109 protein-coding genes and 1 riboswitch (2 of these 110 cut by a window edge) are annotated in these 110,398 nt (G+C 70.5%); of the genes, 41 read left to right on the forward strand and 68 right to left on the reverse strand.

Translation table 11 applies throughout. The annotated features are described in order from the left end of the window. Positions 1-278, reverse strand: partial view of an outer membrane lipoprotein carrier protein LolA gene (locus ACIQ6Y_RS30860; RefSeq protein ID WP_404043813.1) — the 5' end (the start) only. The gene continues 928 nt to the left of window position 1, outside the view; only the first 278 of its 1,206 coding nucleotides appear in the window; its start codon is at positions 276-278; the stop codon falls past the left edge of the window. Positions 279-536: 258 nt separating this feature from the next. Then, a complete protein-coding gene (locus ACIQ6Y_RS30865) occupies positions 537-1,547 on the reverse strand; it encodes a polyprenyl synthetase family protein (RefSeq protein ID WP_404043815.1) in 1,011 nt (336 codons plus the stop codon). A gap of 229 nt (positions 1,548-1,776) precedes the next feature. Here ACIQ6Y_RS30865 and ACIQ6Y_RS30870 point away from each other — a divergent pair, with 229 nt between their 5' ends. Further along, the gene (locus tag ACIQ6Y_RS30870; protein WP_404043817.1) at positions 1,777-3,738 is read left to right on the forward strand and encodes a CocE/NonD family hydrolase; all 1,962 of its coding nucleotides are present in this window, start codon (positions 1,777-1,779) and stop codon (positions 3,736-3,738) included. Between the two features lie 269 nt (positions 3,739-4,007). Further along, positions 4,008-4,188, forward strand: a riboswitch (cyclic di-AMP (ydaO/yuaA leader). Positions 4,189-4,193: 5 nt separating this feature from the next. Continuing rightward, positions 4,194-4,664 carry a transglycosylase SLT domain-containing protein gene (locus ACIQ6Y_RS30875; RefSeq protein ID WP_404043819.1) on the forward strand — a complete coding sequence of 157 codons (471 nt, stop codon included), beginning with the start codon at positions 4,194-4,196 and terminating at the stop codon, positions 4,662-4,664. A 15-nt stretch (positions 4,665-4,679) separates the two neighbouring features. Here the strand turns inward: ACIQ6Y_RS30875 and ACIQ6Y_RS30880 are convergent, their stop codons facing one another. Next, positions 4,680-5,504, reverse strand: coding sequence for an HAD family hydrolase (locus ACIQ6Y_RS30880; protein ID WP_404043821.1), 825 nt, complete (start codon positions 5,502-5,504; stop codon positions 4,680-4,682). A 322-nt stretch (positions 5,505-5,826) separates the two neighbouring features. Here ACIQ6Y_RS30880 and fahA point away from each other — a divergent pair, with 322 nt between their 5' ends. Next, positions 5,827-7,047, forward strand: coding sequence for a fumarylacetoacetase (fahA, locus tag ACIQ6Y_RS30885; RefSeq protein ID WP_404043823.1), 1,221 nt, complete (start codon positions 5,827-5,829; stop codon positions 7,045-7,047). A 538-nt stretch (positions 7,048-7,585) separates the two neighbouring features. Next, positions 7,586-8,524, forward strand: a complete 939-nt coding sequence (locus ACIQ6Y_RS30890) for a M56 family metallopeptidase (RefSeq protein ID WP_404043825.1) — start codon at positions 7,586-7,588, stop codon at positions 8,522-8,524. Positions 8,525-8,572: 48 nt separating this feature from the next. Here the strand turns inward: ACIQ6Y_RS30890 and recQ are convergent, their stop codons facing one another. Beyond that, complete coding sequence (recQ, locus tag ACIQ6Y_RS30895) at positions 8,573-10,564, reverse strand: DNA helicase RecQ (protein WP_404044182.1); 1,992 nt, start codon at positions 10,562-10,564, stop codon at positions 8,573-8,575. 240 nt (positions 10,565-10,804) lie between these two features. Here recQ and ACIQ6Y_RS30900 point away from each other — a divergent pair, with 240 nt between their 5' ends. Further along, positions 10,805-11,290, forward strand: a complete 486-nt coding sequence (locus ACIQ6Y_RS30900; protein WP_404043827.1) for a hypothetical protein — start codon at positions 10,805-10,807, stop codon at positions 11,288-11,290. 65 nt (positions 11,291-11,355) lie between these two features. Here ACIQ6Y_RS30900 and nuoN read toward each other — a convergent pair whose 3' ends face one another. Genes nuoN through ACIQ6Y_RS30970 form a run of 14 tightly spaced genes read right to left on the reverse strand, consistent with a single transcriptional unit; the run spans position 11,356 to position 27,408 of the window. Beyond that, entirely contained in the window at positions 11,356-13,005 is a 1,650-nt protein-coding gene (gene nuoN, locus ACIQ6Y_RS30905) for an NADH-quinone oxidoreductase subunit NuoN (RefSeq protein WP_404043829.1), read from the reverse strand. After that, a complete protein-coding gene (locus ACIQ6Y_RS30910; protein WP_404043831.1) occupies positions 13,002-14,573 on the reverse strand; it encodes an NADH-quinone oxidoreductase subunit M in 1,572 nt (523 codons plus the stop codon). Before ACIQ6Y_RS30910 ends, nuoN begins: the two co-directional genes overlap by 4 nt. Positions 14,574-14,578: 5 nt before the next feature. Next, positions 14,579-16,543: an NADH-quinone oxidoreductase subunit L gene (nuoL, locus tag ACIQ6Y_RS30915; RefSeq protein ID WP_404043833.1), complete on the reverse strand. Its 1,965-nt coding sequence runs from the start codon at positions 16,541-16,543 to the stop codon at positions 14,579-14,581. A 12-nt stretch (positions 16,544-16,555) separates the two neighbouring features. Next, a complete protein-coding gene (gene nuoK, locus ACIQ6Y_RS30920; protein ID WP_053760538.1) occupies positions 16,556-16,855 on the reverse strand; it encodes an NADH-quinone oxidoreductase subunit NuoK in 300 nt (99 codons plus the stop codon). Further along, positions 16,852-17,694: an NADH-quinone oxidoreductase subunit J gene (locus ACIQ6Y_RS30925; RefSeq protein ID WP_404043835.1), complete on the reverse strand. Its 843-nt coding sequence runs from the start codon at positions 17,692-17,694 to the stop codon at positions 16,852-16,854. The genes nuoK and ACIQ6Y_RS30925 overlap by 4 nt, the downstream gene beginning before the upstream one ends. Beyond that, positions 17,691-18,341: an NADH-quinone oxidoreductase subunit NuoI gene (gene nuoI / locus ACIQ6Y_RS30930; RefSeq protein WP_404043837.1), complete on the reverse strand. Its 651-nt coding sequence runs from the start codon at positions 18,339-18,341 to the stop codon at positions 17,691-17,693. The genes ACIQ6Y_RS30925 and nuoI overlap by 4 nt, the downstream gene beginning before the upstream one ends. Next, the gene (gene nuoH, locus ACIQ6Y_RS30935) at positions 18,334-19,698 is read right to left on the reverse strand and encodes an NADH-quinone oxidoreductase subunit NuoH (protein ID WP_404043839.1); all 1,365 of its coding nucleotides are present in this window, start codon (positions 19,696-19,698) and stop codon (positions 18,334-18,336) included. The genes nuoI and nuoH overlap by 8 nt, the downstream gene beginning before the upstream one ends. After that, positions 19,695-22,199 carry an NADH-quinone oxidoreductase subunit G gene (locus ACIQ6Y_RS30940; protein WP_404043841.1) on the reverse strand — a complete coding sequence of 835 codons (2,505 nt, stop codon included), beginning with the start codon at positions 22,197-22,199 and terminating at the stop codon, positions 19,695-19,697. Before ACIQ6Y_RS30940 ends, nuoH begins: the two co-directional genes overlap by 4 nt. Then, entirely contained in the window at positions 22,196-23,542 is a 1,347-nt protein-coding gene (gene nuoF / locus ACIQ6Y_RS30945; RefSeq protein ID WP_404043843.1) for an NADH-quinone oxidoreductase subunit NuoF, read from the reverse strand. The genes ACIQ6Y_RS30940 and nuoF overlap by 4 nt, the downstream gene beginning before the upstream one ends. Beyond that, positions 23,542-24,420 (reverse strand): NADH-quinone oxidoreductase subunit NuoE, encoded by an 879-nt coding sequence (nuoE, locus tag ACIQ6Y_RS30950; protein WP_404043845.1) that lies wholly within the window; start codon positions 24,418-24,420, stop codon positions 23,542-23,544. The genes nuoF and nuoE overlap by 1 nt, the downstream gene beginning before the upstream one ends. Continuing rightward, positions 24,417-25,739 carry an NADH-quinone oxidoreductase subunit D gene (locus ACIQ6Y_RS30955; RefSeq protein WP_404043847.1) on the reverse strand — a complete coding sequence of 441 codons (1,323 nt, stop codon included), beginning with the start codon at positions 25,737-25,739 and terminating at the stop codon, positions 24,417-24,419. Before ACIQ6Y_RS30955 ends, nuoE begins: the two co-directional genes overlap by 4 nt. After that, the gene (locus ACIQ6Y_RS30960; RefSeq protein ID WP_404043849.1) at positions 25,736-26,482 is read right to left on the reverse strand and encodes an NADH-quinone oxidoreductase subunit C; all 747 of its coding nucleotides are present in this window, start codon (positions 26,480-26,482) and stop codon (positions 25,736-25,738) included. Before ACIQ6Y_RS30960 ends, ACIQ6Y_RS30955 begins: the two co-directional genes overlap by 4 nt. Then, a complete protein-coding gene (locus ACIQ6Y_RS30965) occupies positions 26,479-27,033 on the reverse strand; it encodes an NADH-quinone oxidoreductase subunit B family protein (protein ID WP_007383964.1) in 555 nt (184 codons plus the stop codon). The genes ACIQ6Y_RS30960 and ACIQ6Y_RS30965 overlap by 4 nt, the downstream gene beginning before the upstream one ends. Positions 27,034-27,048: 15 nt before the next feature. Beyond that, positions 27,049-27,408, reverse strand: a complete 360-nt coding sequence (locus ACIQ6Y_RS30970) for an NADH-quinone oxidoreductase subunit A (protein WP_007383963.1) — start codon at positions 27,406-27,408, stop codon at positions 27,049-27,051. A gap of 718 nt (positions 27,409-28,126) precedes the next feature. Between ACIQ6Y_RS30970 and ACIQ6Y_RS30975 the strand changes: the two genes are divergently transcribed. Then, the gene (locus ACIQ6Y_RS30975; protein WP_404043851.1) at positions 28,127-28,990 is read left to right on the forward strand and encodes a C40 family peptidase; all 864 of its coding nucleotides are present in this window, start codon (positions 28,127-28,129) and stop codon (positions 28,988-28,990) included. Positions 28,991-29,188: 198 nt separating this feature from the next. Here ACIQ6Y_RS30975 and ACIQ6Y_RS30980 read toward each other — a convergent pair whose 3' ends face one another. Further along, positions 29,189-30,490 (reverse strand): geranylgeranyl reductase family protein, encoded by a 1,302-nt coding sequence (locus ACIQ6Y_RS30980; protein ID WP_404043853.1) that lies wholly within the window; start codon positions 30,488-30,490, stop codon positions 29,189-29,191. A gap of 98 nt (positions 30,491-30,588) precedes the next feature. Here ACIQ6Y_RS30980 and ACIQ6Y_RS30985 point away from each other — a divergent pair, with 98 nt between their 5' ends. Both ACIQ6Y_RS30985 and ACIQ6Y_RS30990 read left to right on the forward strand, forming a co-directional pair. Then, positions 30,589-31,095 (forward strand): GNAT family N-acetyltransferase, encoded by a 507-nt coding sequence (locus ACIQ6Y_RS30985; protein WP_404043855.1) that lies wholly within the window; start codon positions 30,589-30,591, stop codon positions 31,093-31,095. A gap of 119 nt (positions 31,096-31,214) precedes the next feature. Beyond that, complete coding sequence (locus tag ACIQ6Y_RS30990; protein ID WP_404043857.1) at positions 31,215-31,520, forward strand: PASTA domain-containing protein; 306 nt, start codon at positions 31,215-31,217, stop codon at positions 31,518-31,520. Positions 31,521-31,704: 184 nt separating this feature from the next. Here ACIQ6Y_RS30990 and ACIQ6Y_RS30995 read toward each other — a convergent pair whose 3' ends face one another. The 9 genes from ACIQ6Y_RS30995 to ACIQ6Y_RS31035 form a co-directional block, all read right to left on the reverse strand. After that, complete coding sequence (locus ACIQ6Y_RS30995; protein ID WP_404043859.1) at positions 31,705-32,400, reverse strand: demethylmenaquinone methyltransferase; 696 nt, start codon at positions 32,398-32,400, stop codon at positions 31,705-31,707. 48 nt (positions 32,401-32,448) lie between these two features. After that, positions 32,449-33,048, reverse strand: coding sequence for an imidazolonepropionase-like domain-containing protein (locus ACIQ6Y_RS31000; RefSeq protein ID WP_404043861.1), 600 nt, complete (start codon positions 33,046-33,048; stop codon positions 32,449-32,451). A gap of 7 nt (positions 33,049-33,055) precedes the next feature. Beyond that, on the reverse strand, positions 33,056-34,252 hold the full coding sequence (mqnC, locus tag ACIQ6Y_RS31005) for a cyclic dehypoxanthinyl futalosine synthase (protein WP_404043863.1): 1,197 nt from the start codon (positions 34,250-34,252) through the stop codon (positions 33,056-33,058). Positions 34,253-34,323: 71 nt separating this feature from the next. After that, entirely contained in the window at positions 34,324-35,331 is a 1,008-nt protein-coding gene (locus ACIQ6Y_RS31010) for a prepilin peptidase (protein WP_404043865.1), read from the reverse strand. Beyond that, the gene (locus ACIQ6Y_RS31015) at positions 35,328-38,339 is read right to left on the reverse strand and encodes a BTAD domain-containing putative transcriptional regulator (protein WP_404043867.1); all 3,012 of its coding nucleotides are present in this window, start codon (positions 38,337-38,339) and stop codon (positions 35,328-35,330) included. The genes ACIQ6Y_RS31010 and ACIQ6Y_RS31015 overlap by 4 nt, the downstream gene beginning before the upstream one ends. 157 nt (positions 38,340-38,496) lie before the next feature. Then, positions 38,497-39,036, reverse strand: a complete 540-nt coding sequence (locus tag ACIQ6Y_RS31020; protein ID WP_404043869.1) for a barstar family protein — start codon at positions 39,034-39,036, stop codon at positions 38,497-38,499. Continuing rightward, a complete protein-coding gene (locus tag ACIQ6Y_RS31025; protein ID WP_404043871.1) occupies positions 39,033-39,500 on the reverse strand; it encodes a hypothetical protein in 468 nt (155 codons plus the stop codon). The genes ACIQ6Y_RS31020 and ACIQ6Y_RS31025 overlap by 4 nt, the downstream gene beginning before the upstream one ends. Beyond that, a complete protein-coding gene (locus tag ACIQ6Y_RS31030) occupies positions 39,497-40,165 on the reverse strand; it encodes a hypothetical protein (protein ID WP_404043873.1) in 669 nt (222 codons plus the stop codon). The genes ACIQ6Y_RS31025 and ACIQ6Y_RS31030 overlap by 4 nt, the downstream gene beginning before the upstream one ends. Next, on the reverse strand, positions 40,158-40,625 hold the full coding sequence (locus ACIQ6Y_RS31035) for a hypothetical protein (RefSeq protein ID WP_404043875.1): 468 nt from the start codon (positions 40,623-40,625) through the stop codon (positions 40,158-40,160). The genes ACIQ6Y_RS31030 and ACIQ6Y_RS31035 overlap by 8 nt, the downstream gene beginning before the upstream one ends. Positions 40,626-40,861: 236 nt before the next feature. Here ACIQ6Y_RS31035 and ACIQ6Y_RS31040 point away from each other — a divergent pair, with 236 nt between their 5' ends. Further along, entirely contained in the window at positions 40,862-41,314 is a 453-nt protein-coding gene (locus tag ACIQ6Y_RS31040) for a hypothetical protein (RefSeq protein WP_404043877.1), read from the forward strand. Between the two features lie 8 nt (positions 41,315-41,322). Here ACIQ6Y_RS31040 and ACIQ6Y_RS31045 read toward each other — a convergent pair whose 3' ends face one another. Beyond that, the gene (locus ACIQ6Y_RS31045) at positions 41,323-41,820 is read right to left on the reverse strand and encodes a hypothetical protein (RefSeq protein ID WP_404043879.1); all 498 of its coding nucleotides are present in this window, start codon (positions 41,818-41,820) and stop codon (positions 41,323-41,325) included. A 282-nt stretch (positions 41,821-42,102) separates the two neighbouring features. Between ACIQ6Y_RS31045 and ACIQ6Y_RS31050 the strand changes: the two genes are divergently transcribed. Genes ACIQ6Y_RS31050 through ACIQ6Y_RS31060 form a run of 3 tightly spaced genes read left to right on the forward strand, consistent with a single transcriptional unit; the run spans position 42,103 to position 45,072 of the window. Next, positions 42,103-43,689 carry a putative T7SS-secreted protein gene (locus tag ACIQ6Y_RS31050; protein ID WP_404043881.1) on the forward strand — a complete coding sequence of 529 codons (1,587 nt, stop codon included), beginning with the start codon at positions 42,103-42,105 and terminating at the stop codon, positions 43,687-43,689. 58 nt (positions 43,690-43,747) lie between these two features. Continuing rightward, a complete protein-coding gene (locus ACIQ6Y_RS31055; protein WP_404043883.1) occupies positions 43,748-44,440 on the forward strand; it encodes a hypothetical protein in 693 nt (230 codons plus the stop codon). A gap of 2 nt (positions 44,441-44,442) precedes the next feature. Continuing rightward, a complete protein-coding gene (locus ACIQ6Y_RS31060; RefSeq protein WP_404043885.1) occupies positions 44,443-45,072 on the forward strand; it encodes a hypothetical protein in 630 nt (209 codons plus the stop codon). 44 nt (positions 45,073-45,116) lie between these two features. On the opposite strand, the gene ACIQ6Y_RS31065 is transcribed toward ACIQ6Y_RS31060, so the two are convergent. Further along, on the reverse strand, positions 45,117-45,764 hold the full coding sequence (locus ACIQ6Y_RS31065) for a hypothetical protein (protein ID WP_404043887.1): 648 nt from the start codon (positions 45,762-45,764) through the stop codon (positions 45,117-45,119). A 106-nt stretch (positions 45,765-45,870) separates the two neighbouring features. Between ACIQ6Y_RS31065 and ACIQ6Y_RS31070 the strand changes: the two genes are divergently transcribed. Beyond that, entirely contained in the window at positions 45,871-46,227 is a 357-nt protein-coding gene (locus ACIQ6Y_RS31070) for a hypothetical protein (protein WP_404043889.1), read from the forward strand. After that, positions 46,224-46,634 carry a hypothetical protein gene (locus tag ACIQ6Y_RS31075; protein ID WP_404043891.1) on the forward strand — a complete coding sequence of 137 codons (411 nt, stop codon included), beginning with the start codon at positions 46,224-46,226 and terminating at the stop codon, positions 46,632-46,634. The genes ACIQ6Y_RS31070 and ACIQ6Y_RS31075 overlap by 4 nt, the downstream gene beginning before the upstream one ends. A gap of 111 nt (positions 46,635-46,745) precedes the next feature. On the opposite strand, the gene ACIQ6Y_RS31080 is transcribed toward ACIQ6Y_RS31075, so the two are convergent. From ACIQ6Y_RS31080 to ACIQ6Y_RS31130, 11 genes are all read right to left on the reverse strand, one after another. Continuing rightward, entirely contained in the window at positions 46,746-47,804 is a 1,059-nt protein-coding gene (locus ACIQ6Y_RS31080; RefSeq protein WP_404043893.1) for a hypothetical protein, read from the reverse strand. Next, on the reverse strand, positions 47,804-48,457 hold the full coding sequence (locus ACIQ6Y_RS31085; protein ID WP_404043895.1) for a hypothetical protein: 654 nt from the start codon (positions 48,455-48,457) through the stop codon (positions 47,804-47,806). Before ACIQ6Y_RS31085 ends, ACIQ6Y_RS31080 begins: the two co-directional genes overlap by 1 nt. 63 nt (positions 48,458-48,520) lie before the next feature. Then, positions 48,521-48,940, reverse strand: coding sequence for a pilus assembly protein TadG-related protein (locus ACIQ6Y_RS31090; RefSeq protein ID WP_404044184.1), 420 nt, complete (start codon positions 48,938-48,940; stop codon positions 48,521-48,523). Positions 48,941-48,966: 26 nt separating this feature from the next. Further along, positions 48,967-49,365: a TadE/TadG family type IV pilus assembly protein gene (locus tag ACIQ6Y_RS31095; protein WP_404043897.1), complete on the reverse strand. Its 399-nt coding sequence runs from the start codon at positions 49,363-49,365 to the stop codon at positions 48,967-48,969. A gap of 2 nt (positions 49,366-49,367) precedes the next feature. Next, positions 49,368-49,748, reverse strand: coding sequence for a TadE family protein (locus ACIQ6Y_RS31100; RefSeq protein WP_404044186.1), 381 nt, complete (start codon positions 49,746-49,748; stop codon positions 49,368-49,370). 90 nt (positions 49,749-49,838) lie between these two features. Then, positions 49,839-50,093: a hypothetical protein gene (locus ACIQ6Y_RS31105; protein WP_404043899.1), complete on the reverse strand. Its 255-nt coding sequence runs from the start codon at positions 50,091-50,093 to the stop codon at positions 49,839-49,841. A 50-nt stretch (positions 50,094-50,143) separates the two neighbouring features. Beyond that, entirely contained in the window at positions 50,144-51,064 is a 921-nt protein-coding gene (locus ACIQ6Y_RS31110) for a type II secretion system F family protein (RefSeq protein ID WP_404043901.1), read from the reverse strand. A 28-nt stretch (positions 51,065-51,092) separates the two neighbouring features. After that, positions 51,093-52,019 (reverse strand): type II secretion system F family protein, encoded by a 927-nt coding sequence (locus ACIQ6Y_RS31115; RefSeq protein WP_404044188.1) that lies wholly within the window; start codon positions 52,017-52,019, stop codon positions 51,093-51,095. Between the two features lie 47 nt (positions 52,020-52,066). Continuing rightward, entirely contained in the window at positions 52,067-53,374 is a 1,308-nt protein-coding gene (locus ACIQ6Y_RS31120; RefSeq protein WP_404043903.1) for a CpaF family protein, read from the reverse strand. Continuing rightward, on the reverse strand, positions 53,371-54,207 hold the full coding sequence (locus ACIQ6Y_RS31125) for a hypothetical protein (protein ID WP_404043905.1): 837 nt from the start codon (positions 54,205-54,207) through the stop codon (positions 53,371-53,373). The genes ACIQ6Y_RS31120 and ACIQ6Y_RS31125 overlap by 4 nt, the downstream gene beginning before the upstream one ends. A gap of 16 nt (positions 54,208-54,223) precedes the next feature. Continuing rightward, complete coding sequence (locus tag ACIQ6Y_RS31130) at positions 54,224-54,934, reverse strand: hypothetical protein (RefSeq protein WP_404043907.1); 711 nt, start codon at positions 54,932-54,934, stop codon at positions 54,224-54,226. 426 nt (positions 54,935-55,360) lie between these two features. On the opposite strand from ACIQ6Y_RS31130, the gene ACIQ6Y_RS31135 reads away from it, so the two are divergent. Both ACIQ6Y_RS31135 and ACIQ6Y_RS31140 read left to right on the forward strand, forming a co-directional pair. Next, positions 55,361-56,275, forward strand: a complete 915-nt coding sequence (locus ACIQ6Y_RS31135; protein ID WP_404043909.1) for a hypothetical protein — start codon at positions 55,361-55,363, stop codon at positions 56,273-56,275. Positions 56,276-56,349: 74 nt separating this feature from the next. Next, complete coding sequence (locus tag ACIQ6Y_RS31140) at positions 56,350-57,069, forward strand: hypothetical protein (RefSeq protein ID WP_404043911.1); 720 nt, start codon at positions 56,350-56,352, stop codon at positions 57,067-57,069. Between the two features lie 15 nt (positions 57,070-57,084). Here ACIQ6Y_RS31140 and ACIQ6Y_RS31145 read toward each other — a convergent pair whose 3' ends face one another. After that, positions 57,085-57,705, reverse strand: a complete 621-nt coding sequence (locus ACIQ6Y_RS31145; RefSeq protein ID WP_404043913.1) for a hypothetical protein — start codon at positions 57,703-57,705, stop codon at positions 57,085-57,087. A 196-nt stretch (positions 57,706-57,901) separates the two neighbouring features. On the opposite strand from ACIQ6Y_RS31145, the gene ACIQ6Y_RS31150 reads away from it, so the two are divergent. The 7 genes from ACIQ6Y_RS31150 (at position 57,902) to ACIQ6Y_RS31180 (ending at position 63,737) form a co-directional block, all read left to right on the forward strand. Then, complete coding sequence (locus ACIQ6Y_RS31150) at positions 57,902-58,573, forward strand: hypothetical protein (protein ID WP_404043915.1); 672 nt, start codon at positions 57,902-57,904, stop codon at positions 58,571-58,573. A gap of 53 nt (positions 58,574-58,626) precedes the next feature. After that, positions 58,627-59,655, forward strand: a complete 1,029-nt coding sequence (locus ACIQ6Y_RS31155; protein ID WP_404043917.1) for a hypothetical protein — start codon at positions 58,627-58,629, stop codon at positions 59,653-59,655. Positions 59,656-59,698: 43 nt separating this feature from the next. After that, entirely contained in the window at positions 59,699-59,998 is a 300-nt protein-coding gene (locus ACIQ6Y_RS31160; RefSeq protein WP_404043919.1) for a hypothetical protein, read from the forward strand. A gap of 1 nt (position 59,999) precedes the next feature. Continuing rightward, positions 60,000-61,223: an enoyl-CoA hydratase/isomerase family protein gene (locus tag ACIQ6Y_RS31165; protein WP_404043921.1), complete on the forward strand. Its 1,224-nt coding sequence runs from the start codon at positions 60,000-60,002 to the stop codon at positions 61,221-61,223. 95 nt (positions 61,224-61,318) lie between these two features. Next, positions 61,319-62,239: a hypothetical protein gene (locus ACIQ6Y_RS31170; RefSeq protein WP_404043923.1), complete on the forward strand. Its 921-nt coding sequence runs from the start codon at positions 61,319-61,321 to the stop codon at positions 62,237-62,239. Further along, a complete protein-coding gene (locus tag ACIQ6Y_RS31175; protein WP_404043925.1) occupies positions 62,236-62,961 on the forward strand; it encodes a hypothetical protein in 726 nt (241 codons plus the stop codon). Before ACIQ6Y_RS31170 ends, ACIQ6Y_RS31175 begins: the two co-directional genes overlap by 4 nt. Before the next feature lie 92 nt (positions 62,962-63,053). Further along, positions 63,054-63,737: a hypothetical protein gene (locus ACIQ6Y_RS31180; protein WP_404043927.1), complete on the forward strand. Its 684-nt coding sequence runs from the start codon at positions 63,054-63,056 to the stop codon at positions 63,735-63,737. Between the two features lie 97 nt (positions 63,738-63,834). On the opposite strand, the gene ACIQ6Y_RS31185 is transcribed toward ACIQ6Y_RS31180, so the two are convergent. The 5 genes from ACIQ6Y_RS31185 to ACIQ6Y_RS31205 all read right to left on the reverse strand — a co-directional run bounded on the left by ACIQ6Y_RS31185 (position 63,835) and on the right by ACIQ6Y_RS31205 (position 67,275). After that, a complete protein-coding gene (locus ACIQ6Y_RS31185; RefSeq protein ID WP_404043929.1) occupies positions 63,835-64,449 on the reverse strand; it encodes a hypothetical protein in 615 nt (204 codons plus the stop codon). Positions 64,450-64,460: 11 nt separating this feature from the next. After that, on the reverse strand, positions 64,461-65,087 hold the full coding sequence (locus ACIQ6Y_RS31190) for a hypothetical protein (protein WP_404043931.1): 627 nt from the start codon (positions 65,085-65,087) through the stop codon (positions 64,461-64,463). A 41-nt stretch (positions 65,088-65,128) separates the two neighbouring features. Continuing rightward, on the reverse strand, positions 65,129-66,514 hold the full coding sequence (locus ACIQ6Y_RS31195) for a hypothetical protein (RefSeq protein WP_404043933.1): 1,386 nt from the start codon (positions 66,512-66,514) through the stop codon (positions 65,129-65,131). 30 nt (positions 66,515-66,544) lie between these two features. Beyond that, positions 66,545-66,871 (reverse strand): hypothetical protein, encoded by a 327-nt coding sequence (locus tag ACIQ6Y_RS31200; protein WP_404043935.1) that lies wholly within the window; start codon positions 66,869-66,871, stop codon positions 66,545-66,547. Between the two features lie 101 nt (positions 66,872-66,972). Continuing rightward, a complete protein-coding gene (locus ACIQ6Y_RS31205) occupies positions 66,973-67,275 on the reverse strand; it encodes a WXG100 family type VII secretion target (protein WP_404043937.1) in 303 nt (100 codons plus the stop codon). A gap of 323 nt (positions 67,276-67,598) precedes the next feature. Between ACIQ6Y_RS31205 and ACIQ6Y_RS31210 the strand changes: the two genes are divergently transcribed. Further along, on the forward strand, positions 67,599-72,149 hold the full coding sequence (locus tag ACIQ6Y_RS31210) for an FtsK/SpoIIIE domain-containing protein (protein WP_404043939.1): 4,551 nt from the start codon (positions 67,599-67,601) through the stop codon (positions 72,147-72,149). Between the two features lie 8 nt (positions 72,150-72,157). After that, positions 72,158-72,760 (forward strand): hypothetical protein, encoded by a 603-nt coding sequence (locus ACIQ6Y_RS31215; RefSeq protein ID WP_404043941.1) that lies wholly within the window; start codon positions 72,158-72,160, stop codon positions 72,758-72,760. Positions 72,761-72,766: 6 nt separating this feature from the next. Here ACIQ6Y_RS31215 and ACIQ6Y_RS31220 read toward each other — a convergent pair whose 3' ends face one another. After that, a complete protein-coding gene (locus ACIQ6Y_RS31220) occupies positions 72,767-73,615 on the reverse strand; it encodes a menaquinone biosynthetic enzyme MqnA/MqnD family protein (protein WP_404043943.1) in 849 nt (282 codons plus the stop codon). A gap of 287 nt (positions 73,616-73,902) precedes the next feature. On the opposite strand from ACIQ6Y_RS31220, the gene ACIQ6Y_RS31225 reads away from it, so the two are divergent. After that, on the forward strand, positions 73,903-74,106 hold the full coding sequence (locus ACIQ6Y_RS31225) for a cold-shock protein (RefSeq protein WP_003992177.1): 204 nt from the start codon (positions 73,903-73,905) through the stop codon (positions 74,104-74,106). Between the two features lie 119 nt (positions 74,107-74,225). Here the strand turns inward: ACIQ6Y_RS31225 and ACIQ6Y_RS31230 are convergent, their stop codons facing one another. Beyond that, positions 74,226-74,792, reverse strand: coding sequence for a helix-turn-helix domain-containing protein (locus tag ACIQ6Y_RS31230; protein ID WP_404043945.1), 567 nt, complete (start codon positions 74,790-74,792; stop codon positions 74,226-74,228). Positions 74,793-74,862: 70 nt separating this feature from the next. Here ACIQ6Y_RS31230 and ACIQ6Y_RS31235 point away from each other — a divergent pair, with 70 nt between their 5' ends. The 3 genes from ACIQ6Y_RS31235 to ACIQ6Y_RS31245 all read left to right on the forward strand — a co-directional run bounded on the left by ACIQ6Y_RS31235 (position 74,863) and on the right by ACIQ6Y_RS31245 (position 76,582). Then, the gene (locus ACIQ6Y_RS31235; protein WP_404043947.1) at positions 74,863-75,549 is read left to right on the forward strand and encodes an AzlC family ABC transporter permease; all 687 of its coding nucleotides are present in this window, start codon (positions 74,863-74,865) and stop codon (positions 75,547-75,549) included. Beyond that, entirely contained in the window at positions 75,546-75,860 is a 315-nt protein-coding gene (locus ACIQ6Y_RS31240) for an AzlD domain-containing protein (protein WP_404043949.1), read from the forward strand. The genes ACIQ6Y_RS31235 and ACIQ6Y_RS31240 overlap by 4 nt, the downstream gene beginning before the upstream one ends. A gap of 68 nt (positions 75,861-75,928) precedes the next feature. Continuing rightward, entirely contained in the window at positions 75,929-76,582 is a 654-nt protein-coding gene (locus tag ACIQ6Y_RS31245; protein WP_404043951.1) for a class I SAM-dependent DNA methyltransferase, read from the forward strand. Here the strand turns inward: ACIQ6Y_RS31245 and ACIQ6Y_RS31250 are convergent. Next, positions 76,579-77,115, reverse strand: coding sequence for a DUF6817 domain-containing protein (locus ACIQ6Y_RS31250; RefSeq protein ID WP_404043953.1), 537 nt, complete (start codon positions 77,113-77,115; stop codon positions 76,579-76,581). The genes ACIQ6Y_RS31245 and ACIQ6Y_RS31250 overlap by 4 nt on opposite strands. 196 nt (positions 77,116-77,311) lie before the next feature. On the opposite strand from ACIQ6Y_RS31250, the gene ACIQ6Y_RS31255 reads away from it, so the two are divergent. Continuing rightward, positions 77,312-78,214 (forward strand): LysR family transcriptional regulator, encoded by a 903-nt coding sequence (locus ACIQ6Y_RS31255; protein WP_404043955.1) that lies wholly within the window; start codon positions 77,312-77,314, stop codon positions 78,212-78,214. 112 nt (positions 78,215-78,326) lie between these two features. On the opposite strand, the gene ACIQ6Y_RS31260 is transcribed toward ACIQ6Y_RS31255, so the two are convergent. Both ACIQ6Y_RS31260 and ACIQ6Y_RS31265 read right to left on the reverse strand, forming a co-directional pair. Then, positions 78,327-78,665, reverse strand: coding sequence for a DoxX family protein (locus tag ACIQ6Y_RS31260; RefSeq protein ID WP_404043957.1), 339 nt, complete (start codon positions 78,663-78,665; stop codon positions 78,327-78,329). Positions 78,666-78,763: 98 nt separating this feature from the next. Continuing rightward, entirely contained in the window at positions 78,764-80,716 is a 1,953-nt protein-coding gene (locus tag ACIQ6Y_RS31265; RefSeq protein ID WP_404043959.1) for an AMP-dependent synthetase/ligase, read from the reverse strand. A 281-nt stretch (positions 80,717-80,997) separates the two neighbouring features. Between ACIQ6Y_RS31265 and ACIQ6Y_RS31270 the strand changes: the two genes are divergently transcribed. Beyond that, the gene (locus tag ACIQ6Y_RS31270) at positions 80,998-81,822 is read left to right on the forward strand and encodes a MaoC/PaaZ C-terminal domain-containing protein (protein WP_404044189.1); all 825 of its coding nucleotides are present in this window, start codon (positions 80,998-81,000) and stop codon (positions 81,820-81,822) included. Between the two features lie 55 nt (positions 81,823-81,877). On the opposite strand, the gene ACIQ6Y_RS31275 is transcribed toward ACIQ6Y_RS31270, so the two are convergent. The 9 genes from ACIQ6Y_RS31275 to ACIQ6Y_RS31315 all read right to left on the reverse strand — a co-directional run bounded on the left by ACIQ6Y_RS31275 (position 81,878) and on the right by ACIQ6Y_RS31315 (position 89,025). Beyond that, positions 81,878-82,519, reverse strand: coding sequence for a TetR/AcrR family transcriptional regulator (locus ACIQ6Y_RS31275; protein ID WP_404043961.1), 642 nt, complete (start codon positions 82,517-82,519; stop codon positions 81,878-81,880). Positions 82,520-82,533: 14 nt separating this feature from the next. Then, positions 82,534-82,833, reverse strand: coding sequence for a DUF4229 domain-containing protein (locus ACIQ6Y_RS31280; RefSeq protein ID WP_404043963.1), 300 nt, complete (start codon positions 82,831-82,833; stop codon positions 82,534-82,536). Positions 82,834-82,918: 85 nt separating this feature from the next. Continuing rightward, positions 82,919-83,443 (reverse strand): GNAT family N-acetyltransferase, encoded by a 525-nt coding sequence (locus ACIQ6Y_RS31285; protein WP_404043964.1) that lies wholly within the window; start codon positions 83,441-83,443, stop codon positions 82,919-82,921. A gap of 16 nt (positions 83,444-83,459) precedes the next feature. Further along, the gene (locus ACIQ6Y_RS31290; RefSeq protein ID WP_404043966.1) at positions 83,460-84,101 is read right to left on the reverse strand and encodes a UdgX family uracil-DNA binding protein; all 642 of its coding nucleotides are present in this window, start codon (positions 84,099-84,101) and stop codon (positions 83,460-83,462) included. A 117-nt stretch (positions 84,102-84,218) separates the two neighbouring features. Further along, on the reverse strand, positions 84,219-85,382 hold the full coding sequence (gene mqnE / locus ACIQ6Y_RS31295; RefSeq protein ID WP_404043968.1) for an aminofutalosine synthase MqnE: 1,164 nt from the start codon (positions 85,380-85,382) through the stop codon (positions 84,219-84,221). A 49-nt stretch (positions 85,383-85,431) separates the two neighbouring features. Beyond that, a complete protein-coding gene (locus tag ACIQ6Y_RS31300; protein WP_404043970.1) occupies positions 85,432-85,887 on the reverse strand; it encodes an Lrp/AsnC family transcriptional regulator in 456 nt (151 codons plus the stop codon). Between the two features lie 54 nt (positions 85,888-85,941). Then, positions 85,942-86,613, reverse strand: coding sequence for a UbiX family flavin prenyltransferase (locus ACIQ6Y_RS31305; protein ID WP_404043972.1), 672 nt, complete (start codon positions 86,611-86,613; stop codon positions 85,942-85,944). Between the two features lie 61 nt (positions 86,614-86,674). Then, positions 86,675-87,577 (reverse strand): menaquinone biosynthesis prenyltransferase MqnP, encoded by a 903-nt coding sequence (gene mqnP, locus ACIQ6Y_RS31310; RefSeq protein ID WP_404043974.1) that lies wholly within the window; start codon positions 87,575-87,577, stop codon positions 86,675-86,677. Next, positions 87,574-89,025, reverse strand: a complete 1,452-nt coding sequence (locus tag ACIQ6Y_RS31315; protein WP_404043976.1) for a menaquinone biosynthesis decarboxylase — start codon at positions 89,023-89,025, stop codon at positions 87,574-87,576. The genes mqnP and ACIQ6Y_RS31315 overlap by 4 nt, the downstream gene beginning before the upstream one ends. Positions 89,026-89,109: 84 nt before the next feature. Between ACIQ6Y_RS31315 and ACIQ6Y_RS31320 the strand changes: the two genes are divergently transcribed. Together ACIQ6Y_RS31320 and ACIQ6Y_RS31325 are read left to right on the forward strand one after the other, a co-directional pair. Continuing rightward, entirely contained in the window at positions 89,110-89,427 is a 318-nt protein-coding gene (locus ACIQ6Y_RS31320) for a PLD nuclease N-terminal domain-containing protein (protein ID WP_404043978.1), read from the forward strand. Position 89,428: 1 nt separating this feature from the next. Next, positions 89,429-90,304: a LysR family transcriptional regulator gene (locus ACIQ6Y_RS31325; protein ID WP_404043980.1), complete on the forward strand. Its 876-nt coding sequence runs from the start codon at positions 89,429-89,431 to the stop codon at positions 90,302-90,304. On the opposite strand, the gene ACIQ6Y_RS31330 is transcribed toward ACIQ6Y_RS31325, so the two are convergent. The 3 genes from ACIQ6Y_RS31330 to ACIQ6Y_RS31340 form a co-directional block, all read right to left on the reverse strand. Then, positions 90,201-91,178 (reverse strand): DMT family transporter, encoded by a 978-nt coding sequence (locus ACIQ6Y_RS31330; RefSeq protein ID WP_404043982.1) that lies wholly within the window; start codon positions 91,176-91,178, stop codon positions 90,201-90,203. The two genes, ACIQ6Y_RS31325 and ACIQ6Y_RS31330, sit on opposite strands and share 104 nt — an antisense overlap. A gap of 92 nt (positions 91,179-91,270) precedes the next feature. Beyond that, positions 91,271-91,882 (reverse strand): hypothetical protein, encoded by a 612-nt coding sequence (locus tag ACIQ6Y_RS31335; RefSeq protein ID WP_404043983.1) that lies wholly within the window; start codon positions 91,880-91,882, stop codon positions 91,271-91,273. A 79-nt stretch (positions 91,883-91,961) separates the two neighbouring features. Then, entirely contained in the window at positions 91,962-92,564 is a 603-nt protein-coding gene (locus ACIQ6Y_RS31340) for a TetR/AcrR family transcriptional regulator (RefSeq protein WP_404043985.1), read from the reverse strand. A gap of 89 nt (positions 92,565-92,653) precedes the next feature. Here ACIQ6Y_RS31340 and ACIQ6Y_RS31345 point away from each other — a divergent pair, with 89 nt between their 5' ends. Both ACIQ6Y_RS31345 and ACIQ6Y_RS31350 read left to right on the forward strand, forming a co-directional pair. Beyond that, positions 92,654-93,232 (forward strand): hypothetical protein, encoded by a 579-nt coding sequence (locus ACIQ6Y_RS31345; protein ID WP_404043987.1) that lies wholly within the window; start codon positions 92,654-92,656, stop codon positions 93,230-93,232. Then, positions 93,229-95,121 carry a protein kinase gene (locus ACIQ6Y_RS31350; protein WP_404043989.1) on the forward strand — a complete coding sequence of 631 codons (1,893 nt, stop codon included), beginning with the start codon at positions 93,229-93,231 and terminating at the stop codon, positions 95,119-95,121. Before ACIQ6Y_RS31345 ends, ACIQ6Y_RS31350 begins: the two co-directional genes overlap by 4 nt. Before the next feature lie 9 nt (positions 95,122-95,130). On the opposite strand, the gene ACIQ6Y_RS31355 is transcribed toward ACIQ6Y_RS31350, so the two are convergent. Continuing rightward, on the reverse strand, positions 95,131-96,126 hold the full coding sequence (locus ACIQ6Y_RS31355; protein ID WP_404043991.1) for a zinc-binding alcohol dehydrogenase family protein: 996 nt from the start codon (positions 96,124-96,126) through the stop codon (positions 95,131-95,133). 118 nt (positions 96,127-96,244) lie between these two features. On the opposite strand from ACIQ6Y_RS31355, the gene ACIQ6Y_RS31360 reads away from it, so the two are divergent. Beyond that, positions 96,245-96,568 (forward strand): ArsR/SmtB family transcription factor, encoded by a 324-nt coding sequence (locus tag ACIQ6Y_RS31360; protein ID WP_404043993.1) that lies wholly within the window; start codon positions 96,245-96,247, stop codon positions 96,566-96,568. Here ACIQ6Y_RS31360 and ACIQ6Y_RS31365 read toward each other — a convergent pair. Together ACIQ6Y_RS31365 and ACIQ6Y_RS31370 are read right to left on the reverse strand one after the other, a co-directional pair. Then, positions 96,548-96,682, reverse strand: a complete 135-nt coding sequence (locus ACIQ6Y_RS31365; RefSeq protein ID WP_404043995.1) for a DUF397 domain-containing protein — start codon at positions 96,680-96,682, stop codon at positions 96,548-96,550. The genes ACIQ6Y_RS31360 and ACIQ6Y_RS31365 overlap by 21 nt on opposite strands. Beyond that, complete coding sequence (locus tag ACIQ6Y_RS31370; protein WP_404043997.1) at positions 96,639-97,556, reverse strand: Scr1 family TA system antitoxin-like transcriptional regulator; 918 nt, start codon at positions 97,554-97,556, stop codon at positions 96,639-96,641. The genes ACIQ6Y_RS31365 and ACIQ6Y_RS31370 overlap by 44 nt, the downstream gene beginning before the upstream one ends. Before the next feature lie 114 nt (positions 97,557-97,670). On the opposite strand from ACIQ6Y_RS31370, the gene ACIQ6Y_RS31375 reads away from it, so the two are divergent. From ACIQ6Y_RS31375 to ACIQ6Y_RS31395, 5 genes are all read left to right on the forward strand, one after another. Next, entirely contained in the window at positions 97,671-98,117 is a 447-nt protein-coding gene (locus tag ACIQ6Y_RS31375; RefSeq protein WP_404043999.1) for a hypothetical protein, read from the forward strand. 146 nt (positions 98,118-98,263) lie between these two features. Continuing rightward, complete coding sequence (locus ACIQ6Y_RS31380; protein ID WP_404044001.1) at positions 98,264-102,556, forward strand: LamG-like jellyroll fold domain-containing protein; 4,293 nt, start codon at positions 98,264-98,266, stop codon at positions 102,554-102,556. Positions 102,557-102,698: 142 nt separating this feature from the next. Further along, complete coding sequence (locus ACIQ6Y_RS31385) at positions 102,699-109,397, forward strand: polymorphic toxin-type HINT domain-containing protein (RefSeq protein WP_404044003.1); 6,699 nt, start codon at positions 102,699-102,701, stop codon at positions 109,395-109,397. A 21-nt stretch (positions 109,398-109,418) separates the two neighbouring features. Further along, the gene (locus ACIQ6Y_RS31390; RefSeq protein WP_404044005.1) at positions 109,419-109,760 is read left to right on the forward strand and encodes a hypothetical protein; all 342 of its coding nucleotides are present in this window, start codon (positions 109,419-109,421) and stop codon (positions 109,758-109,760) included. A gap of 88 nt (positions 109,761-109,848) precedes the next feature. Further along, a complete protein-coding gene (locus ACIQ6Y_RS31395) occupies positions 109,849-110,322 on the forward strand; it encodes a nucleoside deaminase (RefSeq protein WP_404044007.1) in 474 nt (157 codons plus the stop codon). Here the strand turns inward: ACIQ6Y_RS31395 and ACIQ6Y_RS31400 are convergent. Further along, positions 110,319-110,398, reverse strand: the 3' portion of a protein-coding gene (locus ACIQ6Y_RS31400) for an SRPBCC domain-containing protein (protein WP_404044009.1). It continues 328 nt past the right edge of the window; the window shows 80 of its 408 coding nt (coding positions 329-408); its start codon lies beyond the right edge, outside the window; it ends in the stop codon at positions 110,319-110,321. The genes ACIQ6Y_RS31395 and ACIQ6Y_RS31400 overlap by 4 nt on opposite strands.

Raw genomic sequence — 110,398 nt, forward strand, 5'->3', positions numbered from 1 at the left:
CCGCCGAGGTCGGGCAGGCCGAGGTCGGTGTTGATGCGGACCGTGCCGGACAGCCGCTCGGTGTCCGACTCGGCGATGTTCTGGACGAGTTGCTCGGCGCTGATCTTCGGCAGGTCGGGGCTGCCGGAGTCGGCCAGTGCCGGGACGAGCCCGATGGTCGCCACCGCGACGCCGGTCACCGCGACCGGGACGACGTACCGCGCGGCCCTGCGTCGGCCCGCGCGCAGGTCGTCGGACTCCGCGGCGGTGGTGCTCTCGTCGGATTCGTACGGTGCCATGTGTGCCCTACCTCCGTGTCGGCGGCGGCCGTTCAGCTCGATGCGCACTGTTCACCCTGAGCCGCCATTCTCACCCGAATCGGTGAGGAGTGGTGTTTTCCGTCTGGTCTCCATCTGACCAAACGCACGCCGCCGGGGCGTCACTCCGCGGAGCCAACTCCGTGTACTACTGCGGTATGACACGTAAGGGCGGCGCCTCCCCCGACCCGTAGGGGTCGAGGGTGCGCCGCCCTCATGCGGAACGCGGTGGACGGGGCGTCAGCCGGCCCGGTGCACCACCGCGTCGCACAGCTCCATCAGCGCCGCCTTCGCGTCGCACTCCTTCAGCGGCACGAGCGCCGCGCGGGCCTCCTCCGCGAAGCGGACGGTGTCCCGGCGGGCCTGCTCCAGGGCGGGGTGCGCCCGCATGGCGGCGAGCGCCTCGGCGTGCCGGGTGTCGTCGGTGAGGTCGGAGTCGAGCAGCTCGCACAGTGCGAGGTCCTCGGCGAGCCCGAGCCGGGCCGCGCGCTCGCGCAGCCGCAGCACCGGCATCGTCGCGATGCCCTCGCGCAGATCGGTGCCGGGCGTCTTGCCGGACTCGTGGGAGTCGGAGGCGATGTCCAGGACGTCGTCCGCGAGCTGGAAGGCGACGCCGAGCCGCTCGCCGTACTGGGTGAGGACGTCGACGACCGTCTCGTCGGCGCCGGACATCATGGCGCCGAAGCGGCAGGAGACCGCCACCAGCGAGCCCGTCTTGCCGCCGAGCACGTCCAGGTAGTGGTCTACCGGGTCACGGCCGTCGGCCGGTCCCGCGGTCTCCAGGATCTGCCCGGTCACCAGGCGCTCGAACGCCTCGGCCTGCACCCGCACCGCCTCCGGGCCGAGGTCGGCCAGGATGTGCGAGGCGCGGGCGAAGAGGAAGTCGCCGGTGAGGACGGCCACCGAGTTGCCCCAGCGGGTGTTGGCGCTGGGCACGCCGCGGCGCACGGACGCCTCATCCATGACGTCGTCGTGGTACAGCGTGGCGAGGTGGGTCAGCTCGACCACCACCGCGGAGGGCACGACGCCCGGCGCGTAGGGGTCTCCGAACTGGGCGGCGAGCATCACGAGCAGCGGCCGAAACCGCTTGCCGCCCGCCCGCACCAGATGCTGGGCTGCCTCGGTGATGAAGGGCACCTCGCTCTTGGTGGCCTCGAGCAGCCCTTCCTCGACAGCCGCCAATCCGGCCTGGACATCGGCTTCCAGAGCCTGGTCCCGCACGCTCAGCCCGAACGGCCCGACGACGGTCACGAGGGGTCTCCTGTCTGCTGGTGTCTACTGGCGATTACGCGGTATGTCGATAGGTCGCTGCCATCACTCAAGTCAGCGTATCCGGTCACGTTTCGATCACTGCCGCCACCCACCCCGCAGGCCGGGCGGTATTGCGGCACGGCCGGTATGTTGCTGATCAATCGATAAGAACGGACATTTATCGACTTAACGGAACGTTGAGCCCAGGTACCCCCCGAGGGATCACGCCATGCGCATCCGTACGTCCTTTCCCCACGACACGGCCCACGAGGACCTGCGTGTCCCGCTCGCTGACGGAACGCTCCTGCACGCGCGCGTATGGCGGCCCCTGACGGACGAGCCCGTCCCGGTGATCCTGGAATACGCGCCGGACCGGCTGACCGACTCGACTGCGGCCCGTGACGCCCAGCGCCACCCCTGGTACGCCGGGCACGGCTATGCCTCCGTCCGGGTCGACGCCCGCGGGTACGGCAACAGCGAGGGGCTGCCCGCGGACGGCCGCTCGGCCCTGGAGACGGCCGACGGGGTGGATGTGGTGCTCTGGCTGGCGGGCCGGCCCTGGTGCGACGGCAGGGTCGGCATGTTCGGCATCGGCCGCGGCGGCCTCAGCTCCCTCCGTGTCGCGGCTCTCGCGCCCGAGCCGCTCAGGGCGGTCGTCGCGGTCTGCTGCGCGGACGACCATCCGGACAACGAACCGCACTCCGCCTCGGGTTCCGTCCGGGCGGAAGAGGTGCAGACCCGCTCCGCCGCGGCCCTCGCCCGGGTCTGCCTCCCGCCCGACCCGTCGTACGCCGGTCAGGACTGGCGTGATCTGTGGCTGAAGCGTCTGGAGGCCGTCTCGCCGGTGGTGCACGCCTGGCTGGACCAGCAGCCCGGGGACGCCCCCTGGCCGCAGGGCGGCGGCAGTGTCGACCCCGACGCGATCCGTGCGGCCGTGCTCGCGGTGAGCGGCTGGCACGACCCGTACCGCGACACCGTGCTCCACCTGCTGGAGCGCCTGCCCGCCGACCGGGTCCGTGGCCTGCTCGGCCCCTGGCCCCACCGCTACCCCGACCGCGACCGGCCGCCCGGCCCGGCGATCGGCTTCCTCCAGGAGACGCTGCGCTGGTGGGACCACTGGCTCAAGGGCGCGGACACCGGCGTCCTGCGCGAGCCCCTGCTGCGCTCCTACGTCACCGACGCGCACCGACCGGCCACGGCGCACCCCTCGCTGCCCGGCCGCTGGACCGGCGAGCCCGCCTGGCCGTCGCCGCTGGTGACGCCGGTGGCGTACGCCCTCCAGGGCGCCCCCGTCGTCGTACGGTCGCCGATGCACACCGGTGTGGACGCCGGCCGCTTCCGCCCGCTCGGTCACGACGCCGATCTGCCGCCCGACCAGCGCGAGGAGGACGCACGGTCGGTGTGTTTCGAGTTCGAGGTGGGCGAGGAGACCTGGGTGCTGGGGCGGCCCCGGGTGCGGCTGCGGCTGAGCTGCGCGACGCCGCGCGGGCAGGTGGCCGCCCGGCTGTGCGACGTGGCCCCGGACGGGTCCTCGACGCTGGTCACGCGCGGGATGCTCGACCTCGCGGCCGAGGGGTCGTCGCAGACGGCGGACTTCTCGCTGAGCGCCGTCGGGTACGCCTTTCCGGCCGGGCATCGCATCCGGCTCGCCGTCTCCTCGGCGTACTGGCCGTGGGTGTGGCCCGAGCCGGAGTCGGCGGCCGGTTTCACGCTGGACCCGGCGGGCAGCACGCTGGAGCTGCCGGTGCGCTCGCGCCGGGCGGGCGCGGAGGTCGCCTTCGAGGAGCCCGAGCAGGCCGGGCCGCTGGGGGTGAGCCTGCCGGCCACCTTGGACGAGCCGCGGCCGGAGCGGGTGGTGGTGCGCGAGGTCGCCGAGGGCGTGTGGCGTCTGGAGGTCCTTCCGGTTCGGGGCGGCACGCGCGCGTACCCGGACGGTCTCGAGCTCACCGAGGAGGCGCTGGAGACGTACACGATCCGCGCCGACGACCCGCTGTCGGCCCGCGCCCGCACGGAGTGGTCGATCGGGCTGCACCGGCCCGAGCTGCCCTGGGCCGCCACCGTCCGCACCCGCTCGGAGATCGGCTGTGACGCGGAGCACTTCGTCACCTCCGACGAGGTGGTGTGCACGGAGGGCGGCGAGGTCGTGTTCCACCGCACCTGGGAGAGGCGCATTCCACGGACCGCCGATTGAGGGCGAGTTGGGGGTGATGCCCCAATTGCCGCTCTTGTGACTGCCGGTGAGATGGCTCACTGCGGGGCCGGGTGTGCGGTGATCGACTCTCACGGCACGCGCCAGGCCCCGCCGCTTGGTTGAGCGGAAATCGCCATAAAGGATCAAGTGCCGCAAACGCACTGATCATGCCCGACCGGTGCTTTGTGTGAATCCGGTACTTGTTTCGCCCATGTGCTCTCGCATACGTTCCCGGCCTGCCGGGCGGAACGCCGAATCCTGCCGCCGCCCATTGGCATCCACCGACCACGCAGCGGCAGGAGCGGGGGACCCAGGTAAGTCGCCGTACCGGACGTCGTACCAGCTACGACACCCGGCACGGCTTGGGGTCAAGCCATGCCTCTTCGGGCCTGGCCGGGCACCTTTCCGCCCGAACCCGACAGCTCACCTCGCAGGCGCCGGAGAGGACGTTCCCCATGCCTGCGCACACGCATGCAAACCGCCGCCCCCGTCTCGTCCGTGCCCTCACCGCCGCCGGTGTGGCCGCCGCCGCGCTCGCCCTGCCGTTCGCCGGCGCGACCGGCGCCTCGGCCGCCCCCACGGCCACGACGTCGGCGACCATCTACCCGAACACCCTCGACGGCTGGATCCGCCAGTCGCTCGACGTCATGGCCCAGAACGGCATCCCGGGCAGCTACGACGGCATCTACCGCAACATCATGCGCGAGTCGTCGGGCAACCCGCTCGCCATCAACAACTGGGACTCCAACGCGCTCGCGGGCACCCCGTCCAAGGGCCTGCTCCAGGTCATCGACCCCACCTTCGCGGCGTACCACGTGCCCGGCACCGCCTTCGACCCGTACGACCCGGTCGCGAACATCACCGCCGCCTGCAACTACGCGGCGGCCCGCTACGGCTCGATCGACAACGTCTTCGGCGCGTACTGACCGCCTCCCGGCCCCTCAGCCGTAGAGCCGTTCGAGGACGACGGCGATGCCGTCGTCCTCGTTCGAGCAGGTGATCTCGTCGGCCACCGCCTTCAGTTCCGGGTGCGCGTTGGCCATGGCCACGCCGTGCGCGGCCCAGTCGAACATCGGGATGTCGTTGGGCATGTCACCGAAGGCGAGGGTGTCCGCGGGTGTCAGGCCGAGCCGGCGGGCCGCCAGCGCCAGGCCCGTCGCCTTGGTGACGCCGCACGGCTGCAGCTCCACCGTCCCGGGCCCCGACATGGTGACCGTGGCCAGCGAACCCACCACCGCCCGCGCCACTGCCGCCAACTCGTCGTCGTTCAGGTCCGGATGGCGCAGCAGCACCTTGCTGATCGGCTCGCACCACAGGTCGTCGCGGCGGCGCACACGCACCGCGGGCAGGGTCGGGTGCGGCATCGTGTAGCCGGGCTCGATGAGGGTGAGCCCGTCGACGCCGTCCTGGTCCACGGCCGCGTACACCTGCCCCACCTCGGCCTCGATCTTGCCGAGCGCGGTCTCAGCGAGCTCCCGGTCCAGGGTGACGGACCACAGCAGCCGGTCGGCGCCCACGTCGTAGAGCTGCGCGCCCTGCCCGCACACCGCGAGGCCGGTACAGCCCAGGTCCTCGAGGAGGGGGCGCACCCGGGGCGCGGGCCGGCCGGTCACCACCAGATGTCGGGCGCCGGCGTGTGCCACCAGCGCCAGAGCGGCCCGCGACCGATCGGAGAAGGTGTCGTCGCCGCGAAGCAGCGTGCCGTCCAGATCGGTGGCGATGAGTGAGTACGTGGTGCGCTCGGCATATGCGGTGGGTGCGGCCATGATCAGAGAATACGGACATCGCGCGCCCCCACCCCGGCGCGAACCGACCCGCGCAAGGCGCCTCCTCCCAGCCCACGCGCCCCTTCAACTCCCTTTTGCGCTCCGGTAATTCACCCCCAGGTGTCGCCTCCCGGGCCGACGACCTCCGTGCCCGGCGCCCTCCTTGCCCCGTCCCGGCGGCGGGACCTCGCCGAGGCCTGGGGCACTGCCCAAGACGGCCACCTCGGCCGTAACGTGTGGCCCAGCCACCCACCTGTGCCCCGCACCGGTGGGCGGCCGCACGGCACCGCACACGGCACGCACGAGAGCGAGGCACAACCGCATGCCCCCCTTCGATGTCCCCGAGGGCGACCCCTTCGGCCCGCACAACCTTCCGTACGGTGTGTTCTCCACCGGAGACCCGGACGAGCGGACCGTCGGCGTCCGGCTCGGTGACCACGTCCTCGACGCGGGCGCGGCGGCCCGGGCCCTCGGCTCCCCCTACGCCACCCTGCTCGCCCAGCCCTCCCTGGACCGGCTGCTGGCCGCGGGCCGCACGGCCTGGTCGGACGTCCGGCGTGCGCTGACGGCGTGGGTGACGGTGCCCTCGTACCGCGAGACCATCGAGCCGCTCATGCACCCGCTCGACTCGGTGACCCTGCACCTGCCGTTCACGGTCGCGGACTACGTCGACTTCTACGCCTCCGAGAACCACGCCCGTAACGTCGGCCAGATGTTCCGGCCCGACGCCGAGGACTCCCTCACCCCGAACTGGAAGCACCTGCCGATCGGCTATCACGGCCGCTCCGGCACGGTCGTGGTCTCCGGCACCGACGTGCTCCGCCCCGCCGGCCAGCGCAAGGCGCCCACCGACCCGGCCCCGGTGTTCGGCCCGTCCATCCGCCTGGACATCGAGGCCGAGGTCGGCTTCCTCGTCGGCACGCCGTCCCCCATGGGCAGCCCGGTGCCGCTCGCCGGCTTCCGCGACCACGTCTTCGGCCTGTGCCTCCTCAACGACTGGTCCGCGCGCGATCTCCAGGCCTGGGAGTACGTCCCCCTCGGCCCCTTCCTCGGCAAGTCCTTCGCCACCTCCGTGTCGGCGTGGATCACCCCGCTGGAGGCGCTGGAGGAGGCCCGCGTCGCCCCGCCGGAGCGCACCCACCCGCTGCTGCCCTACCTCGACGACACCGACGAGGAGCCCCACGGCTACGACCTGCGCCTCTCCGTCGCGATCAACGGCCATGTCGTCTCCGAACCTCCCTTCTCCACCATGTACTGGACCGCCGCCCAGCAACTCGCCCACATGACGGTCAACGGCGCCTCCCTGCGCACCGGCGACCTCTACGGCTCCGGCACCATCAGCGGCCCCACCGAGGCCCAGCGCGGCTCCCTCCTCGAACTAACCTGGAACGGCCGCGACCCCCTCGAACTCCCCGACGGCAAGCGCACCTTCCTGGAGGACGGCGACGTCGTCACCCTGACCGCCTGGGCCCCCGGGCCGGGCGGGACCCGAGTGGGCCTCGGCGAGGTCACGGGCCGGATCGCCCCGGCACGGACGGCCTGAGCCGGCCGCTCCACGGCTGAGCCGACCGGCTCGGCAGGTGGGCACGGGATATGGCCCGGGCCGCCAGGGCAACCGCGGCCGAGTCGCCCTGCGGCCGGGTCGCCGGACGGGAGACGGCCCGGGGCGCCGGGGCGAGTGCGGCCGAGGACCCCGGCAGGATCGGGATACGGCCCGGGGCGCCGGGGCGAGTGCGGCCGAGGACCCCGACAGGACCGGGATACGGCCCGGGCCGCCGGACCGAGTGCGCCCGAGGACCCCGACAGGATCGGGATACGGCCCGGGCCGCCGGGGCGAGTGCGCCCGAGTCGCCGGACGGCATCGGATGCGGCCGGGGTCACCGTGCGGGTGCACCGGGGTGCTCGTTCCGCGGAGCGGTCGTGCTGGATTTCTTACGTCGCTCGCCCGTCGCCGTCATACTGGCGGCGGGCGATCGCCGGTCCGGTCCGTCGGCCGGAGGGTGAGGTGCCCGGCGTTCCACCGTGCACCGCCCGCCTGCCCCGCAGCCGACCCCTCCCGATCAGGATCCGGAGCCCGTGGCATGACTGTCTGCATGCTCCTGCTGAGCGTCGTCGCCGTGACGGCCGCTGTGCCGGTCCCCCGTGCCCTCACCCGGGCCGTGTGGCCCGAACGGGAGCCCGTGGTCGCACTGTGGGTGTGGCAATGCCTGGTCGCGACCGTCCTGCTGAGCTGTCTCACCGCCCTCCTGCTGAGTGCCGCCGCCGTCTTCGAGACCGTCCGGGCCCGGGTCTTCGCTCCGGCCCCGTCGGCCGTCACCGCCGCCTACGACCTCTCCGCGGCGCCGCCCTGGCTCACCGTCCTCACCCTTCTTCTGGCCTGCGGGGCCGCCTGGACCACCGCGATGCTCGCCCGCGAGCTGGTGGAGGCCCGCCGCCGTCGGGGCGTGGCCCGGGCGCACCTGCGGGAACGCGCCCCCGACTTGCCCGTCGGCCTCCCGGCCGCCCGCGGCCCCCTGCTGGTGCTGGAGGACGAATACCCCGACGCCTGGTGGATGCCGGGCCACCCGCCCCAGTTGGTCGTCACCACCGGCGCCCTGCACCGCCTCACCGACCGTCAGCTGGACGCCGTGCTCACCCATGAGCGGGGCCACGCCCGCGCGCACCACGACTGGCTGCTGCACCTGTCGACGGCCCTGGCGACCGGCTTTCCGCGGGTGCCGCTGTTCGCCCACTTCTGCGACCAGACCCGCCGCCTGGTCGAGCTCGCCGCCGACGACACGGCCTCCCGCCGGTGCGGCCACCTCACCACCGCCCTGGCCCTGATCGAGCTGAACCAGCACCGCGGCGTCCTGTCCTGCGCCTCCAGCAACCGCCTCCTCGGCGAGCGCGTCGACCGTCTCCTCCAGCCGCCGCCCCGCCTGGAGCGCGGGCAGCGGGCCCTGACGACGACGGTGGCGGCGCTGGTGCCGTTGCTGCCGTTGCTGATCACCTTCGCACCGGGTCTGACGGCACTGAGCTGAGCTGACCCCGCTTCCGGCGCCGGTTCCTCGCCCGTGGGCCGGTTCCGGCTATATCCAGTCGTCCGGTTCCGGCTCGGCGTCCATCTCCGGCCAGTCGTCCGGCTCGGCCCCGCCCTCGGCCGGCGCACCGGAGGCGGAGCCCGGTCCGTCGCCCAGGGACGCCAGCACCGCCAGCACGCCCTCCCCGTACGTCACCAGCTTCTTCTCGCCGACCCCGCTGACGCCGCCGAGCTCACGCACCGAGGTGGGCCAGACGGTGGCGATCTCCCGCAGCGTGGCATCGTGGAAGATGACGTACGCCGGGACGCCCTGCTCGCGGGCCTGTTCCGCACGCCAGGCGCGCAGGGCCTCGAAGGCGGGCAGCAGGGCCTCGGGCAGCTCGGCCGCGACGGCCTTCGCCTTGCGCTCGCCCCGGCCGGAGGAGCCCGACCGGGACCCAGCCGGCTTCTTCGGCTCCTTGCGCAGCGGCACCTCCCGCTCGCGCCGCAGCACCGTGCCGCTCGTCTCGGTCAGCACCAGCGTGCCGTACTCGCCCTCGACGGCGAGCAGTCCCTGCGCCAGCAACTGCCGGATGACGCCGCGCCATTCGGCCTCGGTGAGGTCCTCGCCGATGCCGAACACGGACAGCTGGTCGTGGTCGAACTGTATGACCTTGCCGGTGCGCCGGCCGAGCAGGATGTCGACGATCTGCCCGGTACCGAACTTCTGCCCGCGCTCGCGCTGCAGCCGCACCACCGTCGACAGCACCTTCTGGGCCGCGACCGTGCCGTCCCAGGTCTCGGGCGGGGTCAGGCAGGTGTCGCAGTTGCCGCAGCCCGCCGGGTCGGCGTCCTGGCCGAAGTAGGTGAGGAGCTGGCCGCGCCGGCACTGGGCGCTCTCGCACAGGGCGAGCATGGCGTCCAGGTGGGCGGAGGCCCGGCGACGGAAGGCCTCGTCGCCCTCGCCGGACTGGATCAGCTTGCGCTGCTGGATGACGTCGTTGAGCCCGTAGGCCAGCCAGGCCGTCGAGGGCAGTCCGTCACGGCCGGCGCGGCCGGTCTCCTGGTAGTAGCCCTCCACCGACTTGGGCAGGTCCAGGTGGGCGACGAAGCGCACATCGGGCTTGTCGATGCCCATGCCGAAGGCGATGGTCGCCACCACGACCAGGCCGTCCTCGCGCAGGAACCGGGACTGGTGGGCGGCGCGGGTGCCCGCGTCCAGACCCGCGTGATAGGGCACGGCGGCGATGCCGTTGGCCGTGAGGAACTCGGCCGTCCGCTCGACCGAGTTGCGCGACAGGCAGTAGACGATGCCCGCGTCGCCCGCGTGCTCCTCGCGCAGGAAGCTCAGCAGCTGCTTCTTGGGCTCGGCCTTCGGCACGATCCGGTACTGGATGTTGGGCCGGTCGAAGCTGGCCACGAAGTGGCGGGCCGTCGGCATGTGCAACCGCTCGGTGATCTCGCGGTGCGTTGCCCGGGTGGCCGTCGCCGTGAGCGCGATGCGCGGCACGTCCGGCCAGCGCTCCCCGAGCAGGGACAGAGCGAGATAGTCGGGGCGGAAGTCATGGCCCCACTGGGACACGCAGTGCGCCTCGTCGATCGCGAAGACCGAGATCTTGCCGCGGGAGAGCAGGTCGAGCGTGGCGTCCAGGCGCAGCCGCTCCGGCGCCAGGTAGAGCAGGTCCAGCTCGCCCGCCAGGAACTCGGCCTCCACCATCCGGCGCTCGTCGAAGTCCTGCGTGGAGTTCATGAACCCGGCCCGCACGCCCAGCGCACGCAGTGCGTCCACCTGGTCCTGCATCAGCGCGATCAGCGGGGAGACGACGACACCCGTGCCGGGTCTGACCAGGGCGGGGATCTGGTAGCACAGCGACTTGCCGCCGCCGGTCGGCATGAGGACCACGGCGTCGCCGCCGGCCACCACATGCTCGATGACCGCCTCCTGCTCACCGCGGAAGGCCTCGTAGCCGAACACGCGGTGCAGCGTGACCAGCGCCTCGCTCGCGTCCGCCGGCACTCCGGTCACCTCTGGCATCTCGATGATCCCGCCCGTCCCGCCCATCGTCGTGTCCCCCGTACGTCGTGTCTCGACCACTGCGTCCACGATAGGCGCCGGCACCGACACTCCCGGAGTTATCCACAGACCCGTTCGAGTGACAATCGCTACTCTCCGTGATCAATCTAATGGCCCTCGTCACCTGGCGACACCGATCGCGGGCGGGTCATGCTGCACGAGCGGGACGGGGAGGCCCGCCCTTCGCACGGCGCGCCAGCGCCCCTTCCGTCCCGTAGGAGTGCCCCTATGCCCTCTCGGCCCCTCAAAGCCGCCGTCGGCCTGGCCGCCGCCGGAGTCCTCACCCTCGCCGCCGCGCCCGCGCAGGCCGCGGACCCGAACCCGTTCGCCTGGGTGCAGCTGACCCCGACGTACACGGCGACCGGCCAGTACGCCTACGAGCCGTTGGCGCAGGCCGGCGGCTACCAGCGTATGAACACGTGCGTGCCCGGCCTGGGCTACCACTACGTCAACCCCGAGTTCATCGACTCGGTCGACCCGGCCGAGCCGGCGGTGCTGGTGTACGAGGACGGTCCGCGCAACACGCGCAGGCTGGTCGCGGTGGAGTGGGCCGTGGTGGACACGGGCCAGGAGACGCCGGAACTCTTCGGGCAGAAGTTCGACGAGGGCCAGCATCCCGGCTACTTCACGCTCCACGCCTGGATCTACAAGTCCAACCCCAACGGGCTGTTCAAGAGCCCCAACCCCACGGTCGTGTGCGCCACGGCGTCCTGACCGCCCACGCACGCGGGCCCCGGCTCCCACCCTGGGAACCGGGGCCCACCGTGTGAAACCGCAGATCAGCGCACGAACACCCCGGACTGGCCGGCCAGGTCGAGGAAGTACTGCGGCGCCACACCGAGCACCAGCGTGACCACCACACCCACGGCGATCGCCGTCATCGTCAGCGGCGACGGCACGGCGACCGTCGGCCCCTCCGGACGCGGCTCGCTGAAGAACATCAGCACGATCACGCGGATGTAGAAGAACGCCGCGATCGCCGACGAGATCACGCCGACCACGACCAGCGGGGCCGCGCCGCCCTCCGCCGCCGCCTTGAACACGGCGAACTTGCCCGTGAAGCCCGAGGTCAGCGGGATGCCGGCGAAGGCGAGCAGGAACACCGCGAACACGGCCGCCACCAACGGGGAGCGCCGGCCGAGACCGGCCCACTTCGACAGGTGCGTCGCCTCGCCGCCCGCGTCCCGTACGAGCGTGACGACCGCGAACGCGCCGATCGTCACGAACGAGTACGCGCCCAGGTAGAAGAGGACCGAGGACACGCCGTCCGGGGTGGTCGCGATGACACCCGCGAGGATGAAGCCCGCGTGCGCGATCGACGAGTACGCCAACAGCCGCTTGATATCGGTCTGGGTGATGGCGACGATCGCGCCGCCCAGCATGGTGACGATCGCCACCGCCCACATCACCGGCCGCCAGTCCCAGCGCAGACCCGGCAGCACGACGTACAGGATCCGCAGCAGGGCGCCGAACGCGGCCACCTTCGTCGCGGCAGCCATGAAGCCGGTCACCGGAGTCGGCGCGCCCTGGTAGACGTCCGGCGTCCACATGTGGAACGGCACCGCGCCCACCTTGAACAGCAGCCCCATCACGATCAGCGCGGCTCCGATCAGCAGCAGCGCGTCGTTGCCCATGGTGTCCGCGAGCGCGGGGGTGACGTCGGTGACCGAGCCGTCGACGACCTGCGCGATCGTGGCGTACGACATCGAACCCGAGTAGCCGTACAGCAGCGCGATGCCGAACAGGGTGAACGCGGAGGCGAACGCACCGAGCAGGAAGTACTTCACGGCCGCTTCCTGCGACATCAGCCGCTTGCGGCGGGCCAGCGCGCACAGCAGGTACAGCGGCAGCGAGAAGACCTCCAGGGCCACGAACAGCGTCAGCAGGTCGTTGGCCGAGGGGAACAGCAGCATGCCCGCGACCGCGAACAGCAGCAGCGGGAACACCTCGGTGGTGGTGAACCCGGCCTTCACCGCGGCCTGCTCGCTGTCGCTGCCGGGCACGGAGGCGGCCTGCGCGGCGAAGGAGTCGACGCGGTTGCCGTGCGTCTGCGGATCCAGTCGGCGCTCGGCGAAGGTGAACAGGCCGACCAGCGCGACCAGCAGGATCGTGCCCTGCAGGAACAGCGCCGGTCCGTCGACCGCGATCGCGCCCATCGCCGCGACGCGCGCCTTGGTGGTGCCGTACCCGTCCGCGGCGAGCGCCACCACCGCGGCGAACGCGGCGGCCAGCGCGACGACGGACACGAACAGGTGGGCGTAATAGCGGGATTTGCGCGGCACGAACGCCTCGACCAGCACCCCGATGATCGCCGCGCCCACGACGATCAGGGTGGGCGACAATTGTCCGTATTCGATCTTCGGCGCGTCGATCTTCGAGATCGGATCGGCCGCCGTTGTCCACAGGCTGTGGACGGCTGTTGCGCTCACTTGGCCGCCTCCACCTCGGGCCGGGGGTCCTGCTTCTGTACGTCGGACATGGTCTGTTTCACCGCCGGGTTGACGATGTCCGTCACGGGCTTCGGATAGACGCCCAGGAAGATCAGCAGCACGATCAGCGGTGCCACGACCACGAGTTCACGCACCCGCAGGTCGGGCATCGCGGCGACCTCGGGTTTCACCGGGCCGGTCATCGTCCGCTGGTACAGGACGAGGGTGTACAGCGCGGCGAGCACGATGCCGAAGGTGGCGATGATGCCGACCACCGGGTACTCGGCGAACGTGCCGACCAACACCAGGAACTCGCTGACGAACGGCGCGAGTCCGGGCAGCGACAGCGTCGCCAGACCGCCGATCAGGAAGGTGCCGGCGAGCACCGGGGCGACCTTCTGCACACCGCCGTAGTCGGCGATGAGCCGCGAGCCGCGCCGCGAGATCAGGAAGCCCGCGACCAGCATGAGCGCGGCCGTCGAGATGCCGTGGTTGACCATGTAGAGGGTCGCGCCGGACTGGCCCTGGCTGGTCATCGCGAAGATGCCCATGATGATGAAGCCGAAGTGCGAGATCGACGCGTACGCCACCAGGCGCTTGATGTCCCGCTGGCCGACCGCGAGCAGAGCACCGTAGACGATGCTGATGAGCGCGAGGACCAGGATCGCGGGTGTCGCCCACTTGCTCGCCTCCGGGAACAGCTGGAGGCAGAAGCGGAGCATCGCGAAGGTGCCCACCTTGTCGACGACCGCGGTGATGAGGACGGCGACCGGAGCGGTGGCCTCCCCCATCGCGTTGGGCAGCCAGGTGTGCAGCGGCCACAGGGGCGCCTTCACCGCGAAGGCGAAGAAGAAGCCCAGGAACAGCCAGCGTTCGGTGTTGGCCGCCATGTCGAGTGAGCCGTTCGCGCGGGCCTCGGCGATCTCGGTGAGGGAGAAGTTCCCGGCGACCACGTACAGGCCGATCACCGCGGCCAGCATGATCAGCCCGCCGACCAGGTTGTAGAGGAGGAACTTCACCGCGGCGTACGAGCGTTGCGTCGAGGCCGCCTCCTCGCCGTGCTCGTGGGCACGGTCCCCGAAGCCGCCGATGAGGAAGTACATCGGGATGAGCATGGCTTCGAAGAGGATGTAGAAGAGGAAGACGTCGGTGGCCTCGAAGGAGAGGATCACCATCGCCTCGACGGCGAGGATCAGGGCGAAGAAGCCCTGCGTCGGCCGCCAGCGGCGGCTTCCGGTCTCCAGCGGGTCGGCGTCGTGCCAGCCCGCGAGGACGATGAACGGGATCAGCAGGGCGGTGAGCGCGATCAGCGCCACCCCGATGCCGTCCACGCCCAGCTCGTAGCGGACCCCGAACTCCTTGATCCAGGCGTGGGATTCGGTGAGCTGGTAGCGGTCGCCGTCGGGGTCGAAGCGGACCAGGACCGCGACGGCCAGGGCGAGCGTGGCCAGCGAGACCAGCAGGGCCAGCCATTTGGCGGCGGTGCGGCGCGCGGCGGGCATGGCGGCCGTGGCCACCGCCCCCACGGCCGGGAGCACCGCCGTCGCTGTCAGCAGAGGAAAGGACATCGGTATCAGACCGCCCTCATCAGCAGGGTCGCGGCGACGATGAGTGCCGCACCGCCGAACATCGAGACCGCGTACGACCGCGCGAAGCCGTTCTGCAGTCGGCGCAGCCGTCCGGAGAGGCCGCCGACCGAGGCAGCCGTGCCGTTGACGACGCCGTCGACCAGTGTGTGGTCGACGTAGACCAGGGACCGGGTGAGGTGCTCGCCGCCGCGGACCAGGACGACGTGGTTGAAGTCGTCCTGGAGCAGGTCGCGTCGGGCGGCCCGGGTGAGCAGCGACCCGCGCGGGGCGACGGCCGGGACCGGGCGGTGGCCGTACATGGCCCAGGCGAGTGCGACGCCGATGACCATGCAGGCCACGGTGGCGCCGGTGACCACGCCCGCGCTGATCGGCGCGTCACCGTGGTCGTGCCCGGTGATCGGCTCCAGCCAGTGCAGGAAGCGGTCGCCGATGCTGAAGAACGCGCCGCCCGCGACGGAGCCGACGGCCAGGACGATCATCGGGATCGTCATGACCTTCGGCGACTCGTGCGGGTGCGGCTCGGCGTGCTCGCCGCGCGTCTCGGCGGCGGGCTCCACGCTGGGTTCGGCCGGGGACGGCGTCGGGGCGTTGCGCCAGCGCTCCTCACCGAAGAACGTCATCAGCATCACGCGCGTCATGTAGAACGCGGTGATGGCCGCGCCGAGCAGGGCCACGCCGCCCAGGATCCAGCCCTCGGTGCCGCCCTTGGCGAACGCCGCCTCGATGATCCGGTCCTTGGAGAAGAAGCCGGACAGGCCCGGGAAGCCGATGATGGCGAGGTAGCCGAGGCCGAAGGTGACGAAGGTGACCGGCATGTACTTGCGCAGGCCGCCGTAGCGGCGCATGTCGACCTCGTCGTTCATGCCGTGCATCACCGAGCCGGCGCCGAGGAACAGCCCCGCCTTGAAGAAGCCGTGGGTCACCAGGTGCATGATCGCGAAGACGTAGCCGATGGGGCCGAGGCCCGCGGCCAGCACCATGTAGCCGATCTGCGACATGGTCGAGCCGGCCAGCGCCTTCTTGATGTCGTCCTTCGCGCAACCGACGATCGCACCGAACAGCAGCGTGACCGCGCCGACGATGGTGACGACGAGTTGGGCGTCGGGCGCCGCGTCGAAGATCGCCCCGGAGCGGACGATCAGGTAGACACCCGCGGTCACCATGGTCGCGGCGTGGATCAGAGCCGAGACCGGGGTCGGGCCCTCCATCGCGTCCCCGAGCCAGGACTGCAGCGGCACCTGGGCGGACTTGCCGCAGGCGGCGAGCAGCAGCATCAGGCCGATGGCGGTGAGCTTGCCCTCACCGGTGTCGGCGACCAGGCCGGGCTCCCCGTGCGTGCCGAGGACGGGACCGAAGGCGAAGGTGCCGAAGGTGGTGAACATCAGCATGATCGCGATCGACAGGCCCATGTCGCCGACGCGGTTGACCAGGAAGGCCTTCTTCGCCGCGGTGGCGGCGCTGGGCTTGTGCTGCCAGAAGCCGATCAGCAGGTAGGAGGCGAGACCGACGCCCTCCCAGCCGACGTACAGCAGCAGGTAGTTGTCGGCGAGGACCAGCAGCAGCATCGCCGCGAGGAACAGGTTCAGGTAGCCGAAGAAGCGGCGGCGGCGCTCGTCGTGCTCCATGTACCCGACCGAGTACAGGTGGATCAGCGAGCCGACGCCCGTGATCAGCAGCACGAACGTCATCGACAGCTGGTCGAGGCGGAAGGCGACGTCCGCCTGGAAGCCCTCGACCGGAATCCAGCTGAACAGGTGCTGGGTGACGGTGCGGTCCTCGGCGCCCTTGCCGAGGAGGTCGGTGAACAGCACCAGGCCGAGCACGAAGGAGACGGCCGCCAGCACCGTGCCGATCCAGTGGCCGACGGCGTCGAGCCGCCGGCCGCCGCACAGCAGTACGGCCGCTCCGAGCAAAGGCGCCGCGATCAGCAGCGCAATCAGGTTCTCCACGTGAGCGACCCCTTACAGCTTCATCAGGCTGGCGTCGTCGACCGAGGCCGAGTGGCGGGAACGGAACAGCGACACGATGATCGCGAGCCCGACCACGACCTCCGCGGCGGCGACGACCATCGTGAAGAAGGCGATGATCTGGCCGTCGAGATTGCCGTGCATCCGGGAGAAGGCGACGAACGCGAGGTTGCAGGCATTGAGCATCAGCTCGATGCACATGAACAGCACGATCGCGTTCCGCCTGATGAGCACGCCGGTGGCGCCGATCGTGAACAACAGGGCGGCGAGATACAGGTAGTTGACCGGGTTCACTTGGACGCCTCCTCGGCCCGCTTGAAGTGCGGCGGCTCGATCGCGGTGCGCTCCAGGCGCTCCTCGGCGCGCTGCTCGATGGCCTTGAGGTCGTTCAGCGCCTCCACCGAGACGTCCCGGATCTGGCCGCGCTCGCGCAGGGTCTTGCTGACCGTGAGCTCCGACGGGGTGCCGTCGGGCAGCAGGCCGGCGATGTCGACGGCGTTGTGCCGCGCGTACACACCGGGTGCCGGCAGCGGCGGCAGGTGCTTGCCCTCGCGGACGCGCTGCTCGGCGAGCTCGCGCTGGGTGAGGGCCCGCTCGGTGCGCTCGCGGTGGGTGAGGACCATGGCGCCGACGGCGGCCGTGATCAGCAGGGCGCCGGTGATCTCGAAGGCGAAGACGTACTTGGTGAAGATCAGGGACGCCAGGCCCTCCACGTTGCCGCCCGCGTTGGCCTGGCCCAGGCCGTTGAACTCCTTCAGGGAGGCGTTGCCGATCCCGGCGGCCAGCAGGATGCCGAAGCCGAGGCCGCACAGCAGGGCCAGCCAGCGCTGGCCCTTGACGGTCTCCTTCAGGGAGTCCGCCGCGGTGACACCGACGAGCATCACCACGAACAGGAACAGCATCATGATCGCGCCGGTGTAGACGACGATCTGGACGACGCCCAGGAAGTAGGCGCCGTTGGCCAGGTAGAACACCGCCAGGATGATCATGGTGCCGGCCAGGCACAGCGCGCTGTGGACGGCCTTCTTCATCAGGACGGTGCACAGGGCGCCGATCACCGCGACCGTGCCGAGGACCCAGAACTGGACGGCCTCTCCGGTGGAGGTGGAGTAGGCGGCGAGCTGCGCGCTCATCGGCCGATCACCTCCTCGGAGGCGGGTTCGTCCGGGCCGAACGTGGACGACGCCTCCTGCGGGGCCTCGCCCTTGGAGACGGCGACCTGGCGCTCCGTGCCGGGCGCGGCCTCGGTCACCAGGCCCCGGTAGTAGTCCTGTTCGTCCATCCCCGGGTAGATGGCGTGCGGGCTGTCGACCATGCCCTCGTCCAGACCGGCGAGCAGCTGCTCCTTGGTGTAGATGAGGTTGGCACGGCTGGAGTCGGCCAGCTCGAACTCGTTGGTCATCGTCAGCGCGCGCGTGGGGCACGCCTCGATGCACAGGCCGCACAGGATGCAGCGGGCGTAGTTGATCTGGTAGACGCGGCCGTAGCGCTCACCGGGCGAGTAGCGCTCCTCGTCGGTGTTGTCCGCGCCCTCGACGTAGATCGCGTCGGCGGGGCAGGCCCAGGCGCACAGCTCGCAGCCGACGCACTTCTCCAGGCCGTCCGGATGGCGGTTGAGCTGGTGCCGTCCGTGGAAACGCGGAGCGGTGGTCTTCTGCTGCTCCGGGTACTGCTCGGTCAGCCGCTTCTTGAACATGGCCTTGAAGGTCACGCCGAAGCCGGCGACGGGGTTCTGGAAGCCGGGCTTCGCCTGCCCGGACTCCTTGGGCTCCTCAGCCATCGGACGCCTCCTTTCCATCCAGCGATCCGTCACTGTGAGTATCGGGCCCACCACTGACAATCAGCTCCCGGTCCCGGCGCGAGCGGCGACGGGGCGCCGCCGGCAGCTCCTGTCCGGGCAGCGGCGGCACGGGGAATCCGCCCGCCATCGGGTCGAACGCGGCGGGTTCGGCGGGCGCCGCCTCCGTCTGCTTGCCGCGGTCGCGGAAGAGGTCCGCGACGAAGGAGAGCAGCAGCAGGACGAGCACGCCGCCGCCGACGTACAGGGCGATGTCGGCGAAGTCGTAGTTCTCGTTGCGCAGGGCCCGCACGGTCGCGACGAGCATCAGCCAGACCAGGGAGACCGGGATCAGGACCTTCCAGCCGAGCTTCATCAGCTGGTCGTAGCGCACGCGCGGAAGCGTGCCGCGCAGCCAGATGAAGAAGAACAGCAGCAGCTGCACCTTGACGGTGAACCAGAGCATCGGCCACCAGCCGTGGTTGGCGCCCTCCCAGAAGCCGCTCACCGGCCACGGGGCGCGCCAGCCGCCGAGGAAGAGGGTCACGGACACCGCCGAGACGGTCACCATGTTGACGTACTCGGCGAGCATGAACATCGCGAACTTGATCGACGAGTACTCGGTGTTGAAGCCGCCGACCAGGTCGCCCTCGGACTCGGGCATGTCGAACGGCGCCCGGTTGGTCTCACCGACCATGGTGACGATGTAGATGACGAACGACACCGGCAGCAGCACGATGTACCAGCGGTCCGCCTGCTGCTCGACGATCGTCGACGTCGACATGGACCCCGAGTAGAGGAACACCGACGCGAAGGCGGCGCCCATGGCGATCTCGTACGAGATCATCTGCGCGCAGGAGCGCAGGCCGCCGAGCAGCGGATACGTCGACCCGGAGCTCCAGCCCGCGAGGACGATGCCGTAAATGCCGACCGAGGCGACCGCGAGGATGTAGAGCATCGCGATCGGCAGGTCGGTGAGCTGCATCGTGGTGCGCGTGCCGAGGATCGAGATCTCGTTGCCGGCCGGGCCGAAGGGGATCACCGCGATCGCCATGAAGGCCGGGATGGCCGCGACGATCGGCGCGAGGACGTAGACGACCTTGTCCGCGCGCTTGACGATGAGGTCTTCCTTCAGCATCAGCTTGATGCCGTCGGCGAGGGACTGGAGCATCCCCCAAGGGCCGTGCCGGTTGGGGCCGATGCGCAGCTGCATCCAGGCGACGACCTTGCGCTCCCAGACGATGGAGAACAGCACGGTCACCATCAGGAAGGCGAAGCAGAAGACCGCCTTGATCGCGACGAGCCACCAGGGGTCGCGGCCGAACAGGGAGAGGTCTTCGGCGGCGAGGTACCAGCTCATGACTCCACCTCCTTGGGGGCCTCGGCGGCGAGGGTCGCCGGACCGATGCGGACGAGGGAGCCGGGCTGCACCCCGGCGTCGGAGGCCACGCCCCGGCCGGTGGAGTTCAGCGGGAGCCACACCACACGGTCAGGCATCTCGGTGACCTCCAGGGGCAGTTCGACGGTGCCGGAAGGGCCGGTGACGGTCAGGACGTCGCCGTCCTTCACGCCCGCCTCGACCGCAGTGGCCGCCGACAGACGCGCGCGTGCCGCGTGCCGGGTCCCGGCGAGCGCCTCGTCGCCCTGCTGCAGGACACCCTGGTCCAGCAGCAGCCGGTGCCCGGCGAGCACGGCCTCCCCGGCGGCGGGCCGGGGCAGCACGCCCCCGGTCTCCAGCGGCTCGGTGGCCCGCGGCCCGTCCCAGGCGCCGAGCCGGTCCAGCTCCGCGCGCGTGGTGCGCAGATCCGGCAGACCCAGATGTACGTCCATGGCGTCGGCCAGCATCTGCAGCACGCGCGCGTCGGCGGGAGCCAGGCGGCGGGTCATCTGGTCGGGCTTGAGGGCGGCCTCGAAGAAGCGCACCCGGCCCTCCCAGTTGAGGAAGCTGCCGGCCTTCTCGGCGACCGCCGCGACCGGCAGCACCACGTCCGCGTGGTCGGTGACCTCGCTGGGCCGCTGTTCGAGCGACACCAGGAAGCCGACCTCGGCGAGTGCCTCACGCGCGCGTGCCGGGTCGGGCAGGTCGGCGACCTCCACGCCCGCCACCAGCAGCGCCCGCAGCTCGCCGGAGGCCGCGGCCTCGACGATCTGGCCGGTGTCACGGCCGTAGCGGTGTGGGAGTTCGGCGACGCCCCAGGCGGCCGCCACCTCCTCACGCGCGCGCGGGTCGGTGGCCGGACGGCCGCCCGGCAGCAGCGACGGCAGCGCGCCCGCCTCGATCGCGCCGCGCTCACCGGCCCGGCGCGGGATCCACACCAGCCGCGCGCCGGTCGCGGACGCGGCCCGTACGGCGGCGGTGAGCCCGCCCGCGACGGCCGCGAGGCGTTCGCCGACCAGGATCACGGCGCCCTCGGTGCGCAGCGCCTCGGCGCACAGCCCGCCGGGCTCCTCCAGTCCGACGCCGCCCGCGAGCGCGTCCAGCCACTCGGTCTCGGTGCCGGGAGCGGCCGGCAGCAGTGTGCCGCCCGCCTTCTGCAGGCCGCGGGTGGCGTGTGTGGCCAGCGCGAACACCCGCTGGCCGTGCTTGCGCCAGGCCTTGCGCAGCCGCAGGAAGACGCCGGGCGCCTCCTCCTCGGCCTCGAACCCGACCAGCAGGACGGCGGGCGCCTTCTCCAGCGAGGTGTACGTGACGCCCGTACCGTCGAGGTCACGGCCGCGGCCGGCGACCCGCGCGGCGAGGAAGTCGGTCTCCTCGCTGCTGTGCACCCGCGCGCGGAAGTCGATGTCGTTGGTGTCGAGCGCCACGCGCGTGAACTTGCTGTACGCGTACGCGTCCTCGATGGTCAGCCGGCCGCCCGTGAGCACGCCGGTGCGGCCGCGGGCTGCGAGCAGACCCTCGGCCGCGGCCTGGAGCGCCTCCGGCCAGGAGGCGGGGGCGAGTTCACCGTCGGCGCCTCGTACGAGCGGCGTCTCCAGCCGGTCGCGCAGCTGCGCGTACCGGAACGCGAAGCGGCCCTTGTCGCAGATCCACTCCTCGTTGACCTCGGGGTCCGGGGACGCCATGCGCCGCATGACCCTGCCGCGCCGGTGGTCGGTGCGTGTGGCGCAACCGCCGGAGCAGTGCTCGCACACCGAGTGCGAGGAGACGAGGTCGAAGGGGCGGGAGCGGAACCGGTAGGCCGCCGAGGTGAGCGCACCGACGGGGCAGATCTGGATGGTGTTGCCGGAGAAGTACGACTCGAAGGGGTCGCCCTCACCGGTGCCGACCTGCTGGAGCGCGCCCCGCTCGATCAGCTCGATCATCGGGTCGCCCGCGACCTGGTTGGAGAAGCGGGTGCAGCGCGCGCACAGCACGCAGCGCTCGCGGTCCAGCAGCACCTGGGTGGAGATCGGCACCGGCTTCTCGTACGTCCGCTTCTTTCCCTCGAAGCGGGACTCGGCCTGGCCGTGGGACATGGCCTGGTTCTGCAGCGGGCACTCGCCGCCCTTGTCGCAGACCGGGCAGTCCAGCGGGTGGTTGATGAGGAGCAGCTCCATCACGCCGTGCTGCGCCTTCTCGGCGACCGGGGAGGTCAGCTGAGTCTTCACGACCATCCCGTCCGTACAGGTGATCGTGCAGGACGCCATGGGCTTGCGCTGGCCCTCGACCTCGACGATGCACTGGCGGCAGGCGCCGGCGGGATCGAGGAGGGGGTGGTCGCAGAAGCGGGGGATCTCGATGCCGAGCTGTTCGGCGGCCCGGATGACCAGAGTGCCCTTGGGCACGCTGATCTCGATGCCGTCGATGGTCAGCGTGACGAGGTCTTCCGGCGGGACCGCCGCCTCGCCTCCTCCGGAGGGAGCGCTGGTGGTCACTGTCATGCGTTCACCTCCGTACGGTCGGCCCAGGCCGTCGACTTGGCCGGGTCGAAGGGGCAGCCGCGGCCCGTGATGTGCTGCTCGTACTCCTCGCGGAAGTACTTCAGCGAGGAGAAGATCGGCGAGGCGGCGCCGTCGCCGAGGGCGCAGAACGACTTGCCGTTGATGTTGTCGGCGATGTCGTTCAGCTTGTCGAGGTCGCTCATCACGCCCTTGCCGGCCTCGATGTCGCGCAGCAACTGCACGAGCCAGTACGTGCCTTCGCGGCAGGGCGTGCACTTGCCGCAGGACTCGTGGGCGTAGAACTCGGTCCAGCGGGTGACGGCCCGCACGACGCAGGTCGTCTCGTCGAAGCACTGGAGCGCCTTGGTGCCGAGCATGGAACCCGCGGCGCCGACTCCTTCGTAATCAAGAGGGACGTCGAGGTGCTCGTCGGTGAACATCGGCGTCGAGGAGCCGCCGGGCGTCCAGAACTTCAGCCGGTGCCCGGGCCTCATTCCGCCGCTCATCTCCAGCAGCTGGCGCAGGGTGATGCCGAGCGGGGCCTCGTACTGGCCGGGGCCGGCGACATGGCCGCTGAGCGAGTAGAGCGTGAAGCCCGGGGACTTCTCGCTGCCCATCGACCTGAACCATTCTTTTCCGTTTTGCAGGATCGCGGGAACCGACGCGATGGACTCGACGTTGTTCACAACAGTCGGGCAGGCGTAGAGACCTGCCACCGCAGGAAAGGGGGGACGCAGCCGCGGTTGACCGCGGCGGCCTTCGAGCGAGTCGAGGAGAGCGGTCTCCTCACCGCAGATGTACGCGCCCGCACCCGCGTGCACGGTGAGTTCCAGATTCAGACCGCTGCCCAGGATGTTCTCGCCGAGGTAGCCGGCCGCGTAGGCCTCGCGCACGGCCTCGTGCAACCGCCGCAACACAGGGACGACTTCACCACGCAGATAGATGAAGGCATGAGACGACCTGATGGCATAACACGCGATGACAATGCCCTCGATGAGGCTATGCGGGTTCGCGAAGAGGAGCGGGATGTCCTTGCAGGTTCCGGGCTCCGACTCGTCGGCGTTGACAACTAGATAGTGCGGCTTTCCATCTCCCTGAGGAATGAACTGCCATTTCATTCCGGTGGGGAATCCCGCGCCGCCGCGCCCACGCAGACCGGAGTCCTTGACGTACGCGATCACGTCGTCCGGCGACATGGCGAGCGCCTTGCGGAGTCCCTCGTATCCTTCGTGCCTTCGGTAGACGTCCAGCGTCCAGGAGCGCTCCTCGTCCCAGAAGGACGACAGCACGGGTGCGAGCAGCTTCTCGGGGCTGGTGTCTTTCAGCTCGGGTGCCAAGGTCATCACTCCCCCTCCTCGGCGGTGGGCCCTGCCGGGTGGGCGGGGTCGGATGCCGACGTGTCCTGTGGCGCATCGTGCGAGCTGAGGTGCTCGGACGGTGACGGCTCGTGCACCCTGTCCTGCGGCTCGTCGTGCGGTCCGCCGTCACGCGGGTGGACCACGCGCGCGGGTGCGGTCTCTCCCTTGGCCAGGCGGAGGCCCACCAGCGAGGCGGGTCCCGCGCTGCCGCTCGCCTCGACGGCCCCTGGCCGCTCGTCGGGGAAGCCGGCCAGGATCCGCGCGGTCTCCTTGAAGGTGCACAGCGGTGCCCCGCGCGTGGGCGAGACCGTCCGCCCGATGCGCAGGTCGTCCACGAGGCGCTTGGCGCTCTCGACGGTCTGGTTGTCGAAGAACTCCCAGTTGACCATCACGACCGGCGCGAAGTCGCAGGCCGCGTTGCACTCGATGTGCTCCAGGGTGACCTTGCCGTCGTCGGTGGTCTCGCCGTTGCCGACGCCCAGATGCTCCTGGAGGGCGTCGAAGATCGCGTCGCCGCCCATCACCGCGCACAGGGTGTTGGTGCAGACGCCCACCTGGTAGTCGCCGGAGGGCCTGCGCCGGTACATGGTGTAGAAGGTGGCGACGGCGGTGACCTCGGCCGTGGTCAGGCCGAGCATGTCGGCGCAGAACTGCATGCCGGTGCGCGTGACGTGGCCCTCCTGCGCCTGCACGAGGTGCAGCAACGGCAGGAGGGCGGAGCGGGAGTCGGGGTAGCGGGCGATGACCTCGCGCGCGTCACGCTCCAGCCTTTCGCGGACGTCGTCCGGGTAGCCGGGCGCGGGCAGCTCGGGCATGCCCAGGCTGACGCCTCGCTCGGCTCGCTCCGAGGATGAGGTGGTCACCGGTCGACGCCTCCCATCACGGGGTCGATGGACGCGACGGCGACGATGACGTCGGCGACCTGGCCGCCTTCGCACATCGCCGCCATGGCCTGCAGGTTGGTGAAGGACGGGTCACGGAAGTGGACCCGGTAGGGGCGGGTGCCGCCGTCGGAGACGGCGTGTACGCCGAGTTCGCCCTTGGGGGACTCGACGGCCGCGTACGCCTGTCCCGGCGGGACGCGGAAGCCCTCGGTGACCAGCTTGAAGTGGTGGATCAGGGCCTCCATGGAGGTGCCCATGATCTTCTTGATGTGGTCGAGGGAGTTGCCGAGGCCGTCCGGGCCCAGGGCGAGCTGGGCGGGCCAGGCGATCTTCTTGTCGGCGACCATGACCGGGCCGGGCTGGAGCCGGTCCAGGCACTGTTCGACGATCCCGAGCGACTGGCGCATCTCTTCCACGCGGATCAGGAAGCGGCCGTAGGCGTCGCAGGTGTCGGTGGTCGGGACGTCGAAGTCGTAGGTCTCGTAGTCGCAGTAGGGCTGCGTCTTGCGCAGGTCGTGCGGCAGGCCGGTGGAGCGCAGGATCGGGCCGGTGGCGCCGAGGGCCATGCAGCCGGCCAGGTCGAGATAGCCGATGTCCTGCATGCGGGCCTTGAAGATGGGGTTCCCGGTGGCGAGCTTGTCGTACTCCGGGAGGTTCTTCTTCATCTTCTTCACGAACTCGCGGATCTGGTCCACCGCGCCGGGCGGCAGGTCCTGGGCGAGTCCGCCGGGGCGGATGTACGCGTGGTTCATCCGAAGGCCGGTGATCAGCTCGTAGAGGTCCAGGATCATCTCGCGGTCCCGGAACCCGTAGATCATGATCGTGGTCGCGCCGAGCTCCATGCCGCCGGTGGCGATGCACACCAGGTGGGAGGACAGCCGGTTCAGCTCCATCAGGAGCACCCGGATGATCTTGGCTCGCTCGGTGATCTGGTCCTCGATGCCGAGGAGCTTCTCGACGGCGAGGCAGTAGGCGGTCTCGTTGAAGAAGGACGTGAGGTAGTCCATGCGCGTGACGAAGGTGGTGCCCTGCGTCCACGTGCGGTACTCGAGGTTCTTCTCGATGCCGGTATGCAGATAGCCGATGCCGCAGCGGGCCTCGGTGACCGTCTCGCCCTCGATCTCCAGGATCAGGCGCAGCACCCCGTGGGTGGAGGGGTGCTGGGGGCCCATGTTGACGACGATGCGCTCGTCGTCCGCGCGGGCCGCGCTTTGGACGACCTCGTCCCAGTCGCCGCCGGTGACCGTGTAGACGGTGCCTTCGGTGGTCTCGCGCGGAGTTGCGTGCTGCGTGCTCATGAGTACGACCTCCGCTGGTCCGGAGCCGGGATCTGGGCGCCCTTGTACTCGACGGGGATGCCGCCGAGGGGGTAGTCCTTGCGCTGCGGGTGGCCCTGCCAGTCGTCCGGCATCATGATCCGCGTCAGGGCCGGGTGACCGTCGAAGACGATTCCGAAGAAGTCGTAGGTCTCGCGCTCGTGCCAGTCGTTCGTCGGGTAGACGGCGACGAGCGAGGGGATGCGCGGGTCGGCGTCGGGGGCGCTGACCTCCAGGCGGATCAGCCGGTTGTGGGTGATCGAGCGCAGGTGGTAGACGGCGTGCAGCTCGCGGCCCTTGTCGCTCGGGTAGTGGACGCCGCTGACCCCGGTGCACAGCTCGAAGCGCAGGGCCGGGTCGTCGCGCAGGGTGCGGGCGACGCGCGGCAGATGTTCGCGCTCGATGTGGAAGGTGAGTTCGCCGCGGTCGACGACCGTCTTCTCGATCGCGTTCTCGGGGAGGAGGCCCTGCTCCTCCAGCGCGCCCTCGAGTTCGTCGGCGACCTCGTCGAACCAGCCGCCGTAGGGCCGGCTCGCCGGTCCCGGTAGGCGGACCGAGCGGACCAGGCCCCCGTAGCCGGTGGTGTCGCCGCCGTTCGCGGCGCCGAACATGCCGCGCTGGACGCGGATCTCCTCGCCGCCCTGGCCGCGCTGGCCGGGGAGGTTCTCGGCGGAGAGCGCCTTCTCGGGGTTGACGCCGTTCGCGTCCTTGGGTGCGTCGCTCACCGCAGCAGCCCCTTCATCTCGATCGTGGGCAGGGCCTTGAGCGCCGCCTCCTCCGCCTCGCGGGCCGCTTCCTCGGCGTTCACGCCGAGCTTGGAGGACTGGATCTTCTGGTGGAGCTTGAGGATCGCGTCCATCAGCATCTCCGGCCGGGGCGGGCAGCCGGGGAGGTAGATGTCGACCGGGACGATGTGGTCGACGCCCTGGACGATGGCGTAGTTGTTGAACATGCCGCCCGAGGAGGCGCAGACCCCCATGGAGATCACCCACTTGGGGTTCGGCATCTGGTCGTAGACCTGCCGGAGGACCGGCGCCATCTTCTGGCTGACCCGGCCGGCGACGATCATCAGGTCCGCCTGGCGCGGGGATCCGCGGAAGACCTCCATGCCGAAGCGCGCCAGGTCGTAGCGACCGGCGCCGGTGGTCATCATCTCGATGGCGCAGCAGGCGAGTCCGAAGGTGGCCGGGAAGACGGACGCCTTGCGCACCCAGCCCGCGGCCTGCTCGACGGTGGTCAGCAGGAATCCGCTCGGCAGCTTTTCTTCGAGTCCCATGTCTTAAAAGGCCCCTCAGTCCCATTCCAGGCCGCCGCGCCGCCACACATAGGCGTAGGCGACGAAGACGGTGAGCACGAAGAGCAGCATCTCCACGAGCCCGAACACACCCAGGGCGTCGAAGGTGACGGCCCAGGGGTAGAGGAAGACGATCTCGATGTCGAAGACGATGAAAAGCATCGCCGTCAGGTAGTACTTGATGGGGAAGCGCCCGCCGCCGGCCGGCGTCGGTGTCGGCTCGATGCCGCACTCGTAGGCCTCGAGCTTGGCGCGGTTGTACCGCTTCGGACCGATCAGCGTGGCCATGACCACGGAGAAGATCGCAAAGCCTGCCCCGAGGGCTCCCAGTACGAGGATGGGCGCATACGCGTTCACCGCTCCTCGCTCCTCTCAGTCGGCACTGACTGCTGGCGGGTTGCATCGGGCTCACAAGCGCCCCACTGCTCCCTCGAACCCCGCTTGTCCCGGGCCAAGATCGAGAACATGTGAAGCAGGTCACAAGCCCAACTGCCTCGCATCTTATGCCCGCCGCTCTGTGATCTGCGACACGGGGTCTTACACCAGCTTTGTGATCTCCACCACCTGACGAAGGATCATGAAGTCGGATGAGCGGTGATCTTCACACGCGAAGCGTCCGAGTGATCACCAGACGTGACATTTTCGCTCGTCAGGGCAGCTCAGAGGGGTCGTCTCCATATCAAGAGACTTCCGCTGCATGCAAATTGGCGCTGGACGGGACCGCTTGGTAGAGGGCGGCGTTCACACATCAGAGGGAGGTGCGGGGCGGGGTGTGGACGTGTGCACGCGTTCACGAGCGCGAGGGCCGTCGTCTGCCCGCGCGGGACGCGGCCGACACGGTGACCGTTCCGTGACCTGCGCCACATTCATGAGAGGCCGATGAGAAGCGGGCTTGGCCAACGGTCGCAACCAGTGGTAGGCCCCGGGGCAATCCGGACGTAACGACGAAAGCCCATGATCACAGGCTTGACAGGGTGCGTCCGCAATGTCCGTTACGGCGTCAATAAAGAGCGACGCGTACGGGTTTCGGGGGCCCGATTGAACAACTGTGGCGCAGGCCACGTTTCTTGAAGGTATGGAGGAGCCCCTGATACCGATTGCTCTCATGTCCCACACCGCTCACATACGCAGCCACCGGAAGCCCCGCCGCAACGCGTCCTCGACGCTCGCGATGCGCGCCGGAGTTGCCGGTGGCGTCCTCAGCATGGCGGCGGCGGGTGCGTCGGCCTCGGCGAACGCCGCCGAGCCGGTGACGCAGACGCTCGAACTGCCCACCCTGACGGCGGACCTGGCCACCCAGGTCGCCGAGTCCGCGGACGCCACGGAACTGGCCGCCGCGAACTACGAGCTCGAGGCCGAGCGTGACGCGGCCGCAGCCCAGGCCGCCAAGCAGGCCAGGGCGGACCTGGCGGTGGCCAAGAAGAAGGCCGCCGCCAAGAAGAAGGCCGAGGAGGAGGCAGCCCGCCGGGCCGCCGCCGAGGAGGCCGCCTCCCGCGCCGCGGAGCGCGAGGCCCTCGCCACCACGTCCGCGAGCGCGGACAGCACCGCCGGCTCCGCCGACACCACCGTCTCCACGCCGGCCAGCGGCTCCGTCGCGACCGTCATCGCCTTCCTCAAGGCGCAGGTGGGCGACGCCTACATCATGGGTGCCACGGGCCCCGACGCCTGGGACTGCTCCAGCCTCGTGCAGGCCGCCTTCCGTGAGGTCGGCGTGGACCTGCCGCGCGTCTCCCAGGACCAGTCGATGTTCGGCACCGAGGTCGGCACCTCCAACCTCCAGGTCGGCGACATCCTGTACTGGGGCGGTAAGGGCTCCGCGTACCACGTGGGCGTGTACATCGGCGACGGCCAGTACCTGGACGCGGCCAACCCGTCCAAGGGCGTCGTCATCCAGGATCTGTCCGGCTACCCGGCGTCGGGTGCGGTGCGCGTGCTCTGAGCCGCGCAGCGCGTACCCGCGCACGCGAAACCGGGTGAACCGGGTGAACCGGATGAAGGGCCGCAGCCGCTCGGGGGCAGCGGCCCTTCGCCGTACCCCCGAAGCGGCAGGACGGCGGCCTCAAGCCGTGGAGGCCGCCTCGTTGCCCCCGAAACCCCCGAAGGGGCCCGGCGGCCTCCCCCAAGGGGCAGGGCGGCCTCAGGCCTTGGGTGCCACCTTGCTCAGGCCGTTGATGATGCGGTCCATCGCGTCGCCGCCCGTGGGGTCGGTGAGGTTGGCCAGCAGCTTGAGGGTGAACTTCATCAGCATCGGGTGGGTCAGACCGCGCTGGGCGGCGATCTTCATGACCTTGGGGTTGCCGATGAGCTTCACGAAGGCGCGGCCGAGGGTGTAGTAGCCGCCGTAGGTCTCCTTCAGCACGCGCGGGTAGTGCTGGAGCGCCATCTCGCGGCCCGCGGGCGTGGAGCGGGCGTGTGCCTGGACGATGACGTCGGCGGCGATCTGGCCGGACTCCATGGCGTAGGCGATGCCCTCGCCGTTGAAGGGGTTCACCAGGCCGCCCGCGTCACCGACGAGCAGCAGCCCGCGCGTGTAGTGCGGCTGGCGGTTGAAGGCCATGGGCAGGGCCGCGCCGCGGATCGGGCCGGTCATGTTCTCCGGGGTGTAACCCCAGTCCTCCGGCATGGAGGCGCACCAGGCCTTGAGGACCTCGCGCCAGTCCAGCTCCTTGAAGGAGTCGGAGGTGTTCAGCACGCCGAGGCCGACGTTGGAGGTCCCGTCGCCCATGCCGAAGATCCAGCCGTAGCCGGGCAGCAGCCGGTCCTCGCCGGGGCCGCGGCGGTCCCACAGCTCCAGCCAGGACTCCAGGTAGTCGTCCTCGTGGCGGGGCGAGGTGAAGTACGTCCGTACGGCGACGCCCATCGGGCGGTCCTCGCGGCGGTGCAGGCCCATCGCGAGGGACAGCCGGGTGGAGTTGCCGTCGGCGGCGACCACCAGCGGGGCGTGGAAGGTGACTTCGCGCTTCTCACCTGAGTCGCCGAGCTTGGCGGTCACACCGATGATGCGGCCGGTGCGGTCGTCGACGATCGGGCCGGAGACGTTGCACTGCTCGTACAGCCGGGCGCCCGCCTTCTGGGCCTGGCGGGCGAGCTGCTCGTCGAAGTCGTCGCGCTTGCGGACGAGTCCGTAGTCCGGGAAAGAGGCTAGATCCGGCCAGTCGAGCTGGAGGCGGACGCCGCCGCCGATGATGCGCAGGCCCTTGTTGCGCAGCCAGCCGGCCTCCTCGGAGATGTCGATGCCCATCGACACCAGTTGCTTGACGGCCCGTGGGGTCAGGCCGTCGCCGCACACCTTCTCGCGGGGGAACTCGGTCTTCTCCAGCAGAAGGACGTCCAGGCCGGCCCTGGCAAGGTGGTACGCGGTGGTGGAGCCGGCTGGCCCCGCGCCCACGACGATCACATCAGCGGTGTTGTCGGAGAGAGGCTCAGTCACGACGGCCACGGCGGGATCTCCCCAAGGCTCGAAATCTGCGTGCCGACCGGCACTGGACATGGGCAGTCTATGCAGCAGAATTGATCACCCGGCTGAAGGGCTGCCCCGTGAACCGAGCTCTCCCCGTAGTACGGCTGCGCGTTCCCACCGACGAGGACGCCGTCGCCTGGCACCGGGCCTTCGACGACCCGGACGTCATGGAGTTCCACGGCGGCAGGTCCGCGGAGCTCTCCGTCTACGAGGAGCTGACCGCCCGCCAGCGCCGGCACGACGCCGAACTGGGCTTCTGCCTGTGGACCATGCTGGACGAGTCCGGTGAGGTCATCGGCTTCACCGGGGCCCAGCCATGGCCGCAGGACTGGGGCCCGAAGGGCGAGATCGAGATCGGCTGGCGGCTCGGCCGGGCGCACTGGGGCAAGGGATACGTCACGGCGGCCGCGCAGATGACGCTGGAGCGGGTCCGCGCGGCGGGCGTGGGCAGCGTGGTCGCGATGGTCAACGCCCGCAACACCCGCTCGATCGCGGTGACCCAGCGGCTCGGCATGCGGCTCGCGGAGACCTTCGTCAGCCCGGAGTCGAAGCAGCAGGGACGCTGCTACCAACTCGATCTGTGACACAGAGTAACGACCTGCTACAGAAAGCGACTTGACGCTTCCGGACGGCACCCCGGGCGGTTACCCTGCCAGTACCGCTGGGGGTGACATCTGTGCGTATACCTCATAAAACACCCGAAGTGCACGTGCCGAAACTCGTCGGCCTGATGGCGGTCGACGCGCGCCGCCAGGCCGAGCGGCACGGCGTGCTGCTGGCCTCGCCGGACCGGCCGGACTTCCATCTCACCGTCGTCGACTACGTCGTACGGCAGTACCCGCCGCCCGGCGTCGAGGTGCCGCGGGACGCCGTGGTCACGGTGTGGTTCGACTTCCGCGACGGCGAGGGCGGCGGAGGCGTGCGCGAGCCGCGCCTGCCGCGTCCGGGCGGCGGCGGGCTGGAGCGGGAGCTGGACGAACCGGGAGATCCGTACATGGCCCTGCGGTGACGGACATGGCCCTGCGGTGACGGACATGGCTCTGTGGTGACCGGACGTGGCCCTGCACTGGCCGGACATGGCCCTACGGTGATCCGCGCCGAGCAGGCCGCTGACGAGGCCCGCCCCAGGTCAGCCGGTCGCTGACGAAGCGCCCGGCCGCCGACGAACCGCCTGCGAAGCGACGGAAACCGGCTCAGCCCTTCTTGAACCCCCGGTGCAGCGCGACCACGCCGCCCGTCAGGTTGCGCCACGCCACGTCCGCCCAGCCGGCCTGCTGCAGCCGCGCGGCGAGGGCGGGCTGGTCGGGCCAGGCGCGGATGGACTCGGCGAGATAGACGTACGCGTCCGGGTTGGAGGAGACGGCGCGGGCGACCGGCGGCAGGGCGCGCATCAGGTACTCGGTGTAGACCGTGCGGAAGGGCGCCCAGGTCGGCTGCGAGAACTCGCAGATCACGACCCGCCCGCCGGGCCGGGTCACCCGGTGCATCTCGCGCAGGGCCGTGTCGAAGTCCTGGACGTTGCGCAGCCCGAAGGAGATCGTCACCGCGTCGAAGGTGTCGTCCTTGAAGGGCAGCCGCGTGGCGTCCCCGGCCGTGAACGGCATCCAGGCCTGGCGCCGCTTGCCGACCTGGAGCATGCCGAGGGAGAAGTCGCAGGGGACGACGAAGGCGCCGGCCTGCGCGAAGGGCCCCGAGGACGTGCCCGTGCCGGCCGCCAGGTCGAGGATCTTCTGCGCGGGGCGGGCGTCGACGGCCTTGGCGACCTCCTTGCGCCAGCCGCGCGTCTGCCCGAGGGACAGCACGTCGTTGGTGAGGTCGTACCGTTCCGCCACGTCGTCGAACATCGAGGCGACTTCGTGCGGCTGCTTGTCCAGGGATGCGCGGGTCACGCCCTCATTGTGGCAGCAGGGGCCCGGGATGCCGGGAAGCGGCCCTCGCTAGCGGGCCCGGTACACCAGCCGGCCGCCCAGCACGGTCGCCACGCAGGTGCCCGCGCCCTGCCGCACGAGCCCGGCCCGGTCCGGGACGTCGAAGACGGCGAACCGGGCGGGCCCGCCCGCGGCCAGGGCCGGGAGCAGGATCAGCGGGGACGGCGAGAGGGACGGCGGCCCCGGCAACGACGGCGGCCGCTGCCCGACGGCCAGGCCGGCACGCCGTACGGCGTCCAGCGCGGCCCGGTCGCGCAGTTCACCCGCGATGGCGACGGTGCCGTACGCGAGGAGCCGCTGCACCCCGCGGCGCGCGCTGGCGCCCCGGCGGGCGGGGTCCGCGCGGAACAGTGCCTCCGCGCGCGGCCCGCCGATCGGCTCGGTGCCGAGGGCGTCGGCCTCGCGCGGGTCCGGGTGGTACGTGCGTTCCAGCAGCTCCGGCCCGTACGGGTTGAGCAGCCCGGGCAGGAGCAGGCCGGGCCAGCGGCGCAGCCGGGCCTGCGGATGGGCCGCGGCCAGCTCGTCGTACGGGCCGACGGCGGCGATGTGCGCGCCGTCGACCAGGACGGCGGCCTCCGGCGAGGCCTCGGCGACGTGAAGGGTCAGCACACCTGGCTCAGTTCGCGGCGAGGATCTTCAGCTCGGGGTGCGCGGTGCCGCCCTCGATCGCGGTGGAGGAGATGTGCGAGACGACGCGCTCGTCGACGGGGTCGTTCGCCGGGTCGTCGTGCACGAGCAGGTGCTCGTACGTCGTGGAGCGCTGGGCGGGCACCCGGTCGGCGCCGCGGATCATCTCGATCATCTCCATCAGGTTGGAGCGGTGCTTGGCACCGGCCGCCGAGACGACGTTCTCCTCCAGCATGATCGAGCCGAGGTCGTCGGCGCCGTAGTGCAGGGTCAGCTGGCCCGCGTCCTTGCCGGTGGTGAGCCAGGAGCCCTGGATGTGGGCGACGTTGTCGAGGAAGAGCCGTGCGATCGCGATCATCCGCAGGTACTCGAAGATGGTGGCCTGGGTGCGGCCCTTCAGGTGGTTGTTCTGCGGCTGGTACAGGTACGGGATGAAGGCGCGGAAGCCGCCCGTGCGGTCCTGGACGTCACGGATCATGCGCAGGTGCTCGATGCGCTCGGCGTTGGTCTCGCCGGTGCCCATCAGCATGGTGGAGGTGGACTCGACACCGAGGTTGTGGGCGGTCTCCATGATCTCCAGCCAGCGCTCGCCGCTCTCCTTCAGCGGGGCGATCGCCTTGCGCGGCCGCTCCGGGAGCAGCTCGGCGCCGGCGCCGGCGAAGGAGTCGAGGCCGGCCGTGTGGATGCGCTGGATCGCCTCCTCGACGCTCACCTCGGAGATCCGGGCCATGTGCTCGACCTCGCTCGCCCCCAGGCTGTGGATGACGAGCTGCGGGAACTCCTTCTTGATGGCCGAGAAGTGCTTCTCGTAGTACTCGACGCCGTAGTCCGGGTGGTGGCCGCCCTGGAACATGATCTGGGTGCCGCCGAGTTCGACGGTCTCCGCGCAGCGGCGCAGGATGTCGTCCAGGTCGCGGGTCCAGCCCTTGTCGCTCTTCGGCGGGGCGTAGAAGGCGCAGAACTTGCACGCCGTGACGCACACGTTCGTGTAGTTGATGTTCCGCTCGATGATGTACGTCGCGATGTGCTCGACCCCGGCGTAACGGCGGCGGCGTACGGCGTCGGCGGCCGCGCCCAGCGCGTGCAGCGGGGCGTCCCGGTAGAGGTCGAGCGCCTCCTCGGGGGTGATGCGCCCGCCCCCGGCGGCTCGGTCGAGGACGGACTGGAGGTCGGCCTTCTCGGTCACCGGGTGTCCCTTTCGTCAAGGGTTGTGGACGGACTGATCCAGCGTACGCCAGGGGCTTTGTGCCGCCGACGTCAGGCCGCGTATGCCCCGGCCAGAAGGCCCAGGAAGGCCCCCGCGATGAGGAACGGGCCGAACGGGATCGCCGTCTTGCGGTTCGCGCGCCGCGCGACGACGAGCGCGCCGCCGTACAGCGCGCCCAGCAGGAACCCGGCGAAGGTGCCGAGCATCAGGGTCCCCCAGCCGTACCAGCCGAGCGCGGCCCCGACCCCGAGGGCGAGCTTCACATCGCCGAAGCCCATGCCGCCGGGGTTGATCAGGAACAGCACGAAGTAGCCGGCCGCGAGGGCGAGGGAGCCGAACAGCGCCGACGTCCACTCCCCCGCGTGCTCGGGCGCCGCCGCGGCGCCTCCGAGCAGGGCGAGGGCCGCCGCCGCGAGGGGCAGCGTCAGCGGGTCCGGCAGCCGCTTCACCCGGAAGTCCACCGCCGCCAGCAGTACGCCGACGGGCGCGAGCAGCAGCCAGACGCCGAGCTCGGGCCGGGTGCCGGTGGCTGCGGCGAGGGCGGCGCAGACGAGTGCGGTGACGGTCGCCAGAGGCAGGACTTTCGGGCCGTACGACGGTGAGGTGCGGGTGACCGTGGCCGGGGGCTCGACGTCGCCGGGGGCCGGGACGTCGGTGGGGCTCCCCTGGGGAGCGGTTGCCGCTGAGGGGTCGGTGGCGCCGGGGGCCGGGACGTCGGTGGGGCTCCCCTGGGGAGCGGTTGCCGCTGAGAGGTCGGGGGCGGCGGGGGCCGGTTCGTCGGCGGGGCGGCCGTGCTGGGCGGTGGCCGCCGGCGTGAGGGGTTCGGGGCTCGGGTCGGACGCGGCCCGCCCGGCCTCGCCCGCGGCCTCCGTCGTCGTACGGGCGCACTCGCCGCACCAGCCGCGGCCGAGCCAGCCCCGGACCGGGTGCCCGCCGGGGCACAGCCCCCGCCACGGCTCGCCGGAGGGGGCCGCGAAGCGGTAGACCGCGCGCGGGAGCAGGGCGCCCGCCGCCGCGCCCCACAGCGCGGCGGCGATCACGAGCACAGTGCTGTTCATCCCACGGCCGCGGCGCTGTCGCGCCAGGACGGGAGCAGCTCGTCCAGCAGGGCCTCGGTGCGCGGCGGCAGGCCGCGGGCGCCGCTGCGGCCCAGGAGGTCGGCGGCGAGGGCGGTGAGACGGGCCGTGTCGCCGGTGGCGTGGGTGGCGCGCAGGAGTTCGTTCCACAGGCGCTCGTCGGCCGGGGCCGTGCGCAGGGCGGCGTTCAGGGCCTCGATGGCCTTCTCCGCGCGGTCCTTCTCCAGGTGGAAGGCGGACAGCGCGAGCCCGATGTCGGCGACGAGCAGCGGGAGTTGGGCGTCGATGATCTCGTGGGTGAGCCAGCGGTAGCGGCCCTCGGGCCGGTCGGCGAGCAGCGGCCCGCGCACCAGCACGAGCGCGTCGGTGAGCAGCCGGCCGCGCACGGCACGGTTGTCGACGCCCCGGCCCTGCGTGGCCTCGTGGTAGAGCGAGCGCAGCACGTCGAGGTCGGAGACGACCGACTTGGCGAGGGTGAGGCGGCCGGTGGCGTCGGTGGCGAGGCGGGGCGTGCCGTCGGGGTCGGCGCCGAGCCAGTCGCGCAGCCGGTCGAGCAGCGCGTCGCGTACGTCGTCGGTGACGCCGCGCGGCCACAGCGCGGAGGCCAGCACGCGCGGGTGCACGCCCTCGCGGTGCAGGAGCAGCAGGGCGAGGGCCTCGTGCAGCAGGGCGCTGCGCTCGCCGTCGGGGGTGTCCAGGCCGATGATCTCGTACGACCCGACGAGCCGGGCGTAGACGGCGGGCCGGCCCTGTTCGCTGACGTCGACGAGGAAGGGCGGCGTGGGGGCCGGCCCCTGGGGGTTGTCGTTGTCCGGGGCGGTCTCGACGAACAGCTCGACGACCGCGCGCTGCTGCGGCACGGGCAGGAGCTGGGCGTCGAGTTCGAGGCCGAGGAGCGGGGCGAGCAGCTTGCCCTCGCCGGTGATCTCCATCTCCCAGGCGGCGCCGGGCAGATCGCCGGACTCGGTGCCGACGAGGTAGCCGATGCCGAGGCGGCCGGCGTCGGCGGCGAGTTCGGCGAGCTTGACGGCGTCCTCGGCGGAGGGCTGGGCGGCGAGCAGCACCAGGTGCGGGGCCCAGCGGGTGTGCTGGGCGGGGCCGGTGCGGCCGGTGAGCACGGAGTCCTGTCCGGCGGCGCCGAGCGCGCCGCGCCGCTGGCGGGTCTCGGCCTCCATGGTCTCGATGAGGTCGTCGATGCCGTCGAGGTGGCGCAGCCGGTTGGGGGCGAGCGGGGTGAGGTCCTCGCCGAAGCCGACGAGGGTGATGGTCATACGGTCCGACCAGCCGTTGGTGGCGAGTTCGGCGGCGACGGAGGCGAACACGGCGGCCCGGTCGGCCTCGCGGCCGCTCAGCGAGACGATGCCGGGCACGGCCTCCAGGTTGAGCAGCAGCCGCGACTCGTCCATGGTGCCGAGGCTGACCAGGCCGGGGTACGGGGCGGCGGTGTCGACGTCCTCGTAGCGCTCGGCGTCGGCGCGGGACAGCAGCCAGAACGTCTGGTCCTGGCCGGTCTGCCACGGCGCGGGCGGCTTCCCGGACGGCTGGGCGAGCTGGAGGTGCAGGTCGCCGTTGCTGAGCCAGGCCGCGTACACCACCGGCAGCGGCCGCGACTCGGCGGCGAGCGAGGCGGCGAGGCCGCGCAGCGAACGGTCCAGGAGGCGTACGGCCTCGGGGTCGGCGCCGACCAGAAGCGCGTCCTGGGCGTCCGCGGCGGCGCCGGTCGGGGTGGGCGGCTCCATGCCGCGCCGTCCGCCGACCGCACCGAGCGCCGACTGCCACAGGGCCTGGCGGCGGCGCCGGCCGAGGGCGCCGAGGAGGCCGGCGGCGAGAAGGGGCGCGCCGAGGAGGGCTTCGGGGAGGCCGAAGGAGTGGCCTGCGTCGGACTGGCCTTCGTCGGACTGTGCGGAGGCCTGGGGGGTCTCCTGGTGCTGCGGGGCCTCGGGGGCGGGGGCCGGGCGCTGCTCGGGCAGGGACACACGCGTGTCGCCGTGGTCGGCACCGGGCTGCGGCTCGGCGTGGTCGCCGCCAGGCCGCTGCTGCTCGGCGTGGTCGCCGGTCCTCGCGTAGTCGCGGATCTGCTGCTGGACCTCGGGCGAGACGCTGGGGGCCTCGTCGGGCATCTCCACGAGCTCGCCACCGCGGGCGTCGCCGGGCATCTCCATGATCCAGCCGGGCCGGATGAGGCTGGCCTCGGACAGCCGGGAGCCATCGGGCTGCACGCGGTCCTTGTTGAGCTCGTAGATCTCCTTGTAGCGGCGGCCGTCGCCGAGGTGGCGTTCGGCGACCTCCCACAGGGAGTCGTGGTGGCGGCCCTCGGGCGGCTGGATCCGGTAGTACTTCGTGTCGCCGCTGCGGGCGGTGGTGCCGCTGTCGGCGTGGTCCGCGGCGTCGGCGGCCTGCTCGGCGAGGGCGGCCGCGGCGGAGGCGGCCTGCTCCTGCTGCTGGGCGAAGAGTCCGGGCGTCTGCTGCGCCGCGGCGACCGTGGGCCGCTGGTTGCCCTCCAGGTTCTGCCCGAGCTGCGACAGCCCGGGCGTCAGGCTGGCTGCCGTCGCGCCGACCAGCAGCAGCGCCGCGACGAGCTGCCGCGCGAGCAGCTGACTGGGCCCGGCCCCGGGCACCCGCCCCGGCACGCCCACCCCGGACACGGCGGCCTTCACCTCGACCAGCACGCACGCGGTGAACTGGGCCCAGGCCAGCCACACGATCACGGTGAGGATGTTCAGGAACGTCTGCACCGAGATCTCACGCTGCAGCCAGTCCACACTCGGCGCCCCGTCGGGGAGCGGCCACCCCAGCTGCGACGCCAGCCCCAGCGGCACGCCGAAGACCAGCGCGGCCAGCGCCACGAACGCGAAGAACGCCTTCACGAAGTCACCGAACGTCCGCCGCCGTACACGTACGGGCTGCGGGGTACGGTTCCGCGGGGTGCTCCCCGGGGTGGCCGGGCTTCCCGTCGAGCTTGACGAGCTGGAACTGCGGCGTCGCGGCATGGCGGGTGTCCTGGGGTGGGTTTGATGGGGGTACTGAGCCTACCGAGATCTTATGAAGTCGCCCGGGGGTCACGGGAGGCCGGCCGACCAGCTCCGCGCCGACTTCGCACCGACCGCACGGAAAGCCCGATTTGACCTCCGAAACCCGGAGCGGTCCTCACAACCTCCTCACAATCCCCCACTCCTCGGGGTCGAGGCCTGCGGTGACGTATCCGTCCGTCCTGGTGACGACGAGGTCCGGCTGCTCCAGGAGCTGTGCGATCTCGTCGCGGTCGAAGTCCTGGAACTCGAACACGAAGTGCTGGGAGACGGGCGGCCGGTCCAGCGGAAAGCCGTCCAGGTCGACCACCGCGTTGGCACGGTCCGCCCCTTGGCACAGGACCGACACGAACAACGGGAAGTGCTCCGCCTCCAGCAGCAGATCCGCGTCACTGATGACACCGGCCATCCCGACCCCACCGGTAACCTCGCCGCACAGGTCGTCCAGGCAGTCCACAAGGGCGTCCCAGTTCCGGCCGAAGTAGCCGGGAAAGCGCAGGACGTCCGCGAACGTGTCGTAGATCCCCCGCTCGGTCAACAGGTCCCCGGCGTCGAAGTGATGGACCCGGCCGCCCCTCGCCTCCAGCTCGGCCAGCCGCCGTTGCGCCTCGGCCGTCCCCCGCGGGATGAAGACCGTGTGCGAGGCCGGCGCCTTCATGAGCGGCTCCGGCGCAGGGCCTGCCGGGCGTCCTCGGCCGCGTACGCGACGGTGAGCCGCCAGCTCTCCGCCTGGCCCCGCGCCGCCGACACGACATACCGCCACTTGAACCAGGGCGGCAGCTCCCGGAACGGCACGAACGTCAGCGTGTCGTCGACGGCGGTCTCGGCGACGCCCCTGTGCCCCGCGGCACGCAGCGCGTCGTACAGCTCCGGCGTCAGCTCCCCGTTGAGCCGGGCGGCGTGGCCCGCCGCCGTGAACGCGTACGCCCGCTGACCGGCGTCCGGCAGCCGCATCGCCCTGAGGATCCGCGGCGCCGCCTGCGCCGGCGGGCAGTTCAACGCCAGCCCGATCACCGCCGTACCGAGGTGATCCCGGCCGCACGCGTACGCCGCGTCCCACTCCTCGGGGTCGTCGAGCGACAGCAGGCCCTCGCCGCCTTCCCAGTCCCACGCGGATGTCACGAGCTCTCCTCCTGCTCGCTCCCGGCCGACGTGATCAGCTCCTCCAGCGTCCGGTCGTACGCCCGGAAGCCGGCCCTGCCGTTCTCGGGCGCGTCGGAGCCAGGGCTGAGGATGCCCGCCAGATGGGCGACCCGCCACATCCGCAGGACGACGTCCGGCGTGCTCCGGCCCGTCGGGTCGGCCAGGTCGCAGGCGGTGGCGAGGACGCCGGCGATCGTGGGCGCGCCGCGCGAGGCGGGCGTACCGGCGGCGACGGCGGTTGTGATCAACGCCTGCAGCAAGGCGGTCAGTTGCAGGTCCGCGGCCATACGGCACATGCGCCGCACGGTGGGTGGCTCTTCGAGCCGCGACAGAGGCTGGGGCACGCCGGTGACACCCGCCGACCAGAGCAGCAGGAGGGCCCCGGACACCTCGTGGTCGCGGAACCAACCCAGCTCGTCCACGACGGCCATCGCGCAGTCGCTGAAGCGGCAGACCGAGCGGATGTCGTTGAACAGGCGCTCCACATCGTCCCGTCGGTGTGCCAGGAAGTCGTGGATGGCAACGTCGGCGAGCCGCCAGGTGCCGGTGGCATTCACCGCTCCGACCTCCACGATCCCCCCGAGGGGCGCGAACACGGCGCGGGCGTAGACCTCTTCGGGGATCGGAGTGACGTGCTCAGTCATGCCGTACCTCAAGGCGCTGCCGGACGTACCACCGCCCGAACTCCGCCAGAGATGCCTCCAGGTCCCCCCGGCCGGCGTCGTCGAGCGGGAGGTGACGCAGGGTTGCCCGGGCAAACGTGTCGGCGCCCTGGTAGAGGGCGGCGGCGAGGTCCTTCTCGCTCGACCGGTCCACGAGCGCGCTCTCGTGGCGCGTCTCCAACCAACCGCCCTTCTTTCTGCTGAACTTCAGCGAGAACGAGGAGACGACGGCCGCGGACTCGTAGGTGCGCTCCCGCCCGGTCAGGAAGTGCCTCACTCCATCCAGCAGCAGGGTCACCGAGAGGTAGATCATCATCGCCTGGTCCGGCGTCCGGTCCCGCGAGTTCGCCTCTCCCTCGCTGCCGAGGACGTCCATGTGCCCGAGGTCGAAGCCGCTGGCCGGCGGCAACTCGTCGTCGGCCACGGAGAACGTGAACTTCATCGGGCAGTCGCCCTACTCCAGCAGTTCGCAGAGCGGTCCGCCCCTCCGCCCTTCCTCCCAGCTGACCGCGCACTGCGCACTGCGCACTGCGCACTGCGCACCAACACCGCCTCGGGAGTCGGAGTGGCGCCCTCAGTCATGCCCCGCCTCGGGGTGCCGTCCCTCGCGGCCGCTGCCCAGAGCCGGTTCCGTGGCGATGATGTGCAGCACCTGCCAGCGCGCCTCCTCCCAGCGGCGTGGCGGGCGGCAAGGCGCTCGTCGGTGTCGCCGGAGCACCGCTGCGCGTGCCACCGTCCGGCCTCCGCCTGGCACTTTCGGGCGACGTCGAGGCAGCGCGGCAGGCTGCTCGGCCGGTGTCCGGCCGCCTTCTCCATCATGCGCTGGGTGCCGACCCGCGCGGCGTCCAGGACGAGACCCGCGCCCGTGGCGAGCTCGTACCGGTTGCCCTGCCACCGCGCGGCGGCCTCCCAGAGCCGCTCGCGGGCCGTGAACAGTCTCGGGTGCCGCTCGCCGAGGTCGATCGCCTCATGGGCCGCCGCGATGAATTCCGGACTCGCGGCCAGGACCGGCTCGGGGAGGTCGTCGCGCGCGATGTCGCGCACGTGCTCCGCGAAGTCAAGCGCCAGATGCGCCGCGCGCGTCGGGGCGACCTGATCGAGCAGGTCGATGAGCAGCTTGGGTGCTGCTGAAGAGGACGTCATGCCCGAGGGGCCAGACGGTCGCGGTACTCCTCGAAGGCTTCCCTGAAGGCGCGTGCGCTGGAATCGTCGACGGGATTGTCCATGTTCATCAGCCCGAGGTTGATCTCGGCCGAGGAGATCTGGCTCTCGTGTGTGCTGTTCCATTCCACGACGGCCTGGAAGGAGCGGGAAGCCGCGAAATACGCGGGCGGAATGTCCGCGTAATCCGCGTGGACCGTCCAGTTTCCGTCGGAGTCCTTCGTCATGGGCCGGGTCGGCGGCACGATGACGAGGCCGGGCCAGCCGTCGTCCCGCCGGTTCTCCAGGATCTCCGCCGTGGAGAAGTTCGGTCGGCCGCCGTAGCGCCCATGGGCGAACAGGCCGGCCATGAGGACGGCGTCGACCGGTGTGTCCGACCGCAGTCCTCGTTGGCACACCGCGTCCGCGCAGCCTTCGAAGACACGCTGCCACCGGTCGCGCGTGTCGGCCTTCTGTGACGTGATGACCAGGCGCACGGCTGCTGTCCTCCTCAGGGGATGGCCATGTCGGCCGGATACGGATCCTGCGGCAGCGGACACCTGGTGGCCGCGGAACCAACGTCCCGCACCCGAAGCACGCAAGCTCGGCCGAGTCCCGCCAGGACCGCCTGCCGAGGCAGCATCCGGCGACGGTCGCAACCGCGGCCTCGCTGGTTGCGTCTGCCACGCCGGAGGCCGCCACCCGGTCGGCCTCCGTCCACAGGATAGATTCACACGTACGTTCTCTTGCGCGATCGCGGGCGTTACGGGGGTAAACGCGTGTCCCACAGGGCGACCGACTGGCATGTACTCGACCTGGAGAAGGACCCGACCCCGGGCGACCCGCAGCGCATCCGCCAACTGGCCGGCACCTTGCACGACTTCGCGGACGACGTGGCCGAGGCCCTGCGCGACCTGAAGGGCATAGCCAAGGAGGAGGAGATCCTCTCCTGGGCGGGCAAGACGGCCGAGGTCTTCGCCGAGGAGTTCGCCGACGCCCCGAAGAAGCTGCGCAAGCTGAAGAAGTCGTACGACCTCGCGGGCGACGCCCTCGCCTCCTTCTGGCCGGATCTCCAGGAAGCACAGCAGAAGGCGGACAAGGCCCTGCGGGACGGCCGTAAGGCGCGCGAGGAGCTGAGCACCGCCCAGACGTCCCTGTCCGGCGCCGAGGACTGGGTGCGGCGGGCGACCGAGAAGGCCGACTCCTACGACCCGTCGAAGAACGCCGGCAAGGAGATCCCCAAGCCCGACGAGGCCGAAGTCCGCCGCGCCACGCGCGACGCACAGCACGCCAAGTCCCGCCAGGAGCAGGCGGAGCGGGACGTGCAGACCGCGCAGAACGCCCTCGATGCGGCGAAGAAGCTCGCCGCGCAGGCACGAGGCCTGCGCGAGGAGGCCGCCCGCCGCACCGTCACCAAACTCCAGGAGGCCTCCGACGCCGGCATTCGCAACCGGCACTGGTGGGAGGAGATCGGCGACTGGGTCTCCGACCACTGGGACGAGATCGTCACCGTCTGCAAATGGGTCGTCACGATCGTCGGCATCATCGTCATGATCATCGGCGGTCCGCTGGGCTGGCTGGTGTTCGCCGCGGCGCTCGTCGTCCTCGCGGACACGGTGAGAAAAATGCTCAACGGCACAGCTGGGTGGGGGGATCTGGCCTGGGCGGTGCTGGACTGCATTCCCGCCACCAAGGGCTTCACCAGCCTGGCCAAGCTGGGCAAGCTGTGGAAGGCGGGCGGGCTGAAGGCGCTGGGCGCCGGGTTCATGAAGGGGATCGGCGGGGGCTTCGCGAAGAAGTACCAGGCGCTGCGCTCCGGCGACGCATTGCGCTCCATCTACCGCCCGTTCAAGGGGTCGACCCGATTGTTCGGCGGAACGATTCCGTACCGTGAGCTCTCCCCGAAGGCCAGACAGCTCGCGAAGGCCCTCACCACGGGCCCTGTCCGCATCTCCCCGAACGAGGTTCACATCACGCACATGGCCGAGTTGCAGAAGTTCCACGGTGTCGAGCACGCCGTGGTGCAGAACCCCCTCGGTGAAATGCGGCTCTTCCAGGGCGACCAGGTGACGACCATCGTGCCGAAGGAACTGCGCGACGAGGGCTACAAGTTCACGGTGCACACTCACCCCGAGGATCGCATACCCGGTCCACCCGACGATCTGGAAGCCGCACGCGGCATGAAGAACAGCATGAGCCGCGATCTGGAGAACAAACGCACACCTCACATGGAGGCAGTGATCAGCCGGGACGGCAATGTCCGCTTCTTCGACAACAGCGGCGTGCTGGAACTGCCGCAGGGCACATATCCGCCAGGTGGGCCGATCAGCGACCGCGGCGGGATCGTGCCCGTACCCGGCATATAGTGACCGGACCCGCCCACGTCAGGCCCAGTAGACCGATCGAAACGACAGGCGAACGGACATGCCGGATCTCAACGAGTGCCAGATCTGCGGGGCGCCCGCCCCTCTCGTCCCGGGACATTGCGACGGAGTCGCGGGCTATCGACTGATCCGGGACCCTTGGGCCGAACGTCCTGCCTTCTTCGACGGGAACGTTCATTTCTCGTGCTTGGCCCGGTCCGACAAGCACGTCGTATTCGTCGAGGAGTTCACGCACATGCTCCAGGCGGGGCACGAGGAGGTCCAGAGCCTCGACGGGTCACCGCCGCCGCTCACCAGAATGGGCCTGGGCATGGCGGAGATCTTCGCCGGAGCGGAATGCCGCGTCTATCGGAGCGGCGTCGCCGACCGATGGATGGTCGTGAGTCACAGCGGACCGTGGGTCCAGCTCGGCCCGGACGACCTCGCGCAGGTCGCCCGCGGCGGAACGCCGCTCTCTCCGGCCAATGTCTTTCCCTACCGTCTGCCGAAAGATCTCGAAGGCATCGCCTCCTACGACCTTCAAGGCCTTCTGACAGCTCTCGGCGTGGCCGACAGGTACGGGTCGCCTGAGACACTCGCTCAGATCGAGTATGAATTCGTTGACTACTACCCGCCGAAGCGCCTTCTGGAGTATGTGGTCCGAGTCCCCCTCGCCGTCCCACAGGAGGCACGTGCCTTTCTGGCGGAGTACGCGGAGCACTACACGCCGGTCAGTTTCGAGGACGAGGAGTAGAGATGGCGGCTTTGACCGGTGCGTCGCCCGTGGGTCTGTCGCTCTCAGTGCCGGACTCATGGTGGGAATTCGACATCCGCCCCGAGGGCAGGGAGTCGACCATCAGGAAGCTGGTCGACGAGCGCGTTCGTGAGGTACCCGAACTCGCCCCCTACCGTTCCGAGCTCACTGCGATGCTGCGCAAGATGGCAAAGGACGCTCACGAATCGGGAGCGGTCTACCTGGGCTGCATGGCCGAGAACTTCGACGGTGTGCCCCTCTCGGCGACCATCACCGTCTCCGTCCTCGGCGCGAAGAACAAGCAGGGCGTCGCCTTGTCCACCGACCCGAGGGCCATCGCGGAGAGCCTGCGGACCATCACGCCGCGGCGGGAGGGCGACGCGTGGCGGAAGGTGACCACGGTCGACATTCCCGGGGTGGGGGTCGCCGCCCGGACGTACGGCGTGGAGGACGTGCCAGTGGCGCAGGGCGACAGCCGAACCCTGCGGATGGCGTTGACCCAGACGTATATCCCGATCCCCGGGGCCACCGGCCAGGTCGTCCTCGTCTCCGGCGCCAGCCCTGTCCTCGACCTGGCCGAGGCCTTCCACGACATCTTCGACGCCGTGACGAGCACGTTCCGCTTCGTCTGACCGACCCTTCGGCGGGACGGCGGCGCATGGGCGAGGGCGAGTCTCTATTCCGCGAAGCGGAACGTCGACGTGATCGCGTCGAAGATGTCGAAGAAGGAATCGGCCAGATCCAGCACCTGGCTGCTCCCCGCCACCAGTGCGACCTTGCCCTCCTGGCCGGGGACCGGGATGAACGTCTGCATCAGCACGGCCCGCACGGTGCGCTTGAGCGCGTCATCGGGTACGACGATGTCCTCGATGCCGTACGTCCGGGCGGCGGGGCCCACCCCAGGGATGTCGACCGTGGTGACCTTGCGCCAGGAGTCGCCTGCCTTCCTGGCCTCCTTCACGGCGAGCCGGCTCACGATGGCGGCCGGGTCGGTGGGCAGGGGCTCGCCGGTGCTGCTGCGGCCGCCGACCAGGGAGACGGTGACCGAGCCGGTGATCGGGGTGTCACCGCCGAAGCTCTCCGCCATGCAGCCGCAGTACAGGGCGCCGGACTTCCACGCGTCGGCGGCGGCCTTGCGGAGAAAGTCGGTGTAGGTGTCGCGGTACCGGGCCAGCTCGGGGTGGCCCTCGATCCGCTCGTTCACCATCCGCCGGATCGAGTCGTCGCGCGACTCCGGGCGCACGTCGAACTCCCACCAGGACTCCGGCACATTGATCCGGAAACCACCGCGCTCGATCGTGAGCGCCTCCATGTAGCGGGCCATGACGTCGACCTTCCCCGTTCCTTCGCTCCCCGTACGGACATCACTTCGTTGTACGGTGCGATGAGCCTAGTGACGAGCCTACGAGGGACCGCGGGACGGGGGACACATGGGCAACGGCAAGAGCGACCTGTCACTGCCGCTGACCGAGCTGGAGGACTTCGGCCGCCGGCTGCGGTCCATCAAGAGCCGCATGAACGGCACCAAGAAGACCTTCGAGTCGTACGAGGACGACATCGGCGACGGCAGCGTCAACAACGCCCTCAGCGACTTCGAGGACAACTGGGAGGACGGCCGCGAGGACATCTCCCAGCAGCTCGACGCCCTCGCCAAGATGTCCGACGCGGTGGTGCGGGAGTTCAAGAAGCTCGACGACGAGCTGGCCAAGCAGGTCAATGACGCGATGAAGGTCAAGGACACGAGGGGCGACAAGGGCGGCAAAGGTGACGGAGGCGGCGGCAAGTGACCCCGCCGGTCCGCCCCGTCGGCTTCTTCGCGGAACTCCGCCCGGGGTGGGGCATGCCTCTCGACGGTTCGATCAGGGATGCCGTCAGGCCTGCGGGCGAGCCGGACGAGAGGCGGATCGCCGAGTACCTCGGGCAGGGAACGGGGCTCTGGAGCGAGATGAGTGCCGGACCCGACGTACTGGACCCCGAGGCACCCGTCCTGTCCGGCATCGGCTCCCTGCGCACGGACGGCACCTGGCTCTGGCGTGAGGACCTCCCGTACTACCTGTCGACGTACCACCTGGCCCTGCCCGCCGAGTTCCTCGGCCATGTCCGACGCCTCGGCCACACCCCTCCCCCGGTCGCCGAGACCCGGCTCGTCGAGATCGCGACGCGGGACCTGGGCATCCGTCTCGACCGAAGCTGACCCGTGGATCGCCGCCGGCCTGCTTCTTCCGGTTGACACCCCAGGATCCCGGCAGCCGGCCCTGGCCCTACCGCGGGGAGATCGACGGCACCCACGAGGGCTGTGAGGGTCTCATCGGTTGACCGACTGGATCTCTCGTACGGTCACATCCTGCGTCGCCCCGAACGTGCCGTCCGGCAGCTTCCCGCCCTCGCCCGTCGTGCTGGTCCAGGTGATCTTCCAGGTGACGGTGGCCTTCAGGGCGTAGGCGCCGTTCGTCCCCGTCGAGCGCAGGTACGTCACCCCGCAGGGCGGCGTCTGGTCCGCCTTGCCCTTCGCGTACGGCTCTCCGATGCTGCCATCGCCCTTGAAGACACACTCGCCCGAGGCCGGGTACGTCTCGGCGCCGGCCGTGCCCGGGTCGATGTGGAGGGACACCGGCTCGGCGGTCGTCGTGGCGGACAGGCCCGTGCCGGGGAGGCCGGCCGTGACCGAGATCTTCCTGAACTTGGCCTTGTCCAGCCAGATCCAGGTCGGCAGGTTGACGGTCGACTCGCCCGTCGGCGCCATCTCGATCTCCGTGCCGGGTACGGGGAGCTCGTCGTAGGCGTACTCGGCCAGGATCTTCGGGCTGACGGCGAGCGGCTCCGCGGGGGGCTTGCCCGCGTCCACCCAGAACGGCTGCTTGTCGCAGGAGTTGGCCTCCGGGTCGTCCTTGCGGTTCGGGTTCTTCACCGCCGCCCAGAACATCCCCTCGCCCTGCTTGTCGAGGTTGTAGTTCTTGTACGGGTTGCCGTCCTTGTACCGGTAGTCCAGGACGTTGCCCACCGCGTCCCCGATCCCGGTCAGGAACGGCAGGAAGTCGATGCCGCGCCACGCCTTGACCGTGGCCTCGATCTCCTTGGGCGAGAAGGAGGGCTCGTACCAGCAGGCAGGGGGTGTCCAGTTGCTGTTCGACGGCGTCAGCGTGCCGTTCTTCGACGAACCCGGGGCGCCCGAGGTCGTCACGGTGACCTTGGTCTTCGCGCGGATGACACCGTCCTGGGCGGAGCCCTTGCCACTGCCCTCGAACCCGCCGTTCTTGCCGCCGCCCTTGCCGCCACCTGCCACCGCCGTGGCCGGCAGGTTGGCCACCACCGCCAGCGCGAGTCCGGATACGGCCACAGCCCGTCGTGCGCTCCGGATCCGCATCACATGCACCTCTTCGCCGCCTCCGTCGAGCTGACACTGGTGGTCTGCCAGACACCGTCGGCGTTCTTCTCCAGACGCGTGTTGTAGAAGACGTAGTCGCTCGGTGAGCCCTCGACCGACCGGTCGACCTTCTTCGTCCTACGGTCCATCGGGTACGTCTCGGTCGCGTCCATGCAGTACGTGACAGCGGCCGCGCCGTCCTTGAGGAACGTCACCTCACGGTCGTAGTAACGGGTCTTGCCGACGAAGCTCCGTCCCTCGTCGTAGAACGACTTGATGTACGACGCCGCCGACATCAGGGCGTCGCCGTCGGAATAGAACTCCAGCGCAGGATGCTTCTCGGCGTCGACGGTGATCGCCTCGTCCACGGAGTTGATCCGCCGCTCGTTGTCCGCCAGGACCGCGTCCTTCTTCGGATCACCGGTCTCGCCGCCCTCGAAGACGTTCACCACCTCCTTGGGCAGCTTGATCTCCGGCCGGTCGACCCCGTCGGCCGTCGCCGAAGCCGAGGGCGACGCGGCCGCCGTCGTGCCCGTGTCCGCCCCGGCGATCTTGTCGTTCGCCTTGTCCTCGCCGTCCGAGCCGCCGCAGGCGGTCAGAAGGAGGGTGGCGGTCGCCAGGAAGGCCGCCGCGGCTGTGGTGCGCGTGCGCATGAGGGGTGTACCTCCAGGTGGGGGGAATGTCAGTAGGAGCAGGAGTGACAGATACCGCGCGTGTCAGCCCACCTCGTTCTCCGCCACCGCCTGACCATGGACCACCACATCCCCCCCGTAGAACATGCCGCTGAAGACCGGGGAGTACGTCAGCTGGATCTCGACCTCGACCTGAGCCGCGTCGGCTGCCACGCAGTGACTCGCGGCGATGTCGGCGCCGGTCATGTCCATCTCGCGGGCGAAGGCCTTCACGCGGGCGTCGCAGTTGGCGAAGTTGATGGGGGCCGGGCCGCCCTCGTTGTCGTAGAGGGCCTCGCGGTCGATGTCCTGGGCGGCGTAGCGGGCGGCCTGTTCCGCGATGTCGGCGGCGCGTTCGCGCTTGGAGATGGACAGGCCGCCGTCGATCACGAAGGCGGACAACGACAGGAAGACCAGGGCGAAGATGATCACCGCGCCCGCGCCCGAGCCCCTGTCGTCCAGCATCGCCCGGCGGGCGTGCAGCCACGTCCTCACGCCGTCCTCCGGAACGGGTCCAGCGGGGAGCTGAAGCTCGCCGACAACGTCGTAGGGACGTCCAGGCCCAGCATCGCCAGGCCGCGGACCTGGCAGCTGACCTCGACGGTGAAGAAGGTGTCCGGTTCGAAGCCGGGGCTGGTCTGGACGACGGAGACCGGGCCCGAGCAGACGTCCTCCAGGTCTGCCTCGGCGGCCTTCCGCGCCTCCGCGATCGCCGTCCCGTGGTCCTTCTGGATGGAGCCCGCGCGGGCGGCGTCCCGGGCCGCGCCGTCGATCGCGCCGCGGCCGTCGACCAGCTGGCCGAACGCCACCAGGACCAGGATGAAGAGGATCATCACGGGTGCGAGGATCACCACCTCGACCGTGGACAGCCCCTCGTCCCTGCGGATCATGTTCAGTTCTCCCCCTCCCGCACGAACCGCTCCACCGGGCCCGACGACTGCGCGTGCACCGTCAGGTCCAGGCCGGGGAAGACCGTGGGGACCCGCGCGGTGATCTCCACGCCGACCGTGTTCTGCTCCGGCTGGAGCATCTTCACGTCCGGCGACAGCACGAGCTGCGGGCCCAGTTGCTCGATGTAGGAGTCGACGACGGTCCGTGCCTCGCCGCGCCACGCCCCCGGCTGGGCGTCGGCCGTCGCGCGGGCCTTGCGCGCGCCCGCCTGGGCGGCCGCCTGGGCGACATGATCGGCGAAGAAGTACAGCGCGAACTGCACCGTCGCGAAGATCATGAAGAACAGCACCGGCGTGAGCAGCACGAACTCGATCGCGGTCATGCCGGAGTCGCCGCGCGCGGAGACGGCCTCCGTTCTACGGCGTACCCAGCGCACCACGCCCACCAGCAACCCCCGTCGATCCCGCGGCCGTCAGCAGGTCTTGCCCGCGTCCGCGCCCTTGATGCAGTCGCCGACCTTGTTGGCGCCCTCGCTCAGCGCGGCGTTGATGATGGCGGCCACCACGCCGACGATCGCCACGACGACCGCGGAGATGATGACCCACTCGACCGCGGAGGCACCGCGGTCCAGTTCGCCGGAGCGGGCGCGCTCGACGCGGGCGCCCAGGAAGGTGACGAGGAAGTCCACCGCGGGGATGCCGGTGCGGAAGTTCTTCGGTGCGTTCATGAGTGTTCTCTTTCCTCTCAAATCAGCTCGGGCGGTTGCGGTCGGTCACGTCACACCTGGAACACCCGCATCGCCGCCGGGAAGATCAGGAACACCAGGAAGCCGGCGCACAGCAGCAGCTGCGCGACGAGCATCGACTGCGACTTCTCGCCCGCGCTGCCCTCGATCTCGGCCATCTCGCGGTGGCGCATGGTCTCGGCGCGCGAGGCGAGGGACTCACGGACCTTCGCGCCGTCGTCCGCGACCAGGGCCAGCGAGGCCGAGAGGTCCTTCAGCTCCTCGACCCCCAGCTCCTCACCGAGCTGCCCGAGCGCCTGCCACTGGCTCAGGCCGGTGATCCGGGCGTCGGCGAGGGCGTTGCGGATGCGCTGCGTGGCCCAGCCGTCGGAGACCTCGGCGGCGGCCATCAGCGCCTCGGGCAGACCGCGCCCGCCCGCGAGGCTCATCGACACGAGGTCGAGGTACGCCCCGATGACGCGCCGCAGGTCACGGCGCTTGTCGGCCGCGTCCCGCCGTACCTCCAGGTCGGGCAGGAAGAAGAACAGCGCCGCGCACACCAGGGCCAGCCACACCGGGATGACCGGGCTGCGGCCGACTCCCAGCGTGTAGACGACGGCGAAGAGGAACGGGCCGAAGATCAGACCCGTCGTGCCCAGCAGCACCTTCGTCGCGAGGAACTTCTCCCAACTGCGGTCCAGGACGGCCAGATCGGCCCGCAGCGAGCGCTGCTCCCAGCCCTGCTGGAGGTAGAACTCGGCCACCCGGACGCCGACTTCGGCCCGCAGGGAGGCGAACCGGCCGGTGTCCTGGCTGCTGCGCGCCGACTCGTACGCCGCCCCGCGCGCCCGCATCGCGTCGATCCGGGCGACCTGCGCGATGGCGCTGCGCTTGCTCGGCATCAGGGCGCGGATCAGGGCGTAGACGCCCAGACCGAAGACGACGCCGACGACGATCGGCATGGTGAGGCTCATCGCCGTACCCCCTCATCGCTCGTGCGGCTCATCGCCGTACCCCCTCTTCGGAAACAGGCGTACGGGGCCGTACGAACTGCACCGACGACTCGTCGCGCACCAGGAAGCGCTCGGGCGTCTCGATGGTGGACAGCTTGCGCAGCCACCAGAAGCCGAGCGCGAACAGGGCGCAGACGAGGACGAGGACCAGCTGGCCGACGGCGGTGCCGTACGGCTCGACGAACTCGCGGTTGAAGACGGACAGGCCGAGGACGAACGCGACCGACACGGCGACGACGATCTGGACCGAGCGGCGCGTGGAGGCGCGCTGGGCCATCACGCGCTGACGCATGTCGACCTCCTCGCGCGCCGACTTGGCGAGCGCGCCGAGGACCTGGCGCAGACCGGGTCCGCGCAGTCGGGCGTTGAGGATGAGCGCGGCGACGATGATGTCGGCGGAGGCGTCGTCGATCTCGTCGGCGAGGAGCTGGAGCGCGTCGGGCAGCGGGGTGCGGGCGCGCAGGCGGTCGACGAGCGCGTCGAGGTGCGGACGCAGGACGGGGGCCGCGGCGCGCGCGGACGCCGGGATCGCCTGCTCCAGGCCGACCGCGCCGGCGATGGTGTCGCGCAGCGACTCCGTCCAGGAGGCGAGGGCCTCCACGCGGCGCATGGCGGAACGCTCCTCGCGGGCGCCGCCGAAGAGCCGGTCCCAGAAGAAGACGAGTACGCCGGCCGCGATGCCGGCCACCGCCCAGCGGGTGAGCAGCAGCACGGCGAGGCCGACGAGCGCGGCCAGCGAACCGCGCCGCCCGGCGAACCGGATCAGCTCGTTGACCCGCTCCGCCGCCTTCTGCTTCTCGTGCTCGGGCTTGGCGGGCAGTCCTCGTACGGCGACGAGGAGCAGGCCGAGGCCGCCGCCGACGGCGACGCCGCAGGCGATGGAGTACAGGACGGTCGTGGAGAACAGGCCGCCCATGGAACCGAGTTGGCCCACTGCCGCAAGGTTCATGGTCATTCGGTACGTCACCCCCACGCCGCGTTCGGCCGGTAGCCCTGCGCCATCAGGTCGTCGATGCAGGCGATCGGTGCGTGCGGGACGATCCGGCCGTCGGGCGCCTCGGCGAACACCTCGCTGGACAGCACGCGTCCGTCGACGCCGTTGACCTCGCGGATGGAGGTCACGCTGCGCTGGAGCCGGCCGCCGCTCTGGAAGTTGTTGCGGCGCTGGATGAACACCACGAAGTTCACCGCGCCCGCGATCAGCATCTGGCTGGCTTCGATGGGCAGCCGTTCCGAGGCCTGGAGGGCGTACGTCGAGATGCGGTTGAAGACCTCGCTGGAGCTGTTGGCGTGGATCGTGGACAGCGAGCCGTCGTTGCCCTGGGACATCGCGTTGAGCATGGTGACGATCTCGTCGCCGAGGACCTCACCGACGATGACCCGCGAGGGGTTCATACGCAGGGACCGGCGGACCAGTTCGGCCATGGAGATGGCGCCCTGGCCCTCGGAGTTGGGCAGTCGCTCCTCGAACGCCACGACATTGGGGTGGAGTTCGGGGAAGGTGTCCAGGCCGAGCTCCAGGGCGCGCTCGACGGTGATGAGGCGCTCGTGCGGCGGGATCTCGTTGGCCAGCGCCCTCAGCAGCGTGGTCTTACCGGCGTTGGTGGCTCCCGCGATCATGATGTTCTTGCGGGCGCGCACCGCGCAGGCGAGGAAGTGGCCGATCTCCGGGCTGAGCGTGCCGTTGCCGACGAGGTCGGAGATGAAGACCTTGCCCATACGGGCGCGACGGATGGACAGCGCGGGCCTGCGGGCCACATCCATCACGGCCGACAGACGCGAGCCGTCCGGCAGGCGGAGGTCGAGCTGGGGGTTGGCGGAGTCGAAGGGGCGGGAGGACAGACCGCTGTACGCGCCCAGCACCTGGATGAGCTCGATGAGCTCCTCGTCCGTCTCCGCGACCGGCTCGCCGCGCACCTCGCGCCCGTCGGCGTACCCGACGAACACCTGGTCGCAGCCGTTGATGTCGATGTTCTCGACCTCGGGGTTGTCCAGCAGCGGCTGGAGCCGGCCCACGCCGAACAGCGCGGCGTGCACGGCTGCCGCGTACGCCTCCTCCGTCTCGGCGTCCAGCGGCGTACGGCCTGCGTTGATCTCCTGGCGGGCGTGGTCCTCCAGGATCTGGGCTATGACCGCGCGGGCGTAGTGCCGCTCGTCCTCGCCGGACATCGGCGTGACACCGGCGGCCTGGTCCTGCCGCCGCTGCTCGGCGATACGGTCACCGGCGTCCTGGCGGAACCGCTTGACCAGCTGGTGGTCGACAGCGGTCATCGGCCGGCTCCCTGCGGGGCCTGCCCGGGCACGGACCAGGCGGCGCCGTACTGCTGGTACAGGTCCGCGGTGACCTTGCGGGCCGAGCGGATGAGCAGCGACTTGTCCAGCCGGCCGCGCTTGCGCCCGGCGAGCTGCTCGGCACCGGCCGGGTCGTCGGCGATGGTGCCGACCACGCGGGCGCCCGTCTGGGCGTGCACGAGCATGTCGTTGACCTGGCCCGCGAGCTTGCCGGCGTTGTTCGGGTCGGCGATGAGGACGACGCCGATGAGGGGCGTGCCAAGGCTGGCGACCCCGCGCGAGCCGCCGTGCAGCTTCGTGGACAGGGCGGCGGCCCGGTCGCGTACCCGCGCGATGGCCTCCGGCTCCGTACGCGAGATCAGCAGCACGAGCGCCGCGTGCGGGAACAGCTCGACGGCGGGCGTGTCCCCGCTGATCCGGCCGCAGTCGGCGATGACGTCGGCGGGCGCGTTGGGAGAGTCCGCGAGCGAGGCGAAGGCCCGGCCCAGCGTCGGCCACAGCCCCGCCAGACCGGCCGCCTGCTCGGCCATACCGAGCCCGACGAGGACCTCGAGACCGCCGCTCAACGGCTGTACGTGGTCCCAGAGTTGGTCGGGTACGAGGCCGCGCCGCGCGGTCGCGGCGATGGACAGCATCCCGGTGTTCGGGTTGAGCGGCCCGCCGTGCGCGGCGGCGGACCGGTACACCAGATCACCGCCGGCCGGGTCGGTCTCGGCCAGCAGGACGCGGCGCGGCCAGACCGCCGCGAGGGCGACGGCCGCGGTGGTGACGCCGGGGGAACCCTTGTCGGCGGCGAGAGCGATGAGCGCCATGGCTGTGCTGCCCGCCTTACTGCTTGTTGGGGACGTGCACGATGGCGACCGCGTTGGCGGACGCGGCCTTGGCGACGGCGGCGGCGTCGGCCTCGTCCACGAGCAGCGTGAGGGAGAGGTTGCCGGTGGAGATGGTGGCGTCGCTCTTCTCGGCCTTCTTCTGGACCTTCGCGTTGTCGACCAGCAGACCACTGGTGGATGTCGCGCCGGCGGAGTCGTCGTTGTCCGAGCCGGCGGGCGCGTCGACGTTGTAGACGGCCACGGTGTCTCCGGACTTGATGTCGGCCGGGTACTGGCCCTCCTTGAGGGCGACACCGACGGCGGCCTTGCCGGCCGGCAGGCTCTCGCCCGCGGCGAACATCTGCCCCATCACGACCGTGTCGTCGTAGATCGTGGACTTGGCCTTGAGCTTCTTGAGCGACTCCCGCTGCTCCCAGGGGATGTAGTTGATGCTGTCGTCGGCGGCGACCAGAACAGAGGTCACGTTGTCGCCGACGGACTCACCGGCCTGGATCTCGCTGGTCACCTTCACGACCTCGATCCGGTCCCCCGCCCGCAGCACCAGCATCGTCGCGCCGAGCGCGCCGACGAGGATCAGCAGCACGGCGAGCGCCGCCAGTGCCGGTTTGCGCTCGCGAGGCGGCGCGGGAAGGCGGTCACCGACCGACGGCTGAGCCGGACCGGCGGAACGCCCGGCGCCCGCCCCCGTACGCTCTTGGATCTTCACGCAACCGCTCCCCGTACACCCAAGACGTTGTCTGCCAAGTCTGCCAAATTCTCTGCAATTCCGGACACTTCACCCGTCTTCGCGCCCTGCCGTCGCGGCCCCCGCGGGTAGCCAGCGCTGGGGTGAGTGTCAAGCCAAAGCACCGTATCAGTCGCTCATAGGCCCCTCAAGGCGCGTCCGCTCCCCTGGAGCTCAGCGGGCGGACTGTTACCCGGCTGCAACGAGCGCCACCGGGCGCCCAGTTGCACAAGGGCCTGGGAGCTGTGCCTTTCTGTGCGAGCGCGAACCGCCGGCCCGCCCTCCTCGGGGCCTTCGTCACGCGTCAGCCATAAGGCCTGCACGATTCGCTCACGAGGGCGGTGAACGACCATGCCATGATCTTGACCTCATCGAAGAACAACGGGTTACGCGGGGACGATTGCGGCCATGACGGACACGACGGCGACGACCCTCCTCCCGATCGGCGGAGCCACGCTCGCGACGGACACCCGCGTACTGGACGCGGTCCGCGCGATCGGCGCCCGCTACGGGGTGGACTACACGAACGACAAGGCCGTGACCGCGCTGCTCGCGGAGCGCCGGCGGGCGGTCCGGGCGACCCAGCGTGGCTGGTTCGCGTGGATCGGCGGACTGGCGCTGACAGCCGGCGTGGTCCTGCCCATGCTGTCCACCGCACTGCCCGACCGCACGGCGAAGGCGGCCCTCCTCGCCACCGGCCCGGTCGTCGTACTGGCCGTGGCCGCCCTCACCGCCGTACACGTGCGCTGGAAGCGCGAGCTCACCCATCCCTCCCTCACCGGCTACCGCGAGGTCCTCGGCGTGGCCCGGGCCCACGGGTTGCCGCTGACGCACGTACCGGCGTGGCTGGAAGGCCGGTCGTCGACCGGCGGCGGGAAGGCGTCGGTGCCGATTCCGTCATATCCGAGCGCGGAACCCCGGCCATCGTCGGCACCACCGTCGGTGCCGACGGCGGTGCCGACGATGGCCGAGGACACACCCGCGCAGCCCGTCACCGTGCCGCCCAAGCCCGCCGCCGTCGCCCACTACGAGGAGATCGCCGACGCGGGCGGCTGGCACGACGAGACCGGCTGTCTGCTGCTCTTCGCCGCGCTGATCGGCGCGAGCTGGGCCTGGTCGCAGGACGTCCCGCTCGGCTACGGCCTCCTCGCCCTCGTCCCCGTCGCGATCGCGGTCTGGATGGCGGGCCGGCGCCAGGGCCGCGAGAAGGAGGCACTGCGCGCGGAGGCGGTGGCGTACGTCAGGACGGTGGCGGCGGCGCAGGCGGCCGGGGCGCCGGTGGCCGAACTGCCGCCTGTGTTGCGCGAGTTGCTGGAAGACTGACGCGGCCGTCCGGGAACGGCCACGCGGAGAAACGCCGCGCGGAGAAAACCATCCCCCACCCAAGGAGTCCCCCCATGAAGCGCACGGCTCTGGCCGCCGCCTCCCTCCTCTCCTTCGCCGCCGTACTGACCGCCTGCGGCGGGAGCGGGAGCGACTCGGACGCGAAGCCGGAGAGCGCGCCCTCGTCGCCGAAGGCGAAGCAGCTGACACCGGATGAGCAGTTGGCGAAGCTGATGGTGACGAAGGCCGAGTCGCCCAAGTACACGTTGGAGGAGCCCCAGACCAAGGAGGCGTTCGCGACGAGCACCGACGAGGTGACCGTCGACAAGCCCGAGTGCGCTCCACTGGTGTACGCGATGAACGACCTACCTCTCGGCGACCCCGAGGCCCGTCTCACCAGGGTCACGCATGGCGGCGCTTCGTCCTCCATGCTCACGTACGTCACGCTGAGCACATACGAGGACGGCAAGGCAGAGGCCGCGATGAAGGAACTCACCGCGGCGGCCGCGTCCTGCGGAGGCGGCTTCACCGCGACATCGAAGAGTGACGGCAGCGCGATGTACGACTCGGTGAAGACGGAGAACGCGCCCCAGGCGGGCGACGAGTCGCTGGCGACGTCCGCCACCTTCGACTTCCAGGGCCTCCCGCAGACCGTCCGCACCCAGACCTTCCGCTTCGGCGACACCGTCGCCAACTACTTCACCCTGGACAGCGGCGCCTTCATGAGCGCCCGCGCCGGGGATGCGGAGATCCCGGCGGATCTGGTGAAGGCGCAGAACGCGAAGCTGGGCTGACACCCGTCTGTGAGGTCAGCCGATGTACTCCCGGTCCCAACGGTTCTGCCGCACGCCACCCCAGGTGCCCATCGCCACGGCGGCCAGGAACAGGCCGGCGATCAGCCCGCCGTACGACGTGCTGTCCGCCCGCTCGGTCGGACCGGCGACACCTTCGGGGTCGTAGCGCACGCGAAGCCTGTCCCCCTTCGCGATCGGGCCGTCGCAGCCGTCGCCCTCCGAGAGCGAGGGCGAGACCTTGCGTCCGTCGGTCGTGCGCAGGTCGCAGCGGTTCGTCCTCGCCTCTTCCACGCGTACGACCTCGACGTCGGCCCACGTGCCGCGCGCGGCCAGGCCGGCCTGGTCACCGGCTTCCTTGCCGAGCACCCCCAGAGCCACGCCCGCGATGACGGGCACGACCAGCTGCCATGCCATCTTCCGCCGCTTCCGCGGCACCCTGCGCAGCAGCAGAAGCGGCCCCAGCAGGGAAGCGAGCGGCAGCACGATCCAGGCGAGAAGCAGGGCCACTCCCCGCAGCGGACCCGGCAACGGCACGACCGGCCCGAGCCACGCCAACCCCAGCGAACCCCCGGCGCAGACGAGGCTGAACAGCAGCCAGCGGATCACGTCCCGACGCGGCTGAAGCTGTCCTTCCACGCATCTCCCTCTTCTCGTCCGACCGCAAGCCGACTCGGCGTTCACCCGGCGCACACTTTAGGCCGCGCCATATTTCACCTATCCCCTATGTCCACAATTTCCTCTGCTCAGCAAATACTTCGCGCTGGCGAAACCAAGAACCGCACCGATACCGTCTGAGCTCTTGACTGAACTTCTGTCTCACGGGGAGTCCACTGTGAAGCGCCGCACTTTGCCCGTTGCTGTCGCGCTCGCGACGTCGGCAGCACTGCTGCTGACCGCCTGCGGGGGCGGGGACGACAAGTCCGATGCCAACGACAAGATCGCCGGAGCCGACCAGGCGACGGAGAAGCCGACGAAGTCGGCCGAGCCGTCGGGCGCCCCGGCGTCGGACAAGCCGGACGGTGTCGACGTGTCGCTGCCCAAGGACATGAACCTGGTCTTCGACTGGGAGAGGCCGGGGGACGAGAACGAGGCGGCGGCGATGGATGATGCCGCCAACTTCGTCCGTGCCATCTACCGAGGGGTGGACAAGCGCACGACCAACGATGCCGCCCTGGTCACCTACTCCACGGGCGATGGCCTGAAGTACGGGAAGACGCAGATCGACGTCAGACTCGAAGGGGGCTGGACGGCGACCGGTACGCGGCGCCACTACCAGGCCACCACCCGGTCCTCGTCGAACGGCAACTCGGTGGAGGTCGCGTTCTGCGTGGACTCGACCAAGTTCTACTCAAAAGAGGTCAAGACCGGAAAGGTCCTGAAGGGCGCGCCGAGCATCACGGACTTCGACTACTTCAAAATCATCATGGTCAAGCTCCCCACCGGAGAGGACCTTTGGCAGGCGTCCAAGGTGTACGTCGAGGCAAAGGCGGCGAAGTGCCAGTGAACAGGTCTCAGAGTACGGCTCTCAGTGCCGGCGCGGCTGCCCTGGCGCTGGTCATGGGCGTCTTCGCACTCACGGAACCGGCCTACGCGGGAGAACAGCCGGGCAACACTCAGGGCTCCAACACAGAACAGTCCGGCGGCGGCGACGGCAACGGCATCTACGCCACCGCCCGCATCACATACTCCGGCTCCGTCGCCAAGGGCGGCGGCAAGGGCAATGTCACCTCCGCGGACGTCAACTGGACGCCCCCGCCCTGCTGGTACGCCCCGTTCCTCGGTGCCAAGGACTTCAAGAAGCTGATGTCCAAGAACATCGAGGACCAGATGAACGCCCCCGGCATGGGCGGCCACGCAGGCGCGGCACTCAGCGAGCTACAGCGGCACTACGAGGACGAGTACGGCTGGACCGACACCCCCGGCTACAAGGACTACAACGTCGACAAGGACGGCGAGGGGATGTTCTGGGCCGCCGTCGAGAACCCTGACGAGCCGGATCCCCTCGAACGCGGTTCGTGCGACGAGCTGCCCTTCTGGGTGGACAACGGCGAGGCTCCGCCGCCCCGGTACGAAGAGGCCATCAGTCCCGAGATACTCGCGGCCCTCGCCTACCAGCACATGCAGCTGCCCGACACCAAGGCCTCCCTCGCGCCCGAGGGCACGACCAAGGTGAACCTGCCGACCTGGGCGTGGCTCGACCGGGCCGTGTTCGACGAGGTCCAGGCGACGGCTGCGCTCAATGTCCCCGGCTTCAACATCCAGGCCACGACCACGGCCAAGCCGGTCGCCCTCAAGCTGGAGCCCGGCACCGAGGACGCCGACACCTACCCGGCCTCCGGCGAGTGCGCCATCAACGCCGACGATTCCATCGGCGAGCCCTATGCCAAGGGCAAGGCCGACCAGACCCCGCCCTGCGGCCTCCGCTACCTCCGCTCCTCCGGCAACGGCTCCTACAAGCTCCGGGCGACCATCACCTGGGAGATCAACTGGACCGGCACCGGCGGCGCGGGCGGCGACCTTCCCGACGGCACCTTCGGCAACGAACAGGCCGTCGTCGTCCAGGAGATCCAGTCCGTCAACCGGTGAGGCAGGCGGCCCAGTCGGCCGTACCTCCGGGGAGAGACTCGACATGAGCGACCTGCGCCTCGAAGACACGATCTTCGAGCACTTGAAGAAGACCTTCTCCTCCCTCAGCGACCGCATGGAGGACGCCCGCCGCAGCCTCAAGGGCACCGATGCCTCCGCCGTCGGAGAGAGCAAGCTCATCGAGGACGTGCAGGACTTCGCCGACGACTGGGCCTACGGCATCAAGCAGCTCGGCAAGCACACGCACGGCGCGGTCAAGATGATCAACAAGATAGGTGAGACGTTCGACGGGCTCGACCTGGAGCTGGCCGAATCGCTCAAGGCCAGGAAGAAGGGCAAGTGAGGTGACCGGCCGGCGACCGTCGTTTCCGCACATCGGCTGGGATCCCACGCCGGGAAGCGTGGAGGACACCCGGGAACTCGCCAGACGCCTCGGCGCTCTGGCGAGTGAACTGGGCACGGCTGCCGAGGAGCTGGAGCGGATCGAGTGCGGCGCCTGGAAGGGCAAGACGGCGATCGCCTTCACCGAGTACATCGGCCAGGACGTCGCTCCGCTCATCCGCAAGAGCCACGAGTCCTTCGACAAGGCCTCTCGCGCCCTGCACCGGTGGGCGGGTGAACTCCAGGACTTCCAGGACGAGGCGGACCGACTGGAGAAGGCCGCCGGGGAGAAGCTCGACGACCGGACGAAGGCCGAGGCGAAGGCCGGCGGCAAAGGCAGCAAGGAGCTCGGTGAGGCCTCCAGCGCCGTCAATGACCTCATCCAGAAGGTCCACGACCTGGAGGAACGTTATCGGCGTGCCGCCGGCCACATCGGCAAGGAACTCGACAAGGCCGCCGACATCGCGCCCGACGAGCCCGGCTTCTGGGACAAGCTGGGCAACAGCATCGCGGACGCCTGGGACGCCACGGGCGACTGGTTGAAGGAGCACGCCGACCTGATCAAGTCGATCGGTGATGTGCTCAGCAACATCACAGCGGTTCTCGGACTGCTGGCCATCGTGACGCTCCCCTTCCCCCCGCTCGCGGCGATCTTCGGCACGGCCGCCCTCATCGGAGCGGGGCTCACCCTGGCAGCTCATGGCGTGGCCAAGGCCTCGGGCGCGGACGTGAGCTGGGCGACGATGGGGCTCGACGCGGTGGGACTGCTGCCGGGCATCGGGATGTTCGGCAAGGGGGCCAAGATCATCGGCGCGGGCAAGGCTGCGGCGACGGCCACAAAGCTCGGCAAGGGCTTCGAGGCGACCAAGATCGCCGGTGGATCGCGCATCGTCCTGTCCTTCGGAAAGGAATCCGCGAACATCGCCGGCGGGTTCGGGAAGGCCGGCCTGGTGGTCATCGGGGGGAAGTCGGATGACGTCTACCAGGTCGCGCATGCGAGCAGTGGCTTGATGTCCCGCATGGGAGGCCTGTCCGTGGCGGGATATCACCAGGGCCAGTTCCTCGGAACCAAGGGCGCGAATCTCATTCCTGGTGTGACCATCGACCCGTTCGGAGCCGGCGGCAGGGCCCTGGATGCCGGGCTGAAGGTCGCCCCCAAGATCCTTGAGCATGTGACAGGCGATTAGCCCGAGCAGCCGGTGTTCGCCCGCCGAGTGTCCGTCCCGCATCGGGTGGCGTGGTGCGGAACCATCGGACCGAGATGATCGCGACGGAGGGTGGTATGGACAGGAGCGTCTGGCTCCCCGGGACGGGAGAAACACTCATCGCGCGCGCCCCGGTGCGTTTCGCCACGGGTGCGGCCACGCGTGTCAAGGGCATGCGCTGGTTTCGCGACTTCGACCGCAAGGACATTCAGCACGAGCTCGACGGCTGGCCCGAGGGACCGACGTACGTTCCCCGTTCCTCCGGCGGAACTGCGGCTCGGAACACGGTCAAGGGTGCCGCTGTCGCCGTCGGCGCGGCCGTCATGGGGCTCCTGAGCTCTCAGTCGGGAAGCGTGGGTCCGGGCCGTTCGGACAAGGGCTCGGACCGGTCCGACGACCGGGCCGACGAGATCGACGACTTTCCCGTCATGTGGGCCGCGCCGGGCACTCTTGCCCGCACGCTGCCGTGGCAGCTGGATCCGGCGCGCTGCGACGAGAAGGCGTACCGCACGCATGCGGTCGTCACCGACCGCCGGCTCGTGATCGTGGGCTTTCCCCATGTCGCGGGCAACGACAAACTCGTCTGCGACGAGTTGCTCTGGGAAGTTCCCCGGTCCGCCATCGAAAGAGTCGAACTGCGGGATTTCAGGACAGGGAACGACGCAAAGATCATCTTCTCGGACGGCTCGTGGTGCCGGGTCAGCAGCACGCTCCGGGAGCGGCTCACCCGGTATCTCATCGAGCCCCTGGACTTCATCCCGCCCGCCTCGCTGACAGCGGCCCAGCTGAAAACCGCGGAGGCCTTCGCGGCGGCCCAGGCACCCGATGCCCAGCCGCCTCTGGTGAAAAGGAACCCCTGTGGCTGCTTCCGTATCGAGGTGGTGGCCCCGAGCGCCATCGGCGCATCCTTCGGTCACCCCGGTCTGAACACAGTCATGGACGCCCGCGGCAACGGACTGAAGCTCACCGAGTACCACCCTGAGGACTTCCTGACATGACGGTCGCCGCCAACCTGTACGTCAGCCCCGCGGACGAGAACCTGCCGCCCCTGTGGTTCCTCACTCCCGAGGGCTTCTTCGCACTGCCGCTCGCCGCCACCCCCGAGGAACGCGCCGAGCGCGCCCGCTCGTTCGTACGAGAGCTCTACTCCCGTGGAGACGAGGAGATCTGGCAGCCGGCCGCCCCCTATTACGAGGCGATTGCCGAACTCATGGCGGACACGGGTGTCGCCTACGCCGCCATAGGCTTGTTCTCCACCGCCGAGCCGGACGCCTCCACGCAGGAGGAGATCGTCAGACACGAGCCGTCCGAGGGCGTCGCCCACTGCGCGCTCACCGTCGCCGTCGTCGCCACGGACCAGGCAACCGCCGACACGGACGTCGTCGCCCAGGGCATCCTCGCGACGCTCTCCAACGACCCCTACAACGACGCCATCTGGCTCGACCTGCCGTGCGGCCCAGCCGTGTCGTGCATCACGATGCGCGAGTACTCACTCGGCCCGGACATCACCGCGAACGGTGAGGCGGCGAAGCTGCTGACGGGGCAGGTCCAGGTCCACGTTCCCTTCCCGACCGGTCCGTTCACCGCCGTCTTCACCCTCTACACGGCATCCCTGGACCACTGGACCGAGCTCTACCGCGCCCTTACGGCCATCCTGCAGACCGTCTCCTTCGTCGACCCGTTCGAGAACGACGTCGACGACGCCGAGCCTCTTGACTGAATCGCCGTGCTCTGCCGGTCGCCGACGCGCTCACGGCAGCCGCCGGCCGCCTGGCCACCGCCTCCACCACGAGCTGCAGAGAGGGACTGAACGTGACACGAAGGCCCAAGCATCGCGTGACCGCGGAGCGGCTCGGTGTTCGCGCCGAGGCCGGTGACTGGTGCACGATCGACAGGATCCCGCAGCCCCCGGCGGAGGTACTCGCGGCTGCGGGAGACCCCCGCCTGCGCCCCGCCAGGATGCCGCCCCTCGGCATGGTCGGCGCGGCGCTCGGGGCGCCCTTCATACCCCTCGTCATGTTCTTCGAACTCCTGGCGAAGGGCGAAGAGGCGTTCATGCGATTCCTCGATCCCAAGGTCGAGAAGGACCGGCTGCGTGCCAAGCGGCGGGACGAGAAAGCGCGCCGTGAGGTCATCGTCGCCCAGCAAGGGCTGGACAAGGTCTTCGACGGGGACTGGCACGGCCAGGCCGGACAGTTCCTCCTGCGGTGGTACACCCACTCCACCCACCACCAGCGCCTGCTACTGGCCACCCCGCAAGGAATCGTCCTGGCGGCACCACCACAACGCGTCAGCGTGGGACGCGAGAAGCACCTCCAGGTCGTGGCACGGATCCCGGCCGCCGAGGCACATCTCTACGACCCCTTCCTCGGCGAGTTCGAGACACGCATGCTGCTGATCCGTTTCCAGGACGGGTCCTGGCTGCGGGTCGAAACCGAAGAACCGCGCAGCGAACTCCACATGCACGCGCTACGACAGTCCGCTCCCTGCCGCTGACGGGCGGCGGCAGCGTCCGCCGCCGCCCTCCCCGCCTCAGCCCAGACCTGCGCCCCGGCACCGCTTCGGGCAAGGCCAAGCCGTCCTCGCCCAGACGTCAGGACCAGTGCAACGTCCCTGCCACGGTGTCGAACAACTCCACCATCGGGTCCGCCAGCGGGTCGACCGGGGTGGAGAAGCTCAGCATGAGCCAGCGCTCGGTGGCCGGGATCGGGACGTAGTAGGTGACCGTGGTGGTGGGGACGGTGTTGCCCATCTGTGTCTCGGGGTCGGGAGCCGCACGACGGCGGACACGTACCGCCCTGCCCGCCGCCTCCAGCGTCCTCACCTCCACCTCACCCTGCCGCCCATGACCGCTGCGCTCGGCGAGGTGCTCAGCCAGCTCCTCCGGATCCGAGCAGGCGGGCCATTCGTCGGCGGCCGGGACGCTGATGAGCAGCGAGGAGGACAAGGGCACAGGGCCGACGGTGAGCAACGACAGGTAGAGCTCCGTGCCACCGATCCCGTACGCGCTCTTGGCCTTCTTCTGCAGATCCCGCATCAGCTCCTGCTTCAGGTGCGGAGCGTTGTCGATACCGCGGAACTGCAGGTCGGCCAGGGCCATGATGCTCCGGTCCCTCTCGTGCGGGTCGAGCGAGATCTGGAACCAGCCGTCCGGCACCAGGAGGTGGTAGTCGGCGGGAGGCGAGGCAAAGGCATCAGCGTTCTTCATGAGCATACCGTTCAGTCGGCCGGATCGGCTTCGACGCCCTGGGCGTCCACCGGGACAAGCCTCAAGGTGGAGACCAACTCATGTGTCAGTGCAGTAAGTTCGTCCGAGCGGGACATGTTTTGCCAGGTCGCGGTGATCACGACCACGGAGGGCATGTCCGGTGGAAAGACCGCGTACCTCACGAGTTCGGCCAGCTGGGACCCGAAGCCCAGAAGCCGTTTGGCCTTGAGCATGGCCTGCACCCGGACTGAGGTCCCCGCGGCCAAGTGCGGGTAGGTGACGCTCGGCTCGCCTTCGACCTTGGCGTTGGACCAGTCCAGAAGCAGCGGGACGACCTCGGCCGGCGCCGGTCTGGGACCGTTCTCTTCGGCGTACGAGTCGACCCACAGATCTGCCAGCGGCACGCCGGCGGGTGTGTAGTAGGCAGCGGCGAGAAGCGGCTCGTCCTTGTTCAGGAACAGTGCCCTGTCAACCAGGTCGTTCAGCAGATCGCGGTCACCGACCGTGCGTTCCAGAGGGTTGAAGCGCGGGATGACGGATTCCGCCAGCTCCCGTGCCTCGGTCTCGCTGCTGCCGTACTCCAGCGTCAGATCGATCCAGCCCTGCTGGAAATCGAATTGGGTGACATGGTGTTCCACCGGCGTTCCTTCGGCGTATTTGGGCGTTTCAGGGAAACAGCTCAGTCCAGCAGTGGGTTCAGATTACCGTCCAGCGCCATACCGGCGGAGGTCACGGCGGTTCCCGCCACCGAGAAACCGGTGGCGGCGCGCGAGAGACGATTCACCGAGCTGTATCCTTCCAGCCCCTGCGCGGCGAATTTGATGTCTTTCAGCTGTGAGGCGATCCCCGGATCGGCCGCCGAGAGTGAGCGCCCCACGCCGACGGCAGCGTTGCCGTCCCCTCGGATCACCAATTTCTGCCAAGCAGCCGTGTAGTTTCCGCTGCCGGGCCGCAGCACCCGGAGATTCTCCCGCCATACGTTCGAGAAGGGTTCGGTGAACGGCTCTTTCATCGACTTCCAGCCCTCCCCGGGCTCAAGCTTGAACGAATCCATCTTTCGCTTGAGCGAATCCTTGAACTTTCCGCGCTCCCACTTCACCTCGGAACCGGCGAGCTTGTTCAACCGCCTGTCCGCCCGGAGCCGTTGCTTGCTGGTCCTGGCGACCCCGGCCTTGGCCATCCTGGCGAGAGCCTGGTCCGCGTAGCGTCCCGCGATCTTGGCGAAGGCCTTGCCCACGCCCATCATGGCCAGGCCCAGGACGGTGAAAGCCAGATCTTTGAGTCCCTTGTCCCCGCGCAGCACCTGGATCAGGGTGGCGACGGAGCTGACCAGAGTGAGAAGCGTCGAGAGGGCGCCCAGAATACCGGCCAAAGCCTGCCCGATGACGGGAATCCAGCCGAGCGCGAGAGCGGCAACCCCTAAACGGGTGGCCCATACTTCCGCCCACGTCCCGATCCTGTCGACCCAGTCGTCGAACTTGTCCCAGAAGCCGTCCTTCAATGAGTCATCACTGACAGCCTCGATTGCCTGGCAAGCCGCCCGGGCCGCTCTGTCGCGGATCTCCTTTGCGCGGGCGATTCTCTCTCGGGCTGCGGTGATGTCGTCACCGGCGGTGTCCCGCTGCTCTTCGAGCTTCTTCTTGTCGCCTTTTTCCTTCTCGGAGAGACCCTCGAGGGTGCGCTGTGCCGCGCTCTTGCGGTCCTCTGCGTCCTTGGCCTCTTTGAGGGCCATGTCCGCGATCTCCTGCGCCCGGTTCAGGTCGGAGGCGTAGTTCGTGGGTTTGGCGTGAAGTCGGTCCTGGTAGCTGCCGCTGGCCTCGGCGACCTTCGTGCCCAGTGCGTCGGCCGCGGTGTCGTAGCGCCGCAGTGCCGCTTCCAGCTTCGTGACGCTGCCTTTGGCCTTGTCGCGGAACTCCGCGCCGGCCTTGCTGTCCCAGGCATCGACTTCGGCGATGGCCCTCAGGTTCCGGATCTGTCGCTGTAGCTCGTCTGCGGTTCTGCGGAGTTGTCGGCCCAACGCCGCGACCTGGTCAGGGTCACCGGGGACGGGGTCACTGTCCGCCAATGGATGCCAGTCTCGGGGCCTGGGGGACACTCAACGCCCCCTCTTCGCCGGCTTGCCGCCCTGGGCGCCGCGGATGGCCTCTGCCAACTGATGGTCGATGTCCTCGTAGACCTTGGCCGCGTCCTTGGCGAGTTTGGCCAGGGCTTCGACGTCCTCGGTCAGCTTCTTGCGGCTGATCTCCCAGTTCCCGGCGAAGTCGTCGAGCTTGCTTGATAACTCCTCGTGGCCTAAGTCGTCCCCGTAGGCTCCGTTCAACTTCCCTAAGTCGTCGAACGCCCTCTTGATTCGTCCGAGCCCGTTGCCCATCTCCTTGATGAGGTCGAGATCGGCTCGCGTGTGGTCGCCCTCGCCGGACATGGTGCTCCCGTCGTAGAAGGTGGCGGGTCCATTCCCAAATGGCTGGTGCGGCGGGCGATCGCGCCCGCCGCACCCTCCCAACTGTCAGCGAAGAGCCGAGGTCACTTGCTCCGCGCCGCCTTCGCCAGCTCGTCATCGATCTGCTCGAACTTGTCGGCCGCGGTCGTCAGGTAGTCGCCCATGCCGTCCAGGCCGTCCAGCGTGTCCTTCGTGCCGCGGACGAACTCGTCGAAGTTCTCGTCGAAGGCCTTGGAGGAGGACTTGGTGACGTAGCCGGACTGGACCAGGTTGTTGATGTACTTGCGGAGGCCCTCCAGCTTCTCCTGGAGCTTCTCCTTCTCCTTCACGACATGCTTGGCCGCGTCGCGCATGTCCTGGTATGTGATGTCAAGGTCCTTGGCCATGAAGCCGCTCCCTATTCACAACGCCGCAGGGCCAACCCCCGTGGCTCCCTGTTTGCGGACGCTTCGATCACGGTGGCCGGTTGCGGGGCCGGTCGGTGACCGGTGTGATCGTCCGCTCTTGAGGCAGCAGCTTACGTGTGGGGCTTGCGGTGTCACATCCCGGCCGTGTGAACAAGACGCGTGGGCGCGTGGCCGAGTTGTGTGTTTCGCGCCGGAGTGACGCCCCTCCGCGTTGCCATCGGGAAGTGTGGCCCGTCCCCCGCTCGGCCTCCTGTCCCCCCAAGCGGATATCGTCACAACGACTCGCACTGGGGAGGACTAGCGTGCGCCTGACTCTGACCGTCGTCGATCCGTTCGGCGGAGGCTCCGCCGATGTCGTCCTCGATGCCGATCCCGAGTCCACCGTCGGGGACATCGCCCAGGAACTGGCCATGCAGGTCGGCGGCATGGGCGCCCAGGTCATTCCGATCGGCCAGCAGGCGAGGGCCGGCGGCGGTCCGCTCGTCTATGTGGACGGGTACGCCGTCGATCCGAGCGCCACCGTCGTGCGCTCGCCGCTGCGCGACGGCGCGGTCGTCAGCCTCCAGGACCCTTCGGGGTGTCTGCCCGGTGAGCCCGCCGGGCTGGTGGAACTGCGGGTCGTCGGCGGGCCCGCGGCCGGGTTCGTGCACCGGCTGGGGGTCGGGCGGTACGACATCGGCAGCGGGCCGGCGTCGTACGTCCGGATCGACGATCCCGAGGTCGAGGCCCGTGCCCTGACCCTGTCCGTCGCCTCCGACGGCACCTGCACCCTCGCCGTGCATGGGGAGGACGAGGACGCCGTACGCCTCGACGGGAAGGCCGTGGACGGTGACGAGTGGCCCCTCGGCGCCCAGGTGTCCGTCGGCAACACCCTGCTCCAGCTGGCCCGTTACTCCCCGCCCGACGCCGCGCTGAAGTGGTCCGAGGACGGCATCGGGCTCGACTACAACCGGCCGCCCCGGCTGCGGCCGGCCGAGCGGCAGACCAAGTTCCGGCTGCCCAGCCCGCCCCGCGAGTACGAGGCCCGGCCGCTGCCCTGGCTGATGGCGCTCACCCCGCTGGTCGGCGCCGTCGTCTCGGTGCTGATCTTCCAGCGCTGGTACTACCTGATCATGGCGGGCCTCAGCCCGATCCTGCTGTTCGCCAACTACTTCAACGACAAGAAGCACGGGCGCAAGTCCCACGCCAAGCAGGTCAAGGAGTACAAGGAGCAGAAGGAGCGGATCGAGGCCGACGCGCAGGAGGCCCTGCGCAACGAGCGGGACGACCGGCGGCACGCCGTGCCCGACCCGGCGGCCGTGCTGTCGCTGGGCACGGGGCCGCGCACCCGGCTGTGGGAGCGGCGGCGCACCGACCCCGACCATCTGCTGCTGCGGGTCGGCACCGGCACCCTGCCCTCCGAGGTCGTCCTCGACGACCCCGAGCAGGACGACCACCGCCGTCAGGTCACCTGGGACATCGAGGACGCCCCCGTCGCCCTGTCCCTGCGCTCGCTCGGCGTCATCGGCATCGCCGGACCCGGCGACTCCGCACGGGCCCTCGGACGCTGGGCCGTCGCGCAGACGGCCGCCCTGCACAGCCCGATGGACGTGCAGTTCTGCGTCCTCAGCGACAACTCGGCCCGCGACAGCTGGGACTGGCTGCGCTGGCTGCCGCACACCCGGCCCGCCGCCGGCCTGGACGTGAACATCCTCATCGGCACCGACGCCGAGACCGTCGGCGCCCGCATCGGCGAGCTGACGCAGATCCTCGACGCCCGCAAGAAGGCCGCCGAGCAGAACCGCGGCCAGGCCGCCACCTTCTCCGACCCGGACATCGTCGTCGTATGGGACGGTTCGCGGCGGCTGCGTTCCCTGCCCGGTGTCGTACGGCTGCTGCGCGAGGGCCCTTCGGTGTCGATGTTCGCCGTCTGCCTCGACGCGGAGGAGCGGTTCCTGCCCGGCGAGTGCCAGGCGTTCGTCGTCGCCGAGCCCCGGCAGAAAAAGGAGCAGCACACCGACGCCGCCGCCCCCGCGGCCGCGCCCGGCGGCTTCCCCTCCTTCCAGGCCTGGCACACCGCCGCCCCGCAGGAGACCCGCTCCGACGACCGGGTGCTCGAACTGCGGCTGCGCGTCGAGGAGGCCGGAGCCGAGCGGATCAAGGACGTACGGCCCGACTTCGTCTCCCCGGCCTGGTGTCTGCGGCTGGCCCGGGCTCTCGCGCCGCTGCGGGACATCAGCGGTGAGACCGAGGACTCGGCGCTGCCCGGCTCCAGCCGGCTGCTGGACGTGCTCCAGCTCGAACCGCCGACCCCCGACGCCATCACCGCGCGCTGGCGGATGGGCGGTCAGTCCACGCTGGCCGTCATCGGTGAGTCGTACGACGGTCCGTTCGGCATCGACATCCGCAAGGACGGCCCGCACGGTCTCATCGCCGGTACGACCGGTTCGGGTAAGTCGGAGCTGCTGCAGACGATCGTGGCGGCGCTGGCGGTGGCGAACACGCCCGAGAACATGACGTTCGTGCTCGTCGACTACAAGGGCGGCGCGGCCTTCAAGGACTGTGTCCATCTGCCGCACACCGTCGGCATGGTGACCGACCTCGACGCCCATCTGGTGGAGCGGGCGCTGGAGTCGCTGGGCGCGGAGCTGCACCGGCGCGAGCACATCCTGGCCGCCGCGGACGCCAAGGACATCGAGGACTACCAGGATCTCGTTCGCAGGGACCCCTCCCACAAGCCCGTGCCCCGACTCCTCATCGTCATCGACGAGTTCGCGTCGATGGTGCGTGATCTGCCGGACTTCGTCACGGGACTTGTCAATATCGCCCAGCGTGGCCGGTCCCTCGGCATTCACCTGCTGCTCGCGACCCAGCGGCCGAGCGGCGTGGTCTCGCCGGAGATCCGGGCGAACACCAACCTCCGTATCGCCCTGCGGGTCACCGACGGCGGCGAGTCGAGTGACGTCATCGACTCGCCCGAGGCCGGGCACATCTCCAAGAACACCCCGGGCCGTGCCTACGCCCGCCTCGGGCACGCCTCCCTGGTCCCCTTCCAGTCCGGCCGCGTCGGTGGCCGGCGCCCCGGTGCCGCGGACCCGGCCGCGCTCGCGCCCTGGGTCGGCCCGCTGGCCTGGGAGGACCTGGGCCGGGCGGCGCTCGCCAAGCCCAAGTCACAGGCCCGCGAGGACGACGAGATCACCGACCTGAAGGTCCTCGTCGACACCATCCGCGACGCCAACCGCTCGCTCGGCATCCCGCCCCAGCACAGCCCGTGGCTGCCCGCGCTGGACGAGACGCTGCTGCTGGACGACGTACCGGCACCGGCGTTCACGCCCGCACCGGGCAGGCTCGCGCCCGCGCCGTACGGCGTCGAGGACCTGCCGGCGCTCCAGGCACGGCGCCCGGTCGTCGTGGACTTCGAGAGCTTCGGGCATCTGATGATCGGCGGCGCCCCGCGCAGCGGCCGCTCGCAGGTGCTGCGCACCCTCGCGGGTTCCCTCGCGCGCACGCACTCCGTCGCCGATGTCCATCTGTACGGCATCGACTGCGGCAACGGCGCGCTGAACGCGCTGACCCGGCTGCCGCACTGCGGCGCGGTCGTGAGCCGCAACCAGACGGAGCGGGTGATCCGGCTCGTCAACCGGCTCAAGGGCGAGATGGACCGGCGGCAGAACCTCCTCGCCGACAAGGGCTTCGCGGACATCGGCGAGCAGCGGGCCGCGGCCGCCGAGGACGAGCGGCTGCCGCACATCGTGGTGCTGCTCGACCGCTGGGAGGGCTGGGTGCCCACGCTCGGCGAGCTGGACCACGGCTCGCTCACCGACGAGCTGCAGACGATGATGCGCGAGGGCGCGAGCGTCGGCCTCCACCTGGTCCTCACCGGTGACCGCACCCTGTTGGTCGGCCGGATCGCGACCCTCACCGAGGACAAGTACGGTCTGCGGCTCGCCGACCGCAGCGACTTCTCCGCGCTCGGCATCCCGGCCCGCAAGGTGCCCGAGGAGATCCCCCCGGGCCGTGCCTTCCGCAACGAGTCCGGTACGGAGACACAGTTCGCGCTGCTCGCCGAGGACACCACCGGCCAGGGCCAGGCGGCGGCGCTGACCGCGATCGGCGAGGCGGCCGCGGCCCGGGACGCCGAAGTGCCGCGCTCGCGGCGGCCGTTCCGCGTGGACAGCCTGCCCAGCCGGATCAACTTCGCGGACGCCTGGGAGATGCGCGACCCGGAGGCGGCCCGCTCGAAGCTGTGGGCGCTGGCCGGCATCGGTGGCGACGAGATCGTCGGCCTCGGCCCCGATCTGGCCGACGGCGTGCCGGCGTTCGTGATCGCGGGCCCGGCCAAGTCGGGCCGCTCGACGGTGCTGATGAACTTCGCGCAGTCCTACCTCCGGCAGGGCGTACGGCTGGTGATCGCCGCGCCCCGCCAGTCGCCGCTGCGGCAGCTCGACGGCACGGAAGGCGTCCTGAAGGTCTTCACCGGCGACGACATCGACGAGGACGAGTTCGAGGAGCTCATCGACGACGCCGAGCCCTCCACCGACGCGCCGGTCGCCGTGCTCATCGACGACGCCGAGATCCTGGACGACGCCGACGCCGCGAGCCAGCTGAAGAAGGTCGTCTCGCGGGGCGCCGAACGCGGTCTGGCTCTCGTCATCGCCGGTGACGAGGAGGACGTGTGCAGCGGCTTCTCCGGCTGGCAGGTCGACGCCAAGAAGGCCCGCCGCGGCATCCTCCTCTCCCCGCAGGAGTCCTCCAGCGGCGACCTCATCGGCCTGCGCCTGTCCCGCAGCCTGGTCGGCGGCCAGGTCGCCCCCGGCAAGGGCATGCTGCACCTCGGCGACGGCGAGCTGCGCACCGTCGTGGTGCCGGGATAGGGGCGGGCATGGGTGGGGGTTCCGCGCGTCCGAAGCGCCGCCGGGCGGCGGGGGCGAGCCTGGCGTACGAGCATCGGCGCCGGCGTCCGCGGCTGCCGGGGGCGAAGGAGCGGGAGTGGAGCTGCGGCTTCGCCCTGCTGGTGCTGCTGGTGGCGTTGGCGCTCATCGTGCCGGTGGCCGTCGCGGCCCTCACCTGGGGCGAGACCATCTGGGGCGAGGTCGCGGCGGACTGGCCGGGCGGCGGCTACGGCTTCGCCGCGACCGTGGGCGCCCTGGTGCCCCTGGCCTTCGCGGCCTTCGTCACCCCGCTCACCCGGATGGACTGGGGCAGAAGCAAGGTGCGTTCGCTCGCCTGGGCCTGCGCCGCGCTGCCGGGGCTGCTCGCCTGCCAGGGGCTCGGCGCCGTCATCTCCGGCGTGCTGCGGCCCAAGCACCGCCGGGACTGGGACACCGAGTGCTTCAGCGAGGGTCACCCCTGCTGGGTGCATGTGCACTACCCGTGGGTGTGGCTGGTCGGCCTGCTGGTCACGCTCGCCGTGGGGGCGCTGCTGATCGCCGTGCTCGTCCGGTACACGGCACCGCGCGCCGAGCGCCCCTCGGCGGCGAGCTGACACGGACTACGGCTGGAGCAGCTCCACCTTCACATCCGCCGGGAACCCTGTCGTCGGCCCGACGCGGCGGGCGAACTCGGCGACGGCCTCGAGCTGGGGGGCGCCGAAGCGGAAGTCGAGGGTGGTGAAGTACCGCTCCAGGACCTGCTCGTCGAAGGCCTCCCAGCGGGCGGCCTGCTCGGCGACCTTGCCGACCTCTTCGAGGGAGAGGTTGCGGGAGGCGAGGAAGGCCTCGTGGACCTTGCGGGTGATGTCCGGCTCGCGCTCCAGGTAGTCGCGGCGGGCGGCCCAGACGGCGAAGACGAACGGCAGCCCGGTCCACTCCTTCCACAGTGCGCCGAGGTCGTGCACCTGGAGGCCGAAGCGGGGGCCGTCGTGCAGGTTGGCGCGCAGGGCGGCGTCGCCGATGAGGACGGCGGCCTCGGCCTCCTGCATCATCAGGCTGAGGTCGGGCGGGCAGGTGTAGTAGTCCGGCTGGACCCCGTAGCGCTCGGCGAGGAGCAGCTGGGCGAGGCGGACCGAGGTGCGCGAGGTGGAGCCGAGGGCGACGCGGGCGCCGTCGAGGCGCTCCAGGGGCACCTGCGAGACGATCACGCAGGACATGACCGGGCCGTCGCAGCCGACCGCGATGTCGGGGAAGGCGACGAGGTCGTCGGCGTTGCGGAGGAACTCGACGAGGGTGACCGGACCGATGTCGAGGTCGCCGCGGACCAGCCGCTCGCTGAGCTTCTCAGGGGTGTCCTTGGTGAGCTCGAAGTCGAGGAGCGTGCCGGTTCTCGCGAGCCCCCAGTACAGGGGCAGGCAGTTCAGGAACTGGATGTGTCCGACGCGCGGCCGGGTGCGAGAATTGTCCACATCGCGAGGCTAGACCCCGTCGGGAACGCCACGGACTCCGACCCCCTGGTCAACCCCTTCACCGGATCTTCAAACATCCGGGTGACGTGATCTTGACCTCTATTGCTTTCGGCTTCCCGCGTGCTAGGCTCGCCGCAAGTTGCAGTTTGGTTTCCCTTGCAGTACAGAGCCTGCGGAGCATGTAACCGCGGGCTCTCGTCGTATTCAGGCGGATGCAGTTGTGCAGGACTTGTCTTCACACTTGCTGGTTCTGGAGCAGGGCAACCCTTTGAGCCCAAGGAGGGCTTATGGCTACCGGAACCGTGAAGTGGTTCAACGCCGAAAAGGGCTTTGGCTTCATCGCCCAGGAAGGCGGCGGCCCCGACGTCTTCGTCCACTACTCCGCGATCAACGCGAGCGGCTTCCGCTCGCTCGAGGAGAACCAGCAGGTGTCCTTCGACGTCACGCAGGGCCCCAAGGGCCCGCAGGCGGAGAACGTCACCCCGGTCTGATCTGACCTGATCCGATCCGGTCGAATTGAGTGCAGTACCCAAGGAGCCCCGCTACCCCTCGTGGCAGCGGGGCTCCTGCCTTTCCGGATCTTCCCTTCGGGTGAATTCCCGGCGAATTCTCAGACGTGCTGCATGATCAGCACGAACCGGCTGCCCGGCTCCAGCGCCTCGTAGGCGTGCGGCACATCACCCCGATAGCTCATGTAGTCGCCCGGCCCCAGCTCCACGCTCTCCCCGTGCGGCCCGGCTTTCACTTTCCCGGCGCTGACCACGATGTGCTCCACGGACCCCGGAATGTGCGGCTCCGAATCCCGTACGGTGCCGGGCTCCAGGCGGATGTCGTAGATGTCGCGCCGCACGCTCGGCGGGCTCGCCGAGAGCAGGGTCGCGACATAGTCCGCCTGCTCGGACTGGACCGCGGGGCCCTCCCCCGAGCGAATCACCCGAACGGCCGGAACCGGCGGTTCCACCAGGGCGCTGAACGGCACGCCGAGCGCCACCGCCAGCGCCCAGATGGTCTCCATGCTGGGGTTGCCGCTCGCCGCCTCCAACTGCGACAGCGTGGACTTCGCGATCCCCGCGCGCTTGGCCAGCTCCGACAGGGACAGCCCGACACGGGTGCGCTCGCGCCGCAGCGCGGCGGCGATCCAGTCGAGGGGAAGGCGGGGCGGTACGGGTCCCGGCATGTTCGTTCGCTCCATCGGTACGCAGCGTTCGCCTTGACGAACGACGGGTCTGCTGTTCATTGTAGAAAACATGCGTTCGACACAGCGAACAACCACGGCGATCGACGCCGAACTCCTCCGCGATGTCTCCCTCGTCTGCCTGGCGGGCGGGATCGTCGGTGTGTCGTTCGGCGCGATCGCCGTCGCGGGCGGGCTGCCGGTCTGGGTGCCGGTGGTGATGTCCCTGGTGGTGTACGCCGGCTCGGCCCAGTTCAGCGCGGTCGGCGTGCTGCTGGCCGGGGGCGGCCCGGTCGCCGCGGCCGCTACAGGGCTGCTGCTCAACACCCGCACGGCCGCCTTCGGTCTCGCCGTCGCCGGCGTCATCGGCCGGGGCCGCCTGGCCCGGCTCGTCGGGGCGCACCTGGTGACCGACGAGACGGTCGCCTTCGCCCTCGCCCAGCGGGACCCCGGCCGCCGCCGGGCCGCCTTCTGGGTCTCGGGCGTCGCCCTGTTCGCCGTGTGGAACGCGGGCGTCCTCGCGGGCGCGCTCGCCGGGACCGCCCTCGGCGACACCGGCCGGTTCGGCCTGGACGCCGCCTTCCCGGCCGTGCTCGTCGCGCTCGTCCTGCCGACCGTGCGGTCGGACGCCGCCGTACGCAGGGCCGCCCTGCCCGGCGCCGCCCTGGCGCTCGCGGCCACGCCGTACGTGCCTGCCGGTGTGCCGGTGCTGCTGGCCCTGGCGGGGCTGGCGCTGTACGGCAGGGGGCGTACGGCATGAGCCCGACCGTCGCGATGATCCTCGCTCTCGCCCTCGGCACCTACGCCTTCCGGCTGGTCGGCCCCGCCCTGCACGGCCGCGTGGAGATCCCGCCCCGGGTCCGGGACCTGCTGTCGGCCGGAGCGGTGGTGCTGCTGGCCGCGCTCCTCGCCACCGGCGCGCTCACCGAGGGCGGCGGCTTCGCGGGGTGGGCCCGCCCGGCGGGGGTGCTGGCCGCGGGGCTGCTGGCGTGGCGCAGGGCGCCGTTCGCGGTGGTGGTCCTGGGAGCGGCAGCGACGGCGGCTGTGCTGCGGGCACTGGGGGTGGCGTGAAGGCCGATGTGGGTGTGGGTGGCCTGAAGGAGGCCCGGTGTCGGTGGGGGCCGCTAGGGTGCCCCGCCATGACCGACACCGACTTCCTCACCGCCACCCGCACCTTCTACGACACCATCGCCGAGGACTACGCCGACCACTTCCGCTCGGACCTCGCCGACCGGCCCCTGGAACGGGCCCTGTTGGCCGCGTACGCCGAGCTGGTGACGGGCCCCGGCCCGGTGGCGGACCTCGGCTGCGGGCCGGGCCGGGTGACGGCGAGGCTGGCGGCGCTGGGGCTCGACGCGTACGGGCTGGACCTGTCGGCGTCGATGCTGGCCGTGGCCCGGCGCGAGAACCCCGGGCTGCGCTTCGAGCAGGGCTCGATGCTGGACCTCGACGTCCCCGACGGGCATCTCGCCGGCATCGTGTGCTGGTACTCCTCCATCCACACCCCTGTGGACCGCCTCCCCGACCTGTTCGCCGGCTTCCACCGGGCCCTCGCCCCCGGCGCCCCGCTCCTGCTCGCCTTCCAGGCCGGAGACGTCCCGAGCCGCGTCGAGCAGCCCTTCGGGCACCCGGTCGTCCTGGACTTCCAGCGCAGGCGGCCGGAGGTCATGGCGGCGCTGCTGGCGGAGGCCGGTTTCGAGCCGCACTCCCGCATCGTGCGCGAGCGCGACGAGGCACTGGGCGACAAGACCCCGCAGGCCTTCCTGATCGCGCTGAAGCCCCGTCTCCCCTAAGCAGCGCGCCCCAGGACGGCCACGCATTCCTCCCACGCCGTCCGGCTCAGCAGCGGGCGCAGCCGGGTGCACAGCTTCAGCAGGTCGGGGCCCCAGCGCTCGCGGAACAGCGGGTCCTCCCAGGCCAGGTCCAGCTCGTTCGCCGCGGTCAGTTCGGCGAGGTCGCGCCGCAGCCGTGGTCCGGGGACGTGGGTGCGGCCGGTGAAGCGGTCGCGGAAGGGCGAGCCGGGTTCGGCGAGGACCGGGTAGGAGGCGCCGCGGTCGCAACTGCCGTACGCGTACACGATCTCCTCGGCCTCGTTGCCGATCAGGGCGGCCAGCTCGGCGCGCCGGTCGAGGGGGAGCAGGGCGGTGGGAAAGCCGTCGGTGCCGTAGCAGGCGTGGCAGAGTCCGGCCAGTTGCAGTTCACGGCGTGCGCCCCAGGCGGCGAGGCGTTGCCGGACGCGGTCCAGGTGGGCGAGGAGGGTGCCGCCGGGGTGCGCGACGGACTCGGCGCCCAGCCGGCTCAGGAACGCGTGCACTTCGCTGGACATGAGCGGAAGGTCCCTTCATGACGGGGCCCGGTGTGGGTCGGCACCCGCTCCCCTCCCCGCCCTGGTCCGGACCTCGGCGGGGCGCGGAGCGGGTTGCCGCCCTGGGCCCTGTGAAGATCCTCGTACGGCGGCGGAGCCCAGTCAATCCTAAGTATTTGTCGCCAACTCCAAGCTCTGGCTTGGGTATTGTCGCTGCATGACCCTAGACGATCTCCGGGTGTTCGTTGCCGTGTGCCGGGCCGGCAGCCTCAGTGCGGTGGGACGGGATCTCGGGTGCACCCAGTCCGCGGTGAGCCAGCATGTGAAGCGGCTGGAGCGGGAGACGGGGGTGAGCCTGCTGGAGCGGCTGCCGCGCGGGGTGGCGCCGACGGCGGCGGGGCGGGTGCTGGAGGCGGCCGCGGCGGAGGGGATCGCCGGGCTGGACCTGGCGCTGCGGCGGCTGCGGGACCTCGCGGACGGGGAGAGCGGGTCGGTGCGGGTGGCGACGGGCGCGACGACCGTGCGGCACTTCATGGCGGACGCGATCGTCGCGTTCCGGCGGACTCATCCCAAGGTCAACCTCGAGTTCCGTACGGAGAGTTCGAGCCGGGCCTGCTTCGGCGCGCTCGCCGACAGTGAACTCGACCTCGCGTGGATCACCCTCGGGGCGCCGGTGCGGGGGGTCGAGCAGCGGGCTGTGGCCGAGTTGCCGTGGGTCCTTGCCGTACGGCCCGACGATCCGCTGGCCCGGCAGTCGGCGGTCGATGCACAGCAGCTCGCTGGGCTGTCCGACCTGCGGCTGATACGGCTGCCGCCCAACTCGACCTCGGCGGCCCACCTGGACGCCGCCTGCACGGAGTTGGGCGTCCGGTTCGCCTTCGACACGGGCGTCGCCGACTGGGACACGGCCTTGCTGCTGGCCGAGTTGGGGCTGGGGCGGGCGATGATTCCGGCCCGGCCCGGACTGTCGGCCGAGGACGGCCGGTTGCGGTTGCTTCCGGTGCCGGGGCTGCGGCCGCTGCGGGTGGGGTGGGCCGTACGGCGGTGGGACGCGCTGCCGCCTGCCGCGCGGGCGTTCGCCGACACGGTCGCGGCCACGTTCGAGCGCCCCTCGCCGTAGACCCTGCCCTCGCGTCGCGTCTACTGCGCCGTCGTGGCTTGTCGCGCCCACGCGGCGGAGCCGCAGATCGACACAGCCCCGCGCCCCTTGAGGGCGTCCCCTCGAAGCCTGTTCACAGCAGGGCCAGGGATGCCACCGCCGGGGCCGCGTACAGCATCGGGAACAGTACGTGGCCGTAGGAGCGGGCCCTCAGGACCGCGACGACCGCGCCCGTGAAGTACAGGGTCAGACCGATCGCCGCCGCGATGCCGATGCCCCGTACCGCGAGGCCCGCCAGCAGGCCGACCGCTCCGGCCGCCTTGGCGCCGGCGAGCCGGTTCCACCAGGACTTGGGGACGCCGTACTCGGTGAGCGGCGCGACGACCCACTCCTGGCGGCTGAAGAGGGCCCAGGCGGAGAAGCCCGCCATGAGGGCTCCGAGGACGGTGACGACGGCGTAGGCGATGGACATGGTGGGCTCCTCGTCGGTGCGCGGTGGGTGTTCACCTCACTGACACACCGCGGAGGAAGAACGTGACCGCACCAGCTCCCGAGTGACGCACGTCACTCTCACGCGCCGTCGTACAGGCCCTCCACCACGTCCGAGAAGTCCCGCAGGATCGCCTGGCGGCGCAGCTTCATGGAGGGGGTGAGATGGCCGGAGAACTCGGTGAAGTCGGCGGGGAGGATCGCGAAGCGGCGGATGGACTCGGGTCGGGATACGAGGCGGTTGGTCTCGTCCACGGCTCGCTGCAGGATGTTGCGCAACTCCTCGTCGTCCACCAGGAGTTCGGCCGGTACCGGATGGCGGCCGTTCATCCGGCGCCAGTGGGTGACGCCCTCCATGTCGAGGGTGATGAGGGCGGTGACGTAGGGCCGGCGGTCGCCCACGAGGACGCAGTGGGAGATCAGGGGGTGGGAGCGCAGGTAGTGCTCCAGCGGGGCCGGGGCCACGTTCTTGCCGCCGGAGGTGATCAGGATCTCCTTCTTGCGGCCGGTGATGACGAGATAGCCGTCCTCGTCGAGACGGCCGAGGTCGCCCGTGGGGAACCAGCCGTCCGGGGTGGCCGGGACCACTCCCCCGGCGGCCGGGTCCCAGTAGCCGCGGAAGACCTGACCGCCGGCCAGCAGGATCTCCCCGTCGGCGGCGATCCGCACGCGCGTCCCCGGCAGCGGCCAGCCGACCGTGCCCAGGCGGGGCTTGAGCGGCGGGGTGACGGTCGCCGCGCCGGTCGTCTCGGTCAGGCCGTAGCCCTCGTACACGGCGATGCCCGCGCCCCCGAAGAACGCGGCGAGGTCGCGGCCCAGCGGTGAGCCGCCGCAGATGACATGCCGGACCCGCCCGCCGAGGGCACCCCGCACCCGCCGGTAGACCAGCGGGTCGTACAGCGCCCGGGCCGCTTTCAGGGTCGTGCCGGGACCGGACCCGGTGCCGTGCCGGGCGGCCTCGACCGCCTCGGCGTAGCGGCGCGCGGTGCCGGCGGCCCGCTCGAACGCGGCGCTCTTGCCGCCGCGTTCGGCGGTGGCGCGGGCGTTGTTGTACACCTTCTCCAGCATGTACGGGATGGCCAGCAGGAAGGTCGGCTTGAAGGCGGCCAGGTCGGCCAGCAGATCCTCGGCCTTCAGGCTGGGCGCGTGCCCGAGCCGCACCCGGGCCCGTACACAGGCGACGGCCACCATCCGGCCGAAGACGTGCGACAGCGGCAGGAACAGCAGCGTGGCCGGCTCGCCGCCGATCTTCTCCTTGAAGACGGGGTAGAGCAGTTCGACGGCGTTGTCGACCTCGGCGAGGAAGTTGCCGTGGGTGAGGGCGCAGCCCTTGGGGCGGCCGGTGGTGCCGGAGGTGTAGACGAGCGTGGCGAGCGTGTCCGGGCCCAGCACCCCACGCCGTACGGCCACTTCCTGGTCGGGCACCTGCGCGCCCAGCTCCACCAGCCGCTGGACGTGTCCCTGGTCGATGGCCCACAGATGGCGCAGGTCGGGCAGGTGCCCGAGCTCCGGTCCGAGCGTGCCGGCCTGTGCGGCCGTCTCGGTGATCAGGGCGACCGTGCCGGAGTCCTGGAGGATCTGCCGGGCCTGGAAGGCGGAGGAGGTCGGATAGACCGGCACGGTGACCAGCCCGGCGGCCCACGCGGCGAAGTCCAGCAGCGTCCACTCGTAGCAGGTGCGCGCCATCACGGCGAGCCGGTCGCCGGGCACGAGCCCCTCCGCGATCAGCCCCTTGGCCACGGCGAGCACCTGCGCGGCGAACTCGGCCGCCGTCACGTCCTGCCAAGTGCCGTCCGCCATACGGCGGCTGAGGACGCGGTGTCCGGGGTCGACCCCGGCGTTCTCGAACGGCAGGTCGGCCAGCGAGCCGTGGGACACGGGCGGCACCAGCGGCGGTACGGCCGCCTCGCGCACCTCTCCGTCCAGCCGGCGCAGCTCGGGCCGCACGAGCACGGGGCCGCCGTCCGGGTCGTACTCCAGGGACGACTCGGCCGTCGGCTCGGGCACGGAGGGGGACGAGTACGAGATCGGCATGTCGGCTCCTGAGGCCTGCAGCTGCGTCCTTGCTGTGCTGCATGAGGTACGCGGGTCCCGCACCGCGGCGTTCAGCGCAGGGGGTTACCGGCGGTCAGATGCGTGATCGTACGGTGCCCTCGTGGGGAGTCCGTGCGGGTTCCGGGGGGTTCCGGAGGTGGTCCGGGGCCGGGCCTGTGCAGCCTCGAGCCCTTGCGCGCCTTTGGTTTACCTACGGTAACCTTACTCCGCAGTAAGAAGGAAGAGCCGTGCACACCGAACGCGCCCGGGAGCAGCCGACCATGCCCGAGGTCACCCTCGCCGCACCACCCGCTCTGGCCCCTCTCCTCGTCCGCGGCGCGGTCCGCTCCCCCTTCCGGCGACCGCACCCCGACGCCGCGTTCCCCCGCGAGCGGCTCGTACTGCCCGGGGTACGCGTGGACGCCGCCCGCCTCGCCCGCTACGAGCGCGTGTGCGGGTTCCCGACGGGGGCGGAGGCGCTGCCCGTGACGTACCCGCATGTGCTGGCCTTTCCGCTGGCCATGCGGTTGATGAGCGCGCGGGCGTTTCCATTGCCGTTGCTGGGGTTGGTGCACACGTCGATCTCTCTTGCGCGGCATCGGCCGCTGCCGGTGGGGGGCGAGTACGAACTCGCCGTTCATGTCGCGGGGTTGGCCGCGCATCGGCGGGGGACGGAGGCGACGGTGGTCACGGAGGCGCGGTGGGGTGGGGCGGTCGTCTGGGAGTCGACCAGTACGTATCTGGCGCGGCACGGTGGGGAGTCCGAGCGGAGGTCTGTCGAGCCTGTCGATCCGCTGCCGGTGCGGGACGAGTGGGGGCTGGGGGCGGATGTGGGGCGGCGGTATGCGTCGGTCTCCGAGGACCGGAACCCGATTCACCTGACCTCGGTGACCGCCCGTCTGTTCGGGTTCCGTCGGACGGTTGCCCATGGGATGTGGACGGCGGCTCGGTGTCTGGCCGCGTTTGGGGAGGTGGAGCGGGTTCGGGTGGAGTTTCGGGCGCCTGTGTTGTTGCCGGGGAGGGTTGAATACGGGGCGTCCGATGAGGGGTTCGAGCTGCGGAGTGACGGGCGGGTGCACTTGGTCGGGACCGTTCGGGGGTGGTGATCGCGCGTTCCCGAGTGGGGGTTGTCTGTGGTTGCTCGCGCAGTTCCCCGCGCCCCTAACTACCTACAGTCCAGCCGCGTCCTTCCATCAAGGACCCCAAGCCCGACCACGCGAAGTTCATCAGCGTCGCGGCCGCCTGCTGGGCCGTGACCCCCTCCGTGGCGTTCGCCCAGGTCGCCAATGACTCCGCCGCGCCCACCAACGCCTCGGCCAGGCCGGCCATCTCGTGGTCGGGGAGGTCGGGGTTGTGGTGGGCCTCGCGGGCGGCGACGGCGAGGAGCTGGGTGACGAAGGTGACGATCTCCTTGCGCAGGGCGGCGACCTCGGCGGCGAAGCGGTCGCCGTGGGTGCGGGCGTGCAGATGCAGCACCGACCAGGCGTCCGGGTGCTGCGCGGTGTGGGTGAAGAAGGCCAGCAGGCCGTCCCAGAGGCGGCGGTCGGCGGGCTCCTCCAGACGCACGGCCGCGCGCACGGCCTCGGTGAGCGCGGCGGCCTCACGGCGGATGACCGCGGAGAACAGGTCGTCCTTGGAGTTCAGGTACAGATACACCAACGGCTTGGACACACCCGCGAGTTCCGCGATGTCGTCCATCGAGGCGGCCATGTACCCGCGCTGCCCGAAGATCCGTACGGCGGCGTCCAGCATCTGCTGCTCACGGACGGCACGCGGCATCCGCTTGGTCTTCACAGCTCCCATGGGAGCAAGGGTAGTTACGACGCGCTGCGCGTACGCGCGGCCTCGTCGACCGCGGCGTCCTCCTGGCTGCGGTTGGCCTCGAAGTTCGCCTTGGCCCGCTCGACCCGCTCGACGACCTGCGCCGAGGCCCGGTCCCGCTCGCCGCGCAGCACGACGAAGCTGATGGGCGCGGAGATCACCAGGGCGAGCAGCACGACCCACATGCCGTTCGAGCCGCCGAGGCCGCGCGGGACGATGCCGGAGTGGACGAGACCCCAGACGACCACCAAGCAGGCCACGAAGATCCCGAGGCGCATCAGCGTGTACCGGAGCATCTCAATCCACTCTTCCGAATCCAAAAGGGGGCACCGTCCAGTGAAGCACGCCGGGCCCCCGATCTTGTACGGGGGTCAGCCGGGCTCAGCCGAGCGACAGCAGCATGATCACGTCGTCGCGGTCGTCGCCCGGGGCCACGCGGATCGCGCCGGGGATGCGGCCGACCTCCTTGTAGCCGCAGGAGCCGTAGAACCGCTCCAGGCCGAGGCCGCCGCGGCAGGTGAGACGGATCGCCTCGATGCCGTCCAGGCCGCGGGCCGCGTCCTCGGCGGCCGCCAGCAGGTCACGGCCGTAGCCCTTGCCCTGGTGGCGCGGGTGGACCATCACCGTGTACAGCCACAGCCAGTGCGTCATCAGCCGGTGGGTGTTGAAGCTGAGGAACGCGGTGGCGGCGACGCGGCCGTCCTCGTCGTGTCCGACCAGCAGCCGGACGCGTCCCTCCGCCATCGCCGCGAAGTGCTTCACCAGCTCCGGGCGTATCGTCTCCCGCTCCACCGGCGGCACGAAGCCGACGGCTCCGCCCGCGTTGGAGACATCGGTCCACAGGTCGAGGAGGCCGTCGCGCAGCTCGGGGGTGACGACCGGGTCAAGAGTGAAAGTAAGGGCCACGCAGGCATCGTAGCCATTACGTCAGCGCGCGTGCCGCGGTTTCCAGATCGTGGACGAGCCCCTCGTACGCCGTCTCGCGGTCGTCGGCCCGCAGCACGGACGAGGGGTGCACGGTCGGCACGAGCCGCTCCTGGCGTCCGTGGATCTCCCGCTCCAGCACGGTGCCGCGCACCTCGGTCACCTTGAACGAGCTGCCCAGCAGCGCCTTGCCCGCGGTGGCGCCGAGCACCACGATCAGCTCCGGCTCGACGATCGCCAGCTCCGCGGCCAGCCAGGGGCCGCACGCCGTCATCTCGCGCAGGTTCGGAGACTTGTGGATACGCCGTTTCTTCGGCTCGGCCTGGGTGAACTTGAAGTGCTTGACCGCGTTGGTGACGTACGCCTCGCCCGGGTCGATCCCGGCCTCGGCGAGGGCGCGGTCCAGCAGCTTCCCTGCGGGGCCTACGAAGGGCTTGCCCTGGCGGTCCTCCTGGTCGCCGGGCTGTTCTCCTACGAGCATGACGCGGGCGGTCGTCTTTCCCTCGCCGAAGACGGTTTGCGTCGCGTCGCGGTGGAGGGGGCAGCCTCGGCAACCGGCTGCGGCTTTCCGGAGGGCGCTGAGGGAAGCGCCCTCCGGGACGAAGGGCTCCGCCGTGTACTGGTCTTCCGAGGTGGTCATGACCGCCGGGTACCCAGTACTGGTTGTGTGTGGTTGCTCGCGCCCACGCGGCGGAGCCGCAAATTGATACAGCCCCGCGCCCCTTAGGGGCACCCCCCGCAGCCCTGTTTCAAGGGATCAGAACCTCATCGACTGGGGCTCTTCCCGACGGCCGACGGCCGGCCCCTCGAACTCGCGGATGATCTCGTAGCGCGTGTTCCGCTCCACCGGGCGGAACCCGGCGTCACGGATCAGGTCCAGCAGATCGTCACGGGTCAGCTTGTTCGGCGTGCCGTAATTGTCGGCGTCGTGGGTGATCTTGTACTCGACGACCGAGCCGTCCATGTCGTCCGCGCCGTGCTGCAGGGCGAGCTGGGCGGTCTGGACGCCGTGCATGACCCAGAAGACCTTGACGTGCGGGACGTTGTCGAAGAGGAGCCGGGAGACCGCGAAGGTCTTCAGGGCCTCCGCCGGGGTCGCCATGGTGGTGCGCGCCTGGAGGCGGTTGCGGATCTTGCCGTCCTGCATGTCGACGAAGTCGTGCTGGTAGCGCAGCGGGATGAAGACCTGGAAGCCGCCGGTCTCGTCCTGCAGCTCGCGCAGCCGCAGCACGTGGTCGACGCGGTGGCGGGGCTCCTCGATGTGGCCGTAGAGCATCGTGGAGGGCGTCTTCAGGCCCTTCTCGTGCGCGAGGCGGTGGATGCGGGACCAGTCCTCCCAGTGGGTCCGGTGGTCCACGATGTGCTGCCGGACCTCCCAGTCGAAGATCTCGGCGCCGCCGCCGGTGAGGGACTCCAGGCCGGCGTCGATCAGCTCGTCGAGGATCTCGGACGCGGAGAGGCCGGAGATCGTCTCGAAGTGGTGGATCTCCGTCGCCGTGAAGGCCTTCAGCGACACGTTCGGCAGGGCGGCCTTCAGCTCGCGCAGCGAACGCGGGTAGTACCGCCAGGGCAGGCTGGGGTGCAGGCCGTTGACGATGTGCAGCTCGGTGAGGTTCTCCGACTCCATCGCCTTGGCGAGCTTGACGGCCTCCTCGATGCGCATCGTGTACGCGTCCTTCTCCCCCGGCTTGCGCTGGAAGGAGCAGTACGCGCAGGAGGCCGTGCACACGTTGGTCATGTTGAGGTGCCGGTTGACGTTGAAGTGCACCACGTCACCGTTCTTGCGCGTGCGCACCTCGTGGGCGAGCCCGCCGAGCCAGGCCAGGTCGTCCGACTCGTACAGCGCGATGCCGTCCTCGCGAGTCAGCCGCTCACCGGAGCGGACCTTCTCCTCCAGCTCGCGCTTGAGCCCGACGTCCATGCGTTTTGCCCCTCTCTACGACAGCCCGGCCAACGGTACTCCCCCGCGACTACACCTCTTCGGGCAGCTCACCCACCCGGTTCTCCCACTTGGTGGAGAGCACGATGGTGGTACGGGTCCGGGAGACGCCCCTGGTGCCGCTGAGCCGCCGGATGATCTTCTCCAGGCCGTCGACGTCGTTGGCGCGCACCTTGAGCATGAAGGAGTCGTCGCCGGCGATGAACCAGCAGTCCTCGATCTCGGTGAAGTCCTTCAGCCGGCGCGCCACGTCCTCGTGGTCGGCGGCGTCGGAGAGGGAGATGCCGATGAGGGCGGTGACGCCGAGGCCGAGGGAGGCGGAGTCGACCGTCGCCCGGTAGCCGGTGATCACCCCGGCCGCCTCCAGCCGGTTGATGCGGTCGGTGACGCTGGGTCCCGACAGGCCGACGAGGCGTCCCAGCTCCGCGTAGGAGGCCCGGCCGTTCTCCCTCAGGGCCTGGATGAGCTGCCTGTCCACCGCGTCCATGCGATCGAAGCCTTCCGAGATAAAGGGTGATGGGTCGAAGAGTCCGGGTGCCGGTCAGGAGGGGCGGGCCCCGCCGAGGTCGCCCTTCCACCGGCGGTAGAGGTCGTGCGCGACGCCCGCCGCGTCCAGGACGCGTCCGGCCACGAAGTCCACCAGGTCCTGGATGTGCGTGGCGCCGGCGTAGAAGGCGGGCGAGGCGGGGACGACGCAGGCGCCCGCGTCGTCGAGTGCGACGAGGTGGCGCAGGGTCTGGCCGTTCAGCGGGGTCTCGCGTACGGCCACGACCAGGGTGCGGCGTTCCTTGAGGGTGACGCTCGCCGTGCGCTGGAGCAGGTCCTTGGACAGGCCGAGCGCGACGCCCGCGACACAGGCCGTGGAGGCGGGCACGATCAGCATGCCCTTGGCCGGGTACGAGCCCGAGGAGGGTCCGGCGGCGAGGTCACCGGCGTTCCAGTACCGCACCCCGGTCAGGTCGACGTCGAAGCGGTCCGGCTTCCCGTCGGCCCCTCGGGCCAGCCATTCCCGCAGGTCGTCCTGCCAGTGGGCGTCCCGGAAGGAGATCCCGGTCTCGTCCAGCAGCGTGAGCCGCGAGGCCCTGCTGACCACGAGATCGACGCTCTCCCCGGCGTCCAGCAGCCCGCGCAGCACAGCCGCCGCGTAGGGCGTCCCCGACGCCCCGGACACCCCCACGATCCAAGGCTTGCGCTGCGATTCTCCTGCGTTCACATATTGAGCGTACCGGTGGGACGAACGTGCCTCAGGACGGGTGGGGGGCCTTGGGGTCCACTCAGACCGTCAGACCCCGCACCATGAGGTCCAGCAACGCGCACACGAACAGGGCGATCCCGATGAAGCCGTTGACGCTGAAGAACGCCCTGTTCACACGGGACAGGTCATGCGGGCGGACGATCGTGTGCTCGTACACGAAGGCCGCCGCCACGATCAGCAGGCCCAGCCAGAAGAAGGTGCCCGCGTCCGTCAGCAGGGCGTACCAGGTGAACAGGGCCGTCGTCACGGTGTGGCAGGCGCGGGCGCCCCAGATCGCTGCAGGGATGCCGAAGCGGGCCGGGACGGAGCGGACGCCGATCTCGCGGTCGGTGTCGACGTCCTGGCAGGCGTAGATGAGGTCGAAGCCGCCGATCCAGATGCCGACGGCCAGGCCGAGGATCACCGCGTCCCAGGACCAGGAGCCCGTGATCGCCAGCCAGCCGCCGACCGGGCCCATCGCCTGGGCGAGACCCAGGATGGCCTGGGGGAAGTTCGTGAAACGCTTCCCGTAGGGGTAGACCACCATCGGGATCACCGCGACCGGCGCCAGGGCGAGGCACAGCGGATTCAGCAGAGCCGCCGAGCCCAGGAAGACCACCACCGCGATCAGCGCGCCCGTCCAGGCGTGCTTCACGCTCATCGCGCCGGTCACCAGCTCCCGCTGCGCCGTCCGCGGGTTCCGCGCGTCGATCTCCCGGTCGATGATCCGGTTGACCGCCATCGCGAAGGTCCGCAGCCCGACCATGCAGACGGTGACCAGCAGCAGCCGGCCCCAGTGGATGTTGCCGTCCAGCTCGAACATCGCCGTCAGCGCGGCGATGTACGCGAAGGGCAGCGCGAAGACCGAGTGCTCGATCATCACCAGGCGCAGGAAGGCCTTGGTGCGTCCTGGCTGCGGGAGTGCCGCGGAAGCGCTGCTCACAGGCCGTACTCCTTCCAGCGGCGGTTCACCTTCGCCGCCGTATCCGGGTCGGACAGGACCATCTCCGGCCACCCCCCGTCGCGCGTGTAGCCCTCCTCCGGCCACTTGCGCGTCGCGTCGATGCCCGCCTTGCCGCCCCAGAACTGCTGGTAGGAGGCGTGGTCCAGATGGTCCACCGGACCCTCCACCACGGTCAGGTCACGGGAGTAGTCCGTGTTGCCGAGTGCTCGCCAGGCGACCTCGTGCAGATCGTGGACGTCGCAGTCGGCGTCCACGACGACGATCAGCTTGGTCAGGGACATCATGTGCGCACCCCAGACCGCGTGCATCACCTTCTGCGCGTGTTTGGGGTACTTCTTGTCGATCGAGACGATCGCGCAGTTGTGGAAGCCGCCCGCCTCGGGCAGGTGGTAGTCCACGATGTCCGGGACGATGATCTTGAGCAGGGGCAGGAAGAACCGCTCCGTGGCCCGGCCCAGCGGGCCGTCCTCCGTCGGGGGGCGGCCTACGACGATCGACTGGAGCAGCGGCCGCTTCCGCATCGTCACGCAGTCGATCGTCAGCGCCGGGAACGGCTCCTGCGGCGTGTAGAAGCCGGTGTGGTCGCCGAAGGGCCCCTCCGGCAGCATCTCGCCGGGCTCCAGCCAGCCCTCGAGCACGACCTCCGCCTGCGCGGGCACCTGGAGCGGGACCGTCTTGCAGTCGACCATCTCGATGCGCTTGCCGGCGACGAAGCCCGCGAAGAGGTACTCGTCGATGTCGCCGGGGAGCGGGGCCGTCGAGGCGTACGTCACCGCGGGTGGGCAGCCGAAGGCGATGGCGACCGGCAGGCGCTCACCGCGGCGGGCGGCGACCTGGTAGTGGTTGCGGCTGTCCTTGTGGATCTGCCAGTGCATGCCGATGGTGCGCTTGTCGTGGCGCTGGAGCCGGTACAGACCGAGGTTGCGGATGCCCGTGTCGGGGTCCTTGGTGTGGGTCAGGCCCAGGTTGAAGAAGGAGCCGCCGTCCTGCGGCCAGGTGAACAGGGCCGGCAGCAGGTCCAGGTCGACCTCGTCGCCCTTGAGGACGACCTCCTGCACGGGGGCCTCTTTCACCTTGCGCGGCGGCACGTGCGTCATCGCGCCCAGCTTGCCGAAGGCCTCCCGCACACCGACGAACCCCTGCGGCAGCTCCGGCTTCAGCAGGCCGCCGATCTTGTCGCTGATGTCGTCGTACGACGTCAGGCCCAGGGCCTTCAGCAGGCGGCGGTCGGTGCCGAAGACGTTCATCGCGAGGGGCATCGAGGAGCCCTTCACGTTCTCGAAGAGCAGCGCGGGGCCGCCCGCCTTGTTGACCCGGTCGACGATCTCCCCGACCTCCAGGTGCGGGTCGACCTCCACCTTGATGCGCTTCAGGTCTCCCTCGCGCTCCAGTGCCCTGAGCAGGGAGCGAAGATCGTCATAAGCCATGGGGTCAAGTATCCGGCACGCACTACGCTGGGGGCGTCACCGGGGTGCCGCGCCCCGGGCCCGTACTCACAAGGGACCGACGACATGCTCCGGGTGCTGATGTTCCTCGTGCCGCTGGCACTGAGCATCTACGCGTTCATCGACTGCATCAGCACGGACGAGAAGGACGTCCGGCACATGCCCAAGCCGCTGTGGGCGATCCTCGTGCTGCTGTTCCCGCTGGTGGGCTCGCTGTCGTGGATCATCGCGGGCAAGCGGCGCAGCCCGGCCGCCGACGGCTGGTCCGGGGTGCGCGGCGGCGGGCGCCCGCAGTGGGTGGCACCGGACGACAACCCCGACTTCCTGAAATCCCTCGACGAGGACCCCGGGAAGAAGAAGGACGACGACCCCAAGGGCGAGTGAGATGGAGCTGCGGCTGCTGGTGGCCTTCGAGAAGGTCGCCACCGTGCTGAGCTTCACCCGCGCGGCGGCCGAGCTGGGCTACGCGCAGTCCAGTGTGACGGCGCAGGTCCGCTCGCTGGAGTCGACGCTCGGCACGGAGCTGTTCGACCGGCTCGGCGGGCACATCCGGCTGACGGAGGCGGGGATGCGGCTGCTGCCGTACGCCCGGCAGATCATCGAGCTGACCGAGGAGGCGCGGGCGGCCGTCGCCGGCGCGGAGGAGCCGTCGGGCACGCTCACCGTCGGCACGATGGAGTCGCTGACCAACCACCGTCTGCCGCCGCTGCTCGAGTACTTCCACCACCGCTACCCGAAGGTGCGGCTGGCCCTGCGGACGACGATCGGCGACGAGACCCGGCAGGCGCTGCGGCAGGGCACCTACGACGTGGGCTTCCTGATGGAGGAGGAGACCGAGCACCCGGGCCTTCAGAGCGTGGTGCTCACGGTGGAGCCGCTGGCGCTGGTGGCGGCGCCGGGGCATGTGCTGGAGGGCGTGCGGGTGACGCTCGCGGAGCTGCGCATGGAGTCCCTGCTGGCGACCGAACCGGGGTGCGCCTACCGGGACCTGTTCGAGCGGGAGCTCGGACAGTCCGTGTCGTTCATGGAGTTCGGCACGATCGAGGCGACCAAGCGCGCGGCGGCGGCCGGCCTCGGGGTCGCCCTGCTGCCCGAGATCACGGTCGCCGCCGAACTCGCCGCGCGGAGTCTGGTCCGGCTGGACTGGCAGCCGCCCTTCACGCTTCGGACGCAACTGGCGTGGCGGTCGGGGAAGCGGCTTCCGTCCCATGCGCGGCTGTTCGTGGAGCAGGCGCGGCGGCTCGTGGCCGAGCAAGGGTGACCTTGAGGCCGGCGGTCACGATCAGCGGGACGCCGAGGGCCTGGACGAGGCCGATGTGGTGGCCGTACACCGCCCAGTCGGCGACCATCGCGACGGCCGGGTAGACGAAGGCCAGCACGGCGATCTTCGAGGTCGGCAGCTGGGCGTAGGCGGCGTACATCAGGACGTACATCAGCCCGGTGTGGATGACGCCGAGCCCGGCCAGCCAGCCCCAGTCGGCGCCGGTGCCGGCCATCGCGCCGAAGTCGGCGAAGGGCAGCAGCAGCGGGATGCCGACGAGGACCTGCACGAGGGCGATGAGGTGCGGGCGCACGCCGCTGATCCTCCCCCGCTGCTCGACGCGCGGGGGGACCCCCATGGTGACCAAGGTGGACAGCCCGTAGAGCAGCGCGGCGAGGAGGGCCTGGCCGATGCCGAGCAGATAGCCGCCGCCACTGGTGAAGTCCCCCGGCGTGACCCCGGACACCAGGATCAGCCCCGCGAAGGCGAGCCCGGTCCAGCCGACCTTGGCGGCGGTGAGGCGTTCGCGGAAGAGGAGGGCGCCGAGCAGGACCACGTAGAACGGCTGGGTGTGGTAGACCACCGTGGCCACGGAGATCGACGTGTTCTCGTACGACTGGAAGAGCAGGACCCAGTTGAGGACGATGAACACCCCGCCCAGTACGGCGAGTCCGAGGGTGCGGGGGGTGAAGCCGTGGTCGCGGAGCCAGCCGCGGGCGAGGACGTAGCCGCCGAGGGCGAGCGCGCCGAACAGGACCCTGAAGAACACGACGTTGAAGGGCGAGGCGCCCGACTCGACGACGAAGACGCCGAGGGTGCCGGAGAGCACCATGGCGGCGGTGAGCTGGGCCGTGCCCTTGGTCTGTGAGGTCATGTCCAGGACGCTACGAGCGGGCGTAGGTGCCGGTCCACGCGCTGCTGGGGCGTCCTTCCGATGGGGGCATCGGGCCCGTCGATGGGCGCTGGTCAGTCGAGGGTCGCCTGCTCCACGTGCTCGACCCTGATGTGCTCGTCGCCGAACGCGTCCTCGATGAGCGGCCGGGCGACCTCGGGGTCGTCGACGCCGACACTGACGTACCCGTGCTCGTCGACCCCGACCTCCCTCAGCTGGAAGGTGCCGTTCCAGCGGTTCATGTCCTCCCCGATCCGGTCGGCGAGGGCGTCCAGCTCGGCCCGGCTGGCGTCGGTGTCGTGGAGCCGGAGGGTGACTCCCTTCTCGGCGAGGCCGCAGACGGCGGCGTCGAAGGCCGCGGACGGAATCCGCCACACATCGGCGGCGTCCCGCTCCTCGTCGACGGCCAGCCCGGTGAACACCGCGGCATGCCGGCCGGCGGCCAGCTCGTCGATCCGCGCGATGGTGCGGTTCAGCGGGGTGTCGTCGGTGCCCTCCTCGTCGACACCGGAGCCGGGCCGCTCCCCCTCACACGTCCTGTCCCGCGACGAGCCGGCCGTGTCGACGTAGGTCCGCCCCTTCTCGTTCCCCCTCCCGCTCCCCTTCTCGTTCGCGTCGACGTACAGCGCGAGCGCCACGACGGCCGCCGCGGCGGCGGTGCCTGCTGCGAGGGTGCGATAGTCCATGGGCCTCTCCGTCCGTTGCCTTCGGGACTGTGACGCGGGACGGGGGCGAAACGTTGTGCGGACCGGCCGGCCTCTGCCGTCACTTCGGCTCGGCGGCGACCGATCTGTAGATGCGGTCCGGCAGGATCTTCGCCGCCTCGTCCAGGGACATGTCCTCGATGCCGGAGAGCCAGCGGCGGGCCGTGGCGACGATGGGGCCGAGGACGAGGGACTCGACGAGGGGCTGCGGGAGGGGGGCGAGTTCGCCGGAGTCGATGTGGTGCTGGATCCAGACGGCGAAGGCCGAGATACGGGCCTCCTGGTTGTCGCGCAGTTCCTGGCCGCGGGCCATGCCCTGCTGGTCGGCGCGCGAGGAGTGCAGGAGCAGGGAGGCCGTGCGGTGCTCCTGGATGAAGGCCAGATACGTGCGGGTGACGGCGCGGATGCCGGAGCGGGCGGTGCGGGTGTGCGCGAGAGCCCCGGCCAGCTCGGTCAGCAGCCGGCCCAGCCAGCGCTGGGTGAGCGCGTTGATCAGCCCGTCGATGCTGCCGAAGTGGTGGTACAGGCTGCCGAGGCTGACGCCGCTCGTCTTGGTGATCGCGCTGACGGTGAGGCCCTGCTCGCCGGACTCGGCGTAGACACGCAGCGCCGCGTCCAGGAGCAGTTCGACCGTGGCCTCACCGCGTTGTTGCTTGGGGCTCATGCAGTGCAGCGTAGATCACGGCCAGTTTCTGAAGTGAATTTCTAGAAAAGGTCTCCAAGGTTGGGCCGCTGTGATCCAGACTGGCCCGTATGTCTCAGAATCCTCAACAGCCGCGGCCCGGCGGGTGCTTGGCCGTCGTCGCGGTCATCGGCGCCATTGTGCTCGGCGTCGGGCTGTTCAGTCAGGCGAACGACGACGACAGCGACAACTCGGCGGACTCGTCGGTCACTTCATCGCCGTACGACACCTACGATCCGTACGACCCGTCGACCGAGACGCCGGACCCGTACACGAGTGATCCGTACGAGACCGAGGACCCGTACGAGACCGACGATCCTTACGAGACCGAGGATCCCTACGACAGCGGTGACTACGGCTCCGAGCCCACCGAGTCCGAGGAGCCCGACCCCTACACCGCCGGCACCTGCCTCAACGGTCAGCTGCCCGACTCCACCACCGCGCAGGAGGTCAGCGTCGACGAGGTCGACTGCTCGGCGTCCGACGCGCACTACCAGGTGATCGAGACGATCCCCTTCACCTCCGACATGACCCGCTGCCAGAGCAACCCGCGCACCGAGTACGCCTACAACTACCGCTACACGCTCAACGGCACGACCATCAACGAGTACGTGTACTGCCTGATCGGCCTGGGGGCCTACGCACGATGACCCACGACCTGACGGGCAGCGGGGCCGAGCCGCTCCAGGACGACGACCCGCGGCGCATCGGACCGGTCCCGCTGCTCGGGCGGCTCGGCTCGGGCGGTATGGGCCGGGTGTACCTGGGCGTCCACGACGGGCGTTACGCCGCCGTCAAGCAGCTGCTGCCCTCCGTCGTCGGCGAGGACAAGGACTTCGTCCGCCGCTTCGGACACGAACTCGACAATCTCGCCCGGCTGCCCGCCGGCACCACCGCGCCGCTGCTGGCCGGTGACCGCGAGGCGCGCCCGCCGTGGTTCGCCACGGCGTACGTGCCCGGGCTGACCCTCCACGAATGCGTCCAGTCCTACGGTGGTCCGCTGCCGGCCGGTGCGCTGTGGCTGCTGCTGCACGAGGCGGCGTCCGCGCTGGCGCGGGTGCACGAGCGGGACATGGTCCACCGTGACCTCAAGCCGTCCAACGCCATGCTCACCCTCGACGGGGTCACCCTCATCGACTTCGGCGTGGCGCGGGCGGCCGAGCAGAGCCAGCTGACCCGGACCGGGATGGTCGTCGGCACACCGGCCTACATGTCACCCGAACAGGCTTCGGGTGCACGGGGCTTGACCGGGGCGGTGGACGTCTTCGCGCTCGCCTCCGTCGTCGCGTTCGCCGCGAGCGGGCGTCCGCCCTTCGGCGAGGAGTCCGGGCACGCGGTGCTGTACCGGATCGTGCACGAGGCCCCCGATCTGGCTCCGCTGCGGGCCGTCGATCCCGAGCTGGCCGAGGTCGTCGCGTCCTGCCTGGACAAGGACCCGGAGGGCCGGCCGACCGCCGCCGAGCTGGTGGAACTGGCCGCGCCGCATGTGCCGTCCGGCGGGGCGTCGGGGGTGTGGCCCGCGCCGGTCGTGGAGGTGCTGGCTCAGAGGGCGGCGTTCGCGGGGAAGGTGCCGGAGGAGGTCCTCGTCCCGGAGACCGCCGAGGAGGAGGCCGGGGGGACGGGGGCCGCGAAGGAGGCCTCGGAGGGGGCCGCGAAGGGGGTCGCGAAGGGGGTCGCCCCTCGCGAGCGGCGTCGGCGTACGCGCGTGTTCCTCGCCGTCGTGCCCGTGGTCGTGACGGCCGCCGCGACCGTGGCCGTGCAGCTGCTGCCGTACGCCTTCTCGCCGGACGGCGACAAGGGCGACGACACGCGGGCGGCCGACCCGGGCGTGACGGTGTCCGGGTCCGGCGGTGCCGGCTCCCCTTCCGTGTCCGCCTCCGCCTCGGACCGCGCCCGGCCGGGCAAGCGGGCCTCCGCGTCGCCGGCCGGCAAGGAGCGGCCGGGCGAGGGCGACAAGGGCGGGACGGGTGCGGGAGGCACCTCGATCGGCGGCAGCTCGGGCGCGGGGACGGATACGGGCACGGGTAGCGGCTCGGGTACCGGCTCGGGCGACGGCACGACCGGCTCCACGGGCTCCACGGGCTCGACTGGCTCCACGGGCTCGACCGGGACCACCGGGGAAAGCACCGGCTCGGACACCCCCACCCGAGCCCCCACCACCCAGGCCCCGCCACCCTCCACCTCCGGCACCCACCGCTACCGCAACGGCGACACCGGCGTGTGCCTGAGCCAGGTCTACGGCTCGGCGAGCCACGGCGAGTGCTCCGGCTCGGCCACGTACTGGACCGTGCAGAGCACTTCCGGCGGCTTCCGGCTGGTCAACCAGCAGTCCGGCGGCTGCCTGTACGCCAACATGCTGGGCCAGGCCGTCTTCGTCGGCACCTGCGACGGCTCGTCCTCGCAGGTCTGGCGCAGCGGCTCCGGCGGCAGCCTGGTCAGCGTCTCCAACGGGGGCTGTCTGGACCTGGGGATGGGGCAGACGGACGTGGTCACCTCGACCTGCCGGGGGGAGGCGTCGCAGAGCTGGTCGGCGCAGTGAGGCCCCGCGTCAGGCGGGGTTCACCCGCAGCAGGAGCTTGCCGGTGCTGGTGCGGGCGCCCATGAGGCGGTGGGCCTCGGCGGCGTCGGTGAGGTCGAACTCGGCGGTGACGGGGATCGAGACCGTCCCGTCCGCCGCCGTGGCGAAGGCCTGCTCGGCGAGGGCGCGCAGGCGTGACGGGGCGGTGGCGGCGAGGGTGAGGATGGAGAAGCCGGCGACCGTGGCGCCCAGGGGGTTGAGGTCGGCGCGGGTGACGCTCCAGGGCGCTCCGCCGCCGGCGTTGCCGAAGTTGATCAGGCGGCCGAAGGGGGCCAGGGAGGCGAGAGAGGCGCGGAAGGTCTCGCCGCCCACCGCGTCCAGGACCAGGTCGGCTCCTCGGTCGTCGGTCGCGGCGCGGACCGCCTTCTCCAGGCCGCCGTCCCGCTCGAAGTCACCAACCAGGACGTCGTCGTAGCCGTGGGCCAGGGCGTGGGCGGCCTTCGCCTCCGACGACACCGTGCCCAGCACGCGCCCCGCACCCGCCGCCTTCGCCAGCTGGCCCGCGACCGTGCCGACCCCGCCCGCCGCGCTGTGCACCAGGACCGTCTCGCCCGGCTGGAGCCGGCCCACCTGGTGGATCAGGGCGTACGCCGTCGGCAGGACGGTCGGCAGCGCCGCCGCCGTGCGCAGGTCGAGGCCCTCGGGCACCGGGAAGACGGTCGCCGCCTGCACGACGGCCACCTCGGCGTAGGCGCCGCCCTCGGTCAGGGCCGTCACCTCCTGGCCGACGGCCAGGCCCGTCACGCCCTCGCCGAGGGCGCGGACCCGTCCCGAGACCTCCAGGCCGGGGACGTACGGCAGGTTCTCGACGCGGTAGCCCTCGGCGCGGGCCAGCACGTCGGCGAAGTTCACCCCGGCGTAGGCGACGTCGACGGCGACCTCGCCGGGGCCGGGCTCGGGGATCTCCCGCTCGGCCGTGACGAGGACCTCGGGACCGCCGGTCTCGTGGAACTCCACCGTACGCATGACAGACCACACCCCTTCGAGGTGTTCAACGAAAAGCGAACACTCGAGACTGTATGGTTTTCATCGAACACTCCGCAAGACGACCGCCGCGCACGATGCCAGAAGGGCAGGGCAGGGCATGGCACAGCAGAGTCACCGGGCCGCACCGGAACACACCCATCCCGACGACGTCCCCGTCCTCACCGCGCTCGCGGCCCTGGCCGACCCGGTACGGCTCACCCTCGTACGGGAACTCGCCTCCTCGGCCGAGTGGTCCCGCGCCTGCGGCAGCTTCGACGTCCCCGTCGGCAAGGCGGCCCTGAGCCACCACTTCACGGTCCTGCGCGGCGCGGGCCTGGTCGAGCAGCGCGACGAGGGGCCCCGCCGGGTCAACCGCCTCCGCCGCACGGAGTTCAACGCCCGCTTCCCCGGGCTCCTGGACCTAGTCCTGCGCGAGGACTAGCCCTCCGGTGAACGCACCCCAGGCGGAGTGGCCGATCAGAAGGACCGGCCCGTCGGGGCCACTCTTGCTGTCACGCACGGGGACGACGGACCCGAACCCGGGGGCGACCTCCACGCAGTCGCCGCCGTTGGCCCCGCTGTAGCTGCTCTTGATCCAGGTCGCCACACTCAACAGGCCCTTGTCCATGGTGGCCGTACCCTTCCATCAAGTCGCTGATAAGAGCGGCGGATTGGGGGGCTGAGAGGACATCCGCCCTGAGCACATCATAGGTCCGCTCGTGGCGCGCGTAGACGGCTGGATCGTTGATGAGGTGCCCCCTCTCCAGCGACTCCGAGTACACCCACTGCTCCCCTTTGGGCATCGTGATCAGCGACAGCGAGGTGTCGGGACGGTCGACGTCCGAGCAGTACGAAGGGAACACCTGGACACGGATGTTGGGCAGACGTCCGACCTCCAGCAGGTGGGCGCACTGACCGCGCATGACCTCCGGGCCGCCCACCACGTGACGCAGGCAGCTCTCGTCCAGCACCGCCAGGTAGAGCGGTCCGTCCTCCGCGAGGAAGCGCTGCTGTCGACTCAGACGCGCCCGCACGCGATCCTCCACCTCATCGACGTCCGTGAGGCGCCGGGAGAACAGCGCCCGCGCATAGTCGGCCGTCTGTAACAAGCCAGGAATCACCTGCGTCTGGTACGCCCGCACGGCGGTGGCTTCCGCGTCCATCTGCGCCCTGCGCTCGAACCAATCCGGATGCTCCACCTGCGGATACCAGTCGACCCTCCCCCACAGCCTCCCCAACGCCCCACCGCTGCCCAGGACTTCGTCACACTTCTTTGCAAACGCATGTTGCGGAACCCGCGCCCCCGCTTCGACACGGGCCACGTACGACCGGTCGCAAGGGATCTCGCGGGCCAGCGCCTCCTGAGTGAGGAGCGCGGACTCGCGGAAGTGGCGCAGGAGTTCTCCGAACAGCACGGCGTTACTGGTCACAGGCCGACCCCTCCGTGACAGCGACCCGGTGGCACGCGTGGAGCGTTGATGCAGACCGTACCCGTGGGCGACGCTCGGTATACCCAGAGTCACGGAAGATGCTCGGAGTCGGACATGCAAGAGCACTTGGAGTCGGGGGCACTCGTCTACGACCCCCGGACGCGCAAGGTCGGCACACTTCAGGCCAAGGTCGGCCCCTACGTGCTGCTGCGGCCCGTCGGCGGAGGCCGCGAGTGGGAGGCCGATCCCGTGCGGATCCGGGCCGCCACAACGGAGGAGCGGCTAGCCGCCGGCCTCCGGGCGGCGAACGAGAGGTCCACCGGCACCGGTCGCCGCGTCTTCCGGTACGTGCCGTACTCGATCGTCCAGGACGCCTCCGCGCAGCCGGAGTACGAGGCCCGGTGCGTGTCGGGCGACGAGGCGGACTGCGGGGCCACGTCGGGGTTGTGTGCACACCCGGCGGATGTGGAGGAATGGCAGAGACGCCACACGCAGGAGACCCGGCACACCCGGTACCGCCGCGGCTTCATGGACTACGCCGTGCTGGAGCGCCAGGGCTGAGCACGCCCTGACAAAACACCAATTACCGGCCCGCGCCACCCACTTTGCCGAATCTTGACCTCACAATGCGGCAACTTGGAATTGACTTGGCGATCACTCACGTCGTTACGTACTCGTCGCAAGTGTGAATACGTCGTGAGTGAGCTATGACAGGTATATCGGCCCGATTGCGCGGCCGCAGCAGAGCAGTTGGCACGCTGCTCGGAGTGACACTGGCCGTCGGCCTGGTCCCCGGGACCGGCGTCGCCATGGCCCAGACAGCAGCCCCTGCCACCGACACGGTGAAGGCCGCTGACGGAACCCCCGCGGCCACCGAGGCGCAGGCGCTGGCGAAGGCCAGGAAGACCGGCGACAAGGTGGAGGTGCTCGCCCTGCGGGGTGAGACCACCGAGGTGTTCGCCACCCCCGACGGCGACTTGGAGGCCAGGGAGTACCTGCGGCCGACCTGGACGCGGGACGGCGGCGCGTGGAAGCGGGTCGACACCGAACTCGCCCCCGCCACGGGCGGAATGGTCGCGCCCCGGGCCACCACGGTCGATCTGGCGTTCTCCGGTGGCGGGTCGGCCGACCCGCTGGTGCGCATGGAGCGTGCCGGGAAGACGATGAGCCTGTCGTGGCCCACCGCGCTGCCCGAGCCGGAGCTGTCGGGCGCGACGGCCACCTACCCGGAGGTCCTGCCGGGTGTCGACCTGCGCCTGACCGCGCAGGAGGACGGCTTCACCCAGCTGCTCGTGGTCAAGTCGGCCGAGGCCGCGAAGAACCCGAAGCTGGCGGAGCTGCGCCTGAAGCTGAAGGCGGACGGCCTGGCGGTGAAGGAGAACGCCAAGGGCGGGCTCCGGGCCGTCGCCGACGGCACCGACGGCACCGTCTTCGAGGCGCCCAAGCCGGTCATGTGGGACTCCAGCCCCGGCAGGTCCGGCTCGGCCCCCAAGGCTGCCCTGAGCGCCAAGGCCCGCGGCCTCGCCGGTCCCCCGGCCGACGAGCCCGGCGCCGCCGACTCCGGCCGGGTCGCCCCGGTCGGCGTGGACCTGCCCGCCGGTGACAAGGAACTGGTCCTCACCCCGGACCCGGCCGTCCTGAAGGGCGCCGACACGCGGTACCCGGTGTTCATCGACCCGCAGTGGTACTCGCCGCGCGCCTCCGCGTGGACCATGGCCTCCAAGTACTGGGCCGGTTCCCCGCAGTGGAAGTTCAACGGCGACTCGGACGCGGGCCTGGGCTACTGCGGCTGGTCGTACTGCCAGCCGTACGACACCAAGCGCCTCTTCTACCGCATCCCGACCTCGGCCTTCGCGGGCAAGACGATCCTGTCCGCCGAGTTCGTGGTCCGCAACACCTGGTCGGCCTCCTGCTCGGACCGCACGGTCGAGCTGTGGGACACCGATCCCATCACGGACCAGACGACCTGGAACTCGCAGAGCGCGTCCGGGTTCTGGAACAAGCAGCTCGCCTCCGACTCGTTCGCGTACGGCTACTCGGGCTGCTCCGCGGCCGACGCCGAGTTCAACGTGAAGTCCGCGGTGCAGGCGGCCGCCACCGCCAAGGACCCGTCGATGACGTTCGGTCTGCGGGCGGCCAGCGAGACGGACGCGTACGCCTGGAAGCGGTTCTCCGACAAGGCGTTCCTGCGGGTGAAGTACAACCGCCCGCCGCCGCAGGTGAAGATGTCGCAGCTCACCATGGAGTACGGCGGCACCTGCAAGAAGTACACGAGCCCGGCGCGGGTGCGCACGCTCGGCAAGGTGACCGCCAAGAACATCACCGACCCCGACGGCGACGACGTGGCCGTGCAGTTCCAGGCCAAGTGGGACTCGGGCGACGGCAAGGGCCTCATCGCCCGCTGGACGCCGGGGCTGACCAAGTACAAGGACTCCGGCTCCAGCTTCACCGTCAGCCTGCCGACCTCGATCACGCCGAACAAGCAGGTCCACTGGTACGTGCGGGTGCGCGACACCGACAGCCAGGGCGATGGCAACTACTCGCCGTGGTCGTACGCCGGTGACGCGACGGGCTGCTACTTCGTCTACGACACCAACGTGCCGAAGGCCCCCTCGGTGACCTCGGGCGAGTACCCCGAGTCCAACACGGAGGACCCCGCGGACCCGTGGTACGACGGCGTCGGCAAGTACGGCTCGTTCACGATCGACTCCGTCGAGACCGACGTGGTCAAGTACTACTACGGCGTCAACGCCGACCCCAGCTCCAAGAACACGCTGGTGACCAGCGGCGGTGCGGCGCAGATCGCCAAGGTGCTGCCGGACGAGCCCGGTCTGAAGTTCGTGACCGCGCAGGCCTTCGACGCGGCCGGCAACGGCAGCGAGATCCGCACCTACCAGTTCCGGGTGAAGTCCGGTCAGCCCGAGCGCGGCCAATGGGACCTCGACGAGGAGGCGGGCGCGACCAAGGCGACCGCCACCGCCAAGGACCGCCCGGCCACGCTGTACGGCGGGCCGACGCCCGGCGCGGCGGGTGCCAAGGGCACGGCCGTGCATTTCGACGGCGTGGACGACTACGCCCGTACGGACATCCCCACGATCGCCACGGACGGCTCGTTCTCGGTGTCGGCGTGGGCGAAGCTGACCCAGGCGCCGAGCACTGCGGCGATCATCGCGGCCCAGCCCGGCAACCACTCCCCCGGCTTCGAGCTGTACTACTCCAAGGTCTACGACCGGTGGGCGTTCAACCAGTACACCTCCGACTCCGCCTCCGCGACCCCGGTGCGGGTGATGCCCGCCTCCGCGGGCGGCGCCACCGTCGGCAAGTGGACGCACCTGGTGGGCACGTACAGCTCGGGCAGCGACGAGCTGAAGCTGTACGTCGACGGCACGCTGGTCGGCACGACCACCTACGCCACCCCCTGGGACGCACGGCGCGGTCTGCAGATCGGCGCGGGCTCCTACAGCGGTCAGCCCGGCTCGTTCTTCCCGGGTGACATCGACGAGGTGCAGATCTTCGACAAGCCGCTGTCGCAGACCGAGGTGACGCAGCTGGGCACCAAGGCCTCGCTGGTCGTCGGGCGTCCGGCCCGGATGGTCTTCGCGATGGACGAGCAGCCGGGCGCGACCGAGCTGACCGGCAGGCCCGAGGTGCTCGACGCCTCGTACGTGGGCGGCGCGACCGCGGGCGCCGAGGGCGTGGCCGGCAAGGCGCTGTCCCTGGACGGCACGAACGACTACGCCACCACCAACCGGCCGCTGCTGAACAACCAGCGCAGCTTCGCGGTGTCGGCGTGGGCCAAGCTGCCCTCGACCAAGCCCAGCCACGCCGGTGTCATCGCCACGCAGGTCGGCACGCACCGGCCGGGCTTCGAGCTGTACTACTCCAGCGGCTACGACCGCTGGGTGTTCAACCAGTACTCGGAGGACTCCACGGCCGGCACCCCGATCCGCGCCATGCAGGCCGAGGGCAAGACCGCCGCGGCCGGTGAGTGGGCGCATCTGGTCGGCGTACAGGACACGGTGGCCGACAAGCTGCTGCTGTACGTCAACGGCTCGCTGGCGGGCTCCACGGAGATGACCGCCAACTGGTACGCGGGCGGAGCGGTGCAGATCGGCGCGAGCCAGTTCGACGGCGCCGCGGCCTCGTTCTTCACCGGGCAGATCGACGACGTGCGGTTCTTCGACCGCGCGGTGTCGGGCGACGAGGTGTACCAGCTGTTCAAGCAGCGTCCGCTGGTCAAGAGCCGCTGGCAGTTCGAGTCGACCGCCGGGACCGCTCCGGTCACCACCCCGGACGCGGTGAGCACCACCAACCCGCTCACCCTGAACGGCGGCGCGGTGAAGTCGGACTTCGGGTTCATCGACTTCGGCGCGATGGAGCTGAACGGCACCACCGCCTACGCGTCCGCCGCGAAGCTGCCGGTGGACACCTCGGGCAGCTTCACGCTGACCGCGTGGGCGCAGGCATCGACGATGCCGTCCGGGGCGGTGACCCTGGCGAGCGCCGAAGGGGCGACCCGCTCCGCGTTCACCGTGAAGTTCGTGCCCGACGCCACCAACCCGGAGGGCAGCCCCGGCCGCTGGCAGCTGGCGGTCGCCGACTCGGACACCACCGACGCCACGGTGGTGCAGGCCGACAACGGCGAGTTCTACGACGCGCGTCAGTGGAACCATCTCGCCCTGGTCTACGACGGCTTCGCCAAGCAGGCCCGGCTGTATGTGAACGGCGGGCTCGCCGAGATCGCGTGCGCCGACGCCGACGGTGACGGCGAGGCCGACGTGGCCGGCTGCGAGGACGTGGTGCCGTGGGCGGAGAACACGCTCGCGTTCAAGGCCACCTCCCTGCAGATCGGCCGGTCCGGCACCGGCACGAAGGCCGGCTCGTACTTCCCGGGCCTGGTCGACGACGTGTGGACCTTCCAGGGCGCGCTCACGGACGCGCAGATCGAGAAGCTGTCGGTCAGCTGGTTCGACGTACCCACTCGGGTTCCCGGCGACTGACGTGTGCAACAGGGGCGCTCGGGGCCGGACAGGCCCCGGGCGCCCCCTTGATGAGGAAACGAGCAATCACATGTATGGCAGAGCGCGCTCCTGGCGCGTAGCCGCCCTGGGGCGCAGAGTCGCCCTGGGGACATCGGCGGTCATGGTCGCCACGCTGCTCCAGGCGACGGCGTTCGCGCCGGCCGCCGAGGCGCAGGACACCGGCAAGGGACGGCCGGGGGTGTCCGAACCGGACAAGCCGGTCACGGGCACGTCCGTCACGAAGCTGAAGCCGCGCAAGGTCCAGAAGGGCCCGCGCACCCCCAAGGACAAGCCGAAGGCCGACTGGCCCGAGGCGGGTTCGGCTCTCGTCACGCTGAAGGAGCCGGCCGCCAGGGCCGGTGCCCCGGTCGCGGCCAAGGGTCTCCCTGTCGAGCTGAACACCCTCGCCAAGAAGGTGCGGTCGGCGACCGGCGGCACCATCGAGACGAAGGTCGTCGGCCACGCGGCCGCCGCGAAGGCCGGCCTCGACGGGGTGCTGTTCACCCTGCGGGCCAGGGACAAGGCGTCCTCCGGCACGGTCGGCGCCACCCTGGACTACGCCGACTTCGCCGAGGCGTACGGCGGCGCCTACGCCTCCCGGCTCACCCTGGTCGAGCTGCCCGCCTGTGCGCTGACCACGCCGAAGAAGAAGGCGTGCCGCACCACCACGCCGGTGGTCACCGACAACGACACCGAGGCGCAGACCCTCACCGCCCGCTCGGTCATGGTGAGCAGCGGCTCGCCGACCATGCTGGCCGCGGTCGCCTCGGACTCCGGCAAGACCGGCGACTACAAGGCGACCCCGCTGTCGCCGTCCTCCACCTGGAGCACCGACCTCAACACCGGTGACTTCAACTGGTCCTACGACATCCCGGTGCCCGAGGTGCCCGGCGACTTCGCCCCGCACGTGGGCCTGTCGTACTCCTCGGGGCAGATCGACGGACGGACCGGCAACACCAACAACCAGTCCTCCTGGGTCGGTGACGGCTTCGAGCTGTCGCCCGGCTTCATCGAGCGCCGCTACAAGCCGTGCGCCGACGACGGGCAGACGGCCGCCGACGGGGTGAACAAGCCCGGCGATCTGTGCTGGGGCTACGACAACGCCTACATCACCTTCAACGGCAAGGGCGGCGAGCTGGTTCCCACCGCCACCGCCGACGAGTTCCGCTTCCAGAAGGACGACGGCTCCCGCGTCACCCGCCTCAGGTCCACGGGCCGCGGCAACGGCGACAACGACGGCGAGTACTGGCGGGTGACCGACCCGCAGGGCAACCGCTTCTACTTCGGCTACAACCGGCTGCCCGGCTGGGTCGACGGCAAGGAGACCACCGACTCGACGTGGAACGTCCCCGTCTTCGGCGACGACTCCGGCGAGCCCTGCAACGCCTCCGCGTTCGCCGACTCCTGGTGCCAGCAGGCCTGGCGCTGGAACCTCGACTACGCCGTCGACACCCATGGCAACGCCATGGCGTACTACTACACCAAGGAGGACAATTCCTACGGCCGCAACCTCAAGGCCACGGACGACACCCCCTACACGCGCGGCGGCTACCTGGACCGCATCGAGTACGGCCTGAAGTCGTCCTCGATGTACGGCACTCCGGCACTGGCGAAGGTCGACTTCACCAGCTCCGAGCGGTGCATCCCCGACGCGAACACCACCTGCTCGTCGATCTCCACGGACTCGTTCTACTGGTACGACACCCCGTGGGACATGAACTGCACGGCGGGCACCGACTGCGACCAGGGCCGGCTCGCGCCGACCTTCTGGACCCGCAAGCGGCTGACCGGCATCACCGCGCAGGTCTACAACGCGGGCGCCTACAGCAAGGTCGACTCCTGGGCGCTGGCCCACCGCTGGGGCCAGGCCGACGTCGACTACCAGCTGCTGCTCGACTCGATCCAGCGCACCGGCCACACCGGCGCCACCGCGATCACCCTGCCGAAGACCACGCTGGCGTACACCCAGCTGGAGAACCGGCTCGACAAGGCCGGCGACGGCTACGCCCCGTTCGTCAAGGCGCGCCTGTCCACGGTCGCCGACGAGCACGGCGGCCAGATCGACGTCAACTACTCGACGTCGGCCTGCGACGCGGCCGCGCTGCCGACGCCGGAGACCAACACCACCCGCTGTTTCCCGCAGTTGCTGGGCGGCTCGGACACCGAGGCCCCGGAGCAGCACTGGTTCACCAAGTACGTCGTCACCTCGGTGACCGCCACCGACCGCACCGGCGGCGCGCCGGACAACGTCACCGCGTACGAGTACCTGGACGGCGCGGCCTGGCACTACGACGACGATGACGGTCTGACCAAGGAGAAGAACAAGACCTGGTCGCAGTGGCGCGGTTACGGCCACGTCCGGGTGAAGACGGGCGGCCAGGGCGGCGACGCGTATCTGAAGACGCAGGCGGACAGCTGGTTCCTGCGCGGCATGAACGGCGACCGGCTGAACAAGGACGGCGGCACCAAGTCCGTCAGCGTCGCCCTGGACACCGGTGAGGGCGCCGCGATCACCGACCACGAGTCGGCGGCCGGCTTCACCTACAAGACCGCCCAGTACTCCGGTCCGGGCGGCAAGGTCCTGCAGAAGACCGTCGAGCGGCCCTGGTACCACCAGACCGCCAAGAAGACGCGGTCCTGGGGCACGGTGACCGCCAACTACACCGGCACGGACGAGTCGCGGACGTGGACGTCGCTGGACGACGGTACGGGCGCCCAGTGGCGCACCACCCTGGTCGACACCACGTACGACACGGTCGCGGGCCGGGTCACCCAGGTCGACGACCAGGGCGACACCTCCGTCACCACCGACGACGTCTGCACCCGCACGACGTACGCCACGAACACCACCGACAACATCCTCACCCTGCCCTCGCGGGTGGAGACCGTCGCGGTGAAGTGCGCGACCACGCCGGACCGCAAGGCCCAGGTCGTCTCCGACGTGCGCAGCGCCTACGACGGGCTGGCCTACGGCACGGCGCCCACCAAGGGCGACGAGACCGCCACGGCGACGCTGACCAAGCACGACGGCACGACCGGCACCTACACGGAGACCGGCACCACCTTCGACGGCTACGGCCGCTCGACGGCCGTCACCGACCTGACGGCGAACGTCACCGCCACCGAGTCGACCGCCCCGGTGCGCACCGCGCGCACCGACGGCCTGACCAACACCACCGCGTACACGCCGGCCACCGGCTTCCCGACGACGGTCGTCACCACCACTCCGCCCGCCAAGGCCGGGGACTCGACCACCGTCCAGACGACCACCACCACCCTGGACCCGCTGCGCGGCCTGCCCACGCAGCAGAAGGACACCAACGGCAAGCTCAAGAACTTCACGTACGACGCGCTCGGCCGTGCCGACAAGGTGTGGCTGGCCGACCGGCAGACCACCCAGCTCCCGTCGTACGACTTCGACTACTTCATCGACGAGGGCAAGCCGATCGCGGTCCGCACCCTCACGCTGAACAACAGCGGCGGCCAGGTCGCCGCGTACACGCTGTACGACGGTTTGCTGCGCGCCCGCCAGACGCAGGACGTCGGCCCCGACGGCGGCCGGCTGCTGTCCGACACGTTCTACGACGAACGCGGCCTGGTCGCACGGGAGTGGGCCTCCTACTACACGACCGGCGCGCCGAACCGGGAGCTGTTCAAGCCCGCCGACGCCTTGAGCGTGGAGACGCAGATCTGGCACACGTACGACGGCCTGAACCGGGAGATCACGCAGAAGAAGGTCGCCGGCAACGGTGACGGCGGCGCCGACCTCGGCACCACCACGACCTCGTACAACGGCGACCGCACCACGGTGATCCCGCCGGTGGGCGGCACCGCGACGACGTCGCTGACCGACGCCCGCGGCCGGATCGTCGAGCTGCGCCAGCACACCTCGCGCAGCGCGACCGCCCCCTACGACGCGACCAGGTACCAGTACACGCCGTCGGGCAAGCTGTCGCAGGTCACGGACCCGGCGGGCAACAACTGGTTCTACGAGTACGACCTGCTCGGCAACCAGACCAGGTCCACCGACCCCGACCGCGGCCTCACGATCAGCACCTACGACGACCGCGGCCAGCTGCTCACCACCGAGGACGCCGAGCACCGGGTCCTCTACCACGTGTACGACCAGCTCGGCCGGGCGACCGAGCTGCGCGACACCAGCGCCACGGGCACCCTGCGCGCGTCCTGGACGTACGACACGCTCGCCGGGGCGAAGGGCTATCTGGCCTCCTCGACCCGGTATGTGAACGGCGCCCAGTACGTCAGCCGGATCACCATGTACGACCAGCAGTACCGGCCGCTGCGCACCTCGGTGACGATCCCGGCCACCGAGGGTGCCCTCGCCGGCACCTACCAGGCGGGCACCAGCTACCAGCCGTCCGGCCTGGTCGCGGGTGTGTCGTACTCGGCGGCGGGCGCGCTGCCGGGCGGCTCGTACAGCTACACGTACGACTCCGCCCTGCGGCCGGTGTCGATCCTGGGCGACGGCTTCCAGGCCGACACGACGTACTCCAACACGGGCAAGCCGCTGCAGTACGCCTTCGCCTCCACGGCGACGGGTGCGAAGAAGACCTGGGTCACCAACACCTACGAGTGGGGCACCCAGCGCCTGGCCACCTCCCGGGTGGACCGCCAGGACGTCGCCGGCGTCGACCGGGCCGACACCTTCGGCTACGACCAGGCGGGCAACGTCCTGTCGATGTCCGACGTCTCGCGCGCCGGCACCGACAACCAGTGCTTCGCCTACGACTACCTGCGCCGTCTGACCGAGGCGTGGACCGAGGGCGACACCAGCTGCTCGGCCGCCCCCGCCCAGTCGGTGGTCGGCGGTGTGGCGCCGTACTGGAACTCGTACAGCTACGACAAGACCGGCAACCGCAAGACGGAGACGCTGCACGCGTCCGGTGGGGACACCACCCGGTCGTACGTCTACCCGCCGGCCGGCGGCCCGCAGCCGCACACCCTCACGGAGGTCAACGAGACGAAGCCGTCCGGGACGTCGAAGACCAGCTACCTCTACGACGCCACCGGCAACACCACCGACCGCGTGATCAGCGGCACCACCCAGAAGCTGGTGTGGGACGCCGAGGGCCACGTCGTCAAGGTCACCCAGCCCGTCACGGGCAAGCCGGACGAGGTCACCGACTACGTCTACGACACCGAGGGCAACCGGCTCATCGCCCGCGGCCCGGCCGAGACCACGCTGTACGTCGGCAACACCGAGGTCGTCCTGCCCAAGGGCGCGACGACGGCCAAGGCCACCCGGTACATCGACCTCGGCAGCGGCAACCAGGCCGTGCAGTCCAACGACGGCTCGATCACCGTCACGGTCGCCGACCACGTCGGCACCGGCCAGCTCTCGGTGAAGACCGCCGATCTGTCGCTGTCGCAGCGCCGCACGCTGCCCTTCGGCGGCACCCGTGGCACCTCGACCGGCACCTGGACCGGCACCAAGGGCTTCGTCGGCGGCACCGACGACACGAAGACGACCGGTCTGACCCACCTCGGGGCGCGTGAGTACGACGCCTCGACGGGCCGGTTCATCTCGGTCGACCCGGTGATGGACGCCTACGACCCGCAGCAGATCAACGGGTACGCCTACAGCAACAACAGCCCTGTCACCTTCTCCGACCCCGACGGGCTGAAGTACTACCCCGTCTCCGGTCCGTGTGTCCCCGTGCCGACCTCGGGCTGCAAGTGGAAGGACGACGGCCCCGGCATCGCCACGAGCAGCAAGGGCTACTACGACAACGACGACAAGGGCAACACCACCGGGAACAACGGCAACGACGGCAAGGTCCAGGTCAAGGTCACCGTCGAGAACCAGCTCCCGGCGGCCTGCACCGGCCGGGACAACTTCCTCAACGCCATCCGGTGCACCACCGACGCGCCCTGGTACGACGCGCAGGAGGGCCGCGAGGTCATCAAGGTCCTGCTGCTGCCGGACACCCAGGCATGGAAGGAGTGCCTGACCGAGGGCAAGTGGAAGAGCTGCGCCTGGGCGTCGACCGACCTGCCCTGGCTCAAGGCCGCCAAGATCCTCAAGATCAACAAGCTGAAGAAGATCAAGGATCTCAAGGACGCCAAGAAGCTCCCGGGCTGCAACTGCTTCCTGGCCGGCACCGACGTCCTCATGGCCGACGGCGGCACCAAGGACATCGAGGACATCGTCCTCGGCGACAAGGTGCTCGCCACCGACCCGGAGACCGGCAGGACCAGCGCCCGTGAGGTCACCGCGACGATCGTCACCGACTCGGACAAGCACTTCACCGAGCTGACGATCGCCACGGGCCACGGCGAGGAACACCTCACCGCGACCTACGAGCACCCGTTCTGGTCCGTCTCGGAGCACGGCTGGATCGCGGCCGGCGACCTGAAGCCGGGCATGACCCTGCGCACCGACGACGGCCGCACGGTCGAGGTCACCGGCGCCCGCCAGTACACGGACCACGTGCGCACGTACAACCTCACCGTCGAGGGCGTGCACACGTACTACGCGCTGGCCGGCAGCACACCGATCCTGGTGCACAACTCGGACGGCGTGTGCGGAGTGTGGCGCGGCGAGTTCGACAAGCTGCCCAAGGGCAAGCAGGGCCACGTCCGTCTGATGCAGACGACCAAGGAACTGCGGACCGCCTTCGAGAAGTGGACGAACGGCGCCGAGAAGCTCCCGGCGCGCGGACCGAAGATCCCCGAGGTCTACAAGCTGGAGGACGGCACCGTGATCCAGTGGCGGCTCTCCTCCAAGTCCGGCGGAGAGACAATCGACATCACTCCGCCCAAGGGCAAGCCGATGAAGGTGCACCTCCCGGAGGAATGAGATCCGAGGAATGACGAGCTGATGAAGGAAGAAGAGATCTACCGCGAGCTCCTCGAAGAGGGGCTGGACGACTGGATCATGGTCGACCAGGTGCTGTACCTGGCGGGTGAGCTCGCCGAACAGTCCGGGGAGCCGCCCCGGGAGGTCACCGAGCGGGTCCTGACGCACCTGGTGCGCGGCGGCCTGATGAACGTGGGCGACCTCGGGGAGACCGGGTTCGAGGCCTGGTCCGGCGACGCGGACAGCGTGGTCCGCCGGGTCCTGGAGTCCCTCGACGCGGTGGACTGGCACCCCGCCGGCGGCGGCTGCTGGCTCGCCAACACCCCGGCCGGCGACCGTGAGGCCTCCGGCGGCACGCGGTAGCTCCGGCTGACACAGGGGCCCCTGCCAGGATTTCCTGGTGGGGGCCCTTGCCGTTTCCTGTCCGCTCGTCGTGGAGGAGAGCTGCCTGATGAACACCCTGGACCGGGCGACGGCCCGCGTATGGCTCGGCACCGCGCTGGAGGAGGCCCGCGCCGGACTGGCCGAGGGCGGCATCCCGATCGGGGCCGCGCTCTACGGCCCCGACGGCACCCTGCTGGGGCGCGGCCACAACCGCCGGGTCCAGGACGACGACCCGTCCCTGCACGCGGAGACCGCGGCCTTCCGGGCGGCCGGCCGGCAGCGGTCGTATCGCGGGACGACGATGGTGACGACCCTCTCCCCCTGCTGGTACTGCTCGGGGCTGGTGCGCCAGTTCGGCATCTCCCGCGTGGTGGTCGGCGAGGCGGAGACCTTCCGGGGCGGGCACGACTGGCTGGCCTCGCACGGCGTGGAGATCGTGCTGCTGGACGACACCGAGTGCGCCGGGCTCATGCGTGACTTCGTCGCCCGGCATCCCGCGCTGTGGAACGAGGACATCGGGGAGGACATCGGGGAGAGCTAGTCCCCGAACGACTCGATCAGGCGTTCGAAGCGGTCCCGCCAGCCCCGCTCCGTCTCGCCCTCGCCCTGGAACTCGT

It is taken from the genome of Streptomyces sp. NPDC096205 (assembly GCF_044763135.1).
GTDB lineage: Bacteria > Actinomycetota > Actinomycetes > Streptomycetales > Streptomycetaceae > Streptomyces.

What these genes read in the sequence shown, in the direction of transcription:
- ACIQ6Y_RS30965 (WP_007383964.1), bottom strand. Translation starts at nt 27,033, where the DNA reads ATGGGACTCGAAGAAAAGCTGCCGAGCGGATTCCTGCTGACCACCGTC.
- ACIQ6Y_RS31080 (WP_404043893.1), bottom strand. Translation starts at nt 47,804, where the DNA reads ATGCGGATCCGGAGCGCACGACGGGCTGTGGCCGTATCCGGACTCGCG.
- ACIQ6Y_RS31375 (WP_404043999.1), top strand. Translation starts at nt 97,671, where the DNA reads ATGCAAGAGCACTTGGAGTCGGGGGCACTCGTCTACGACCCCCGGACG.
- ACIQ6Y_RS31385 (WP_404044003.1), top strand. Translation starts at nt 102,699, where the DNA reads ATGGTCGCCACGCTGCTCCAGGCGACGGCGTTCGCGCCGGCCGCCGAG.
- ACIQ6Y_RS30910 (WP_404043831.1), bottom strand. Translation starts at nt 14,573, where the DNA reads ATGTCCTTTCCTCTGCTGACAGCGACGGCGGTGCTCCCGGCCGTGGGG.
- ACIQ6Y_RS30880 (WP_404043821.1), bottom strand. Translation starts at nt 5,504, where the DNA reads ATGGCCGCACCCACCGCATATGCCGAGCGCACCACGTACTCACTCATC.
- ACIQ6Y_RS31265 (WP_404043959.1), bottom strand. Translation starts at nt 80,716, where the DNA reads ATGCCGATCTCGTACTCGTCCCCCTCCGTGCCCGAGCCGACGGCCGAG.
- ACIQ6Y_RS31355 (WP_404043991.1), bottom strand. Translation starts at nt 96,126, where the DNA reads ATGCGTACGGTGGAGTTCCACGAGACCGGCGGTCCCGAGGTCCTCGTC.
- ACIQ6Y_RS31215 (WP_404043941.1), top strand. Translation starts at nt 72,158, where the DNA reads ATGGGTGGGGGTTCCGCGCGTCCGAAGCGCCGCCGGGCGGCGGGGGCG.
- ACIQ6Y_RS31135 (WP_404043909.1), top strand. Translation starts at nt 55,361, where the DNA reads ATGACGGACACGACGGCGACGACCCTCCTCCCGATCGGCGGAGCCACG.
- ACIQ6Y_RS31085 (WP_404043895.1), bottom strand. Translation starts at nt 48,457, where the DNA reads ATGCGCACGCGCACCACAGCCGCGGCGGCCTTCCTGGCGACCGCCACC.
- ACIQ6Y_RS31140 (WP_404043911.1), top strand. Translation starts at nt 56,350, where the DNA reads ATGAAGCGCACGGCTCTGGCCGCCGCCTCCCTCCTCTCCTTCGCCGCC.
- ACIQ6Y_RS31030 (WP_404043873.1), bottom strand. Translation starts at nt 40,165, where the DNA reads ATGACTGAGCACGTCACTCCGATCCCCGAAGAGGTCTACGCCCGCGCC.
- ACIQ6Y_RS31280 (WP_404043963.1), bottom strand. Translation starts at nt 82,833, where the DNA reads ATGCTCCGGTACACGCTGATGCGCCTCGGGATCTTCGTGGCCTGCTTG.
- ACIQ6Y_RS31350 (WP_404043989.1), top strand. Translation starts at nt 93,229, where the DNA reads ATGACCCACGACCTGACGGGCAGCGGGGCCGAGCCGCTCCAGGACGAC.
- ACIQ6Y_RS31185 (WP_404043929.1), bottom strand. Translation starts at nt 64,449, where the DNA reads ATGAAGAACGCTGATGCCTTTGCCTCGCCTCCCGCCGACTACCACCTC.
- ACIQ6Y_RS31010 (WP_404043865.1), bottom strand. Translation starts at nt 35,331, where the DNA reads ATGAACAGCACTGTGCTCGTGATCGCCGCCGCGCTGTGGGGCGCGGCG.
- ACIQ6Y_RS31325 (WP_404043980.1), top strand. Translation starts at nt 89,429, where the DNA reads ATGGAGCTGCGGCTGCTGGTGGCCTTCGAGAAGGTCGCCACCGTGCTG.
- recQ (WP_404044182.1), bottom strand. Translation starts at nt 10,564, where the DNA reads ATGGGCGGGACGGGCGGGATCATCGAGATGCCAGAGGTGACCGGAGTG.
- ACIQ6Y_RS31230 (WP_404043945.1), bottom strand. Translation starts at nt 74,792, where the DNA reads ATGCCGGGACCCGTACCGCCCCGCCTTCCCCTCGACTGGATCGCCGCC.
- nuoF (WP_404043843.1), bottom strand. Translation starts at nt 23,542, where the DNA reads ATGACCTTGGCACCCGAGCTGAAAGACACCAGCCCCGAGAAGCTGCTC.
- ACIQ6Y_RS31060 (WP_404043885.1), top strand. Translation starts at nt 44,443, where the DNA reads ATGGCGGCTTTGACCGGTGCGTCGCCCGTGGGTCTGTCGCTCTCAGTG.
- ACIQ6Y_RS31035 (WP_404043875.1), bottom strand. Translation starts at nt 40,625, where the DNA reads ATGAAGTTCACGTTCTCCGTGGCCGACGACGAGTTGCCGCCGGCCAGC.
- ACIQ6Y_RS30940 (WP_404043841.1), bottom strand. Translation starts at nt 22,199, where the DNA reads ATGACAGTGACCACCAGCGCTCCCTCCGGAGGAGGCGAGGCGGCGGTC.
- ACIQ6Y_RS31275 (WP_404043961.1), bottom strand. Translation starts at nt 82,519, where the DNA reads ATGGGAGCTGTGAAGACCAAGCGGATGCCGCGTGCCGTCCGTGAGCAG.
- ACIQ6Y_RS31120 (WP_404043903.1), bottom strand. Translation starts at nt 53,374, where the DNA reads ATGACCGCTGTCGACCACCAGCTGGTCAAGCGGTTCCGCCAGGACGCC.
- ACIQ6Y_RS31015 (WP_404043867.1), bottom strand. Translation starts at nt 38,339, where the DNA reads ATGCCGCGACGCCGCAGTTCCAGCTCGTCAAGCTCGACGGGAAGCCCG.
- fahA (WP_404043823.1), top strand. Translation starts at nt 5,827, where the DNA reads ATGCCCCCCTTCGATGTCCCCGAGGGCGACCCCTTCGGCCCGCACAAC.
- ACIQ6Y_RS31125 (WP_404043905.1), bottom strand. Translation starts at nt 54,207, where the DNA reads ATGGCGCTCATCGCTCTCGCCGCCGACAAGGGTTCCCCCGGCGTCACC.
- ACIQ6Y_RS31235 (WP_404043947.1), top strand. Translation starts at nt 74,863, where the DNA reads ATGCGTTCGACACAGCGAACAACCACGGCGATCGACGCCGAACTCCTC.
- ACIQ6Y_RS31095 (WP_404043897.1), bottom strand. Translation starts at nt 49,365, where the DNA reads ATGATCCGCAGGGACGAGGGGCTGTCCACGGTCGAGGTGGTGATCCTC.
- ACIQ6Y_RS31340 (WP_404043985.1), bottom strand. Translation starts at nt 92,564, where the DNA reads ATGAGCCCCAAGCAACAACGCGGTGAGGCCACGGTCGAACTGCTCCTG.
- ACIQ6Y_RS30955 (WP_404043847.1), bottom strand. Translation starts at nt 25,739, where the DNA reads ATGAGCACGCAGCACGCAACTCCGCGCGAGACCACCGAAGGCACCGTC.
- ACIQ6Y_RS31255 (WP_404043955.1), top strand. Translation starts at nt 77,312, where the DNA reads ATGACCCTAGACGATCTCCGGGTGTTCGTTGCCGTGTGCCGGGCCGGC.
- ACIQ6Y_RS31205 (WP_404043937.1), bottom strand. Translation starts at nt 67,275, where the DNA reads ATGGCCAAGGACCTTGACATCACATACCAGGACATGCGCGACGCGGCC.
- ACIQ6Y_RS31115 (WP_404044188.1), bottom strand. Translation starts at nt 52,019, where the DNA reads ATGGGCGGCCTGTTCTCCACGACCGTCCTGTACTCCATCGCCTGCGGC.
- ACIQ6Y_RS31065 (WP_404043887.1), bottom strand. Translation starts at nt 45,764, where the DNA reads ATGGCCCGCTACATGGAGGCGCTCACGATCGAGCGCGGTGGTTTCCGG.
- ACIQ6Y_RS31090 (WP_404044184.1), bottom strand. Translation starts at nt 48,940, where the DNA reads ATGCTGGACGACAGGGGCTCGGGCGCGGGCGCGGTGATCATCTTCGCC.
- ACIQ6Y_RS31320 (WP_404043978.1), top strand. Translation starts at nt 89,110, where the DNA reads ATGCTCCGGGTGCTGATGTTCCTCGTGCCGCTGGCACTGAGCATCTAC.
- ACIQ6Y_RS31380 (WP_404044001.1), top strand. Translation starts at nt 98,264, where the DNA reads ATGACAGGTATATCGGCCCGATTGCGCGGCCGCAGCAGAGCAGTTGGC.
- ACIQ6Y_RS31270 (WP_404044189.1), top strand. Translation starts at nt 80,998, where the DNA reads ATGCCCGAGGTCACCCTCGCCGCACCACCCGCTCTGGCCCCTCTCCTC.
- ACIQ6Y_RS31055 (WP_404043883.1), top strand. Translation starts at nt 43,748, where the DNA reads ATGCCGGATCTCAACGAGTGCCAGATCTGCGGGGCGCCCGCCCCTCTC.
- ACIQ6Y_RS30870 (WP_404043817.1), top strand. Translation starts at nt 1,777, where the DNA reads ATGCGCATCCGTACGTCCTTTCCCCACGACACGGCCCACGAGGACCTG.
- ACIQ6Y_RS31290 (WP_404043966.1), bottom strand. Translation starts at nt 84,101, where the DNA reads ATGACCACCTCGGAAGACCAGTACACGGCGGAGCCCTTCGTCCCGGAG.
- ACIQ6Y_RS31300 (WP_404043970.1), bottom strand. Translation starts at nt 85,887, where the DNA reads ATGGACGCGGTGGACAGGCAGCTCATCCAGGCCCTGAGGGAGAACGGC.
- ACIQ6Y_RS31225 (WP_003992177.1), top strand. Translation starts at nt 73,903, where the DNA reads ATGGCTACCGGAACCGTGAAGTGGTTCAACGCCGAAAAGGGCTTTGGC.
- ACIQ6Y_RS31105 (WP_404043899.1), bottom strand. Translation starts at nt 50,093, where the DNA reads ATGAACGCACCGAAGAACTTCCGCACCGGCATCCCCGCGGTGGACTTC.
- ACIQ6Y_RS31160 (WP_404043919.1), top strand. Translation starts at nt 59,699, where the DNA reads ATGAGCGACCTGCGCCTCGAAGACACGATCTTCGAGCACTTGAAGAAG.
- ACIQ6Y_RS31240 (WP_404043949.1), top strand. Translation starts at nt 75,546, where the DNA reads ATGAGCCCGACCGTCGCGATGATCCTCGCTCTCGCCCTCGGCACCTAC.
- ACIQ6Y_RS31200 (WP_404043935.1), bottom strand. Translation starts at nt 66,871, where the DNA reads ATGTCCGGCGAGGGCGACCACACGCGAGCCGATCTCGACCTCATCAAG.
- ACIQ6Y_RS31175 (WP_404043925.1), top strand. Translation starts at nt 62,236, where the DNA reads ATGACGGTCGCCGCCAACCTGTACGTCAGCCCCGCGGACGAGAACCTG.
- ACIQ6Y_RS31110 (WP_404043901.1), bottom strand. Translation starts at nt 51,064, where the DNA reads ATGAGCCTCACCATGCCGATCGTCGTCGGCGTCGTCTTCGGTCTGGGC.
- nuoH (WP_404043839.1), bottom strand. Translation starts at nt 19,698, where the DNA reads ATGAGCTGGTACCTCGCCGCCGAAGACCTCTCCCTGTTCGGCCGCGAC.
- ACIQ6Y_RS31250 (WP_404043953.1), bottom strand. Translation starts at nt 77,115, where the DNA reads ATGTCCAGCGAAGTGCACGCGTTCCTGAGCCGGCTGGGCGCCGAGTCC.
- ACIQ6Y_RS31390 (WP_404044005.1), top strand. Translation starts at nt 109,419, where the DNA reads ATGAAGGAAGAAGAGATCTACCGCGAGCTCCTCGAAGAGGGGCTGGAC.
- ACIQ6Y_RS31360 (WP_404043993.1), top strand. Translation starts at nt 96,245, where the DNA reads ATGGCACAGCAGAGTCACCGGGCCGCACCGGAACACACCCATCCCGAC.
- ACIQ6Y_RS30925 (WP_404043835.1), bottom strand. Translation starts at nt 17,694, where the DNA reads ATGAGCGCGCAGCTCGCCGCCTACTCCACCTCCACCGGAGAGGCCGTC.
- ACIQ6Y_RS31245 (WP_404043951.1), top strand. Translation starts at nt 75,929, where the DNA reads ATGACCGACACCGACTTCCTCACCGCCACCCGCACCTTCTACGACACC.
- ACIQ6Y_RS30875 (WP_404043819.1), top strand. Translation starts at nt 4,194, where the DNA reads ATGCCTGCGCACACGCATGCAAACCGCCGCCCCCGTCTCGTCCGTGCC.
- ACIQ6Y_RS30890 (WP_404043825.1), top strand. Translation starts at nt 7,586, where the DNA reads ATGACTGTCTGCATGCTCCTGCTGAGCGTCGTCGCCGTGACGGCCGCT.
- ACIQ6Y_RS31100 (WP_404044186.1), bottom strand. Translation starts at nt 49,748, where the DNA reads ATGACCGCGATCGAGTTCGTGCTGCTCACGCCGGTGCTGTTCTTCATG.
- ACIQ6Y_RS31335 (WP_404043983.1), bottom strand. Translation starts at nt 91,882, where the DNA reads ATGGACTATCGCACCCTCGCAGCAGGCACCGCCGCCGCGGCGGCCGTC.
- ACIQ6Y_RS30975 (WP_404043851.1), top strand. Translation starts at nt 28,127, where the DNA reads ATGGAGGAGCCCCTGATACCGATTGCTCTCATGTCCCACACCGCTCAC.
- ACIQ6Y_RS31170 (WP_404043923.1), top strand. Translation starts at nt 61,319, where the DNA reads ATGGACAGGAGCGTCTGGCTCCCCGGGACGGGAGAAACACTCATCGCG.
- ACIQ6Y_RS31260 (WP_404043957.1), bottom strand. Translation starts at nt 78,665, where the DNA reads ATGTCCATCGCCTACGCCGTCGTCACCGTCCTCGGAGCCCTCATGGCG.
- ACIQ6Y_RS31155 (WP_404043917.1), top strand. Translation starts at nt 58,627, where the DNA reads ATGGGCGTCTTCGCACTCACGGAACCGGCCTACGCGGGAGAACAGCCG.
- mqnE (WP_404043968.1), bottom strand. Translation starts at nt 85,382, where the DNA reads ATGGACGTCGGGCTCAAGCGCGAGCTGGAGGAGAAGGTCCGCTCCGGT.
- ACIQ6Y_RS31070 (WP_404043889.1), top strand. Translation starts at nt 45,871, where the DNA reads ATGGGCAACGGCAAGAGCGACCTGTCACTGCCGCTGACCGAGCTGGAG.
- ACIQ6Y_RS31330 (WP_404043982.1), bottom strand. Translation starts at nt 91,178, where the DNA reads ATGACCTCACAGACCAAGGGCACGGCCCAGCTCACCGCCGCCATGGTG.
- ACIQ6Y_RS31345 (WP_404043987.1), top strand. Translation starts at nt 92,654, where the DNA reads ATGTCTCAGAATCCTCAACAGCCGCGGCCCGGCGGGTGCTTGGCCGTC.
- ACIQ6Y_RS31020 (WP_404043869.1), bottom strand. Translation starts at nt 39,036, where the DNA reads ATGAAGGCGCCGGCCTCGCACACGGTCTTCATCCCGCGGGGGACGGCC.
- nuoI (WP_404043837.1), bottom strand. Translation starts at nt 18,341, where the DNA reads ATGGCTGAGGAGCCCAAGGAGTCCGGGCAGGCGAAGCCCGGCTTCCAG.
- ACIQ6Y_RS31315 (WP_404043976.1), bottom strand. Translation starts at nt 89,025, where the DNA reads ATGGCTTATGACGATCTTCGCTCCCTGCTCAGGGCACTGGAGCGCGAG.
- ACIQ6Y_RS31395 (WP_404044007.1), top strand. Translation starts at nt 109,849, where the DNA reads ATGAACACCCTGGACCGGGCGACGGCCCGCGTATGGCTCGGCACCGCG.
- ACIQ6Y_RS30900 (WP_404043827.1), top strand. Translation starts at nt 10,805, where the DNA reads ATGCCCTCTCGGCCCCTCAAAGCCGCCGTCGGCCTGGCCGCCGCCGGA.